Source organism: Streptococcus porcorum (assembly GCF_053203725.1).
Genome location: NZ_JBRUDG010000001.1, coordinates 1 through 115,343, shown reverse-complemented (window position 1 = coordinate 115,343; position 115,343 = coordinate 1). Strand labels below are relative to the sequence as shown.

General features: G+C 37.7%; 98 protein-coding genes, 2 pseudogenes, 1 riboswitch and 1 other annotated feature (1 of these 102 running past the window's edge). Of the genes and pseudogenes, 89 read left to right on the top strand and 11 right to left on the bottom strand.

Annotated features, from left to right (window positions below):
• The 4 genes in view from ACVRWY_RS00500 to ACVRWY_RS00485 are tightly spaced (at most 3 nt apart) and all read left to right on the top strand, a layout consistent with a single transcriptional unit that may run on beyond the window.
• On the top strand, positions 1-498 hold the 3' portion of the coding sequence (locus tag ACVRWY_RS00500) for an ABC transporter ATP-binding protein (RefSeq protein WP_354366906.1). Its footprint begins 390 nt before the window's first position; the window shows 498 of its 888 coding nt (coding positions 391-888); its start codon lies off the left edge, out of view; it ends in the stop codon at positions 496-498.
• Positions 483-1,214 (top strand): ABC transporter permease, encoded by a 732-nt coding sequence (locus ACVRWY_RS00495; RefSeq protein ID WP_354366908.1) that lies wholly within the window; start codon positions 483-485, stop codon positions 1,212-1,214. Before ACVRWY_RS00500 ends, ACVRWY_RS00495 begins: the two co-directional genes overlap by 16 nt.
• Before the next feature lies 1 nt (position 1,215).
• Positions 1,216-2,301, top strand: a complete 1,086-nt coding sequence (locus ACVRWY_RS00490; RefSeq protein WP_354366910.1) for a sensor histidine kinase — start codon at positions 1,216-1,218, stop codon at positions 2,299-2,301.
• Between the two features lie 3 nt (positions 2,302-2,304).
• Complete coding sequence (locus tag ACVRWY_RS00485; protein WP_354366912.1) at positions 2,305-2,901, top strand: response regulator transcription factor; 597 nt, start codon at positions 2,305-2,307, stop codon at positions 2,899-2,901.
• Between the two features lie 35 nt (positions 2,902-2,936).
• On the opposite strand, the gene ACVRWY_RS00480 is transcribed toward ACVRWY_RS00485, so the two are convergent.
• A complete protein-coding gene (locus ACVRWY_RS00480) occupies positions 2,937-3,362 on the bottom strand; it encodes a GtrA family protein (RefSeq protein ID WP_354366914.1) in 426 nt (141 codons plus the stop codon).
• Positions 3,363-3,390: 28 nt separating this feature from the next.
• Positions 3,391-3,488: riboswitch (PreQ1 riboswitch) on the top strand.
• On the opposite strand from ACVRWY_RS00480, the gene ACVRWY_RS00475 reads away from it, so the two are divergent.
• From ACVRWY_RS00475 to ACVRWY_RS00340, 28 genes and pseudogenes are all read left to right on the top strand, one after another.
• The gene (locus tag ACVRWY_RS00475) at positions 3,483-3,992 is read left to right on the top strand and encodes a QueT transporter family protein (protein ID WP_435533025.1); all 510 of its coding nucleotides are present in this window, start codon (positions 3,483-3,485) and stop codon (positions 3,990-3,992) included. Its footprint overlaps the riboswitch before it by 6 nt.
• Positions 3,993-4,065: 73 nt before the next feature.
• The gene (ligA, locus tag ACVRWY_RS00470) at positions 4,066-6,024 is read left to right on the top strand and encodes an NAD-dependent DNA ligase LigA (protein ID WP_354366918.1); all 1,959 of its coding nucleotides are present in this window, start codon (positions 4,066-4,068) and stop codon (positions 6,022-6,024) included.
• A 16-nt stretch (positions 6,025-6,040) separates the two neighbouring features.
• Positions 6,041-7,117: a diacylglycerol kinase family lipid kinase gene (locus ACVRWY_RS00465; RefSeq protein WP_354366920.1), complete on the top strand. Its 1,077-nt coding sequence runs from the start codon at positions 6,041-6,043 to the stop codon at positions 7,115-7,117.
• On the top strand, positions 7,086-9,398 hold the full coding sequence (gene pulA, locus ACVRWY_RS00460; RefSeq protein WP_354366922.1) for a type I pullulanase: 2,313 nt from the start codon (positions 7,086-7,088) through the stop codon (positions 9,396-9,398). Before ACVRWY_RS00465 ends, pulA begins: the two co-directional genes overlap by 32 nt.
• A gap of 90 nt (positions 9,399-9,488) precedes the next feature.
• Positions 9,489-11,363: a 1,4-alpha-glucan branching protein GlgB gene (glgB, locus tag ACVRWY_RS00455; RefSeq protein WP_354366924.1), complete on the top strand. Its 1,875-nt coding sequence runs from the start codon at positions 9,489-9,491 to the stop codon at positions 11,361-11,363.
• A 24-nt stretch (positions 11,364-11,387) separates the two neighbouring features.
• Positions 11,388-12,527: a glucose-1-phosphate adenylyltransferase gene (locus tag ACVRWY_RS00450; RefSeq protein WP_354366926.1), complete on the top strand. Its 1,140-nt coding sequence runs from the start codon at positions 11,388-11,390 to the stop codon at positions 12,525-12,527.
• The gene (gene glgD / locus ACVRWY_RS00445; protein WP_354366928.1) at positions 12,517-13,650 is read left to right on the top strand and encodes a glucose-1-phosphate adenylyltransferase subunit GlgD; all 1,134 of its coding nucleotides are present in this window, start codon (positions 12,517-12,519) and stop codon (positions 13,648-13,650) included. Before ACVRWY_RS00450 ends, glgD begins: the two co-directional genes overlap by 11 nt.
• Positions 13,650-15,086 (top strand): glycogen synthase GlgA, encoded by a 1,437-nt coding sequence (gene glgA / locus ACVRWY_RS00440; RefSeq protein ID WP_354366930.1) that lies wholly within the window; start codon positions 13,650-13,652, stop codon positions 15,084-15,086. The genes glgD and glgA overlap by 1 nt, the downstream gene beginning before the upstream one ends.
• Positions 15,087-15,098: 12 nt before the next feature.
• Positions 15,099-17,494 (top strand): annotated as a pseudogene (locus ACVRWY_RS00435) (glycogen/starch/alpha-glucan phosphorylase).
• A gap of 212 nt (positions 17,495-17,706) precedes the next feature.
• Entirely contained in the window at positions 17,707-17,907 is a 201-nt protein-coding gene (locus tag ACVRWY_RS00430) for a F0F1 ATP synthase subunit C (RefSeq protein ID WP_354366932.1), read from the top strand.
• A 42-nt stretch (positions 17,908-17,949) separates the two neighbouring features.
• The gene (gene atpB / locus ACVRWY_RS00425) at positions 17,950-18,663 is read left to right on the top strand and encodes a F0F1 ATP synthase subunit A (RefSeq protein ID WP_354366934.1); all 714 of its coding nucleotides are present in this window, start codon (positions 17,950-17,952) and stop codon (positions 18,661-18,663) included.
• Between the two features lie 18 nt (positions 18,664-18,681).
• Complete coding sequence (gene atpF / locus ACVRWY_RS00420) at positions 18,682-19,179, top strand: F0F1 ATP synthase subunit B (RefSeq protein ID WP_354366936.1); 498 nt, start codon at positions 18,682-18,684, stop codon at positions 19,177-19,179.
• Positions 19,179-19,715, top strand: a complete 537-nt coding sequence (locus ACVRWY_RS00415) for a F0F1 ATP synthase subunit delta (protein WP_354366938.1) — start codon at positions 19,179-19,181, stop codon at positions 19,713-19,715. The genes atpF and ACVRWY_RS00415 overlap by 1 nt, the downstream gene beginning before the upstream one ends.
• A 15-nt stretch (positions 19,716-19,730) precedes the next feature.
• Positions 19,731-21,236 carry a F0F1 ATP synthase subunit alpha gene (gene atpA, locus ACVRWY_RS00410; RefSeq protein WP_354366940.1) on the top strand — a complete coding sequence of 502 codons (1,506 nt, stop codon included), beginning with the start codon at positions 19,731-19,733 and terminating at the stop codon, positions 21,234-21,236.
• An 18-nt stretch (positions 21,237-21,254) separates the two neighbouring features.
• Complete coding sequence (locus tag ACVRWY_RS00405; protein WP_354366942.1) at positions 21,255-22,133, top strand: F0F1 ATP synthase subunit gamma; 879 nt, start codon at positions 21,255-21,257, stop codon at positions 22,131-22,133.
• A 59-nt stretch (positions 22,134-22,192) separates the two neighbouring features.
• On the top strand, positions 22,193-23,599 hold the full coding sequence (gene atpD / locus ACVRWY_RS00400; protein WP_354366944.1) for a F0F1 ATP synthase subunit beta: 1,407 nt from the start codon (positions 22,193-22,195) through the stop codon (positions 23,597-23,599).
• Between the two features lie 12 nt (positions 23,600-23,611).
• Positions 23,612-24,028 carry a F0F1 ATP synthase subunit epsilon gene (locus tag ACVRWY_RS00395; protein ID WP_354366946.1) on the top strand — a complete coding sequence of 139 codons (417 nt, stop codon included), beginning with the start codon at positions 23,612-23,614 and terminating at the stop codon, positions 24,026-24,028.
• Positions 24,029-24,074: 46 nt separating this feature from the next.
• A complete protein-coding gene (locus ACVRWY_RS00390) occupies positions 24,075-24,311 on the top strand; it encodes a DUF1146 family protein (RefSeq protein WP_354366948.1) in 237 nt (78 codons plus the stop codon).
• A 22-nt stretch (positions 24,312-24,333) separates the two neighbouring features.
• A complete protein-coding gene (gene murA / locus ACVRWY_RS00385; RefSeq protein ID WP_354366950.1) occupies positions 24,334-25,605 on the top strand; it encodes a UDP-N-acetylglucosamine 1-carboxyvinyltransferase in 1,272 nt (423 codons plus the stop codon).
• A gap of 2 nt (positions 25,606-25,607) precedes the next feature.
• Positions 25,608-25,793, top strand: a complete 186-nt coding sequence (locus ACVRWY_RS00380) for a DNA-directed RNA polymerase subunit beta (RefSeq protein ID WP_354366952.1) — start codon at positions 25,608-25,610, stop codon at positions 25,791-25,793.
• A gap of 11 nt (positions 25,794-25,804) precedes the next feature.
• Positions 25,805-26,683, top strand: coding sequence for a DNA/RNA non-specific endonuclease (locus ACVRWY_RS00375; RefSeq protein WP_354366954.1), 879 nt, complete (start codon positions 25,805-25,807; stop codon positions 26,681-26,683).
• A gap of 364 nt (positions 26,684-27,047) precedes the next feature.
• Positions 27,048-28,091 carry a phenylalanine--tRNA ligase subunit alpha gene (gene pheS / locus ACVRWY_RS00370; protein ID WP_354366956.1) on the top strand — a complete coding sequence of 348 codons (1,044 nt, stop codon included), beginning with the start codon at positions 27,048-27,050 and terminating at the stop codon, positions 28,089-28,091.
• Positions 28,091-28,633 (top strand): GNAT family N-acetyltransferase, encoded by a 543-nt coding sequence (locus ACVRWY_RS00365; RefSeq protein WP_354366958.1) that lies wholly within the window; start codon positions 28,091-28,093, stop codon positions 28,631-28,633. The genes pheS and ACVRWY_RS00365 overlap by 1 nt, the downstream gene beginning before the upstream one ends.
• Positions 28,617-31,022: a phenylalanine--tRNA ligase subunit beta gene (gene pheT, locus ACVRWY_RS00360; RefSeq protein WP_354366960.1), complete on the top strand. Its 2,406-nt coding sequence runs from the start codon at positions 28,617-28,619 to the stop codon at positions 31,020-31,022. Before ACVRWY_RS00365 ends, pheT begins: the two co-directional genes overlap by 17 nt.
• 271 nt (positions 31,023-31,293) lie before the next feature.
• On the top strand, positions 31,294-37,515 hold the full coding sequence (locus ACVRWY_RS00355; RefSeq protein ID WP_354366962.1) for a CshA/CshB family fibrillar adhesin-related protein: 6,222 nt from the start codon (positions 31,294-31,296) through the stop codon (positions 37,513-37,515).
• A 15-nt stretch (positions 37,516-37,530) separates the two neighbouring features.
• Positions 37,531-37,857, top strand: a pseudogene (locus ACVRWY_RS00350) (hypothetical protein); the annotation flags it as partial.
• Between the two features lie 18 nt (positions 37,858-37,875).
• Complete coding sequence (locus ACVRWY_RS00345; protein WP_354366964.1) at positions 37,876-42,156, top strand: LPXTG cell wall anchor domain-containing protein; 4,281 nt, start codon at positions 37,876-37,878, stop codon at positions 42,154-42,156.
• Positions 42,157-42,640: 484 nt separating this feature from the next.
• Positions 42,641-43,009: an OsmC family protein gene (locus tag ACVRWY_RS00340; RefSeq protein WP_354366966.1), complete on the top strand. Its 369-nt coding sequence runs from the start codon at positions 42,641-42,643 to the stop codon at positions 43,007-43,009.
• Positions 43,010-43,073: 64 nt separating this feature from the next.
• On the opposite strand, the gene ypfJ is transcribed toward ACVRWY_RS00340, so the two are convergent.
• The gene (gene ypfJ / locus ACVRWY_RS00335; protein WP_354366968.1) at positions 43,074-43,979 is read right to left on the bottom strand and encodes a KPN_02809 family neutral zinc metallopeptidase; all 906 of its coding nucleotides are present in this window, start codon (positions 43,977-43,979) and stop codon (positions 43,074-43,076) included.
• A gap of 120 nt (positions 43,980-44,099) precedes the next feature.
• On the opposite strand from ypfJ, the gene rexB reads away from it, so the two are divergent.
• Genes rexB through ACVRWY_RS00320 form a run of 3 tightly spaced genes read left to right on the top strand, consistent with a single transcriptional unit; the run spans position 44,100 to position 51,736 of the window.
• Entirely contained in the window at positions 44,100-47,360 is a 3,261-nt protein-coding gene (gene rexB, locus ACVRWY_RS00330) for an ATP-dependent nuclease subunit B (protein WP_354366970.1), read from the top strand.
• Positions 47,360-50,992, top strand: a complete 3,633-nt coding sequence (addA, locus tag ACVRWY_RS00325; RefSeq protein WP_354366972.1) for a helicase-exonuclease AddAB subunit AddA — start codon at positions 47,360-47,362, stop codon at positions 50,990-50,992. The genes rexB and addA overlap by 1 nt, the downstream gene beginning before the upstream one ends.
• A 9-nt stretch (positions 50,993-51,001) precedes the next feature.
• The gene (locus ACVRWY_RS00320; protein ID WP_354366974.1) at positions 51,002-51,736 is read left to right on the top strand and encodes a PHP domain-containing protein; all 735 of its coding nucleotides are present in this window, start codon (positions 51,002-51,004) and stop codon (positions 51,734-51,736) included.
• A 39-nt stretch (positions 51,737-51,775) separates the two neighbouring features.
• Here the strand turns inward: ACVRWY_RS00320 and ACVRWY_RS00315 are convergent, their stop codons facing one another.
• The gene (locus ACVRWY_RS00315) at positions 51,776-52,078 is read right to left on the bottom strand and encodes a hypothetical protein (protein ID WP_354366976.1); all 303 of its coding nucleotides are present in this window, start codon (positions 52,076-52,078) and stop codon (positions 51,776-51,778) included.
• Between the two features lie 103 nt (positions 52,079-52,181).
• On the opposite strand from ACVRWY_RS00315, the gene ACVRWY_RS00310 reads away from it, so the two are divergent.
• The 4 genes from ACVRWY_RS00310 (at position 52,182) to trhO (ending at position 55,610) form a co-directional block, all read left to right on the top strand.
• Positions 52,182-52,928 carry an SDR family NAD(P)-dependent oxidoreductase gene (locus ACVRWY_RS00310; protein ID WP_354366978.1) on the top strand — a complete coding sequence of 249 codons (747 nt, stop codon included), beginning with the start codon at positions 52,182-52,184 and terminating at the stop codon, positions 52,926-52,928.
• A gap of 115 nt (positions 52,929-53,043) precedes the next feature.
• Positions 53,044-53,814 (top strand): polyphosphate polymerase domain-containing protein, encoded by a 771-nt coding sequence (locus ACVRWY_RS00305; protein WP_354366980.1) that lies wholly within the window; start codon positions 53,044-53,046, stop codon positions 53,812-53,814.
• Complete coding sequence (locus ACVRWY_RS00300; protein ID WP_354366982.1) at positions 53,795-54,484, top strand: DUF4956 domain-containing protein; 690 nt, start codon at positions 53,795-53,797, stop codon at positions 54,482-54,484. Before ACVRWY_RS00305 ends, ACVRWY_RS00300 begins: the two co-directional genes overlap by 20 nt.
• Before the next feature lie 148 nt (positions 54,485-54,632).
• A complete protein-coding gene (gene trhO, locus ACVRWY_RS00295) occupies positions 54,633-55,610 on the top strand; it encodes an oxygen-dependent tRNA uridine(34) hydroxylase TrhO (protein WP_354366984.1) in 978 nt (325 codons plus the stop codon).
• Positions 55,611-55,881: 271 nt separating this feature from the next.
• On the opposite strand, the gene ACVRWY_RS00290 is transcribed toward trhO, so the two are convergent.
• On the bottom strand, positions 55,882-56,058 hold the full coding sequence (locus tag ACVRWY_RS00290; protein WP_354366986.1) for a DUF3042 family protein: 177 nt from the start codon (positions 56,056-56,058) through the stop codon (positions 55,882-55,884).
• A 73-nt stretch (positions 56,059-56,131) separates the two neighbouring features.
• Here ACVRWY_RS00290 and miaA point away from each other — a divergent pair, with 73 nt between their 5' ends.
• From miaA to ACVRWY_RS00225, 13 genes are all read left to right on the top strand, one after another.
• Positions 56,132-57,016: a tRNA (adenosine(37)-N6)-dimethylallyltransferase MiaA gene (miaA, locus tag ACVRWY_RS00285; RefSeq protein ID WP_354366988.1), complete on the top strand. Its 885-nt coding sequence runs from the start codon at positions 56,132-56,134 to the stop codon at positions 57,014-57,016.
• Between the two features lie 101 nt (positions 57,017-57,117).
• Entirely contained in the window at positions 57,118-58,365 is a 1,248-nt protein-coding gene (hflX, locus tag ACVRWY_RS00280; protein ID WP_354367074.1) for a GTPase HflX, read from the top strand.
• Positions 58,352-58,984 carry a cystathionine beta-lyase gene (locus tag ACVRWY_RS00275; RefSeq protein ID WP_354366990.1) on the top strand — a complete coding sequence of 211 codons (633 nt, stop codon included), beginning with the start codon at positions 58,352-58,354 and terminating at the stop codon, positions 58,982-58,984. Before hflX ends, ACVRWY_RS00275 begins: the two co-directional genes overlap by 14 nt.
• An 11-nt stretch (positions 58,985-58,995) precedes the next feature.
• Positions 58,996-59,925: a ribonuclease Z gene (rnz, locus tag ACVRWY_RS00270; RefSeq protein WP_354366992.1), complete on the top strand. Its 930-nt coding sequence runs from the start codon at positions 58,996-58,998 to the stop codon at positions 59,923-59,925.
• Entirely contained in the window at positions 59,922-60,677 is a 756-nt protein-coding gene (locus tag ACVRWY_RS00265; protein ID WP_354366994.1) for an SDR family NAD(P)-dependent oxidoreductase, read from the top strand. The genes rnz and ACVRWY_RS00265 overlap by 4 nt, the downstream gene beginning before the upstream one ends.
• Positions 60,674-62,875, top strand: coding sequence for a single-stranded-DNA-specific exonuclease RecJ (recJ, locus tag ACVRWY_RS00260; RefSeq protein WP_354366996.1), 2,202 nt, complete (start codon positions 60,674-60,676; stop codon positions 62,873-62,875). Before ACVRWY_RS00265 ends, recJ begins: the two co-directional genes overlap by 4 nt.
• Before the next feature lie 133 nt (positions 62,876-63,008).
• Entirely contained in the window at positions 63,009-63,521 is a 513-nt protein-coding gene (locus tag ACVRWY_RS00255; protein WP_354367076.1) for an adenine phosphoribosyltransferase, read from the top strand.
• A 105-nt stretch (positions 63,522-63,626) separates the two neighbouring features.
• On the top strand, positions 63,627-64,571 hold the full coding sequence (gene metA / locus ACVRWY_RS00250) for a homoserine O-acetyltransferase MetA (RefSeq protein WP_354366998.1): 945 nt from the start codon (positions 63,627-63,629) through the stop codon (positions 64,569-64,571).
• 9 nt (positions 64,572-64,580) lie between these two features.
• Positions 64,581-65,276 (top strand): DnaD domain-containing protein, encoded by a 696-nt coding sequence (locus ACVRWY_RS00245; RefSeq protein ID WP_354367000.1) that lies wholly within the window; start codon positions 64,581-64,583, stop codon positions 65,274-65,276.
• Positions 65,277-65,924, top strand: a complete 648-nt coding sequence (gene nth, locus ACVRWY_RS00240; protein WP_354367002.1) for an endonuclease III — start codon at positions 65,277-65,279, stop codon at positions 65,922-65,924. It abuts the gene before it with no gap.
• Positions 65,911-66,612, top strand: coding sequence for a tRNA (adenine(22)-N(1))-methyltransferase (locus ACVRWY_RS00235; protein WP_354367004.1), 702 nt, complete (start codon positions 65,911-65,913; stop codon positions 66,610-66,612). The genes nth and ACVRWY_RS00235 overlap by 14 nt, the downstream gene beginning before the upstream one ends.
• Complete coding sequence (locus tag ACVRWY_RS00230) at positions 66,602-67,390, top strand: Nif3-like dinuclear metal center hexameric protein (protein ID WP_354367006.1); 789 nt, start codon at positions 66,602-66,604, stop codon at positions 67,388-67,390. The genes ACVRWY_RS00235 and ACVRWY_RS00230 overlap by 11 nt, the downstream gene beginning before the upstream one ends.
• Before the next feature lie 10 nt (positions 67,391-67,400).
• On the top strand, positions 67,401-68,504 hold the full coding sequence (locus tag ACVRWY_RS00225; RefSeq protein ID WP_354367008.1) for an NAD(P)/FAD-dependent oxidoreductase: 1,104 nt from the start codon (positions 67,401-67,403) through the stop codon (positions 68,502-68,504).
• Positions 68,505-68,572: 68 nt separating this feature from the next.
• Here the strand turns inward: ACVRWY_RS00225 and ACVRWY_RS00220 are convergent, their stop codons facing one another.
• Positions 68,573-70,270 carry a putative glycosyltransferase family protein gene (locus ACVRWY_RS00220; protein WP_354367010.1) on the bottom strand — a complete coding sequence of 566 codons (1,698 nt, stop codon included), beginning with the start codon at positions 70,268-70,270 and terminating at the stop codon, positions 68,573-68,575.
• Positions 70,271-70,356: 86 nt separating this feature from the next.
• Between ACVRWY_RS00220 and ACVRWY_RS00215 the strand changes: the two genes are divergently transcribed.
• The 16 genes from ACVRWY_RS00215 to ACVRWY_RS00140 all read left to right on the top strand — a co-directional run bounded on the left by ACVRWY_RS00215 (position 70,357) and on the right by ACVRWY_RS00140 (position 91,910).
• The gene (locus ACVRWY_RS00215) at positions 70,357-71,283 is read left to right on the top strand and encodes a glycosyltransferase family 2 protein (protein WP_354367012.1); all 927 of its coding nucleotides are present in this window, start codon (positions 70,357-70,359) and stop codon (positions 71,281-71,283) included.
• Between the two features lie 53 nt (positions 71,284-71,336).
• Positions 71,337-72,188 carry a dTDP-4-dehydrorhamnose reductase gene (rfbD, locus tag ACVRWY_RS00210; RefSeq protein ID WP_354367014.1) on the top strand — a complete coding sequence of 284 codons (852 nt, stop codon included), beginning with the start codon at positions 71,337-71,339 and terminating at the stop codon, positions 72,186-72,188.
• Positions 72,189-72,292: 104 nt separating this feature from the next.
• Positions 72,293-73,447, top strand: a complete 1,155-nt coding sequence (cps2T, locus tag ACVRWY_RS00205; protein ID WP_354367016.1) for a beta 1-4 rhamnosyltransferase Cps2T — start codon at positions 72,293-72,295, stop codon at positions 73,445-73,447.
• Positions 73,437-74,369, top strand: coding sequence for a glycosyltransferase family 2 protein (locus ACVRWY_RS00200; RefSeq protein ID WP_354367018.1), 933 nt, complete (start codon positions 73,437-73,439; stop codon positions 74,367-74,369). Before cps2T ends, ACVRWY_RS00200 begins: the two co-directional genes overlap by 11 nt.
• Positions 74,370-75,173 (top strand): ABC transporter permease, encoded by an 804-nt coding sequence (locus tag ACVRWY_RS00195; protein ID WP_354367020.1) that lies wholly within the window; start codon positions 74,370-74,372, stop codon positions 75,171-75,173. It begins immediately after the preceding gene.
• Positions 75,173-76,387 (top strand): ABC transporter ATP-binding protein, encoded by a 1,215-nt coding sequence (locus ACVRWY_RS00190; RefSeq protein ID WP_354367022.1) that lies wholly within the window; start codon positions 75,173-75,175, stop codon positions 76,385-76,387. Before ACVRWY_RS00195 ends, ACVRWY_RS00190 begins: the two co-directional genes overlap by 1 nt.
• A 23-nt stretch (positions 76,388-76,410) precedes the next feature.
• The gene (locus tag ACVRWY_RS00185) at positions 76,411-77,805 is read left to right on the top strand and encodes a glycosyltransferase family 2 protein (protein ID WP_354367024.1); all 1,395 of its coding nucleotides are present in this window, start codon (positions 76,411-76,413) and stop codon (positions 77,803-77,805) included.
• Positions 77,802-79,553, top strand: coding sequence for a rhamnan synthesis F family protein (locus tag ACVRWY_RS00180; protein WP_354367026.1), 1,752 nt, complete (start codon positions 77,802-77,804; stop codon positions 79,551-79,553). The genes ACVRWY_RS00185 and ACVRWY_RS00180 overlap by 4 nt, the downstream gene beginning before the upstream one ends.
• Positions 79,553-82,006, top strand: a complete 2,454-nt coding sequence (locus ACVRWY_RS00175) for an LTA synthase family protein (protein WP_354367028.1) — start codon at positions 79,553-79,555, stop codon at positions 82,004-82,006. The genes ACVRWY_RS00180 and ACVRWY_RS00175 overlap by 1 nt, the downstream gene beginning before the upstream one ends.
• Position 82,007: 1 nt before the next feature.
• A complete protein-coding gene (locus ACVRWY_RS00170; protein ID WP_354367030.1) occupies positions 82,008-82,940 on the top strand; it encodes a glycosyltransferase family 2 protein in 933 nt (310 codons plus the stop codon).
• Positions 82,941-83,023: 83 nt separating this feature from the next.
• Complete coding sequence (locus tag ACVRWY_RS00165) at positions 83,024-85,021, top strand: DUF7657 domain-containing protein (protein ID WP_354367032.1); 1,998 nt, start codon at positions 83,024-83,026, stop codon at positions 85,019-85,021.
• Positions 85,022-85,099: 78 nt separating this feature from the next.
• On the top strand, positions 85,100-86,575 hold the full coding sequence (locus tag ACVRWY_RS00160; protein ID WP_447455776.1) for an HlyD family secretion protein: 1,476 nt from the start codon (positions 85,100-85,102) through the stop codon (positions 86,573-86,575).
• Positions 86,576-86,732: 157 nt separating this feature from the next.
• Positions 86,733-87,578 carry a CHAP domain-containing protein gene (locus ACVRWY_RS00155; RefSeq protein WP_354367036.1) on the top strand — a complete coding sequence of 282 codons (846 nt, stop codon included), beginning with the start codon at positions 86,733-86,735 and terminating at the stop codon, positions 87,576-87,578.
• A 79-nt stretch (positions 87,579-87,657) separates the two neighbouring features.
• Complete coding sequence (locus ACVRWY_RS00150) at positions 87,658-90,006, top strand: GBS Bsp-like repeat-containing protein (protein ID WP_354367038.1); 2,349 nt, start codon at positions 87,658-87,660, stop codon at positions 90,004-90,006.
• 158 nt (positions 90,007-90,164) lie between these two features.
• On the top strand, positions 90,165-91,388 hold the full coding sequence (gene pepT / locus ACVRWY_RS00145) for a peptidase T (protein ID WP_354367040.1): 1,224 nt from the start codon (positions 90,165-90,167) through the stop codon (positions 91,386-91,388).
• A gap of 54 nt (positions 91,389-91,442) precedes the next feature.
• Positions 91,443-91,910: an EbsA family protein gene (locus tag ACVRWY_RS00140; RefSeq protein WP_354367042.1), complete on the top strand. Its 468-nt coding sequence runs from the start codon at positions 91,443-91,445 to the stop codon at positions 91,908-91,910.
• Between the two features lie 6 nt (positions 91,911-91,916).
• On the opposite strand, the gene ACVRWY_RS00135 is transcribed toward ACVRWY_RS00140, so the two are convergent.
• A complete protein-coding gene (locus tag ACVRWY_RS00135) occupies positions 91,917-92,111 on the bottom strand; it encodes a ferredoxin (protein ID WP_354367043.1) in 195 nt (64 codons plus the stop codon).
• Between the two features lie 45 nt (positions 92,112-92,156).
• Between ACVRWY_RS00135 and ACVRWY_RS00130 the strand changes: the two genes are divergently transcribed.
• From ACVRWY_RS00130 to rplT, 5 genes are all read left to right on the top strand, one after another.
• Positions 92,157-92,786 (top strand): SAG1386/EF1546 family surface-associated protein, encoded by a 630-nt coding sequence (locus ACVRWY_RS00130; protein WP_354367044.1) that lies wholly within the window; start codon positions 92,157-92,159, stop codon positions 92,784-92,786.
• A 20-nt stretch (positions 92,787-92,806) separates the two neighbouring features.
• Positions 92,807-93,487, top strand: coding sequence for a (d)CMP kinase (gene cmk, locus ACVRWY_RS00125; RefSeq protein ID WP_354367045.1), 681 nt, complete (start codon positions 92,807-92,809; stop codon positions 93,485-93,487).
• A gap of 23 nt (positions 93,488-93,510) precedes the next feature.
• Positions 93,511-93,635: a sequence feature (ribosomal protein L20 leader region), on the top strand.
• A 14-nt stretch (positions 93,636-93,649) separates the two neighbouring features.
• On the top strand, positions 93,650-94,180 hold the full coding sequence (infC, locus tag ACVRWY_RS00120) for a translation initiation factor IF-3 (protein ID WP_354367046.1): 531 nt from the start codon (positions 93,650-93,652) through the stop codon (positions 94,178-94,180).
• A gap of 40 nt (positions 94,181-94,220) precedes the next feature.
• A complete protein-coding gene (gene rpmI, locus ACVRWY_RS00115) occupies positions 94,221-94,421 on the top strand; it encodes a 50S ribosomal protein L35 (RefSeq protein WP_354367048.1) in 201 nt (66 codons plus the stop codon).
• 59 nt (positions 94,422-94,480) lie between these two features.
• Positions 94,481-94,840 carry a 50S ribosomal protein L20 gene (rplT, locus tag ACVRWY_RS00110; RefSeq protein ID WP_003003310.1) on the top strand — a complete coding sequence of 120 codons (360 nt, stop codon included), beginning with the start codon at positions 94,481-94,483 and terminating at the stop codon, positions 94,838-94,840.
• Positions 94,841-95,071: 231 nt separating this feature from the next.
• On the opposite strand, the gene ACVRWY_RS00105 is transcribed toward rplT, so the two are convergent.
• Positions 95,072-97,240 (bottom strand): LTA synthase family protein, encoded by a 2,169-nt coding sequence (locus tag ACVRWY_RS00105; protein ID WP_522732347.1) that lies wholly within the window; start codon positions 97,238-97,240, stop codon positions 95,072-95,074.
• 134 nt (positions 97,241-97,374) lie between these two features.
• On the opposite strand from ACVRWY_RS00105, the gene ACVRWY_RS00100 reads away from it, so the two are divergent.
• From ACVRWY_RS00100 to ACVRWY_RS00050, 11 genes are all read left to right on the top strand, one after another.
• Positions 97,375-98,538 (top strand): class I SAM-dependent rRNA methyltransferase, encoded by a 1,164-nt coding sequence (locus ACVRWY_RS00100; protein ID WP_354367051.1) that lies wholly within the window; start codon positions 97,375-97,377, stop codon positions 98,536-98,538.
• On the top strand, positions 98,535-99,212 hold the full coding sequence (aroD, locus tag ACVRWY_RS00095; protein WP_354367053.1) for a type I 3-dehydroquinate dehydratase: 678 nt from the start codon (positions 98,535-98,537) through the stop codon (positions 99,210-99,212). Before ACVRWY_RS00100 ends, aroD begins: the two co-directional genes overlap by 4 nt.
• The gene (locus ACVRWY_RS00090; RefSeq protein WP_354367055.1) at positions 99,202-100,071 is read left to right on the top strand and encodes a shikimate dehydrogenase; all 870 of its coding nucleotides are present in this window, start codon (positions 99,202-99,204) and stop codon (positions 100,069-100,071) included. Before aroD ends, ACVRWY_RS00090 begins: the two co-directional genes overlap by 11 nt.
• Before the next feature lie 19 nt (positions 100,072-100,090).
• Positions 100,091-101,158: a 3-dehydroquinate synthase gene (aroB, locus tag ACVRWY_RS00085; RefSeq protein WP_354367078.1), complete on the top strand. Its 1,068-nt coding sequence runs from the start codon at positions 100,091-100,093 to the stop codon at positions 101,156-101,158.
• Positions 101,159-102,325 carry a chorismate synthase gene (gene aroC, locus ACVRWY_RS00080; protein ID WP_354367056.1) on the top strand — a complete coding sequence of 389 codons (1,167 nt, stop codon included), beginning with the start codon at positions 101,159-101,161 and terminating at the stop codon, positions 102,323-102,325. It begins immediately after the preceding gene.
• A 48-nt stretch (positions 102,326-102,373) separates the two neighbouring features.
• Positions 102,374-103,477 (top strand): prephenate dehydrogenase, encoded by a 1,104-nt coding sequence (locus ACVRWY_RS00075; protein WP_354367057.1) that lies wholly within the window; start codon positions 102,374-102,376, stop codon positions 103,475-103,477.
• A 12-nt stretch (positions 103,478-103,489) separates the two neighbouring features.
• Positions 103,490-103,831: a YlbF/YmcA family competence regulator gene (locus ACVRWY_RS00070; RefSeq protein WP_354367059.1), complete on the top strand. Its 342-nt coding sequence runs from the start codon at positions 103,490-103,492 to the stop codon at positions 103,829-103,831.
• A 150-nt stretch (positions 103,832-103,981) separates the two neighbouring features.
• Positions 103,982-105,265 carry a 3-phosphoshikimate 1-carboxyvinyltransferase gene (gene aroA, locus ACVRWY_RS00065; RefSeq protein ID WP_354367060.1) on the top strand — a complete coding sequence of 428 codons (1,284 nt, stop codon included), beginning with the start codon at positions 103,982-103,984 and terminating at the stop codon, positions 105,263-105,265.
• On the top strand, positions 105,258-105,734 hold the full coding sequence (locus ACVRWY_RS00060) for a shikimate kinase (protein WP_354367062.1): 477 nt from the start codon (positions 105,258-105,260) through the stop codon (positions 105,732-105,734). Before aroA ends, ACVRWY_RS00060 begins: the two co-directional genes overlap by 8 nt.
• On the top strand, positions 105,731-106,555 hold the full coding sequence (pheA, locus tag ACVRWY_RS00055; protein ID WP_354367063.1) for a prephenate dehydratase: 825 nt from the start codon (positions 105,731-105,733) through the stop codon (positions 106,553-106,555). Before ACVRWY_RS00060 ends, pheA begins: the two co-directional genes overlap by 4 nt.
• Positions 106,556-106,603: 48 nt before the next feature.
• The gene (locus tag ACVRWY_RS00050) at positions 106,604-107,881 is read left to right on the top strand and encodes an LCP family protein (protein WP_354367065.1); all 1,278 of its coding nucleotides are present in this window, start codon (positions 106,604-106,606) and stop codon (positions 107,879-107,881) included.
• 52 nt (positions 107,882-107,933) lie between these two features.
• Here the strand turns inward: ACVRWY_RS00050 and ACVRWY_RS00045 are convergent, their stop codons facing one another.
• Genes ACVRWY_RS00045 through ACVRWY_RS00035 form a run of 3 tightly spaced genes read right to left on the bottom strand, consistent with a single transcriptional unit; the run spans position 107,934 to position 110,522 of the window.
• A complete protein-coding gene (locus tag ACVRWY_RS00045; protein WP_354367066.1) occupies positions 107,934-108,869 on the bottom strand; it encodes an SLAC1 family transporter in 936 nt (311 codons plus the stop codon).
• Between the two features lie 17 nt (positions 108,870-108,886).
• The gene (locus ACVRWY_RS00040) at positions 108,887-109,951 is read right to left on the bottom strand and encodes an acyl-CoA dehydrogenase family protein (RefSeq protein WP_354367067.1); all 1,065 of its coding nucleotides are present in this window, start codon (positions 109,949-109,951) and stop codon (positions 108,887-108,889) included.
• A gap of 19 nt (positions 109,952-109,970) precedes the next feature.
• Complete coding sequence (locus ACVRWY_RS00035; protein ID WP_354367069.1) at positions 109,971-110,522, bottom strand: carboxymuconolactone decarboxylase family protein; 552 nt, start codon at positions 110,520-110,522, stop codon at positions 109,971-109,973.
• A gap of 153 nt (positions 110,523-110,675) precedes the next feature.
• On the opposite strand from ACVRWY_RS00035, the gene rlmD reads away from it, so the two are divergent.
• From rlmD to ACVRWY_RS00010, 5 genes are all read left to right on the top strand, one after another.
• Positions 110,676-112,031: a 23S rRNA (uracil(1939)-C(5))-methyltransferase RlmD gene (gene rlmD, locus ACVRWY_RS00030; protein ID WP_354367071.1), complete on the top strand. Its 1,356-nt coding sequence runs from the start codon at positions 110,676-110,678 to the stop codon at positions 112,029-112,031.
• 613 nt (positions 112,032-112,644) lie between these two features.
• Positions 112,645-113,430: a ParA family protein gene (locus ACVRWY_RS00025; protein WP_354367079.1), complete on the top strand. Its 786-nt coding sequence runs from the start codon at positions 112,645-112,647 to the stop codon at positions 113,428-113,430.
• 91 nt (positions 113,431-113,521) lie between these two features.
• Positions 113,522-113,737 carry a peptide-binding protein gene (locus ACVRWY_RS00020; protein WP_001835296.1) on the top strand — a complete coding sequence of 72 codons (216 nt, stop codon included), beginning with the start codon at positions 113,522-113,524 and terminating at the stop codon, positions 113,735-113,737.
• A 16-nt stretch (positions 113,738-113,753) separates the two neighbouring features.
• On the top strand, positions 113,754-114,026 hold the full coding sequence (locus ACVRWY_RS00015; protein ID WP_354367072.1) for an antitoxin: 273 nt from the start codon (positions 113,754-113,756) through the stop codon (positions 114,024-114,026).
• A 1-nt stretch (position 114,027) separates the two neighbouring features.
• Complete coding sequence (locus ACVRWY_RS00010) at positions 114,028-114,891, top strand: zeta toxin family protein (protein WP_002300569.1); 864 nt, start codon at positions 114,028-114,030, stop codon at positions 114,889-114,891.
• Between the two features lie 262 nt (positions 114,892-115,153).
• On the opposite strand, the gene ACVRWY_RS00005 is transcribed toward ACVRWY_RS00010, so the two are convergent.
• On the bottom strand, positions 115,154-115,343 hold a 190-nt coding region (locus ACVRWY_RS00005; protein WP_222718503.1), incomplete at its 5' end, for an rRNA adenine N-6-methyltransferase family protein.

The window sequence follows — 115,343 nt, the reverse complement described above, 5'->3', positions numbered from 1 at the left end:
CAAAGGCGTTTGTTAGCGTTTGTTCTTTGCTTGATTGGTAAACCTAAAATTCTTTTTTTAGATGAGCCGACAGCAGGTATGGACACCACTACTCGTCAACGCTTTTGGGGGATTATTGCTGACTTGAAAGAGCAAGGTGTTACGATCTTTTATTCCAGCCATTATATCGAAGAGGTGGAGCATACAGCAGATCGTATCTTGGTGTTGCATCAAGGGAAGTTGTGGCGAGACACGACACCTCATGCTATGCGCAGTGAAGAAAATGAAAAAGAAGTGACTGTTGATCGGCGTTTCTCAGATGTCATTCGACCAGAGTGGGTTTATGATCAGGTCATCAAGCAAGATCGACTTTGTTTTAAAACAAAAGAAATTGAGACCGTTTGGGCTGCCTTACAAGCCAGAGGTTGCCGTATTTCAGATATAGAAGTACAAAATAAAACCCTGCTTAATACTTTATTTGATCAGACAAGGGAGGAGCAATCATGCTACCATTATTAAAAATTGAGGGAATAAAATTATCTAGAAGTTTAGGAACCTTTCTCTTATCTATAGGGATGCCTTTGGTTTTCTTTTTGATTTTTTCATCAACAGTACAACTAGATGATCCAGTAGCTCAAAAAGCCTTTGTGCAATCTTATATGCTGACCATGACAGCTTTTTCGATGTCAGGTTTTGCACTGTTTACCTTTCCTATGATGTTATCAGAGGATCGAAAAAATAACTGGCTGTCTTTTATTGAGCACTCTCCTCTTAGCCTGCCTCGTTATTATCTGTCCAAACTCTTTCGTGTTTATCTTTGTTTCATCTGCTCTATTATGGCTGTCTTTTTAGTTGGTGCTTTAGTAAGAGAGGTGCGTATGACAGGAGAGAGGTGGTTGGTGTCAGCTATTTTACTGCTGATAACCTCTCTCATGTATCTAGCCTTGGGCTTGTTGTTAAGCCTCTTTAAATCTGAGCAAACCATGTCAGTTGTTGCTAATTTGACTTACTTTGTCTTAGCGATTATGGGCGGATCTTGGATGCCAATTAGCCTTTTTCCAGACTGGGTTCAAGAGATTTGTCGTCTGACACCAGGTTATCATGTTAATCACTTGGTTGTCACTTATGCAGAAAAGCATGATTTTATCTGGAAGTCCTTGTTTATTGTGCTGATTTATGCCATAATTTTCTTAGGAACAGCAATGGTGATTAAGAAAAGAAGCGAGGTGAAGTAGCGTGTTTCAGAAAAGAAAAGTCTCGCCCATGTATTTCTTGGGCTTGCTTTTTCTGGTTTTTCCTTTATATTATACGGCTCACTTAGCCATTTATCCTTTTATTGTATTTGCGACGGTGATGTTTGGTGGTGTTTATATCTCGCTACTTTATACACAAAATCACACTTATGAAAAGGTAGCCTGGATTTACCTCTTAGCCTACATTGCTTATATGAGTTTTGCGGGTAATATTCAATTTTCCCTATTTCTCTTTAATCTCTCAAATCTCTTGACATGGCACTATAGTGAGGATAAGTGGACTTATCGAACGGTGTCTTATGGTATTTTATTAACTAGTTTGTTGATATGGAGTATGGTTGGTCCTTACAGTCTAGATATAACTCTTTTTATGTTTATTCTTCATGCCTTTGCTTTAGCCATGTTTTTTGGTGGACGGATGCAATTGTCTAAGGAAAAAGCAGAGCAAAAACTGCAAGAGCAAAACGCTTCTATCAATCTCTTGATTGCCGAAAATGAACGCAACCGTATCGGACAAGATCTTCATGATACATTGGGTCATGTTTTTGCTACGATGACCCTTAAAACGGAATTAGCCTTAAAGCAATTGGACAAAGGAAATCTTGAGGCGGTTAAAAAGGAGTTATCCGATTTAAATGCAACAAGTAGAAAAAGTATGGTTGACGTCAGAACGATTGTCAATCAACTAAAATATAGAAGTCTCGATGAAGAACTAGAAAGCTTGCGACAAGTTTTTGAACTAGCAGAGATTGAGCTGGTAATCAAAAAAGATTATGACAGCCAAAACCTCTCTCCAGTCCTTCAATCTAGTCTAACCATGATGGTGCGTGAGTTGGCTAATAATGTCATCAAACACGCCTCTGCTCATCAAGCAATACTGAGCCTAGCAGATGAGGGGGATCAGTTGATAGTTGAGATGGCAGATGATGGTCAAGGTTTTTCCAGTCAAAGCGAGGATGAACTGCAGTCGCTAAAAAATCGTTTGGCCTTAATCAAAGGAGAGGTAGAGGTTCTCTCACGCCACCATCCAACTTGTGTACGCCTCAGCCTTCCTTTTAGAAAGGAGTAGGAGATGAAATTATTGGTAGCAGAAGACCAATCAATGTTGCGAGATGCTCTTTGTCAACTCTTATTGATGGAAGACGATGTTGACGCTGTTTTTCAAGCAGGAAATGGTCAAGAAGCCATTAGCTTACTAGAAAAAGAAGAGGTAGATGTGGCGATTTTGGATGTTGAAATGCCTAAGATGACAGGTCTAGAGGTCTTAGAGTGGATTAGAGCACATAAAGAGATGAAAGTCGTGATTGTCACAACCTTTAAGCGTACAGGCTACTTTACAAGAGCGCTAAAAGCGCAAGTAGATGCTTATGTCTTAAAAGATCGGTCAACTACGGAGCTGATGACCACTATCCATAAGGTCTTATCTGGTCAGAAAGACTATTCTCCTGAATTGGTTGATGAAATGGCTTTTTCAAGTAATCCCCTCAGCCAAAGAGAAAGAGAGGTTCTACAAGGCATTGCACGAGGCTTGTCCAATCAAGAAATTGCAAAAGAGTTGTTTTTATCAAATGGTACTGTCAGAAACTACGTTACCAGCCTAATGACAAAACTTAATGCCCATAATCGCACAGATGCTCTCTTGATTGCTCAAGAGAAAAATTGGTTATAAAAATAGACAAAAAGAGGATGGGTGTTCCATCCTCTTTAATGCTTATCCTTGAAAATGAGTAGTTTACTGATGATATAATTTAAAACGATAATTAAAACTTGTGCAAATAAGGTTTCAATCGCATTGACGACTTGTAGATTGTTGTTAACAAATTGTCCGATAATTTGTGGGAATCGCTCAACTAAAAGATAAGCTAAAACAAGATCTAAGGCCAGTGTTGAGAGTCGTGCCACAAAAAACTTGACAAAGCGCCCCATCCAGCCTGTCCTAACTTGGTTAAAGACGAAATAGTCGTTGGTGAAAAATGCAAAGACAACAGCGGTTATATTTGCAATAACGGCTGAAAGAGTAGCTTGATGTGTGATAGCAAAGAAAGCCATGCGCGTTACCATATAGACGAGGGTTGCTAGAACTCCAAAAAAGAGATATTTAAAAACTTCACTAGATATAAATTTTTTCATAAGGATACTATATCAAAAAAATAAAAAATATGCTATACTAGATAACGTTGCTAGAGCAACCCTTGGTGCTTATTTCCCTTTCACCAAGCATATTAGACGCGGCATGACCGCTAAAGGAGAATTATGAAATTATCAGTAAAAGATCTCACTCAGATTGCCATTGTAGCTGCACTTTATGTTGTATTGACCGTGACGCCTCCTTTAAATGCTATTAGTTATGGAGCATATCAGTTTCGTGTATCTGAGATGTTAAACTTCCTTGCTTTTTATCATCGTAAGTATATTATTGCAGTGACTCTAGGCTGTATGATTGCCAACTTTTTTACCTATGGTTGGTTAGATGTCTTTGTCGGAGGAGGGTCAACGCTATTGTTTGTGACCTTGGGAGTTTATCTTTTTGGACGCTATCGTCAAGAACAATTGTATAGTGGCTTACTTAACAAAGCCTTTGTTTACTTTTCTTTCTTTTTCGCAGCCTCTATGTTTACCATAGCCTTGGAGTTAAAAGTGATTGCAGGTCTTCCTTTTCTTTTGACTTGGTTTACCACTGCGATAGGAGAGTTAGCTTCACTTTTGATTGGTGCTATAGTGATTGAAAAATTATCTCAACGAATTGATTTTGAGGCTTAAAATTCGCTAAAAAACTTCCAAATTTGGAAGACTTTTTTATTTTGAAACGGTAAAATATGTTAAAATAAAAGATATGAAGAATCAAATGAAAAAATTGGTGGACCGCTTAAATCAGTACGCCAAAGAATACTATACACTTGACAAGCCCACCGTTTCTGATGCGCAATATGATCAGTTGTATCGTGAATTGGTAGCCTTGGAAGAAGCTTATCCTGATGAGATTTTGCCAGATAGTCCGACTCACCGAGTAGGAGGGCTTGTCTTAGAGGGCTTTAGAAAACATGAACACCTCTATCCTCTGTTTTCATTGCAGGATGCTTTTTCGCGTGACGAATTAGAGGCATTTGATCAAAGGGTGAAAAAAGAATTTCCAAAGGCATCTTACTTAGCAGAATTAAAAATTGATGGTCTATCGATTTCTTTGACCTATACTTCGGGAGTTCTAAGCGTAGGTGCAACACGGGGAGATGGTCGTGTGGGTGAGGACATTACAGAAAACTTAAAACGTGTTCGTGATATTCCTCTTACTCTGACTGAGCCAATCGATATCACTGTACGTGGGGAGTGTTATTTACCAAAAGCTTCTTTTGATAAGATCAACTTAGAGCGTCAAGCCAATGGTGAGGCGGAGTTTGCCAACCCAAGAAACGCTGCAGCAGGGACACTTCGTCAGCTAGATACAGGAGTAGTGGCTAAAAGAAATCTGGCAACTTTCTTGTACCAAGAGGCAGGACCTACAGATCAAGTTAGCCAAGAAGCTGTTTTGCAGCAATTTGAACACTTAGGATTTGAGGTTAATCCCATTCGTCTTGTTTCATCGAATATGGCTGATATTTGGGCTTTTATCCAAGATATTCAAAATAAACGAGATCAACTGCCTTACGATATTGACGGCATCGTGATTAAAGTAAATGACTTAGCTATGCAAGAGGAGCTAGGATTTACTGTTAAAGCCCCACGTTGGGCCGTAGCTTATAAATTTCCTGCTGAAGAAAAGGAAACAGAAATCTTATCAGTGGATTGGACTGTTGGACGAACAGGTGTTGTCACACCAACCGCTAATCTTACGCCGGTACAGTTAGCAGGGACAACAGTAAGTCGTGCCACGCTACACAATGTGGATTATATTGCAGAAAAAGATATCCGCATCGGAGATACGGTAGTGGTGTATAAAGCAGGCGATATTATCCCAGCAGTTTTAAATGTGGTCATGTCTAAGCGTGCTCAACAAGAACCCATGTTGATTCCGCAACAATGTCCATCTTGTCAAAGTCAGCTACAACATTATGATGATGAGGTCGCTCTACGCTGTATTAACCCACTTTGTCCTAGTCAAATTTTAGCACGTCTAGAACATTTTGCTAGTCGAGATGCGATGAATATCGTTGGTTTAGGCCCATCAGTAATGGAAAAACTTTATCAAGCTGGTTTGATTCATGATGTGGCAGACCTTTATCAATTAAAAGTTGAAGATTTCTTGCAACTAGATGGTGTTAAGGAAAAATCTGCTCAGAAGTTTTATGATGCGATTCAATCTTCTAAAGCAAATTCTGCTGAAAAGTTATTATTTGGTTTAGGGATTCGCCATGTTGGTGCTAAGGTCAGTAAGCAACTTTTGGAGGAATTTGGCTCTATTTCAGTACTGGTTCAAGCTGAGAAAGAAAAGATTGCTGAAATTGATGGTTTAGGGATGGCTGTTGCGGAGTCTTTAGCAACTTATTTTGCAACACAAGGTAGTCAAACACTCTTAGAAGAACTAGAAGAAGTAGGGGTTAATCTCACTTACTTAGGACAAAAAGTAGCCAGTGATACCATGCTTTCAGGTTTAACCGTTGTCTTGACTGGGAAGTTGACCACACTAAAAAGAAGTGAAGCTAAGGACAAACTAGAACGTTTAGGAGCTAAGGTCACGTCTAGTGTTTCTAAAAAGACAGACCTTTTAGTAGCAGGGATAGATGCTGGTTCAAAACTTGAAAAAGCACAGGGGCTCGGCATTGAGATTCGCGATGAATCATGGTTAGCAAGTCTTTAAGTATCGAGGAAAATAAATGGAAAAACATAGATTACGTGCTCGTTTGATTTATAACCCAACATCGGGTAAGGAATTGATGAAAAAAAGTGTGGCAGATGTTTTAGATATTTTGGAAGGCTTTGGTTATGAATCCTCTGCTTTTCAGACAACTCCTGAACCTCATTCAGCTATGAAAGAGGCTAAGCGTGCGGGTTTAGCTGGTTTTGATTTAGTCATTGCAGCTGGTGGTGACGGAACAATTAATGAAGTGGTTTCTGGTATCGCTCCTTTGAAAAAGCGGCCCAAAATGGCCATTATTCCAATGGGAACAACCAATGATTTTGCTCGTGCTTTAAAGGTTCCAAGGGGGAATCCTATTGAAGCTGCTAAATTGATTGGGAAACAACAAACCATTTTAATGGATATTGGTCAGACAGATCGAGGAAAATATTTTATTAATATTGCCGCGGCAGGCAGTTTGACAGAGCTAACCTATAGCGTTCCTAGTCAGCTTAAAAGTGTATTTGGCTATTTAGCTTATTTGGTTAAAGGGGCAGAGCTCTTGCCTAGGGTGCAAAATGTACCTGTCAAAATTTTTCATGACCATGGTGTTGTTGAAGATGAAGTCTCTATGATTTTTGTGGCCTTGACAAATTCAGTAGGGGGATTTGAAACCATTGCTCCTGATGCTAAATTAGATGATGGAAAGTTCACTTTAATTCTAGTAAAAACTGCTAACCTGATTGAACTTACCCATATCATTGGTTTGATGTTAAATGGTGGACGACATATTAGTCATAGTAAATTAGAATATATTAAGACATCTTATTTGAGGATTGAACCCCAGGATCCAAAAGCGCGTCGTCTAATGATTAATTTAGATGGTGAGTATGGAGGAGATGCACCTGTTGAATTAAGAAATTTAAATAATCATATCGAATTTATCGCCAATACCGATGAGATTGCTGATGATGCGATTACTCTAGATACAGAGGAATTAGCAATGGAGGCGATTGCACAAAAATTTGTTCGTGAAGTCGAATATTTGGATGAAAAGATAGAGATGAAAGAGGTTGATGAGGATGGAAAACCAAGTAATACTACATTATCATAGCCAATCAGGCTCATACTTTGATTATAGTGTCTGGCAGTGGATAGAAGGTGAAAATGGGTGGGATAGCCATTTTGCACGTTTTGATTCTTTTGGGATTGTTGCTAACCTCTCTTACCCCGCCCAACATCATTTAAGTGAAGTTTATTTGATGGTGAAAAATTCAGATTGGTCAAGAAAAACACAGGATTATTGTATCCATAGAGATTATGGAATTGCAAAGGCTGAGGTCTGGATTGTTGAGGGGGATGATACCGTTTATTATTCCAGACAAGCGGCGGTAACCAGTCATCATTATCGTTTTCGTCAACCACATGCTTTTGATATGGCCTTACACAGCTATCGATTTGATCGTAAATGGGGCTATTCGGGATGGCTAGGGTTTTCTTATCAGAAGGAACAGACGGAATTTAGGCTATGGGCTCCGACAGCTCAAAGAGTAGAATTGATTTTATATAGTTCTACAGATGATAAATCTAGTGTTGAGCGTGTTGTTAAAATGGAGCGTGGGCATGCTGAAAATTGGGAAGATCATACACATAATACTCACGGTGTTTGGTTTACGACAGTTTCAGAGGATTTAAATTATAGGGCTTATTGCTACCGTGTCTATTACCGAAAACGAACTTTTAGAGACACAAGAGACCCTTATGCTATTGCAACCACTGCAAATGGTAGAAGATCTATTGTCATTGATAAAGCGGATTTAGTGCCAGAAGGTTTTTCAGTCAAGCATGGTGCAGAGGCGACATGGCGTTTAGCCAATCCTAACCAAGCGGTTATTTATGAGATGCATGTCAGAGATTTTACAAAGTCTGAGACGTCAGGTGTTCGATTGGAGAATCGTGGTAAGTTTTTAGGTGCTATCGAAACAGGGACTAAGAATATTTACGGGGATAAAACTGCCTTTGATTATGTCAAGCAGTTAGGCATTAATTATGTTCAGTTTCAGCCATTATTTGATCATCACCAGATAATTGATGAAAATGGTGACTATGCTTATAATTGGGGATACGATCCAGAAAATTATAATGTTCCCGAAGCGAGTTTTACCTCAAATCCTCATGCCCCTTCTGTCCGTATTTTAGAGTTAAAGCAGATGATTCAAGCCTATCACGATGCTGGAATTGGCGTCATTATGGATGTGGTTTATAATCATACCTATTCTTCTCGAGATTCTGCTTTCCAACTATCCGTTCCTGATTATTACTATCGTATGAATCCTGACGGCTCTTTCCAAAATGGAACAGGCGTTGGTAATGAAACGGCTAGTGAGAAAGAGATGTTTAGAAAATATATGATCGACTCCATTTTATATTGGATTGAGGAGTATAATATTGACGGCTTTCGTTTCGATCTGATGGGGATACATGATGTGGAAACGATGAATGCGATTAGAAAGGCTGTTGATGCTATTGATCCTAATATTCTTCTTTATGGAGAAGGTTGGGATATGGGAACAGGCCTCATGCCAGAAGATAAGGCTAAAAAAGGAAATGCCTCTCAGATGCCAAGAATTGGCTTCTTTAATGATGATCAAAGGGATGCTGTTAAAGGAGCGGAAGTTTATGGAGACTTCAAAAAAGGTTTTGTTTCTGGAGAGGCAACAGAAGATAAAGTGGCTAAAGCTATTTTGGGAAGTGGTGAGTTATCTCCTTATCTAACGCCAAGTCAGGTCTTAAATTATGTAGAAGCCCACGATAATTATAATTTAAACGATCTTTTCTTAGAGCTCAATCCTGATGATAATCAAGATGTCCATATTAGACGTGTAGAAGTCGCAACAGCTATGAATCTTTTGATGCAAGGGATGAGCTTTATGGAGTTGGGGCAAGAATTTTTACGCACCAAACTCTTTCCAACAGGTGAAAATGCTGAGTTGACTCAAGAAGATAAAGAGCGAGCGATGAATAGTTACAATGCTCCAGACCAAGTGAACCAAGTCAATTGGAATAATGTGACTATTTATAAAGCCAGTATTGAGTTTATCCGTCAGATTATTCAACTGAAAACAAGCGTTAGTGGCTTTTCTTATCAAACATTTGATGATATTTTAAACCATGTTTATGTTGAAACTGCAGAACATGGTTCAGGATTTATTAGTTTCACAACTAAAGATGAGCGTTCTTTTAAAATAATTTTCAATATTATTGGAAAAAACGTGAAAATTAGCATGACAGACCATGAAAAATATGATATACTAGTGACAAATGAAAAGCGCTTACAACAAAGCGCACTATCGCTAGAGCCGTTAACAGTAGTGGTCTTTGAAAAGAAAAAATAACCTGATATTGTTTTCAGGTTATTTTTGTTTACTTTTAATTTTCAGAAAATTAGCTATATTGAATACGGTTACACATGGAAGGGTGATGGAATGGATACACAAGAAGCGTTGTGGACTTTTGGTATTGGAGAAAATTATCAGGCACAGGATTATTTTGGTTGTCATTTAGCCGAGGATGGAAAGCACCATGTTTTTAGAGTTTGGGCACCAAATGCTAAAGCAGTTTCGGTCATTGGTGATTTTACCAATTGGGGAGAAAATCCACTTCCTATGACGCCTAATGATGCTGGTGTCTGGGAAGTAGAAACAGACCTAGCGAATGAAGGACAGATTTATAAGTATTTGGTGACACGTGCTAGTGGTCAAGTAGTTGAAAAGATTGATCCCTTTGCGGTATATTTTGAAAAACGGCCAGGCACAGGGACAGTGATTAAACATCTAAAACCTAAAAAATGGAAAGATGGATTATGGTTAGGAAGAAGGAGGCGTTTAGGGTTTAAACAACGTCCCGTTAATATCTATGAGGTTCATGCAGGCTCATGGAAAGTTCATGAAGATGGTCGTCCTTATAATTTTGAAGAATTAAAAGAGGAGTTGATTCCATATCTAGTTGACATGCATTATACTCATGTTGAGTTTATGCCCTTGATGGCTCATCCTCTGGGAATGAGTTGGGGCTATCAGCTAATGGGGTATTTTGCTTTTGAATCAACCTATGGTACTCCTGAACAGTTCCAAGATTTTGTTGAAGCTTGCCATCTTCATAATATTGGTGTTTTGGTTGATTGGGTACCAGGACACTTTACGATTAACGATGATGCTTTAGCCTATTTTGACGGGACACCTACTTTTGAGTATCAAGATCATGATCGCGCCCACAATTATGGTTGGGGAGCCTTGAACTTTGATTTAGGGAAAAATCAAGTCCAATCATTTTTAATCTCAAGTGCTAAATTCTGGATTGATACTTACCATATTGATGGGATAAGGGTTGATGCTGTCAGTAATATGCTTTATTTAGATTACGATAGCGGTCCTTGGCAACCCAATAAAGATGGGGGGAATCGCAATTACGAGGGATTTGGATTTTTACAAAAATTAAACCGTGTCATAAAAGGTTATTATCCAGATGTGATGATGATTGCTGAGGAAGCAACAGCGGCGACAAGCATTACAGGTCATCAAGAAGATGATGGTTTAGGGTTTGATTATAAATGGAATATGGGATGGATGAATGATATTCTAAAATTCTATGAGGAAGATCCTGTTTATCGTAAGTATGACTTTAATTTGGTTACTTTTAGCTTTATGTATCTGTTTAGTGAAAATTTTGTTTTACCATTTTCACATGATGAAGTTGTACATGGTAAGAAAAGCATGATGCATAAAATGTGGGGGGATCGTTATAATCAATTTGCAGGACTTCGCAATTTATATACCTATCAAATCTGTCATCCTGGTAAAAAACTTCTTTTTATGGGAAGTGAATTTGGACAGTTTTTAGAATGGAAATATGATGAAAGTTTAGAGTGGTCTAATCTTGAAGATGAGATGAATGCCAAAATGAAAGAGTTCACATCTACTTTGAATCAGTTGTACAAAGACCATAAAGTACTTTGGCAAATTGATGATTCTTATGATGGTATAGAGATTATTGATGCAGATAATCGTGACCAAAGTGTCCTATCATTTATCCGAAAAAATGAGAAGGGTGATCTCTTAGTGTGTGTCTTTAATATGGTTCCTGTTGAGCGAAAAGATTTTACCATAGGTCTTCCTCAAGCAGGGATTTACGAAGAGATTTTAAATACAGAACGGGAAGAATTTGGTGGTGTTTGGAAAGAAAATAACCCTATCACTCGAACTCAAAGAGGGTCTTGGAAACACTACGATCACACATTAAGCTTTACACTTCCAGCGCTTGGGGCAAGTATCTGGAAAATTAAACGTCGTTTAAAAAAATAATAAATTCTTGGAAGGAAGAACTAGATGAAGAATGAAATGTTAGCACTAATCCTTGCTGGTGGTCAAGGAACACGTCTTGGGAAATTGACACAAAGTATTGCTAAGCCAGCTGTTCAATTTGGTGGACGTTATCGCATTATTGATTTTGCCTTGTCCAACTGTGCCAATTCAGGTATTAACAATGTTGGTGTCATCACACAATACCAACCCTTAGCTCTTAATAGTCATATCGGTAATGGATCAGCCTGGGGGCTTGATGGTATTGATTCTGGTGCAACGATTTTACAGCCTTATTCCGCTACAGAAGGAAATCGTTGGTTTCAGGGAACTAGTCATGCTATCTATCAAAATATTGACTATATTGATAGTATTGATCCAGAATATGTGTTAATCCTATCAGGTGACCATATTTATAAAATGGATTATGATGATATGCTACAAACGCATAAGGACAATTTAGCTAGCTTAACAGTTGCCGTTATTGATGTTCCATTAAAAGAAGCTAGTCGTTTTGGGATTATGAACACTGATGCTAGCGATCGTATCGTTGAATTTGAAGAAAAACCAGCAGAGCCTAAATCAACAAAGGCTTCTATGGGAATCTATATTTTCACTTGGAAACGCCTTCGTGAAATGTTAGTAGATGCTGAGAAAAATACTATTGATATGTCTGACTTTGGACAAAATGTCATTCCAGCTTATATTGACTCTGGTGAGCGAGTTTACACTTATAACTTCAACGGCTATTGGAAAGATGTAGGGACAATCGAATCCCTATGGGAAGCCAATATGGAGTATATTGCTGTTGATAATGAGTTAGATAGTCGTGATCGTTCTTGGAAAATCTACTCTAAAAACCAAATTGCACCACCAAACTTTATTACAGCTGAAGCAGAAGTGAAAGATTCTCTCGTTGTTGATGGATGTTTTGTATCAGGGAAGGTGGAACATTCTATCTTATCTACAAATGTTCAGGTTAAAGAAGGCGCAGAGATTAAAGATAGCTTTATCATGAGTGGTGCTAAGATTGGAGCGGGTGCTAAAATTACACGTGCCATCATTGGTGAAGGCGCAGAAATTGGTGAGGGTGTTGTCATTGATGGCACAGAAGAAGTACAAGTCGTTGGATATAATGAGGTAGTGGGGGTACCAAATGAAGATTGATAAATATTCTGCAATTTTAGGAAACACAGTTGGTTATCATGATATGGGGGACTTAACGGCAAATCGTCCTCTTGCTAATCTTCCTTTTGATGGGAAATATCGTTTGATTGACTTTCAATTATCAAATCTTGCAAATGCTGGTATCCGAAGTGTTTACGGTATCTTCCGTGGTCAAAATATCCGTTCAATTTTTGATCATATTCGTAGTGGTCGTGAATGGGGCTTAAACACGCTTTTAAGTCATTATTTCTTAGGATTTCATAATGCGGATGATGAAATTGATACTGCAGACAAAGACTACTACGAGCAAATCTTGACTTACTTAAAACGCTCTGGCAGTGATCAAACGATTTATATGGGTTGCGATATATTATGTAACATCGATCTTCAACAGGTACTTCATTTACACAATGCCAATCAACGTGAAATGACAGTGGTCTATAAAAAGCTTCCTAAAGCACAGCTATCTCCTGTCAATGAAATTCTTGTGATGGATGAAACTGACACTGTTGTTGGGAAAAAAGAGTTAACAGATGTTAATGGTGATTTAGAGAAAATGTCAACAGGGATTTATATCGTTAATACACCATGGTTGATTGAAAAATTAGAAGAAGAAGTTCAAAAAGAAGACCCAATGAAATTACGCTTCTTATTGAGACAATTATTGGTAGAATCAAAAGCACTAGGATTTGAATACACAGGCTATGTAGCAAATATCAACTCTGTGAAATCTTATTATGATGCGAATATGGATATGTTAGATCCACAAAAATTCTACTCTTTACTTTATTCTAACCAAAAAATCTATACCAAGGTTAAAAACGAAGAATCTACTTACTTTGATGATAGATCACATGTGACGAATTCTCAATTTGCATCTGGTAGTGTTATTGAAGGTACAGTTGATCATTCCATTATTTCACGTAGCTGTCATATTGCCAAAGATGCTAGTGTCAAACGTTCTATCATTTTCCCTAAGGTGAAAATTGAAGAAGGAGCAGTGGTTGAATATGCCATCATTGATAAATCCGTTACAATTCCAGCGGGAGTGACTATTCGTGGAACAGAAGATCATCCAGTTGTGATTGGTAAAGGACAAAAAATTAGCGGAGATGTAGTTTAATGAAATTGTTATTTGTGGCGGCAGAGGGGTCTCCCTTTGCCAAAACAGGAGGATTAGGTGATGTCATTGGGGCATTGCCTAAATCTCTTGTTAAAAAGGGAAATGATGTCCGAGTCATTCTTCCTTACTATGATGTTGTGGATCAAAAGTTTGGTCATGAAGTAGAAGATGTTCTCTATTTTTATACCAATGTCGGTTGGCGTCACCAATATGTTGGGGTTAAAAGAATTGTAAAAGATGGTGTCACCTTCTATTTTATTGATAATCGTGATTATTTCTTCCGTGGTCGTGTTTATGGAGAATGGGATGATGGCGAACGCTTTGCATTCTTTCAGCTTGCAGCCTTAGAATTGATGGAAAAAGTTGACTTTATTCCAGATATTTTACACGTTCATGATTATCATACTGCGATGATACCTTTTTTATTGAAGGAAAAATACCATTGGATTCAAGCTTATCAAGGGATCAAAACAATCTTTACCATTCATAATATTGAGTTTCAAGGTCAGTTTGATTCTGGGATGCTTTGGGAACTATTTGGTGTAGGCTATGAACGGTATGCTGATGGGACTTTGCGTTGGAATGATTGTTTAAACTGGATGAAAGCGGCTATTCTTTATGCAGATCATGTGACAACTGTTTCACCAAGTTATGCGCATGAAATCATGACTCCTGAATTTGGTAAGGGCTTGGATCAAGTTATGCGCATGGAGGCAGGTAAGGTATCAGGTATTGTTAATGGGATTGATACTGAAATACTAGATCCTGAAACTGATAAACATCTGGTAGCTCATTTTTCAGTTGAGGATTTATCTGGTAAGGCTATCAATAAAGCAGCCCTTCAAGAGCGCTTAGGATTACCAGTTCGAGCAGATGTTCCCTTGATTGGAGTTGTTTCGCGCTTAACAGACCAAAAAGGTTTTGATGTTGTCGTAGATGAGCTTCAACATATCCTACAACAAGATGTTCAAATTGCCTTGCTTGGAACAGGCTACGCTGACTTTGAGCAGGCTTTTGCATGGTTTGCGCAAGTTTATCCTGAAAAGTTATCAGCTAATATTACTTTTGATTTAGAGTTGGCTCAACAAATTTATGCAGCCAGTGATCTTTTCCTTATGCCAAGTGCTTTTGAACCATGTGGTCTATCACAAATGATGGCGATGAGATATGGCAGTTTACCATTGGTCCATGAAGTAGGAGGTCTTAAAGACACAGTGCAACCTTATAATCCTTATGATCATTCTGGAACAGGATTTACTTTCAAAGGTTTAACAGGCTTCTGGTTGACTAAAACCCTAGAAAGAGCCCTTGATGTCTATTGTCATCATAAGGAAGATTGGAAAGCACTACAAGAACAGGCTATGACAAGAGATTTTTCTTGGGATACTGCAAGTAATGCTTATCAAGAACTTTATCAACATTTGCTTTCATCATAAGGAAAAAGAAAGATGCAACTGACAAAAGAAAAATTTATTCGTGATTTTAAAGACACGCTCCATGAAGAACAACTGATTAAAGTCGTTGATGCTACACCAACTGAATTATTTACCTCTTTAGCAAAAGTGATCCGTAAGTACTATACGCCCCTCTGGTTGGAGAGAAATCGGAAGATATCAGAAAATCAAGAAAAAGTAGCCTATTATTTTTCAATTGAATTTCTACCAGGACGTATGCTAGAAACCAATCTTCTTAACTTAGGGATTTTAGACATTGTAAAAGAAGGCTTTGCGGAATTAAATGTTGACTTTGATGCTGTAAAAATGCAGAGCATGATATGGCATTAGGTAATGGTGGTCTAGGACGCTTGGCAGCAGCATTTATGGACTCATTAGCCACAACAGGCTATCCAGGTTTTGGTAATGGTATTCGTTACCAATACGGGTTGTTTAAACAGCGCATTGTTGATGGTTATCAAGTTGAACTTCCAGATTCATGGTTTGGATCAATTGGTAATGTTTGGGAGACACGTAAGGATCATAACATCGTAGATGTCAAACTATTCGGGGATGTTTATTTAAGCGCAGACGAAAACGGGAAACTGGTGCCAGTTTATGAAGGGGCTCAGGTTTTGAGAGCTGTTCCTTATGATGTTCCTCAAATTGGATTTGAAAATGACAATATTAATAATCTGCGCCTTTGGGATGTTGAGATTCCTGAAGAGTATGAGCTATATTATCCTACATTAGAATCTCGTCGTAGAGTAGAAGATATTACAGCCATCTTGTATCCAGATGATTCAAACTATGAAGGAAAGCAGCTTCGCTTAGTTCAAGAGTACTTTATGACCAGTGCAGGTTTGCAGACAATTATCAAGTCTTACCTCAAGCAAGGATTACCTCTTGAGCAGATTCATGAAAAAGTATCTGTTCACATTAATGATACTCATCCAGCTGTTGCTCCAGCTGAGTTTATGCGTCTCTTGGTAGATGATTATGGTTTGGATTGGTCAACTGCTTGGAATACGACTGTTAAAACCATGAGTTATACCAATCATACCATTTTATCTGAGGCTCTTGAAAAATGGGATGCTGAACTCTTTAAACACGTTCTTCCTCGTGTTTATCAGATTGTTCTAGAAATTGATAACAGATTTGTAGCAGAGATGGCTCAAAAAGGGATTGACTCTGGGGTGATTAATCGCACGCGTATTGTCAAAGATGGGCAAATCCATATGGCTAACTTAGCTATTATTGGAGGACACTCAGTCAATGGTGTTGCGAAACTTCATACAGAACTGCTTAAAGAAGATACTCTACATGACTTTTATCTTTTATACCCAGAGAAGTTTAATAACAAGACAAATGGTATTGTGCAACGACGTTGGACACAAATTGCAGCACCAGAATTATCAAAAGCAATTGATGAAACAATTGGAGAAGCATGGCGTTCAGATATTCATGAGCTTCAAAAACTAAAAGCTTATGCAGATGATACAACTGTTTTAGACAATTTTTATCATGTTAAGCAAGAGGCTAAGGCTAAGTTGGCACGATATATTTTTGAAACAACAGGTGTTGAAGTTTCAACAGAAGCCATTTTTGATGTTCAGGTCAAGCGCCTACATGCTTATAAACGCCAATTGCTAAATGTTCTTCATATTATTAAACTCTACCTTGACTTAAAAGATAATCCAGATAAAGATATGGTACCACGTGTCTTTATTTTCGGAGCCAAGGCAGCACCAGGCTATCATTTTGCCAAGTCTGTGATCAAGATTATCAATGAATTAGCAAATTTGATTAATTATGATGATAGTTTGCAAGGGAAATTGAAGGTTGTCTTCCTTGAAAACTATAATGTGAGTTTAGCTGAACTGATTATCCCTGCAGCAAATGTCTCAGAACAAATCTCGCTGGCATCAAAAGAAGCATCCGGAACATCAAATATGAAGTTTATGATGACAGGAGCTATTACATTGGCAACGCTTGATGGTGCAAATATCGAAATCAAAGATGAAGTCGGAGATGACAATATTGTGATTTTTGGTATGGATAAAGACGCTGTTTATGCCCATTATGCCGCACATGATTATTATGCTCGCGGGGTGTATGAAGCCAATCCTGTGATTAAACGTGTTGTCGATAGTTTCATCAATGGCACTATTCCAAATAGTCAAGCAGAGGGAACAGAGATTTATGAAGCACTGATTACGCATAATGATGAGTATTTCTTGTTAGAAGATTTCCCTGCTTATGTAGAAGCTCAAGAAAAAATTGATCAGCTTTACCGTAATCGTGCACAATGGTCTCGTATGAGTTTGTTAAATATCGCCAACTCAGATAAATTCACATCAGATGACACGATTACAGAATACGCAGAAGAAATTTGGAATCTCAAAAAATAATGTTCAAATGGGACGGTATATCCGTCCTGTTTAAATAGGAAGAAAAGTCTATGAAAATGAATGTAAAGTTTTTGAAAGCAAGTCATAACCTTACTGATAAAGGTTAGGAATGGTTTAAGAAAAGTGAAAGAAATCGCTTATTTTCATTGACAAACCTAAAAAATAGGACTAAACTAGACAGGTAAAATTTTTTAATAATGGAGGAATTCGAAATGAATTTAGCTATCTTAGCACTTGGTATTGCAGTTATGGGTGTTAGTATCGGTGAAGGTATTCTTGTCGCTAACATTGCAAAAGCTGCAGCACGTCAACCTGAAATGTATAGCAAATTGCAAACATTGATGTTTACAGGTGTTGCCTTTATTGAAGGAACATTCTTTGTTCTCTTTGTCTTTACATTCCTCGTAAAATAGGAAATCAATTGTAATTATTTTCTATTCTAAAAGGGGGAGAATATGGAGTCATCAGAAAATTTAGTAGTCCAATTTTTAGGAATACATTTTGATGTGACAATTCTTATCATGTCTCTCTTGGTGGTTTTATCAGCCTTCTTATTGATTTATTTTTCAACGAGAAAAATGTCTGTAAAACCTAAAGGGAAGCAGAATGTGATTGAATTTTTGTATGAGTTTGTTCAAGGTGCCATTAGTCAAAACTTGGGCAAATACACCAAAGATTATAGTCTGTTTTTCTTTGTCATCTTTTTCTTTGTATGGTTTTCCAACTCTATCGGTTTGCTAAGTAAGGTTGAACTAGGCGGTTATAACTTTTGGACATCTCCAACAGCTAGTTTTGGTATCGATCTTGGGCTGGCTCTAATAGTAGCCTTGGTTGTTCATATTGGGGCTATTCGTAAAAAAGGAATGAGCCACTATTTAAAAGGCTATTTGGGAGAAATGCCTGCCATGCTTCCAATGACCATTTTAGAGCAATTTACTAATGTTCTTTCATTAGCTGTTCGTTTATTCGGTAATATTTATGCCGGTGAGGTGGTAACGTCTTTAATTGTCAACTTAGTTGGTATCAACGTCTTTTTGGCCCCACTATCATTTGGGATAAATTTGGTTTGGACAGCATTTTCGCTATTTATCGGTAGTATTCAGGCTTATGTATTTATCATTTTATCTTCCAAATATGTTGGCGAAAAGATTTTGGATGAGGAAGAGTAATTAGAGGGGAGAGACATAGTGGAATTACTAATTAATGCAACAACGCTTGGTAATCTGATTATCGTGACTGGCTCAGTTATTCTTTTGTATGTTCTTATTCGTAAGTATGCTTGGGAGCAAATTACAGGAATCTTCGAAGCGCGTGAGCAGAAAATTGCTTCTGATATTGAAGGTGCAGAGCAGTCTTTAGCGCAAGCAGAAGAATTGAAAGAAAAACGTGAGCAACAGCTTGCTCATGCAAGAGAAGAAGCAGGTCAAATTGTAGAAACTGCTAGACATACTAGTCAATCAGAAGGTGATAAAATCATCTCAGAAGCACGACTAGAAGCTGGTCGCCAAATTGAACAGGCGAAACAAAATATTGAACAAAGTAAAGCAGAAGCTGTCGCAAGTGTTAAGGGAGAAGTTGCTGACTTAACAGTTCTTTTAGCTGAAAAGATCATGGCAACGCATCTTGATGCTAAAGCACAGTCAGAGTTAATTGATTCTTATCTGGATAAACTAGGAGAAGCCTAATGGATGCAAAAACAACAGCTCTTGTGCAAGTTTATGCCAAGTCTTTAGTTGAAATCGCTTCTGATAAGGCTATCATTCCTTCTTTACGGCAAGAGACTTTAGCCATATTAGAAATCTTTAAAACAACTGATATCGCTAGTTTTCTTGCTAATATCAGCGTTCCTAAGTCAGAAAAAATTCAAATTGTTAGGTTGTTTCAAGAGTCTAGTTCAAAGGAATTGAACAATTTTCTTGAGGTAATTTTACAAAATGATCGAGAAGCCTTGTTAAAGGAAATTTTGTTGGCAGTTTTAGAGGAGATGGATAAGGCTAGTAATACCTATGATATACTAGTCAAGTCTGCAGTTAATTTGTCATCAGATCAAAAAGAACGTTTACTCGCAAAGGTATCCCAAAAATTTGGGATTAAGGCAGGACGTCTGATTGAAGAAGTTGATCCATCTTTGATTGCTGGTTTTATCTTACAAGCTAATAATCAAGTCATTGATACAAGTATCAAACAACAATTACAGCAATTGAAAATGAATTTAAAATAGAAAGTGGTGTAACTTTTGGCAATAAATGCACAAGAAATTAGCGCTTTAATTAAAAAGCAAATCGAAAATTTTCAGCCAAATTTTGACGTCACTGAAATCGGTGTCGTAACGTACATCGGTGATGGTATTGCTCGTGCTCGTGGTTTAGATAATGCCATGAGTGGAGAACTCCTTATTTTTGAAAATGGAACCTTCGGTATGGCTCAAAACCTTGAGTCAAATGATGTAGGGATTATCATTTTGGGAGATTTCGGAGCTATCCGTGAAGGTGACACAGTCAAACGTACTGGTAAAATCATGGAAGTACCAGTAGGTGAAGAAATGATTGGACGTGTGGTGAACCCTCTTGGCCAACCTGTAGATGGATTGGGTGAGATCAAGACAAATAAGACCCGTCCTGTTGAAGCTCCAGCTCCAGGTGTCATGCAACGTAAATCTGTTTCTGAGCCATTACAAACGGGATTAAAAGCTATTGATGCTCTTGTTCCCATTGGTCGTGGTCAACGGGAACTAGTGATTGGTGACCGTCAAACAGGTAAGACCTCCATCGCTATCGATGCTATCTTGAATCAAAAAGGTCAAGATATGATTTGTATTTATGTGGCGATTGGACAAAAAGAGTCAACTGTTCGTACGCAAGTTGAAACCCTTCGTCAATATGGGGCTTTGGATTATACGATTGTGGTTACAGCGTCTGCTTCACAACCTTCTCCGCTTTTATTCTTGGCACCTTATGCTGGTGTCGCAATGGCAGAAGAGTTTATGTATAATGGGAAACACGTTTTGATTGTTTATGATGATTTATCAAAACAAGCAGTCGCTTATCGTGAACTTTCTCTTCTTCTTCGTCGTCCTCCAGGGCGTGAAGCTTATCCAGGGGATGTTTTCTATTTGCATAGTCGTTTATTGGAACGTTCAGCAAAAGTTTCTGATGAACTAGGAGGTGGCTCTATTACGGCTCTTCCATTTATCGAAACTCAGGCAGGAGATATTTCAGCTTATATTGCAACCAATGTTATTTCGATTACAGATGGGCAAATTTTCTTAGAAAACGATTTGTTCAACTCTGGTATCCGTCCAGCCATTGATGCAGGTTCGTCTGTTTCACGTGTTGGGGGCTCTGCACAAATTAAAGCAATGAAGAAGGTAGCAGGAACGCTTCGTCTAGATTTGGCCTCTTATCGTGAGTTAGAAGCCTTTACACAGTTTGGTTCTGATTTAGATGCTGCGACACAAGCAAAATTAAACCGTGGTCGTCGTACAGTGGAGGTCTTAAAACAACCATTGCATCAGCCACTTCCTGTGGAAAAACAAGTGACGATTTTATATGCTTTGACACATGGTTTCCTAGATAGTGTTCCTGTAGCAGATATATTAGCATTTGAGGAAGAGTTGTATGCTTATTTTGATGCTAATCATAGTGATATCTTTGACCATATTCGCACAACAAAAGATCTTCCTGAGGAAGCTGTTTTAGATGCAGCTATTCAAGAATTTAAAGATCAATCACGATTTAACTAAGAATAGGAGGCTTTCATTATGGCAGGCTCTCTTAGTGAAATTCAAGCAAGGATTGCATCCACTAAAAAAACAAGTCAGATTACAGGTGCCATGCATATGGTATCTGCAGCCAAATTGACTAAGTCAGAACAAGCTGCAAAAGATTTCCAAGTCTATGCTTCAAAAGTTCGTCAAATCACAACGGATCTATTGAAAGGTGATTTGTCAGGAGGATCAACTAATCCAATGTTGGTATCACGTCCTGTTAAAAAAACAGGTTATATTGTGATCACCTCTGATAAAGGATTAGTTGGTGGCTACAATTCAACCATCTTAAAAGCAGTTATGGAAATGCTAGAGCAAGATCATGATCATACAGATGAGTATGAAATTATTGCTATTGGCGGTATGGGAGCAGACTTCTTTAAGGCACGTGGGATAGACATTGCGTTTGAGTTACGTGGCTTAGCAGACCAACCTAGTTTTGAGCAAGTTGGACGCATCATCTCACAATCTGTGGAGATGTATAAAGAAGAGCTATTTGATGAATTATATGTTTGTTATAATCATCATGTTAATAGTTTGACAAGTCAAGTCCGTGTTCAAAAAATGCTTCCAATCTCTGACTTAGATGAAGGTGAGGCTGCAAAAGAAGGTGTCACAGGGTTTGAATTAGAACCAAATCGTGAAGCTATTTTAGATCAATTGCTACCACAGTTTACAGAAAGTTTAATTTATGGGGCAATTATTGATGCTAAAACAGCAGAACATGCAGCAGGAATGACAGCGATGCGTGCTGCAACAGATAATGCTAAAAATCTGATTAACGATTTAACCATTCAGTATAACCGTGCACGTCAAGCAGCGATTACACAAGAAATCACTGAGATTGTCGGTGGTGCAAATGCTTTAGATTGATAATTGTTTTATAGAATAGTTATCTTATCTAAAAATCAAAATAACATAAGGAGAAAATAATGAGCTCAGGCAAAATTGCTCAGGTTGTTGGACCAGTAGTTGATGTTCGTTTTGATGCTGGTGAGACCCTACCTGAGATTAACAATGCGTTGGTAGTTTATAAAAATGGCGATAAATCTCAAAAAATCGTTCTAGAAGTTGCTCTTGAATTGGGTGATGGTTTAGTACGTACTATTGCTATGGAATCTACTGATGGTTTAAGCCGTGGTTTAGAAGTATTGGATACTGGTCGTCCGATTTCTGTACCTGTTGGTAAAGAAACCTTGGGACGTGTCTTTAATGTCTTGGGTGACACCATTGATCTTGAGGCACCTTTTACAGATGCTGTTGATCGTGAACCAATTCATAAAAAAGCGCCAGCATTTGATGAGTTATCAACTTCAACTGAAATTTTAGAAACAGGTATTAAGGTTATTGACCTTCTTGCTCCATATCTAAAAGGTGGTAAGGTTGGTTTATTCGGTGGTGCCGGTGTTGGTAAGACGGTTCTAATTCAAGAATTGATCCACAATATTGCGCAAGAGCACGGTGGGATTTCAGTCTTTACTGGTGTTGGTGAACGTACACGTGAAGGGAATGACCTTTACTGGGAAATGAAAGAATCTGGTGTTATTGAAAAGACTGCGATGGTCTTTGGTCAAATGAATGAACCACCAGGTGCTCGTATGCGTGTTGCGCTGACAGGACTTACCATCGCTGAGTATTTCCGTGATGTAGAAGGTCAAGATGTTCTTCTTTTCATTGATAATATTTTCCGTTTCACGCAAGCCGGTTCTGAGGTATCAGCTCTTCTTGGTCGTATGCCTTCTGCTGTTGGTTACCAACCAACCTTAGCAACTGAGATGGGACAATTGCAAGAGCGTATCACCTCTACTAAAAAAGGTTCAGTTACCTCTATTCAAGCCATTTATGTCCCAGCCGATGACTATACTGACCCTGCCCCAGCGACTGCTTTTGCACACTTGGACTCAACTACTAACCTAGAGCGTCGCTTAACACAAATGGGGATTTACCCAGCTGTTGATCCATTGGCATCAAGCTCACGTGCTCTTGCCCCAGAGATTGTGGGTCAAGAACACTATGAGGTTGCTTCAGAAGTACAACGTGTGTTACAACGTTATCGTGAGTTACAAGATATCATTGCAATCTTGGGGATGGACGAATTATCAGATGATGAGAAAGTGTTGGTAGGACGTGCCCGTCGTATCCAATTCTTCTTATCACAAAACTTTAACGTAGCAGAGCAATTTACTGGTATGCCAGGATCTTATGTTCCAGTTAAAGAAACTGTTAAAGGATTTAAAGAAATTCTTGAAGGAAAATATGATCATATTCCAGAAGATGCCTTTAGAAACGTTGGTCCAATTGAGGATGTTGTCGCAAAAGCGAAAAAATTAGGTTACTAATGAGGTGAGTCTATGGGATATATGACGGTACAAGTCGTGACTCCAGATGGTATAAAATACGACCATCATGCAAACCTTATTTCTGTGAGAACAATTGATGGTGAGATGGGGATTTTACCAAATCACGTTAATCTTATGGCTCCTCTTGCCGTACACGAGATGAAAATTCGTCGCATTGATGATGATAAGCATGTTGATTGGGTAGCTATTAATGGAGGCATTATGGAAGTGAAAGATAATGTCGTGACCATTGTAGCAGATTCAGCTGAACGTGAGCGTGACATTGATGTTAGTCGTGCTGAACGTGCGAAACTTCGTGCCGAACGTGACTTAGCTGATGCAGAAAATGCGCATGATATTGATGAGGTGCGTCGTGCCCGAATTGCTCTTCAACGTGCTCTTAACCGAATCAGTGTTGGAACAAAATAAGTAGCTAAACCGAGATTTTTCTCGGTTTTTTTGTTATGATGTTCTTATGGAATTAATCAATCATATTGTGACACTCTCAAGTCATCTTTTTTTCATCTATTTTTCTTATCACTTATTTAGTCATTTATTTGACTGGGAGAAGATGATAAAAATGACACCTGATAATTTGGGACGTATTCGTGTTTTTGTAGTTTTTATTAGCATTGCTTTAGGCTACCTTGTGTCGTCATTTTTCTTGGGTATTATTGAGTTAAGTCAACTGATGTGGACCGTATTTCAGTAAAATATAAAGTATGGAGTATCTAATGGATAAAATTATTGTTAATGGTGGAAACACTAAATTACAAGGAGAAGTTGTTATTGAAGGGGCGAAAAATGCAGTATTACCTCTTTTAGCAGCAACCATTTTGCCGAGTGAAGGTAAGACGAAATTGACCAATGTTCCTATTTTATCAGACGTTTTTACTATGAATAATGTGGTACGTGGTTTAAATATTACGGTAGATTTTGATGAAGATAAACACCAAGTGGTAGTAGATGCAACTGGTGATCTTTTAGATGAAGCCCCTTATGAGTATGTCAGTCAAATGCGTGCTTCAATCGTGGTATTAGGTCCAATTTTAGCTCGTCAAGGACATGCTAAGGTGTCTATGCCAGGAGGTTGCACCATAGGAAGTCGTCCTATTGATTTACACTTAAAAGGCTTAGAAGCAATGGGGGCTGTTATTACCCAAGAAGGTGGGGATATTATAGCTAAAGCCGAACGCTTAAAAGGGGCTATGATTTATATGGATTTCCCAAGTGTCGGTGCTACCCAAAACTTGATGATGGCAGCCACTCTTGCTGAAGGGACAACCATCATTGAAAATGCAGCGCGTGAACCTGAAATTGTTGACTTGGCAATGTTATTAAATAAAATGGGTGCAGATGTCCGTGGTGCTGGAACAGAGACGTTGACCATTGTTGGAGTAGAAAAACTGCATGGTGCAGAGCACAGTGTTGTTCAAGATCGTATTGAAGCAGGGACTTTTATGGTAGCTGCGGCAATGACCAATGGTGATGTCTTGATTAAAGATGCTGTTTGGGAGCACAATCGCCCCTTGATTTCTAAATTAATGGAGATGGGCGTTGAGATTATTGAAGAATCAGAAGGAATTCGCGTTAAAGCTGATACTGATCAATTAAAGCCTGTTACTGTTAAAACACTTCCTCATCCAGGGTTCCCCACAGATATGCAGGCACAGTTTACAGCTTTGATGGCAGTCGTGAATGGTGAATCCACTATGATTGAAACAGTATTTGAAAATCGTTTCCAACATTTAGAAGAGATGCGTCGAATGGGCTTGAGTACTGAGATTATGCGTGACACAGCTTTGATTCATGGGGGTGGTGAATTACAAGGAGCTCCTGTGATGTCAACTGATCTTCGTGCTAGCGCAGCGCTTATTTTAACAGGTATGGTGGCTAAAGGTAAAACAACTGTTGGTAAGTTAAGTCACTTAGATCGTGGTTATTATCAGTTCCATAAAAAGCTAGCTGCTTTGGGAGCTGATATTGAACGTGTTAGTGAGGATTAGTCATGGATTTTGGATTAAAATATGTTGCCCGTCACCTTTTATTTATTTTATTAGTTGCAATTTTATGTCTGATTTTTTTAGCTATTGGCTTAATGTTAGGCTATAGCATTTTTGGACAAGGGGATAATCCTTTTGCAATCTTATCTCCAAACAAATGGTCTGATATTTTCGCTAAATTTACAGGCTGATAGGAGTAAACATGGCAAAGAAAAGAAGGAAAAAAAAGACCAACCCACTGATTAGTCTCTTAGTTTTAGTTGCTACATTGGGATTATATTTTATCACGACAAGTGACAAAATCTCTAACGACAATCCCATTAAGCAAGTTGCGCAATTGGTAACTAATACCAAGGCAAGTAGTGGTCAAGTGGCTTCAAATGGCTCGACAGCTAGTGAATCCACACCGACAGAAGCACTTGCTAATACCGTGATGACGGCTAATGTCAAACAGCAACTAGGAAATCAGATTCAATGGAATGGTGCTGGAGCCTTTATTATCAATAATAATAAGACAGATCTTAATGCTAAGGTCTCCAGTCTCCCTTATGTCGATAATAAAACTAAGGTGGTCCAAGGGCAAACTGTTCCAACCGTTGCCAATGCCTTATTAACCAAGGCAACGAGACAATATCAAAATCGTGAAGCTACTGGTAATGGCTCAACCTCTTGGAAACCAGCAGGTTGGCATCAGGTCTTAAAATTATCTGGGGAATATAATCATGCGGTTGATCGTGGGCATCTGATTGGATATGCTTTGGCTGGGAACTTAAAAGGATTTGATGCTTCAACCAGTAATCCTAAAAATATCGCAACTCAGACGGCCTGGTCTAACCAAGCTGGATCAAGTGATTCAACCGGACAAAATTATTATGAAGGGTTTATCAGAAAGGCACTTGATAATAATAAAAGAGTTCGTTATCGTGTTTCCTTAGTTTATGATGGAAATAATCTGATTTCTTCAGGAGTGCACTTGGAAGCTAAGTCTTCTGATGGAAGCTTGGAGTTTAATGTGTTTGTACCTAATGTTCAATCTGGTATCACTTTAAATTATGCAACTGGGGAAGTGACAGTAAACTAAGATGAGAAGATCACAGAAAGCTCTTGTCTGTAAAAAAATTTTTTGATAGAATGGTAGTAATTGAATAATGGTCTAAGAGACTAGTAACCTTATGGCAATTTAACAGGGATTGGGAGCCGTGACTGGAAGCTCCCTAGATGAAAATTTGGTGAATTCACTCAGAAAAAGGACCGGTAATTAAGGTCTGCCTAGCAGATAAAAGACGGATGGTACCGCGTGTTAACGCTCCGATTTAAAAGGAGTAGTGGCATGCGGTTTTTCTTTTGTTAAGCTAGTTAAGGCTGTTTAGAACTTGGGATGAGAAGCTCATGTTAGGTTGAATGGCTAAGCTAGCACAATTATGGTTTTAAAAGGAAGGATAGCAATGGATTTACAGGTACAATTAAAAGAATTGCAAGAAAAGACACTTTCTCAACTTAAAGAGTTGGGAGCAGAAGGCTCAAAAGAGTTACAAGATTTACGCGTACAAGTTTTAGGTAAAAAAGGTTCTTTAACAGAGCTCTTAAAAGGTTTAAAAGACCTTTCACACGATATGCGACCTGTTATCGGAAAGCAAGTTAATGAAGTGCGTGATGTGTTGACAACTGCTTTTGAAGAGCAAGTAAAAATTGTTGAACAAGCTAAGATTCAGGCACAGCTAGAGAGTGAGACAATTGATGTAACTCTTCCAGGTCGCAAAGTTGCTGTTGGGAACCGTCATATTCTAAGCCAAACAAGTGAAGAAATTGAGGATATTTTCTTAGGAATGGGCTTTCAAGTTGTTGATGGATTTGAGGTTGAAAAAGATTACTACAACTTTGAGCGCATGAACCTTCCAAAAGATCACCCAGCACGCGACATGCAAGATACCTTTTATATTACAGAGGAAATCTTACTCCGTACCCATACTAGCCCTGTTCAAGCGCGTACGTTAGATGAGCATGATTTTTCAAAAGGACCATTAAAAATGATTTCTCCAGGTCGTGTTTTCCGTCGTGATACTGATGATGCCACTCATAGCCATCAATTTCATCAGATTGAAGGACTTGTTGTTGGAAAAAATATTTCTATGGGAGATCTTAAGGGCACACTTGAGATGATTATTAAGAAAATGTTTGGTGAGGATCGTAAGATTCGTTTACGCCCATCCTATTTCCCATTCACTGAGCCATCTGTTGAAGTAGATGTGTCTTGCTTTAAGTGTGGTGGACAAGGTTGTAATGTATGTAAGAAAACAGGATGGATCGAAATTTTAGGAGCTGGTATGGTTCACCCCCGTGTCCTTGAAATGTCAGGTGTTGATTCAGAAGAGTACTCTGGTTTTGCCTTTGGTCTAGGTCAAGAACGTATTGCCATGTTACGTTATGGTATCAATGATATTCGTTGCTTCTACCAAGGGGATCAACGCTTCACGGAGCAATTTAAATAATGTCTAAAATTGTTTCTATCGGGTCTCATCAGGTTGAGCTCCTAAGAGAAGTAGCTATAGACACCTACCAATCAACTTTTGGATCTTATATGAACCAAGAAGATCTTGAGACCTACTTTAACTCAGACTTATCTTTAGCACGTCTTAAAAAGGAGTTAGAGAATCCTGATTCGCAGCACTATTTTTTATTGGTTGAAGAAGAAATTGCGGGTTTTTTAAAACTAAATCAAGGTTTAGCTCAAACAGAACAAGAGTTGCCTAATGCGTTTGAGATTCAACGGATTTATTTAAAACAAGCTTATCAAGGTTTGGGTTTTGGAAAGGTCTTATTTGATTTTGCGATGGAAAAAGCTTTGGCTTCCAATTGTGATTGGGTCTGGTTAGGAGTTTGGGAACACAATATCAGAGCGCAAGCTTTTTATCAAAAATATGGCTTTGAGCGTTTTGGTCAACATGAGTTTGTGACAGGAAATAAGATTGATACAGATTGGTTGTTAAGAAAGCCCCTAGAGAGAAAGGAAAAACATGTTAGTAAGTTATAAATGGTTAAAAGAACTGGTTGCGATTGATGTGCCAAGTCAAGAATTGGCTGAAAAAATGTCAACAACCGGTATTGAAGTAGAAGGTGTGGAAAGTCCAGCTGAGGGCTTGTCAAAATTAGTTGTTGGTGAGGTGGTCTCTTGTGAGGATGTTCCAGACACTCACCTTCATCTTTGTCAAGTTAATACAGGTGATAAAGAACTACGCCAAGTAGTGTGTGGTGCACCAAATGTACGGGCAGGAATTAAGGTTATTGTTGCTATTCCAGGTGCCCGTATTGCAGATAACTATAAGATAAAAAAAGGAAAAATTCGTGGAATGGAATCGCTTGGCATGATTTGTTCATTAGCTGAGTTGGGGATTTCAGATTCAGTGATTCCAAAAGAGTTTTCTGATGGGATTCAAATTTTACCAGAAGATGCTGTTCCAGGTGATGAAATTTTTAAATATCTTGATCTAGATGATGAGATTATTGAGTTGTCTATTACCCCAAACCGTGCAGATGCTCTGTCAATGCGTGGAGTTGCGCATGAAGTGGCAGCTATCTATGGTCAGGCTATTCAATTCCCTGAAAAAGTGGTTAAAGAGAGTGAGAAACCAGCTAAAGATAAGATCAGTGTAGGCATTGATTCGGATAAGGTCTTGATGTATTCTGCGCGTGTTGTAGAAAATGTTGTGGTTAAGCCGAGTCCACAGTGGTTGCAAAATCTATTGATGAACCAAGGAATTCGTCCTATCAACAATGTGGTGGATGTGACCAACTATATTCTTCTCTACTTTGGTCAGCCTATGCACGCCTTTGACTTTGATAAGTTTGAAAATGGAGACATTCTTGCTCGTCAGGCTAAAGCAGGTGAGAGTCTTATCACTCTTGATGGTGAAGTGCGTGAGTTAACAACAGAAGATATTGTTATCACGGTTAATGATAAACCTGTTGCTCTAGGTGGTGTGATGGGTGGTCAATCTACGGAGATTGATGCTAACTCTAAGACTGTCGTTCTTGAAGCAGCTGTTTTTGATGGTAAGTCTATCCGCAAGACAAGTGGACGCTTGAACTTACGTTCAGAGAGTTCATCACGTTTTGAAAAAGGGGTGAACTATGCAACTGTTACAGAAGCTCTTGACTTTGCAGCAGCTATGCTGACAGAATTAGCTGAAGGAGAAGTCCTATCGGGTATCGTTTCTGCAGGTCATGTGCCGACAGAAGCCGTTGAAGTTTCAACAAATCTTGATTATGTTAATACTCGCTTAGGGACAACACTAGATTATACCGATATTGAGGCTATTTTTGCTAAACTTGGTTTTGGTATCACAGGTGATGCAGCCCACTTTACGGTTAGTGTGCCACGTCGCAGATGGGATATTAGTATTCAGGCTGATTTGGTTGAGGAAATTGCACGTATCTATGGTTATGACCAATTGCCTACTACTCTACCAGAAGCTGCAGGGACTGCAGGTGAGTTGACTCTGACACAAAGTTTGCGTCGAAAAGTTCGTACCCTAGCTGAAGGGGCAGGATTGTCAGAAATTATCTCTTATGCTTTAACAACACCAGAAAAAGCTGTTGAGTTTACCCCTCAAGCGACACAATTAACAGAATTGATGTGGCCGATGACCGTTGAACGTTCTGTTTTGCGTCAAAATATGATTTCAGGAATGCTAGATACGATTGCTTATAATGTGGCACGCCAGAATAAAAACTTAGCGATTTATGAAATCGGAAAAATCTTTGAACAAACAGGTCATCCTAAAGAAGATTTACCAACCGAAATCAATAGTTTTGCTTTTGCTTTGTCTGGTTTGGTAGTGGAAAAAGACTTCCAAACACCAGCTACACCAGTCGATTTCTTTTATGCAAAAGGGATCTTAGAGGCTATCTTTAAAAAGTTAAACTTAGAAGTGACTTATGTGGCGACAAAAGAGTTGACAAGTATGCACCCAGGACGAACAGCAGAAATTCGTTTGGGAGAACAGTTACTTGGTTTTGTCGGACAGGTTCATCCACAAACCGCTAAAAATTATGATATTCCAGAAACTTACGTGGCAGAGTTAAACTTATCTGCTATCGAAGAAGCTCTTCAAGCTGATCCTATTTTTAAAGATATCACGAAATTCCCAGCTGTTTCTCGCGATATTGCTCTGCTTTTGGATAAAGAAACCACACACCAAAGTATCTTAGATGCTATTTATGCAGCAGGTGTGAAACGTCTGACAGAAGTTAAACTCTTTGATGTTTATCAAGGTGAGCGTATTGAGGCTGGTAAAAAGTCCATGGCTTACAGCTTGACCTTCCAAAATCCATCGGATAACCTAACTGATGAAGAAGTGGCCAAATATATGGAAAAAATCACAAAATCACTGGTTGAGACAGTTGCAGCTGAGGTCAGATAAGAAGGAATAAAAGAGATTATTTTTCTTGTATCAGTGAAAGATAAAAAGATTTTACAAATTGGGTATCAAACAGCTTATAAAGAATTGAACTTAATATAGTCAAAATGGTACTGCCTTTTAAGGTAGTACTTTTTTGTTGGACTCATTTTAGGTGCCTAATATAATAGAATATATTAGGGAAATGGTAAATTCAAATCCTTGACATATATATAATTAAATTAGTGCAGATTATTTTATATCCGTTATTCTTAATAATTCTAGGAGGAGTCTCATGATAGACAAGAAAAAAGCAAAGCTTCGTCGTCAACAAGAAGCCGCAGCTGACAAACGTTTCTGTTATTCGATTCGTAAATTTAATGTCGGTGTAGCGTCTGTTGCGATTGCAGCTTTTATGTTTTTAGGAGGAGGAGCTGTCGTGTCAGCGGATGATACAGCAGTATCAGAGCCACAAACAGTAGCCTCAAGCACAGGAGATAGCAGTAGCGCGACTTCGGAAGCCCAAACGGCAACCAGCACAGAAGCTACTTCAACAGCATCAGAAGCTTCAACAAGTACAGAAGCAACTGCAGCAATATCAGAATCAGCTGTAGCAAGTACAGAAGCTACTTCAACAGCATCAGAAGCTTCAACAAGTTCAGAAGCAGCAACATCAGAATCAGCTTCAACAAGTACAGCTACTTCAACAGCAAGTACAGAAGCAACAAGCACAACAGTTTCAACAGCATCTGAAACAGCAAGCACAACAGCTTCAACACCATCAACTGTTGAAGAAGCAAAAACTGTTCTTGAGCAAGTGATTTCAGAAGCAGAAGTCTTGGCGCAAGAAGCAAGCCGTCAAGCAGTAAGCTCAACAGAAGATGCCTCAGCTCTTCAAACAGCAGCCCAAGCAACAAAATTGGTTGCCACAGAAGCGACTGTAACTTTCCAAAATGCGCTTGCAACACTTGAAGAAGTAAACGCGCAAATCTCAGCTGTTCGTACAAGTGTAGAAGCACTTGCTTTAGAATTGCGTAAATATTCACCAGATGGTGAAATTCAAATCGCCCTTTCAGTATCTACCAATGTAGATGGATCTGATGCAGATGGCGTTATCACTGATGCGACTGCGGTACCAGCTAAACATGTAGACGGAACAGAGATTAAAAAAGACGATGCGACCAGGGTAGTCAAAGGCACGGAGTCAATGGAAGACCTTAAGCAACAGATTACCTGGCTTGACTTTGGTGATACAGCTAACTGGACTGGTGCAGTTGTTAAAAACGGTACATTGTCACTTGCAGTTGGTGCAACCTATACCAAGGAAATTATGCCTGGCTATATTGTTACGCTAACCGTTAAAGAACTTAAGCCATTTATTGCAACTGAAACCTTTAAAAACCGTGTTGCTGGAACTGCTTCAGAGTCCGTTTATAATCCAAATGCTAAAAACTACTATCTTAATGATGATGTGGCAAGTTTTGGTTATATGAAATACGGGGCAGATGCAGAAGCTAGTATTGTAGCTTCCAATCAAGATAGTTATTCTTGGATTGCAGATGCAGGGATTAACACTGGTAAAAAGACAGCTATTCGTTCAGGTGTTCCAGTTACTTCAAATGATACTGGTGCAATCAACGGTGGTAACGTTGGTGTAGTATTCGGTCTTTCTGCTACATACAAAGGTAAAACTGTTGATCCGAACATTATTATGGTGTCAGGGGAAGACATTGGTGTCCTTGAATCAGAAATTTACGTAACGAATGGTACTCCATGGAATCTTGATGCCAATCTTGCAAAAACTGATGCAGTTACCAATACTTATAAAGTTAACACCCCAGGTGTTCTTGGACGTCGTTTTAGTGCGGACCGCTACATTGGTAACGCGAATGGTCTGGCTGGTCAATATTACACAAGTTTGGATCAGACAAATGGTGGTTTAGGTACTCAAGTTATTTCTGGATATAATAACCAAGATGCGAACTCAATTCTTCAACCTGTTTTTGCGTCAAATAATGTTTCTGAATTTGGTCTCTACATCGCTTCTCGAGGTGCTCAGTCAACCATGGTTGGTTTCGTACTGAAAGACCAAGGGGATGCGGCGATCATCAAAGAAGATGGAACAAAACTCCAGTACCGTGATGCGGCCCACTATATTTCAACACTTGGCTCAGATGGGACAACTCAAATTCAGCAACCATATTTGGGTACTGCTCGACCAGATTTGAACGAACTTTCTGGTACAGCACCTGTCGGTCCTGGATCTGACGATGCAGACATTGAGATGGATGAAGGTGTAACTCAACTCTTTGATAAGTCCTCTCTTTCAACCGATGATTATGGCTCACCGATTGTAAAATTCGTGGTTGGCTCGGACAATACTTATAGTTTGTCATTGATTGCTAATGCAAATGGGAATGACAACTACACCGGTACTATTGAGAATGCCTATGTGCGCACTTGGGTAGATTTTGACCAAAATGGTATTTTTGAAGATGATGAAGCTTCAAACCTTGCAACAGTTTCAAGCAATGGTGAGGTTATCCAACAATCCTTCAGCAATACTCAGATTATCGATACAACCATTAGCCGTGTTGCCATCCGTACTCGTATCGCTAAGAATGCTAATGAAATTGCATCACCTTATGGAACTGCCTTCTCTGGTGAAGTTGAAGATAACATCGTTCAAGTTGTTCACCCGCCACGTGGAGATAAGGAAACAACAAGTGGTCTTAAAGGTGAGACTCAAACAATCCAAATTGCTTTCCATGATGCAGGTTATACAACAGCTGAAGACAAATCTGGAAATGGTGTAACGGAATTCGTAGCTTATGGTGAAAAAGATGACCAAACAGTGATGCGTCCGCGCAATACGATGGATAAATCGGTGGCGGTTCAAATTGTCCTTCCAGATGGTTCATTATCAAATACTTACACGGAAGCAGGTGAAGGTACTTATACTGTTACTGGAACAACTATTACCTTCACTCCAGATGCGAATTTCGTTGGTACAGCTAAGGGGATTGTCCTTCGTGCAACAGATGCTAACGGTCGGACAACAGGTTGGACAGCTTTGACTGACCAAAACGGTCTTACAAATGTCAACGATGGAACCCATACAACAACAACTCAGACAATGGATGCAGTTTATATTCCAACTGTTATCAATTTGGTTCCATCTGCTACCAATACTACATCTGAAAATGTTCAGGGTGTAGCACAAACGAAAACTGCCTCAGAAGTATTAGCACTCTTCACTGCAGGAACTGAGGGTGATGCAGCAAATGCGACTGTCACTGATAACGATGCTAACACAACACTTACAGAGGCACTTGATACTTCATCATTAACGCTTCTCGATGCAAGTGGAAATGCATCTACGTCTGTTCCAGCTACATCTAATGGTCAAACAGTAGGTACATATTCCTTGAATGCAGATGGTTCGATTACATTCCAACCTAAGGCTGATTTTGTAGGTACACCTGACCCAGTTAGCATTCGTATGGCTGACATGTCTGGCGACACAGTGGTAGCGATCTACACACCTACAGTAACCCCAACAACGATCACTGCTGTAGACCAAGTTTCTGCAGGAGCTCAAGGTGAGAAACAGGCTGAAGTTATTACTTCAAGCGTAACTTCAAATCCTAATGTATCAGCAGTTTCATATAGCTTTGATGATGGTTCAACTACGAAAACTGTTGCAGGTGAAGGAACATATACTCTAAATTCTTCAACTGGTTTGGTTGAGTTTACACCAGAAGCAGACTTTGTTGGAACAGCAACTCCAGTAACTGTGGTTGCTTCCGCAACGATTACAGCGGCAGATGGTACCACAACCACCATTACGGATGAAGCAACTTACACACCAACTGTATATGGTGTAGAAGGTACAGATGCTACTTCTAAGAATGTTCAAGGTGTGACTCAAACTGGAACTCCAACATTTGAATCATTAAACACCACTGCCAACACTACATTAGGTGACTCAACTGTCACAATTCCAACTACTGGAGCCTATTCACTTGAGGATGGTAGCTTGACGAAGACAGTTGCAGGAGAAGGTACCTATACCGTTAATCCAGATACAGGTGAGATGACCTTTTTACCGGAAGCAAGCTTTACAGGTAAAGGAACAGGTGTCACTATTAAAGTAACTGGTACAGCAACTGATTCAGAAGGTAAAACAGTCTCTGTTTCTGCAACAGCTACCTATACACCAGAAGTCACTCCAACAGCAATCGTTGCAGATGATAAAACATCAACTGGTCTTCAAGGTTCTACTCAAACTGAGACAATGACTTCAGCTTTGAAAGAAGCAAATCCAAATGCATCGACTCCAACATATGCCTTTGAAGATGGCACAACAACTAAGACAGTTGCAGGAGAAGGTATTTATACATTGAATCCAACAACAGGTGAAATTACCTTCTCACCAAAAGCGGACTTTGTAGGTAAAGCCACTCCGGTAACAGTTGTTGCTTCAGCAGTAATTACATCAGAAGATGGAACAACTCAAACTATCTCAGATACCGCTACATACACACCAGAAGTAACGCCGGCAACAATTGTAGCAGATGATCAGATTTCTGCAGGAGCACAAGGTCAACCACAAACAGATAAAATTACAGCTACTGTAAGTGCAAATCCTAACGCTTCAGCACCAACATTTGCCTTTGAAGATGGTACAACAAGTAAGACAGTTGCAGGTCAAGGTTCTTATACAATTGATGCGACAACGGGTGCAATCACCTTTACACCAGAAGCTGATTTTATCGGAACAGCTACGCCAGTAACAGTTGTAGCAACATCAACTATTACTGCAGCAGATGGTTCTGAAACAACTATCTCAGATACAGCTACGTATACACCGACTGTGTATGGAATGACGTCAAACCCATCAGAATCAGCAAATATTCAAGGTAAGACTCAAAATTCACCAACAGGTGCGGAAGTATTTAAGTCATTGAATGACCCTACAAATACAACTGATGGTTACCAATCGGTACAAATTCCAGATAAAGGAGCATATTCATTTGAAGATGGCACTACTAGCAAGACGATAGTCGGTGAAGGTACATACACAATCGATCCAGATACAGGTGTGGTAACCTTCTCACCAGAGGCCAGCTTTACTGGTAAGGGTACCGGTGTTACTGTCAAAGTAACTGCGTCAGCAATTGACAAAGAAGGTAATACCGTTACTGTAACAGATACAGATACCTACACACCAACAGTTGTTCCAGTTACAACTTCATCTAAAGATGCGGTTTCTGAAAATGTTCAAGGCATCACTCAATCAGGCACACCTACATATGAAATCTCTCCAGAAGCAAATGTTACTGCTAAGACATATGCATTTGAAGACGGTTCAACAACTAAGACAGTTGATGGTGAAGGTACCTACACAGTTGACCCTACAACTGGTCAAGTAACCTTCTCACCAGTTGCAACCTTTACAGGTACGGGTACAGGAGTAGAAGTTGTTCAAACAGCTACTTTAACTGCTGATGATGGTTCGACAACTGAAATCAAGACATCTGCAACCTATACGCCAACTGTTAAGCCTACAACTCTTGATGCGACAGGAGCGGTTTCAGCATCTATTCTAGGTGAAAAACAAACGGATGTTATCACTTCTAAATTGACTGAAAATCCAAATGCTTCATCTGTAACTTATGCATTTGAAAATGGTTCGACAACTAAGACAGTTGATGGTGAGGGAACATACACTATTAATCCAACAACAGGTTTGGTAGAATTTACACCAGAAGCAGACTTTATTGGTACTGCAACACCTGTTGAAGTAGTGGCATCCGCAACGATTACAGCAGAAGATGGAACAACTGCTACCATCACAGATACAGCAACTTATACCCCAACCATTTATGGTATCAAGGGAGAGGATGCAACTTCTGAAGACGTACAGGGTTCAACTCAAACTGGTACACCGGTATTTACATCTTTGAATGATGCGACAAATACTACTCTTGGAGATAAGACTGTAACTATCCCAACCACAGGTGCTTACTCATTTGAAGATGGCACAACAACTAAGACAGTTGATGGTGAGGGAACTTATACCGTAAATCCAGATACTGGTGAAGTAACCTTCAAACCAGTTGCAAGCTTCACTGGAACAGGAACAGGTGTTACTGTAAAAGTGACGGCTACTGCGACCGATTCTGAAGGAAATATCATCACTGTTACTGATACTGCGACTTACACACCAAAAGTTAAACCAGCAGAACTAGTAGCAAAAGATGCTGTTTCAGCAGATGCCAAATCAACAGGACAGACTGATTCGATTACTGCAACATTGAGTGAATCTAATCCTAACGCTTCAGAACCGACCTATTCATTCGATGGTAAAGGTACGACTACTAAGACTGTAGCAGGTGAAGGTACTTACACAATCGATCCAGCAACAGGCGTAGTTGCATTTACACCAGAAGCAAACTTTGTAGGTACAGCAACTCCTGTTGAGGTTGTGGCGGCTGTAACCATTACAGCATAGGATGGTTCAACAGCAATCATTACAGATTCTGCAACCTGTACACCAACTGTTTATGGAATTAAGGGTGAAAATGTTCAGACAGAAGATGTTCAAGGTGGTACACAATCTGGAACTCCAGTCTTCACATCACTGAATACTGCTGAAAATACAACACTTGGAGATAAGACAGTTACGATTCCAGCTACAGATGCTTACTCATTTGAAGATGGTACAACAAGTAAGACTGTTGTTGGCGAGGGTACGTACACGGTTAATCCAAATACTGGTGAAGTAACCTTCAAACCGGTTGCAGGATTTACAGGTACAGGAACAGGTGTTACTGTTAAAGTTACAGCAACTGCTACTGATTCTGAAGGTAATGTGATTACAGTTACAGACACAGCAACCTATGTACCAACTGTAAGACAAACATCTATCACTGCAGAAGACCAAGTATCAGCCAATGTACAAGGTGAAAAACAAACAGATACCATTAAAGCATCTGTAAGTGAGAATCCAAATGCATCAGCTCCGGTATTCACATTCGAAGATGGTTCAACAACTAAGACTGTTTCAGGTGAGGGGACTTATGAATTGAACCCAACTACAGGTGAGATTACCTTTACACCAGAAGCAAGCTTTGTTGGTACTGCAACTCCAGTAACGATTAAAGTAACATCAACAATCACAGCTGAGGATGGAACTACACCAGATATCACTACAACTGCAATTTACACACCAACAGTTTATGGTTTGACTTCTGAGCCATCTACTTCTGAAAATATTCAAGGTAAGAACCAAACTTCACCAGAAGGTTCAAAAGTATTTGAGTCGCTAAATAATCCAACAAATACAACTAACGGCTACCAAGCAGTTGTTATTCCAACTACTGGTGCATACACATTGGTAGATGGAGACGGTAACGATGTTTCAACTGTTACAATTGCTGACGAAGGTACATATACAATCGATCCAAACACAGGTGTCGTAACCTTCTCACCAGTCGCAGGATTTACAGGTAAAGGTACAGGTGTTACGATTAAAGTAACTGCTGAGGCTATTGATTCTGAAGGCAACAAGGTTGTTGTGACAGACACAGATACTTACACACCTGAAGTTAGCCCAGTAACGACTAACTCAACTGATGCAGAAACTGAAAATATCCAAGGTAAGACTCAGTCAGGCACTCCGAACTTTGAGATTTCTCCAGAAGCTAATATCACAGAGAAAAAATATAGCTTTGAAGATGGTTCGACAGAAAAAGTTGTTCCAGGCGAGGGTACCTACACAGTTGATCCGTCAACAGGTCTTGTAACCTTTGTACCAGAAACATCATTTACAGGTACAGGTTCTGGTGTGACAGTAGTTCAAACTGCAATTCTGACAGCTGATGATGGTTCAACCACTGAAATCAAGACTTCTGCTAAATACATTCCTACCGTTATCTCAGTAACTCCAACAGGTACCCCAGTTGAGACAACAGATATCCAAGGTAAGACTCAATCAGGTACTCCAGTCTTCACCCCAGGTCATGACGAAGTTCCAATTGATGAAACAGTACCAGCTACCTTCGAAGATGGCACAACTGAAAAAGTTATTCCAGGCGAGGGTACATATACTGTAACTCCTGAAGGTAAAGTAACCTTTGTACCAGAGAAAGACTTTGTCGGAACAGGTACAGGTGTAACTGTTAAACGTGTTGATAAGAACGGTACTCCAGTGATAGCTACTTACACACCAAACGTAACACCAGTAATCCCAGAGGGTACTCCTGTAAATACAGTAGGTCTTCAAGGTAAGACTCAAGAAGGAACACCAGTCTTTACCCCAGGTCATGACGAAGTTCCGATCAATGAGACAGTACCAGCAACATTTGAAGATGGTACAACCGAAAAAGTTATTCCAGGCGAGGGTACATATACTGTAACTCCTGAAGGTAAAGTAACCTTTGTACCAGAGAAAGACTTTGTCGGAACAGGTACAGGTGTTACTGTTAAACGTGTAGATAAGAATGGTACAGAAGTAACAGCTAAGTACACACCAACAGTAGTAGAAGCTACACCAGAATCTGAAGGCGTAACATCAATCAATGTTCAAGGTGCTACTCAAACAGGTACTCCAACATTCACAGGTGGTTCTGTAGATGTTAACGGTGATGGAAACATTACGGAAGACGAAACAGTTCCAGTAACCATCTCTGCTACAAATCCAGCTAAGTTGGTTGTAGATGGTAAGCCAGTTGATGAAACAACAATTGATGCTAAGGACAAAGATGGCAATGTTATCGGTACTTACACAATTGACCCAGCAACAGGTACTGTAACCTTCACACCAAACAAAGACTTTGTCGGAACAGCAGCTTCAGCGACTGTTCAAGCAACAGATGAAAACGGTAAGACAGTTACTACAACCTACACACCAACTGTTATTCCGGTAACCCCAACAGGTACTCCAGCTGTATCTACTGACATTCAAGGTAAGACACAGACTGGCACACCAACCTTCACAGGTGGCACAACTGTTGTCAACAACGAAACTGTAACAGTTGCGATTGATGAAACAGTCCCAGCTACATTTGAAGATGGCTCAACTGAAAAAGTTGTTCCAGGCGAAGGTACATACACAGTTGCTCCAGATGGTACAGTAACCTTTGTGCCAGAGAAAGACTTTGTTGGCACAGCTAATGGCGTAACGGTTAAACGTGTCGATAAGAACGGTACACCAGCAACGGCTACTTACACACCAACAGTCACTCCGGTAACTCCGACAGGTACTCCAGCAGAATCTAAGGACTACCGTGGTAAGACACAAACTGGTACACCAGTCTTCACACCAGGTCACGAAGAAGTTCCAATGGATGATACTGTTCCAGCTACATTTGAAGATGGTACAACCGAAAAAGTTGTTCCAGGCGAAGGTACATACACAGTTGCTTCAGATGGTACAGTAACCTTTGTACCAGAGAAAGACTTTGTAGGTGTAGCTAAGGGTGTAACGGTTAAACGCGTTGATAAGAACGGTACAGAAGCAACCGCTACATACACACCAACTGTTATCGAAAATACAACATCTTATGTAGATGAAACTGGTACACCATTGAAACCTACAGAAGACGGTATTAAAGATCCTTCTCAAATCCCAGGATATGTTTACGAGAAATCAACTACAGATGGCGATGGCAATGTGACACACGTTTACAAACAAGTTGTTACGAAGTATGTTGACAAGTCAGGTAATGAAATCTCACCAGAAGACAAGGGTACAAAACCAAACAAAGATATTGACGGTTATGTATTCACTGGTAAAACAACTATCGACGAAAATGGAAACACTATCCACGTTTACAACAAGCCAACAACAAGCTTCGTAGATGAAAATGGTGACCCAATTGCTCCAACAGAAGATGGTAACCAACCAAATAAAGAAATCTCAGGATATATTTACGAGAAGTCAACAACTGATGGCGATGGCAACACCACTCATGTTTATAAGAAAGTTAAGACAAACTTCGTAGACGAGTCAGGTAACGTTATCTCACCAAGTGAAGATGGTACAACCCCGAACAAGTCCATCTACGGTTATGTATTTGTCAAGACTACAACAGATGAGTCAGGCAACACTACTCACGTTTATAAGAAAGTTAAGACAAACTTCGTAGACGAAGAAGGCAATGTTATCTCACCACAAGAAGACGGCACAACGCCTAACAAGTCCATCGATGGTTACGTATTTGTTAAGACTACAACAGATGAGTCAGGTAATACTACTCATGTCTACAAGAAAGTTCCTGAAACTACTAAAGTCACAACAAGCTTCGTAGACGAAAATGGTGACCCAATTGCTCCAACAGAAGATGGCACAATACCGAATAAGTCAATTCCAGGCTATGTCTTTGTTAAGACAACAATAGATGGTGATGGCAATACCACTCACGTTTATAAGAAAGTTATAACAAGCTTCGTAGATGAGAATGGTAACCCAATCTCACCAAGTGAAGATGGTACAACGCCTAACAAGTCAATTCCAGGTTATGTCTTTGTTAAGACTGCGACAGATGAGTCAGGTAACACTACTCATGTCTACAAGAAAGTTCCTGAAACAACAAAAGTAACTACAAACTTTGTTGACGAAAATGGTACGCCTATTGCACCGACTGAAGACGGTACAACACCGAACAAATCAATTCCAGGCTATGTCTTTGTTAAGACAACAATAGACGGTGATGGCAATACCACTCACGTTTATAAGAAAGTTACAACAAGCTTCGTAGACGAGTCAGGTAACGTTATCTCACCAAGTGAAGATGGTACAACCCCTAACAAGTCTATTCCGGGTTACGAGTTCACAGGTAAGACAGTTACGGATGAAGATGGTAACACTACTCACATCTACCGTAAAGTTGTTACTCCTGTTGACCCAACTGCCCCAGTTACCCCAGAAGATCCAACAGATCCAGTAACACCAGTTACTCCTGTTGATCCAAAAGCTCCAGTTCAGCCAGGTGTTCCTGCTAAGCCAGAAGCACCAGCTAAACCAACTTATGTTGCAGAAACTCTTCCAAACACAGGTGAAGATAACTCAGCATCAGTTGCAGCTATGGGAGTAGGCATGATCCTTGCATCACTTGGACTTGCTGCAAAACGTCGTCGTAAAGAAGACTAAGGATGATTTCTTCTTCACAGATGATTATAGTGTTCTTTAGAACCTATAAGGAATATACTTAAAAAATCTTATCTAACATTTATATCCTAAGTTTGTGAAGAAAGAGGAGTCCTGACTTTTCTGATAGCGACAAAAAATGAGCATTCCAAAAGGGAATTCATTAAGTTAACTAACCTATCACATTTTGTGGTAGGTTAGTTTTTTCTATGCTATACTAAAGTTATGAGGAGAAAATCATAGAGAGTATTAACGATATCATTTTAATTGCTGACTTATTTTTTATCCTAAGAAAGAATTTAGTTGGAAAAATTAGTTGACCATAAAGATGATGATACAAGCTATTCTTCTATGGATGGAAATATTTTAGCAAAGGAACTATTTGATGTGAACTTGCTTTCTTAGTGTACGTTTGTTAATGGATATTTCTAGGAGAAGCATCAAGATTTGTAAATACTATTCAGAGATGCTCTAAGGAGGAAAAATAATGTATCAATCACATGTAGAAGGTAGATCCTTGTTTGAAGTGGTATCAAGTGGTTATGGTGAGCCTATCACAAGTTTTGGGCTAGTCGAACAGGGTGAAACACCTGTTAGTCTTTTAAACATTGCCTTAGCCTCATGTGTTACCATGTGTGTTCAAGGTTACTTTGCTAAGGTTCAGCATAAAAATGATGTCAAAGTAGTTGTTGATAGCCAGCTGGATTTTGAGAAAAAGTCTGTGGTGCTTTTCTTGGATTTGGATGTCCAATTAACAGAAGAAGTTAAGGATGATTTAGCCAACTATATTGAAGAAAAATGCAAGGTCAAACAATTATTAAGAGATGATTTGGCAGTGACTTGGTCTTATATTTAGAGTAAAAGGAAAAGCGGTAGGAGTTCAGAGCACTAAATCAGTGTTTCTGTTTCCTATCGCTTTTTTAGATATTGGTTTGACTGAAGGTGTCACCATGTTCTAGGTCACCATATTTGTAACCTTGTTCAAACCAGTATTTGCGTTGGGCAGAGGTCCCGTGGGTAAAGGAGTCTGGGACAGAGCGCCCATAGGCTTGCTCCTGTAAGGTGTCATCTCCAACAGCATGTGCTGCATTTAAGGCCTCATCAATATCTCCAATGTCCAAGAGTCCTTGATTTTCAACATATTTTGCCCAAGCTCCTGCATAGTAGTCTGCTTGTAATTCAAGGCGCACATTTAATGCATTGGCATCTTTTTCAGATAATTTTTGGCGTTTGGTAGCATAGGAGGTCATCGTCCCAAGTTCGTTTTGAATGTGATGCCCCACCTCATGAGCAATGACGTAGGCCATGGCAAAGTCTCCAGAAGCCTTGTATTTATCAGAGAGTTCTTGATAAAAAGAGATATCAAGGTAAATTTTTTGGTCTCCTGAGCAGTAAAATGGTCCAGCTTGTGCGGACCCCATACCACAGGCTGTTTGAGTTTGGTCAGTATAAAAAACGAGTTTTGGAGCTTGATAAGTGAGATGATTTTGAGTAAACGTCTCACTCCAAAAATCTTCTGTGCTAGCAAGTACCTTGCTGACAAATTCAGCGTCAGTATCAGAAACATCTGCTCCCGAGGTTTCAACCTGCCGTGATTGATAATAATTTTGGTTTGATTGTCCTGTAAAAATGGAACTCAGTCCAGCACTTCCGCCAAAGACTAAAAGTAGAAGAACTAGGATGAGCTTTCCTTTTAGTCCCATTCGAGAAAAAAGAAGGGAAAAAAGAAGATTACCACTTGATCCACCACTACTTCTGAATGAAGTTCCTGATTGTCCTCTACGGTCTTCAATATTTGAACTTTCTCGTAACTTATCTGTTTTCATTATGGTCTCCTAAAATCATGTTACTTCTATTATACGTTATTTTGTCATACTTTTGTCAGGGTCTGACTCATAAATTTGATATAATAGGATAAAACGACATTGGAAAAGAAGAGGTAGGCGATGAAACTTTTATATACTGATATGAGACATAGTATGACAAGTATCTTGGCTAAGGAAGCAGCATATTATGCTAAAGAAGGGAAGCGTGTCTTTTACATTGCCCCTAACTCTTTATCTTTTGAAAAGGAAAGAGCTGTTTTAGAAAATCTACCTGAACAGGCTTCTTTTGCTATTACGATTACACGTTTTGCGCAATTAGGACGGTATTTTGTACTTCCTAAGGCAGATAAAAAAGAAAGCTTAGACGATACAGGGTTATCTATTTTGTTTTATCGAGTCTTATCTGAGTTTTCTGAACAAGATTTGAAGGTGTTTGGCAGTTTACGCTCTGATAGCCATTTTATCGAACAATTAGTAGCATTGTATCATGAGTTAAAAGGATCTAACTTAAGTGTTTTGGATCTAGAACACCTATCTAGTCCTGAGAAACGAGAGGATTTGATTAAAATTTTCTTAGCTCTTGAGACCAAATTACAGGAGGGGCATTTTTCTTCACAGGGTAAACTTGCTCATTTTTCAAACTGTGTTACATCAGGTCTTTTAGATCAGGCTTTGAAGGAAGTAGTGGTTATTATCGACGGCTTTACACGTTTTTCTGCTGAAGAAGAACTGTTAATCGCATACCTCAATCAACGGTGCTTAGAGATAGTGATTGGGACTTATGCGAGTCAGAAGGCTTATCAAATGCCATTTGTAGAAGGTAATTTCTATCAAGCAGGGGTTGACTTTTTGCGACAACTGGCACTTTCTTATCAAACCAAGCCAGCTTATGTAGAAGAGATCAGAGAGTTGACGACGTTTTCGAAAGTCAGTCAACTTCTAGAGGCCAAGCAGACCTTTACAGAGGTTAAAGAGGTCATCACAGATGATGACAAATCTCATTTAGAGCTGTGGGATGTTATCAACCAAAAAGAAGAAGTGGAACAAGTGGCTAAAACTATCCGTTATCACCTCAATCAAGGGTATCGCTATAAGGATATTTCTGTTTTGTTGGGTGATGTGGAAAGTTATAAACTTCAAATTGGAAAAATTTTTGATAAGTACGATATTCCTTATTATTTTGGGAAAGCAGAGTCGATGGCCACACATCCCTTGGTTCATTTTATGGAGAGTTTGGATCGTCTAAAACGCTATAACTTTAGAGCAGAGGACTTGATGAACCTTTTAAAATCAGGTCTTTACGGCAAGTTTTCTCAATATGACATAGATTATTTTGAACGTTATGTCACCTTTGCAGATATTAAGGGGCAGGCTAAATTTGCTCGTGAATTTAAGGTGAATCATACCCAGCAATACAATCTAGAGGCTATAAATGAGATGCGTCAGGAAGTGATGTCACCTTTGCTAGATTTGTTTAAAACGCAAAGTCGTACAATATCAGGTCTATTAAAAAAATGGCAGACGTTTTTATCTGCTATTTCTCTCACGGATAATTTGACCACCTTAGCCTATGATGATGCAGCTATTGATCAAGAAAAACATGAAGAGGTTTGGAAAGTTTTTACCCATATTCTAGAGCAGATGGCAACAATTTTTTCAGATAGTGCTTTGAGTTTAGGAGATTTTCTTGGACTTTTACGCTCAGGGATGTTAGCAGCGGATTACCGTGTTGTTCCAGCAACAGTAGATGTCGTTAATGTTAAATCTTATGACTTGATTGAACCGCATTCTAATAAGATTATTTTTGCGATTGGATTGACCCAAACGAATTTTCCGAAATTTTCTAAAAATACGAGTTTAATCTCTGATGAGGAACGCCAAGCCATCAATGAACAGTCACATGCTACTGCCTATTTGGATATAGTGAGTAAAGACCATCTCAAGAAAAATCATTTTGCGGCTCTGTCTTTATTTAATGCAGCTAGTGATCATCTTATCCTGTCTCGTCCTCAATTACTTAATGAAACGTCTGATGAGGTGTCTCCTTACCTCCTGCAACTAGAGGAGTTAGGATTTTCAGTCCAAACGATTGGTCGCCATCATTTTGAGTTGGCACCAGAAAATATCGGTCATTATAAGGGATTACTGTCAACTTTGGTGGATTTGCAAAGAGATGAGTTGGCTAAAGAGTGGAATGACAATCTAGACCAAAAAGAGACAAAAACTTATTGGTCAGTAGTATTACGTTATTTGCGTAAGCAATTGGAAAAAGAAGGGGTCAGTATCCCAACCATTACTGATCAACTTGTCTCTACCCCTTTAACCAAGGATACCCTAGCTATTCTTTATCCTAAAAATCAAGCCTTACAAGTATCGGCTTCTAGTATTCGTGATTTTTATCAAAATGAGTATAGCTACTTTTTAAAGCACGTTTTACGTCTAAAAGAGCAAGATTCGATCCATCCCGATGCGAGAAGTCATGGGAATTTCTTGCACCGCATTTTTGAAAAAGTAACACAAGATACAGCTCAAAAATCCTTTGATGAGAAATTAGAGATCGCTATTCAGGAAACATGTCAAGAAGCCTCTTTTAAAGCTTTATATGAAGAAGATCAAGAAAGTCAATATGCGCAATCGTTATTGTTGGATGTTGCGAGACGAACAGCCAAAATTTTAGAAGCAGAAACTCCAATTGAGATCAAGGCAGAAGAAGCTGTCTTTGGTGATGAAAGAGCTAGTTTACGTTTATCAGATGAGCGGCATCTTATCGTCCGAGGAAAGATTGATCGCATTGATGTCTTAGAAGGGACAGATTATTTTGGTGTTGTCGATTATAAATCCAGTGAGAATCGATTTGATATTAAAAAGTTCTATCATGGTTTAAGTCCTCAGTTGCTAACTTATATTTCTGCTATTAAAGATAGTAAGCACTATGATTTTGCTCAAAAAGTATTTGGAGCAATGTATTTGCATATGCTAGACCCCATTGTTAACTTAAATGAGTTAAAAAACTTAGATGAAGTTCTGTCTAAATCGCAAGAAAAACTTAAGTATCAGGGGATTTTTCTCGATGATATCAGTAACCATTTGGGACAAGAGTATTATAAAACCTCTGCTTCCAAGTTTAGTCAAGAGGAGCTAGAGGTGATGCTGGCTTATAATGATTACCTTTTTAAAAAAGCAGGGCAGAAGATATTATCAGGACAGTTTGACATCAATCCGATTAGTGAAGATGGCAAATCCATTGCCACAGAGCAATACAAATCTATCACGCGCTTTGAGGCTAACTTGCATCTTTCTAATGCAAGATTTTTGGAAAAACTTCAAAAGGGTGAGAAACGAGACCTTTGGATTGAGAAGATGAAAGGAGACTTGGATTAATGGTATTTGAACCCTTTTTAACCCCTCAAGAAATTGAAGCGTTACAAATAGCAGAAAAACAATCTGACAAAAAACGAAAACGCACCGAACAGCAGATTGAGGCGATTTATACGCATGGTCAAAATGTCCTTGTTTCAGCTTCAGCTGGTTCAGGAAAAACCTTTGTTATGGTTGAGCGTATTATTGATAAAATCAAGCGGGGAGTGGAGATTGAGCAATTATTTATTTCAACCTTTACCGTTAAGGCAGCAGGAGAACTAAAAAATCGTTTGGAGGAGAAGTTATCTGAGAGCTTGGCAGAGACACAAGACCAAGACTTACAACGCCATCTTGCTCAACAAATCGCTAATCTTCCCAATGCAGATATTGGTACTATGGATGCCTTTACGCAAAAATTAGTTAGTCAATACGGCTATCTTTTAGGCTTATCCCCACAATTTCGTATTTTACAAGATGCTTCGGAGCAAGATATTTTAAAAAATGAAGTTTATGCTAGCTTATTTGAGGCTTATATGTCTTCTGAACAGTCTGATTTATTTAGAGCTTTAGTGAGAAACTTTACGGGACAAAGTAAAAGTAGTAAAAATTTTAGAGCGGTTGTTTATCACATTCACACGTTTAGCCAATCTACCAGTAGTCCGAAAAAATGGTTGGAGGACACATTTTTAAAAGGCTATGAGCACTATAAAGATTTTAGCAGCTTACCAGATGCTATGATTGATGCGATTAGACGCGAAATGCATAATGCAGCAGATGCTCTTGTTGATGTGACGAATCTAGAGGACTATAAAAAAACAAAAAAAGATGGTAAAGCAACTGCAGCTTACCTAAAGCATCAGAAAATTTTTGAAAACCTTTATGAGTGGTCTAGAGATTTTTCTATCCTTTATGGTAAGGAGAAATTGGCTAATTTAGCACAAGATGTCCTAGCTTTATTGCCAGCTACAGGAGAGCTAACAGTTGCTAAGGTCAAGTACCCTATCTTTAAAACATTACAAAGTCAATTAAACGACCTCAAGCACTTAAGTGTCATCTTATCTTATCAATCTCAAGCTCTTCCGATTTTACAGCTTTTGCAAGCATTTGTATTGGAGTTTTCAGAACAGTATTTGCAACGAAAACGTGATGAAAATGCTTTTGAATTTTCAGATATTGGGCATTTTGCCATCCAGATTTTAGAGAATAATCAGTCGGTTAGAGACAGCTACCAAGCCAAATACCTTGAAGTCATGGTAGATGAGTATCAAGATAATAACCACACCCAAGAGCGTTTATTAGACTTGTTATCAAATGGACAAAATCGTTTTATGGTAGGAGATATTAAGCAGTCCATCTACCGTTTTCGTCAAGCAGATCCTCAGATTTTTAATCAAAAATTCAAGCAGTATCAGAAGGAACAAGAAGCTGGGAAATTGATTTTACTGAAGGAAAATTTCCGTAGCCACCAAGCTGTTCTCAAAGTAACAAATGCGATTTTTACGCGATTGATGGATGAAGAAGTTGGGGAGATTGATTATGATGAGCGTCACCGCCTTTTAGCAGGTCATCCTGATCAACTAAAAGATGAACCTGACTATGAAGCCGAGTTTTTAATTTATAATACTGACCAAGAAGAGGGTGAAGACAATGCTACTCTTTCATCAGGTGAGATTGATCTGGTGATTAAAGAAATCATCAAACTGCACCAAAAAGGTGTGGCTTTTGATGACATTACACTTTTGGTACCTTCTAGGACACGAAATGATATGATTTTACGTGCTTTTGAAGAGCATGGTATTCCTCTTGTGTCAGATGGTGGGGAGCAAAATTATCTCAAGTCAGTTGAGGTTTTAGTTTTGTTGGATACTCTTAGGACCATCGACAATCCCTTGAATGATTATGCCCTTGTCGCTCTTTTACGCTCTCCGATGTTTGCTTTTACAGAAGATGAGTTGGCGCGAATAGCTCTTCAAGGACATCAAGAAGAGCCACAAACCCTTCTTTATGATAAATTAGAGTTAGCCTTGGCCACAAAAGGTCAGCACCCTCAGTTGATTGGTCCTGAATTATTCAAAAAGATAGAAAATTTTAAGGCTTATCTGACAGAATGGCGTCGTTTTGCCAAAACCCACTCTCTTTATGATTTGATTTGGAAGATTTACAATGAGCGGTTTTACTATGACTATGTGGGAGCGCTAAGTTATGGTGAAAAACGTCAGGCTAATCTTTATGCGCTAGCGCTTCGTGCGAATCAGTTTGAAAAAACAGGTTTTAAAGGCTTGTCGCGTTTTATCCGTATGATTGACAAACTTTTAGCCTCAGAGCATGATCTTGCAGATGTAGAAGTTTTTCTTCCTAAAAATGCCGTTCGTTTGATGACCGTCCATAAAAGTAAAGGTTTGGAATTTCAGTATGTCTTTTTATTAAATAGCGATAAAAAGTTTAATAACCTAGATAGTAGAGGTCCCGTTATTCTTAGTCGGACAGAGGGTATCGGTATAAAATATTTGGCAGATATGAAAGCAGACTTCCCTGCCAGCCACTCGTATTCTCATCTTTATGTTAGTATGGATACCCTACCTTATCAAATGAACAAGCGTGCTCTAAAACTTGCGGCCATATCAGAGCAGATGCGACTGTTATATGTGGCTTTGACACGCGCTGAGAAAAAATTGTATATTGTTGGTAAAGGGAGTAAGGAAAAGTTAGCAGATAAATTTGACGGAAAGTCTAAAGATGGTAAGCTTTTAGCAGCTGATCGTGAAGCCATGACAAGTTTTCAAGATTGGATTTTAGCGATTATGGAAGCCTTTAGGCATCAAGAACTCCCAATTAAGCAAACTTATGTGACAGATAGTGATCTTACCCCAAAAAAAATTGGTCAATTAAAACGAGAAGGCTTACTGGAAGCAGATGATTTGGCGCATAATCGCCAGTCTGATGTGATTAAGAAAGCCTTGGAGAGCTTAGATAGGGTTTCTGAACTGAATCAACAGTATCAAGCTGCCATTAACTTACCGACTCTGCGTACTCCAAGTCAGTTGAAAAAGCCTTTGATTGATGAAGAAGTGGGTGGTTTTGTACAAACGATGCCAACAGATCAGTCAGCACCCCTCAAGCCCCTTCAGTTTCAGTTACCTGATTTTAGTCAAAAGCCAAAGGTCACTGCAGCTCAAATCGGATCAGCAGTTCATCAACTCATGCAAGTGGTGCCTCTAAAAGAAGCGTTAAGTTTATCTGATCTAGAGGAAGCCTTAGCTTTGATTGACCTAGAAGAGCAAGTTAAGAAAGGACTTCATTTAGAAAAAATCTTAGCCATATTTTCAACAGATTTAGGAAAACGATTGGTTAAAGAAGCAGATAAGGCGTATCGTGAAGCGCCATTTGCCATGTTGGAAAAAGATGATGCAAGTGGGGAGCAGTTTATTATTCGTGGTATTATTGATGGCTATCTTCTTTTAGATGATGAGATTATCTTATTTGACTATAAAACAGACCGCTACCATGAGCCAGAGGAGCTGAAAAAATGGTATCAAGATCAGATGAACCTTTATGCTAAGGCTCTATCTAAATCTTATAATGTGGCTATAGACAAAGTGAGTCGTTACCTGATTCTTCTTGGTGGAGATCAGGTGCGCGTGTTAGACCTATAAGGAGAGCTTATGAGAGACAATCATTTACATACCCACCATTCCTATGATTCTGAGGCAGACTTCAGGGATTACTTAGAGAACTATGAAGGAGAAATTGTGACGACAGAGCATTTTGATCTGTCCAATCCTTATAGTCAGCAAGACGATATTCCAGATTATGAGGCTTATAGTAAAGAAATTGAACAACTTAACCAACGTTATGGCCATCGTCTGAAAAAAGGTATTGAAATTGGTTACTATCAACCACGAGAGCAAGATATTTTGAGATTTTTAGAAAATAAAGATTACGATCTAAAGCTCTTATCTGTTCATCATAATGGCGTTAACGATTATCTAGATGACGAAGTCGCTGATAGAGATAAATTTGAGGTTATCACTGAGTATCTTGATTATCTAGAGCATGCGATTGGTCGTGTAGAAGCAGATGTTTTGGCACATTTTGATTATGGTTTTAGGCTTTTTGAGGTGAGTGTTGAAGAACTTTCTCAATACGAAGATAAGCTTCTTGCTATTTTCAAAAAAATGATGTCTAACAATTTAGCTTTTGAGTTAAATGCCAAGAGCATGTACTTATATCACCATGAGCATCTCTACCGTTATGCCTTGAGTTTATTGAAAAAAATAGGTTGTAACCATTTTTCGTTAGGATCAGACGGTCATCAGATAGAACATTTTAGACTGGAGTTTGATCGTATGCTGAGCTTACTAAAAGAGTTTGGCTATGGTGAGGACGATCTGCTATAAAGTAAAATCCTTCAGAAGCTTCTGAAGGATTTTACAGTTTTAAAGGATAAAGCGCTCAATGACAATATCATGATCAGGATAATTTTTTTCTAAATGCTCAGCAACTTCTTGATAAAGGACTTTTAGCTCAGCGATTTTATCAGGGTATTCATGACCAATGTAGTGAAAGGTACATTCAATGGTTAAAAAGAGGTCATGAAAAAGATTGTTCATGCGGTCTAGTTTTTTAAGTAGCTCGCTATCATTTTTTAGAAAATCGGGCACTTCTGTACGATGATTTAAAAAAGCATCAATTTCTTTGACAGGATAGCTGCCGTATTCTAAGCTAAGTTCATAGGTCATAGTGGTCTCCTTTGTTTTTCACTCAATTTATTTTATCACGCTTTGACCTTTGAAGAAAGAAAGTGGTTTCAAAAGTGGTATAATAATCTAAAAGGAGAAAATAATGAGACGAAGTGTATTGATTACGGGTGCTAGTAGCGGAATTGGAAAAGCCATGGCCTATGCTTTTGCAGAAAATGGAGATTTACCAATCTTAACGGGTCGGCGCCTAGAAAAATTAAAAGAGATTCAAAGTGATCTTAAGCGCCAGTTTGAGATTGAGGCTCCTATTTACCAGTTGGATGTGACTGACTTTGAGCAAGTTAAGGCTGTCACAGAAGAGCTAGAAAATGTTGATATTTTGATTAACAATGCCGGTCTAGCACTAGGGCTTGATAAGTTTCAAGAGTATGAATTAAGTGACATGGTCACTATGTTAGATACAAACATTAAGGGCTTGATTTATATGACACGCCAGTTGCTGCCTCAAATGATTGAAAACAACCGAGGGCATATCATCAATATTGGCTCGACAGCAGGGATTTATGCTTATGCTGGCGCAGCGGTTTATAGCGCAACAAAAGCAGCGGTTAAGGTATTAAGCGATGGGATTCGTATTGATACCATTGACTCAGATGTTAAGGTGACCACAGTCCAGCCTGGAATTGTTCAAACTGACTTTAGTCAAGTGCGTTTTCATGGTGATAAGCAAAAAGCGGATCGTTTTTATCAAGGGATTGAGGCTCTTAAACCTGAGGATATTGCAGAGATTGTGTGTTTTATCGCTAACCAACCAAGACGTATTCAAATCTCAGACATTACTATCATGGCAAACCAACAAGCGACAGGATTTACAATTCACAGACAATAAAAGATTGGGAAACCAATCTTTTTAAGGTTTGTTTAACTTTTCTTTCAGTTTGACTAAAGCTAGTTTAGGTAATCTATTTCTATCAAAAGTTTACACATGAAAGGAATAGCACACCATGTCAACTCAAATTATTCAAACCCAATTTAAACGTATCGAAACAAAATATATTATTGATAAGGCTATTTTGCCACAGCTAGAAGAAGAATTAAAAGCCCACCTTAAAGCAGACGAATTTGCCGAATCAACGATTACTAACGTTTATTTTGACAATAAAGATTTTGACATGATTCAAGATTCGATTGCTAAGAAAAATAGCCGTGAAAAAGTGCGTATGCGTCTTTATGATGCTAAACCCAATGCTAAAAGTGAAGCCTTTTTAGAAGTCAAGAAAAAAGAAGATGGCGTTGGTTTTAAATATCGCTTAACCACTAATCCTATTTCAGCAGAGCGTTTTGTGACAAAAGGTATTACCGATCAGGCCTTGGTTGATGGGCTGGATCACTCTATTGTTGATGACAAGGTCAATGCAGAGTTGACACAATTGCGCAAACGCTATGGCAACATCAAGCCGATGATGTATATCTACTATGATCGTAAGTCTTATAAAGGGATTGCCGACAAAAAAGTGCGCGTGACGATTGATCAAAATCTCCTTTATCGTGATGAAAACGTATCTGCAACTGCTGGTAAGTATGGTCAAGATCTTTTAGATCCTACTAAAGTCATCATGGAAATTAAAGTACCTGGTGAGCAACCAGATTGGTTAGCAAATATTCTTGCTAAATATAATATCATTCAACAGTCCTTTTCTAAATACGGTACCGCTTATCGTCTCTCGAAAAATTTAAGTAAAGAGGAGGTTTACCTTGCAAGAAACCTTATTTAATAGTGTTTTTTCTAACACCACCACTACTAGTCTTAATCCAGTTGCGCTTTTGATCAGCCTTCTGGTCAGCCTTTGTTTAGGGGTTCTGTTAGCAAGTGTTTACAAGTACAAAACCTTTTACACGAAAGAATTTGTCATGACACTTTCCTTGTTGCCTACCTTGATTGCCATGATTATTTTTCTTGTTAATGGTAATCTTGGTGCAGGGGTAGCAGTGGCTGGAACTTTTAGTCTTATTCGCTTTCGATCTGCCGCAGCCAGCTCAAAAGAGTTGCTTTTAATTTTTACTGCCACAGCTATTGGCTTAGCAACTGGTATGGGCTATTTGGTACTGGCTATTTTATTTACCCTCTTTTTATCTCTAGCTCTTTTCATTTTTGAAAACTCTAGTTTTACCAAGGTTAGTCGTACCAAACGGATGCTTCAAATTACCATTCCTCGTGGTTTTAATTATGATATGCTTTTGGAAAAAAGCTTCGCAGATTATTATAAATCTGGTGAATTGATTTCTTTGAAATCACAGAAGAAAGGTAATAACTTAATCTTGGAATACCACGTGGAATTTGACAACCGCATTCGTGATAAAAAAATTATGGATACTCTGTTAGCCTTAGATGATCGCATTGAGGTTGTGATTAGTAAAACTGCCCAAAAACGCAAAACCTTATAATGAGCAGAAAGAACGATAGATTTTTCTGCTTTTTGCTTGTTAAGAATTCTCGGTTCAGATTTTTGAAAAAAAGAGTCTGACAGCGTATAATTCTTAATGTTGGAAAAATTCCAATACTAAAATCTATTGCAAAGATTAAGGAGACACGATGTCAGATATTCGAGTATTACTCTATTATAAATATGTTCCCATTGAAAATGCTAAAGAATATGCTGCTGAGCATTTGGCTTTTTGTAAATCTATCGGGCTTAAAGGCCGTATCTTGATTGCAGACGAGGGAATCAACGGTACAGTTTCAGGTGATTATGAAACAACACAAAAATATATGGACTGGGTGCACAGCGATGAGCGTTTTGCTGACCTTTGGTTCAAGATTGATGAAGAAAATGAACAAGCCTTTAAGAAAATGTTTGTTCGTTATAAAAAGGAAATTGTCCATCTTGGCTTAGAGGATGACGATTTTGATAGTGACATTAATCCACTAGAAACAACAGGAGCTTATCTATCACCAAAAGAGTTTAAAGAAGCACTTTTGGATGAAGATACAGTGGTTTTAGATACGCGTAATGATTACGAGTATGATCTGGGACACTTCCGTGGTGCTATTCGCCCAGATATCCGTAACTTCCGTGAGTTGCCTCAATGGGTCCGCGACAATAAAGAGAAGTTTATGGATAAGCGCGTGGTGGTTTACTGTACAGGTGGTGTTCGTTGTGAGAAATTCTCAGGCTGGATGGTTCGTGAAGGCTATAAAGACGTTGGTCAATTGCACGGTGGTATCGCAACTTATGGTAAGGATCCAGAAGTTCAAGGTGAGCTTTGGGATGGTAAGATGTATGTCTTTGATGAGCGTATTGCCGTTGATGTCAATCATGTTGATCCAGTTGTTGTCGGAAGAGATTGGTTTGATGGGACACCATGTGAGCGTTATGTCAACTGCGGTAACCCCTACTGTAATCGCCAAACCTTGATGTCAGAAGAAAACGAACACAAGTATCTCCGAGGCTGTTCGCATGAATGTCGTGTTCATCCTAAAAACCGTTATGTGACAGAACATAACCTTAGCCAAGAAGAAGTTGTTGCACGCCTAGCTGCGATTGGCGAAGAGTTGCCAGCCTTAGTCTAGAGGTTAACGATATAACGATTTTCTAGTATCAGTAGCTAATACATGAGGTGGGACTTTTTGCCCCATCTCTTTTTTATGATACTTCTTATTAAAAAAGGTGAGGTGAGCTTGTAAAGATTATCTAGCAAAAAGGTAGCTAGAGCCTTTATCGACTGTTGGATAAATTGTGTCAATGAAGCTAAGATAGTTAATCATTTTGGATGCATTGATTGGGAAGGATTTACTTGGTGAGGATAAAAAAATATCTAGGAGCTAGCTCCTAGATATTTTTTTAGCGTGTCACACGTTTGCGTGCTGCTTTTTTACGGTTTTCTTCGATAAATGCTATTTTTTTCTCTTCAGGTTCAATAACTTTTTTCTTGATAGCAAAGACAGCGCCAGCAACTGCAGCTGCAGAGCCAACAACACCTGTGACAAGACCTCTAGCGAATGCATATTTTTTAGCCATAGTGGGTTCTCCTTTATATGTTATAATAGTCTTATTATCTTAAAAAACCTAGGAAATTTCAAGGAAAAAGCGGATGAAAACAAAAATTTTAGCTGTTGTAGGACCAACAGCCGTAGGTAAGACAGCACTGGGAATTGAGTTGGCACAAATGTTTAATGGAGAGATTATCAGTGGTGATAGTCAACAAGTTTATAAACATTTAGATATTGGAACAGCCAAGGCAAGTCAAAAAGAGCAGGCGTTAGCACCTCATCATCTGATTGATGTGAGAGAAGTAGGTGAGACATATTCCGCCTTTGATTTTGTGACGGAGGCAAAAGAGGCTATTAAGGACATTACTCGACGAGGAAAGCTCCCAATTATTGTGGGAGGGACAGGGCTTTATCTTCAGAGTTTGCTTGAAGGTTACCATTTGGGTGGTCAAGTCAATCAAGAAGAGATTTTAGCCTATCGAAAAGAGCTTGATACCCTGTCAGATGAGCGTTTATTTGAAAAGATAGCAGAGCAAGGAGTGGTGCTAAAAGAGCCGAATCGCCGTCGTGCGATAAGAGCTTTGGAGCTTGCGCACTTTGGTAAAGACCTTAACAATGAAGCTCCCAATTTTGACGCATTTATCATCGGTTTAAATGACGACCGTCAAAAATTGTATGATCGAATTAATCATCGTGTCGATGCCATGCTTGAGATGGGGCTTCTTGAGGAGGCTAAGTGGCTTTATGACCATTATCCAGATGTTCAGGCTACACGAGGTATCGGCTATAAGGAGCTATTTCCTTATTTCTCTGGTCAAGAAGAGCTGGATCAGGCAGTGGAGAAGTTGAAGCAAAATACGCGTCGCTTTGCTAAGCGTCAATTAACTTGGTTTAGAAATCGTATGGCTGTCTCTTTTTATGATATTTCAGCAAAGAATACGACAGAAAACATCAAACAGGATGTTAGGCAATTTTTAGAAAAATAAAGGGGAGAGAAAGGATTTTCGCTCCGCTTTTTTGGTCTATTTATGATACAATAATAAGGTTAAAATGCAGAAATCATCAAGAAGAAATGGCAGGTCACATCATGATTGAAACAGCTCAAAAACAAGAAAGGGTACTTCTCATTGGAGTTGCCTTGCAAGATAGTCAGAACTTTGCCATGTCTATGGAGGAGTTAAAAAGTTTGGCAGAAACAGCGGGTGCAGTTGTTGTTGCTACCTACACCCAAAACCGTGACCGCTATGATAGTAAATCTTTTATTGGTTCTGGAAAAATTGATGAAATTAAGCCCATCATAGAAGCTGATGAGATTGATACGGTGATTGTCAATAATCGTTTAACCCCACGCCAAAATGCTAATTTAGAAGAAGTATTTGGGATTAAAGTTATTGATCGTATGCAGCTGATTTTGGATATTTTTGCCATGCGTGCTAGAAGCCACGAGGGGAAATTACAGGTTCATCTTGCTCAACTCAAGTATATGTTGCCACGACTAACTGGACAAGGTGTTATGCTTAGTCGTCAAGCTGGAGGCATCGGAAGTCGTGGCCCAGGAGAGAGCCAGTTAGAGTTAAATCGTAGATCTATCCGTCACCAAATCACAGATATTGAGCGTCAACTCAAGCAAGTGGCTCAAAATCGACAGACCATCCGTGAAAAGCGTGTGTCATCAACAGCCTTTAAGATTGGTTTGATTGGTTATACCAATGCTGGAAAATCAACGATAATGAATGTATTGACAGAAAAGAGTCAATATGAAGCCGATGAGCTCTTTGCAACACTGGATGCCACAACGAAGCAACTCTATTTAAAAGATAAGTTTGAAGCGACTTTAACAGACACAGTAGGATTTATTCAAGATTTGCCAACAGAGCTAGTGGCGGCTTTTAAGTCAACTTTAGAAGAAAGTCGCCATGTCGATCTTTTGTTACATGTTATAGATGCTAGTGATCCTAATCATGAGGAGCATGAGGAAACTGTTTTAAAGATTTTAGAGGATTTGGAGATGGGGGATATTCCAAGGCTAACTGTTTACAACAAGATGGACTTAGCAAAAGAATTTACGCCAACTCTTTTTCCACATGTTAGTCTATCCGCTAAGTCAAAGACAGCTAGAGAAGATTTGAGAAGAGTGATTTTAGAAACGGTAAAAACTCTTTTTGTCCCCTTTTCGATTAAGGTTGATGCCAGCCAACTTTATCAAGTTTATGAGTTAAATCGCTTGGCACTACTAGAGGATTATGATTTTCAAGATCAAGTAGAGGTTATTTCGGGCTATATTTCAGAAGATAATAAATGGAGATTAGAGGGATTTTATAATGGACTACATTAATTTAGCGATAACCTATGGTGGTTTTACAAGCTTAGATAGGGTTTATTTGGAAGGTAAGTTAGCGTCACTTAGTCCTCAAGAAAAACTTGATATGATAACACCGCCTCCTAGTGTCATCAATGCGTATTTTGCTGAGCTTTATCAAAAGCAAGGACCTAAAGCGGCTACAGATTATTATTTTGAATTGTCAAAAGCCCTTCAGTTTTTTGACTCTAAACCGTCATTTTTAGAGCGAAAACCTTTTGTACGCCTCAATCTTTCAGGTAAAGCTTTTGGTTTTGCTTATCAAAATGATCAAGAAATCGCCATTATTTTTTCAGAAAAAAAAGAAGCTCATACAGCCAGTCTTTGTCTAGAAGTTGCTCAAATCTTTCCGCATTATCTTGTCTATCAAGAAGAACATCAGCTGAAAATGAGCCCTATCGTTTTTGACCAAGAGGTTGTAGAAGACCTAACGCCGACCACTGCTCTTCTTAGTCACGTCAAGCGTCTAAAAGGTGGCATTCTTCAAATTACGAGTTTCAATCAGGAAGAAGCCATTAGTCTATCAGAGCAGTTTAAGGGGCAACGGTATTATCAATTTCATCAACACCAGAGTATTATTTATATTAAAGAGTAGAGAGTGTGATCATGGATATTCAATTTTTAGGTACAGGTGCAGGACAGCCGTCGAAACAACGAAATGTTTCTAGTCTAGCCCTTAAATTATTAGATGAAATCAACGAAATTTGGTTGTTTGATTGTGGTGAAGGGACGCAACATCAAATTTTACAAACCACCATTAAACCTAGAAAGGTTCAAAAAATCTTTATCACCCATCTTCATGGAGACCATATTTTAGGATTGCCAGGTTTTTTATCTAGTCGCTCTTTCCAAGCAAACGAAGAGCAGACGGATCTAGATTTATACGGTCCTGTTGGGATAAAGTCTTTTGTGATGACGAGCTTGCGTGTCACAGGAACACGATTGCCTTATCATATCAACTTTTATGAATTTGATAAAAATTCCTTAGGCAAAATCATGGAAACCGATAAGTTTGTCGTGTATGCAGAAGAGTTAGATCATTCTATTTTTTGTGTAGGCTATCGTGTGATGCAAAAGGATTTAGAAGGAACCTTGGATGCAGAAGCCTTAAAAGCTGCAGGTGTCCCATTTGGTCCTCTTTTTGGTAAAGTCAAAAATGGAGAGGACGTGATTTTGGAGGATGGTACAAAAATTGTGGCAAAAGATTATATATCTGAACCTAAAAAAGGCAAAGTCGTGACTATTTTAGGGGACACAAGAAAGACGGATGCTAGTGTGCGTCTTGGTTTAGGAGCTGATGTCTTAGTGCACGAGTCCACTTATGGTAAAGGCGATGAGAAGATGGCGGCACGCCATGGTCACTCTACCAACATCCAAGCAGCACAAGTGGCTAAGGCGGCATCGGCTAAACAATTACTCCTCAATCATGTGAGTGCACGATTTTTAGGACGTGATATTACACAATTAGCTAAGGATGCGCAAAAGATTTTTGAAAATTCACACGTTGTGAAAGACTTGGAAGAGATCAAATTATGAGAACTATCGTTATAACTGGTGCAAGCGGTGGCCTGGCAGAAGCTATCATTAAAAAATTACCTGATGATGGCTTGATTTTGTTAGGACGCAGTAAAGAACGTTTAATTGAAAAGTATGGTCATATGCCTAATGTGACTTGTCATCGTATTGACTTATCAGATACGACTGCTATGGAGAACTTGGTTTCGGAGCTTTATCAGCAATATGGGAAAATTGATATTTGGGTCAATAATGCTGGCTTTGGTGAGTTTAAAGCTTTTGATGATTTTTCAGATCAAGATATTAAAGCCATGTTTGAGGTGAATACCTTTGCGACAATGACCTTCTCACGCCTTGTTGGTGAGCGGATGAAGCAGGAAAAATCAGGGCAGATCATCAATATTGCCAGTATGGCTGGTTTAATTGCTTCAAATAAGTCTTCAGTATATTCTGCTAGCAAATTTGCGGTTATTGGATTTTCCAATGCCTTACGTCTAGAACTTGCTGATTCTCACGTCTATGTTACAACGGTCAATCCAGGTCCCATTAAAACGGCATTTTTTGATCAAGCTGATCCATCAGGTGAATACCTAAAATCTGTTGAACGTTTTGTACTGACGCCAGAGGTAGTAGCGAGTAAGACGGTGAAAGCATTTGGAAAAAATAAGCGGGAGATCAATCTTCCCTATGTCTTACAGGTGACACATAAGGTTTATACCTTATTTCCTCGCCTATCTGATTTTTTAGCCAGAAAGGTTTTTAATTATAAATGATTTCAGCAAAATACGACTGGAAAATAGAAGAAAAGGCACCTAGTGATGCCTTTTTAAACCTATCTCAAAAAGAGGGGCTTAGCCCCTTAGCTGCTCAACTTTTGTTTGAACGAGGGATAGAGACCAAAGAAGAGTTGGAGCAGTTTTTACATGCAGATTTGTCTGAGCTTTATGATCCTTATCTATTACATGATATGGAAAAGACTGTTTCTCGTATCCGTTTAGCAATCGAAAACGCTGAAAGAATTTTAGTTTATGGCGATTATGATGCAGATGGGATGACAGCAAGTTCAATCATGAAAGAGGCCTTAGAAAGTTTGGGAGCTGATGTTGAGGTCTATCTGCCTAATCGTTTTACGGATGGGTATGGTCCCAATCAAAGTGTCTATCAGTATTTTATTGAGCAGCATGGAATTTCACTGATTATCACAGTGGATAATGGGGTGGCAGGGCAAGAGGCGATTGCTTATGCTCAATCAGTTGGAGTTGATGTCATTGTGACTGACCATCACAGTATGCCAGAGGTTTTACCAGAAGCTTTTGCGATTGTACACCCAGAACATCAGGCTGTTGATTATCCCTTTAAACATCTAGCAGGCTGTGGGGTAGCTTTTAAAGTTGCTACAGCACTTCTAGAAGCACCACCCATGGAATCTTTAGATTTGGTGGCTATTGGGACCATTGCTGATATGGTTAGCTTAACAGATGAAAACCGTATCCTTGTACGCTATGGCCTGAAAATCTTAGCCCATACAGAGCGGATAGGTCTTCAAGAGTTGATGCGTGTATCAGATATTGATACCGATAATATTGACGAAGATACGGTAGGATTTAAAATTGCGCCACTTTTAAATGCATTGGGACGGCTAGACGATCCTAATCCTGCTATAGAGCTTTTAACAGGTTTTGATGATGAAGAAGCTCAATCCATTGCTCTGATGATTCAAGAAAAAAATGAAGAGCGTAAGGATTTGGTGCAATCTATCTATGAAGAAGCCTTGAGCATGGTAGATCCCACTTCACCTGTTCAAGTGTTGGCTAAAGAAGGTTGGCATCCTGGCGTTTTAGGGATTGTGGCGGGACGTTTACTTGAAAGTTTAAGTCAGCCTATTGTTGTTTTAAATTGTGAAGGAGAAACAGCAAAAGGATCTGCTCGTAGTGTTTCTAGTATCAATATTTTTGATGCTTTAAAAGACCATAAAGAAGAGCTATTTGATGCTTTTGGTGGGCATGCTGGTGCAGCAGGAATGACACTTCCGATAGAGCATCTTCCTCAGCTTAAAATGGTTTTATCAGATTATATTTACCAAAATGGTCTAGATCAGGTAAGTAAAAATAGTTTAAATATTGATGCCTCTCTAAACTTGGGGGAGGTTAGTCTTGATACGGTGGCTAGTCTTGAGCAGTTGGCTCCCTTTGGAATGGACCATAAAAAACCAGTCTTTCTGGTAAGGGATTTTACGGTCTTACAGACACGTTCGATGGGAAAAGACAATAGTCACCTTAAGTTTAGAATTAAGCAAGATGGAGTGGAATGTGATGTCCTTGCCTTTTCACAAGGTCACCTCAAGGATGAATTTGCTCAAGCACAAGATTTGGAATTAGCTGTCACTTTATCTGTTAACCATTGGAACGGTGAGCGAAATTTACAACTTATGCTGGTTGATGTCAGAGTTGATGGGATTCAGTTGTTTGATATCAGAAAAAAATCAGCCCCTCTTCCAGATGGTGTCCCTATCTTAACCCAAGAGACAACCAGCCCTAGCGTTGTAGTTTTAGACATTCCAGATAGCGACGAGGATTTGCGACGATTATTTAAAGAGAGAGAATTTGAGGCGGTTTATTTTAAAAATCAAATCAAAAATAATTATTACTTAACAGGATTTGGCACAAGGGAGCAGTTTGCTAGCCTTTATAAAACTATTTATCAATATCCTGAGTTTGATGTTCGCTATAAACTGAAAGAGTTGGCTCATTATTTAAATATACCTGATATTTTACTGGTGAAGATGATTCAAATTTTTGAAGAATTAGACTTTGTTGTTATCACAGATGGAGTGATGACGGTGAACAAAGCAGCGCAAAGACGAGAAATCTCAGAGAGCCAGATTTACCAAGACCTCAAACGATTAGTGAAGTTTCAAGAGCTGATGGCCTTGGGAACTCCCAAGGAAATTTATGACTACCTGACAAAATAGACCCATAAGCGTAAGTTTTTTTCAAAAATATGCTATAATAAAGAGTAATGATTTTATTCGATTACTTATCGAAAACAAGAAAGGAAATGAACAGGTGTCTAGTCTATCAACTAGGTTACCTCGTATCAGTATTATGGATTTAAAAAACTATATCGCTACAATTAAAGACTATCCCCAAGAAGGCATTGAATTTCGTGATATTTCACCTTTGATGGCCGACGGAAATGCCTATAGCTACGCTGTCCGCGAAATTGTTCAGTATGCAACAGATAAAGAGATTGATATGATTGTTGGACCAGAAGCGCGTGGCTTTATTGTAGGTTGTCCAGTTGCTTTTGAGCTAGGGATCGGCTTTGCTCCAGTTCGTAAACCAGGAAAATTACCACGCGAAGTGATTTCTGCAGACTATGAAAAAGAGTATGGTGTAGATACTTTGACGATGCATGCAGATGCTATTAAACCAGGTCAACGTGTTCTTATTGTTGATGATCTTTTAGCAACTGGCGGTACAGTAAAGGCTACTATCGAGATGATTGAAGAACTTGGTGGTATTGTAGCAGGTTGCGCCTTTTTAATTGAGTTAGATGAGCTGAAAGGTCGTGAAGCCATTGGAGATTACGACTATAAAGTTTTAATGCACTATTAAGTTATAGCTTATAACTATATCTGACTACAAAAAATACATATTGGAAAACTATATCTCCATGTTCTATAATATTAAGATAGATATTATGGAAGTGGAGATGTTTTCATGCCGATTAAACTTGATAAAAAACTACCCGCAGTTGATATTTTACGTTCAGAAAATATCTTCGTAATGGATGATACTCGTGCTGCCCATCAAGACATTAGACCGATGGAGGTATTGATTCTAAACTTGATGCCACAAAAGGAGGCTACTGAAACGCAACTTTTGAGGCTTTTAGCGAATACTCCACTTCAGATTAATGTGACGTTTCTTTATATGGCAAGTCATAAATCAAAGACTACTCACGCTGATCATATGAAGACTTTTTATAAAACCTTTGATCAAATCAAGGATAGGTATTATGATGGTTTGATTATCACAGGTGCTCCTGTTGAAACCCTTCCTTTTGAGGAGGTGGATTATTGGGATGAGTTGATAGGCGTTTTTGCTTGGTCTAAAAAGCATGTTTTTTCTACCCTTCATCTTTGTTGGGGAGCGCAGGCTGGGATTTATTACCGCTATGGTATTGATAAACAACCCCTTACTCATAAATTGTCAGGAATTTATGAACAAGAGGTGACGGATAAGACTAGTTTATTGATGCGTGGTTTTGATGATAGCTTTTTAGCGCCACATTCGCGCTACACCACTATTCAACCAGAAGATATTTTACATCGGACAAATTTAAAGATTGTAGCTCAAGGTCAAGAAGCAGGGCTTTCGATTTTAGCAAGTCGTGATTTACGAGAGATTTATAGTTTTGGACATTTGGAGTATGATTGTGCCACTCTTGGAAAAGAGTATGAGCGTGATCTTCAAGCTGGTATTTCTCCAGATTTGCCCAAAAACTACTACCCAAATGATGACGTGACAAAAGAGCCTAAGATGCGTTGGAATCTTGCTGCAGCGACTTTCTTTAGTAATTGGATTAATTATGCGGTCTATCAAGAAACCCCTTATCGCTTAGAGGAGCTAGAAGAGGAATCTTCCTTTTATGGCTACCTATAATGAGGAATTATGAAGTTTTTACAAGCATATCAGTCGGGCAATTTGGTTTTACCAGCTGCCCTACTTTTTCATTTTAAGGAAATTTTTCCCCAAGCAGATGATTTTTTAGTTTGGCAATTTTTTTATTTACAAAATACCACACAACATCATGATATCTTGCCGAGTAAGATTGCAGAAGCATTGGGAAAACAAGTATCAGATGTTAATGCGAGTATTTCTCGTTTGACAGCTCAAGGGTTACTAAATACAAAGACCATTGAATTGGATGGAGAAATTGAGATTATCTTTGATGCTAGTCCAGCTTTAGAACGTCTGGATCAGTTCTTTTTGGATTCTTCATCAGGAGGAAGTCAAAAACTGTTATCATCTAAATCACAATCTTTAGAGGAGTTCAAGGCTTTAGCAGACGATTTTGCCAGTGAGTTTGGTCGTATGCTGAGTAGCTTTGAGTTAGAAGATTTGCGAAAAACAGTGATTGATGAAGAAATGTCCGCTGATTTGGTCCGTGAGGCTTTAAGAGAGGCTGTTTTTAATGGTAAGTTGAATTTTAAATATATCAATGCTATTTTAAGAAATTGGCGCCAAGAGGGTATTTTAACACTTCGTCAAGTTGAGGAGCGCCGCCTAGAACGGGATAAAGCCAATCCTAGAAATGTTCAGGTATCCGATGATTTCTTAAATGCTATGGACTTATGGAGTAATTAGATGTTGGGTCGTGAACGTTTAAAAAAGGTACTAGCTATTATTGCGGAAATGTTTCCAGATGCAAAAGGAGAGTTAGAGTATCAAACCCCTTTTCAATTGCTGGTCGCAGTGATTTTGTCTGCACAAGCAACGGATAAGTCTGTGAATAAGGTCACCCCTAAATTATGGACCAAGTTTCCAGCCATCGCTGATTTGGCTTATGCAGACTTATCGGAAGTAGAAGATACGATTAGAAATATTGGGCTTTACAAAAATAAGGCTAAAAATATAAAAAAAACAGCTCAAATCATTTTAGAGCAGTTTGATGGGCAGGTCCCTAAAACGCATAAGGAATTAGAAAGTTTGCCTGGTGTTGGAAGAAAGACCGCAAATGTCGTTTTGGCAGAGATTTATAAGATCCCAGCTATCGCAGTAGATACGCATGTATCAAGGATTTCAAAGCGTCTCAATATTTCAAAACCAGATGCTTCTGTTGAAGAAATTGAAGCCGATTTGATGAAAAAAATTCCTAAAAAAGATTGGATTGTGACACATCATCGTCTGATTTTCTTTGGGCGTTATCATTGTTTGGCCAAAAATCCAAAATGTGAGGCTTGCCCAGTACAAACTTACTGCAAATATTATAAGGATACCTATGGAAAAAAATAATTTAGAAATCAAACCCCTTTCAAAACGTTTAGAAATGGTTGCCAGTTTTGTTCCAAGAGGAGCCAAGTTATTAGATGTTGGAAGTGACCATGCTTACCTTCCTATTCATTTAATTAACCTAGGGCAGATCACAGAAGCAATTGCGGGTGAGGTTGTAAAGGGACCTTACACCTCAGCACTTTCCAATGTTGCAGAATCGGGTTTGGCTGATCGGATTCAAGTTCGACTTGCCAATGGTTTAGCAGCATTTGGAAAGAAAGATAAGGTAACAGTGATTACCATTGCTGGTATGGGAGGACGTTTAATTGCTGATATTCTTGAGTCAGGAAAAGAAAAGCTTGAGAATATTGATCGCTTGATTCTCCAGCCTAATAATCGAGAAGATGATCTCAGAAGATGGCTACAAGCTAATCAATTGAAGATTATTACAGAAACCCTATTGCGTGAAAATGGTAAATATTACGAAGTTTTAGTTGTTGAAAAAGGTCATATGACTTTGTCTGAGAAAGACTTTCGTTTTGGACCGTATTTAAGAAAAGAAGGATCAGAGGTCTTTGTAGAGAAATGGAGAGGGGAATTAGATAAGTTAAACGACGCTTTGAAATGCATCCCTGAAAATCGTCAACAAGATCGATCAGTCCTTCTTCAAAAAATAGAAATGATACAAGGAGTTCTCGATGTTAGCTAGTGAGATTATTGCAAAATATGAAAGTTTTTGCCCCAAAGAATTATCAATGGAAGGTGACATTTCTGGTATTCAAATTGGTAGATTGGATAAAGAGGTCAAGACTCTCATGTTGGCGCTTGATGTACGTGAAACAACAGTTCAAGAGGCTATTGAGAAAAATGTTGATCTCCTCATTGTTAAACATGCTCCTATCTTTCGTCCTTTGAAAGACTTAAGTGCAACGCCTCAAACAGATATCTTGTTAAATTTGGTGAAGCATGACATTACGGTTTATGTTAGCCATACCAATATCGATATTGTACCAGATGGGTTAAATGATTGGTTCTGTGATCTATTAGAGATTAAACAAACAGAAGTTTTAAGTCCTACTAAGGATGGTTACGGGATTGGTCGGATTGGCGAGGTGGCGCCCATGACTTTTGAAGATTTGGCGAAAAAAGTGAAAGAAGTCTTTCAGCTGGATGCTGTTCGCTTAGTTAGCTATCGGTCTTCTAATCCTATGATTAAACGAGTAGCCATCTGTGGTGGCAGTGGTCAAGGGTTTTATAAAGATGCTCTATCAAAGGGAGCTGACGTCTATATTACAGGAGATATTTACTATCACACAGGGCAAGAAATCTTGACAAATGGTCTCTTAGCTATTGATCCTGGCCATCATATTGAGGTACTTTTTGTGTCAAAATTGGCAGAAAAATTTAAATTCTGGAAAGAAGAGGAGTGTTGGAATTTGACAATTTTAGAAAGTCAAGCCCTAACTAATCCTTTTTATCATTTGTAAGGAGAGAAAAATGAAACGTATAGCAGTTATTGGAGCAGGAATTGTAGGCTCTACAGCAGCCTATTACCTTTCAAAAGAAGAGTGTCAAGTCACCGTTTTTGATCACGGTGTTGGGCAGGCTACTAAGGCAGCAGCAGGGATTATTAGTCCTTGGTTTTCACGTCGTCGTAATAAAGCTTGGTACAAAATGGCACGTCTCGGTGCAGATTTTTATCCTCAATTAGTTCAAGATTTACAAGCAGATGGACAAGAGGTTGATTTTTATGATCAATCTGGTGTCATTATGATTAAATCACGCTTGGATTGGCTAGATGAACTTTATGCTATTGCTAAAGCGAGAAAAGAAGAGTCCCCTTTAATCGGTGATTTAAAAATTTTAAGTCGTGAAGAGACACTGGAGCGATTCCCTGATTTAGATGGTTTTGAGAAAGTGTTATATGCTTCTGGAGCAGCGCGTGTAGAGGGGAGTAAATTAACCAAGACTCTTCTGAAAGCAAGTGGTGTGGAAGTTGTTGAAGGTGAGAAGGTTTCTTTTACAGTCTTAGAATCAGGACAATATGATATTCAGGGGCGCATTTTTGATCGTATTATTTTAGCAGTTGGAGCTTGGTTGCCAAGCTTATTAGAAGATCATGGGTATGATGTTTGGGTACGTCCACAAAAAGGACAGATTAATGATTACCTATTTGAAAACTTAGAAACAGGTCGATATCCAGTAGTGATGCCTTATGGTGAGATTGATATTATTCCCTTTAAACATGGTAAACTGTCTGTGGGAGCAAGCCACGAGAATGATATGGGGTATGATTTAAGTGTTGATGAGGAGATATTAGACCGACAAGAAGAACGTGCTAAACCTTATTTTCCAAAATTAGACGAAGCCATTTCACGCACATCACGTGTTGGGATTAGAGCCTATACTAGAGACTTCTCACCTTTCTTTGGAGAGGTTCCTGGTTTACAAGGAGTCTATGCAGCAAGTGGTCTGGGATCTTCAGGACTAACCATTGGTCCTTTGATTGCAAAACAAATGGTTCAGCTTGCAACAGATCAAAAAACAGATCTGGACCCATTTGAGTACGATATTCGTAAGCATCTATCAAAACGAGATTAGAAAGAATGTTTCGATAAGATGCTAAAAATAAAAAATGAGTTTGGGAAAATCCAAACTCATTTTTGCTATTAAACTGGTTTATTTTTGTTTAATTTCCTCTTAAAAAAGCTAATGATGCATCCTAACCAAGTCAGTAACGTTATTCCTAAACCAATCATAAAACTCATTGGAGTTTTGTAGGCTAAAATAGCGACATTTTTCCCTTTTTTCTGGTTAATATAAGGGGTGCCGATGGTTGTTAATTGCCTATCTTTGCTAGTGATGACCTGACCGTTTACTGTTAGAGTAGAATGGTGGTATAAAATAATAGGGAGATTGATTTTTGTATCTGTATCCGATGTCCACTCTAGAATGAGTTGACTATTTTGAACAGAAGTTTTAAAGTTTTTCCTTGGTAAAATAACCAGCTCTTCGTATAAATCATATTTATTGCTAGATGACTTTCTGTAAATAGGGAGGTAGTCAGGTGTAGATTTGTGGACCAGATTTAAGAATTTACTCTTATCAGGGTCGAAAATAGCTTGCCTAATAGCGTCAGCATCTCCTTCATAGGTCATATGTTTCCGTCGTTGAACAGGTTGATTGGTATCAAATTGTTTCGCAAAATTTTCTTGCGTGGTGTAAATGACCTGTCCGACTCCCATTAATAATGCAATCATCAAAATGACAGAATAAAATGATTTTGATAGTTGGCTTTTTTCAACCAACATCGCTAGGCAAATCAATAGAAAAATAGTGGCTGGGATAAAGAATCGAAATGGAAATTGGATAATTTCAACAATAGTAATCTTAGCAGTTACAAGACTCTCCCAAGGAAATAGACTGCTAGCTAAAAATAAAAAGATCAGAAGATTAAGATAGGTCATCTTAAGTTCTGGGGAAGATTTTCTAAAATAAACTACTCCAGCTAAAAGAGTAATGCCTAAAAGGGCTATCAATGGCAGAGGGTCAAATAAGAGTTTAGAGCTTAATTGACTGATAGTATATTCTGCGAGTCGCTGATTAACAAATGGTTGTTTCAACTCGTTTTGACTAGAGAGTTGTAGCAGAGGCAACCAGATATTTATGGTTAAGAGGGTAAACATGGCAATTGCCATGATCCCATCTTTTAGAATCTTTAATTTCTCATTTGATTTGATAAAGCCGTAGAAATAAAAAGGGAGATAGGATAAGACCAAGAAAGTGGACGTTAGGACATGGACTTGGAACATCAAGGCTACACTCATGCCTAATTGTCGTCTTTTAATCTTTCCTGTTTGGATAAAGTCAAAAGCAGGTATTAAACATAAGGGATAAAAAGCTGCTCCCCAACTACTAAATCCTTGACGTATGGTCCAGTATTGGATTGAAAAGGTAGTGAGATAAAATAGTGAGATAGGAAGGGCATACTGTAAGCGAACTCCTATCTTTCTTAACAGGAGGTATAATGAATGTCCTGCGATACTCCCGATTAAAATCCGAGAAAGAATTTGATAGGTTAGCCAATTTTTTGAAATCAAGACCAAGAGACCTTGAAAGTAAGCAAAAATTGGACCATAAAGAGCATTGATGATACGCCCTGACTGTTCAAAACTAAATAGAGAGATGAAGTAGTGCCACTGTCCAGTTTTTATCTGCATAGCTGTCTCGTAGAAACGATTATAGTGGAAAAGCACATCCGATCCTAAGATGGCTTTTTGGGTGATGATTTGAGGTAAACAAAGTAAAATACTAAATAAAACAATGATGAGACTAACACCTAGCCTCGTTTGATATTTTTTTGTCATAGCCTTATTATATGATTTTTGAAAAAGATTTACAAGAATGGTACAATGGAGTAGCTATTGAAAGATGGAAGAGAGATAAAAGAGAGATGGAAAAATTAAGTATAGTAGTACCTTGTTATAATGAAGAATCTACGATCCGTTCATTTTTAGCTGAAACGCAAAAGGTAGAGGAAATTTTAAGAGATCAGCTAATATTTGACTATATTTTTGTAAATGATGGATCAACCGATAACACCTTGCCTGTCTTACGTCAAGTTAGCGAAGAAAATGTTAATGTGCATTATTTGTCATTCTCTCGTAATTTTGGGAAAGAAGCAGGCCTTTTAGCAGGTTTAGAAGCAGCAGATGGCGACTATGTTACCGTTATGGATGTTGATTTGCAAGATCCTCCAGAATTATTGGTTGAGATGTATGCCAAAATTAAAGAAGGTTATGATGTCGTTGGGACTCGTCGTGGAGATCGAACAGGAGAGCCTCCTATCCGCTCGTTTTTTGCTAAGGCATTTTATCGATTGATTAACGCGGTGTCTGATACTGAGATGGTCGATGGTGCGCGTGATTTTCGATTGATGACTCGGCAGGTCGTTGATAGCATTTTAGAATTGGGTGAGGTCAATCGTTTTTCTAAGGGACTTTTTGCTTGGGTAGGATACGATGTTACCTATATTAGTTATAAAAATCGAGAGCGGGTTGCAGGAGAGACCTCATGGAATTTTTGGAGTCTTTTGCGTTATTCTATTGATGGATTTATCAATTTCTCAGAAGCGCCACTTAACCTTGCTATGTGGTCAGGACTAGGCTTCTTTTTCCTATCTATTTTGGGAATTTTGTTTGTGGTGATTCGTAAACTAACCATAGGTGGTAGCGTAACAGGATGGGCTAGCCTTGTTTCTATTATTCTATTTATTGGAGGCCTGCAGTTGTTATCATTAGGTATTATTGGAAAATATATTGCAAAAATTTTCTTAGAAGTGAAAAAAAGACCCGTCTATATTATTAAAGAAAAAGGATGAAATAAATCCACTTTTAGTGTAAAATAGAACTAACTTATTGTGAGGAGAAAATTATGATTTTAGTAACAGGTGCTAATGGCCAGCTTGGGACAGAACTACGTCATTTACTTGATGAACGAAATGAAGAATATGTTGCAGTCGATGTCGCTGAAATGGATATCACAGATGCAGAAAAAGTCGATGAGGTCTTTGCGCAAGTCAAGCCGACTTTGGTTTACCACTGTGCTGCTTATACAGCGGTAGATGCTGCAGAAGATGAAGGAAAAGAACTAAATTACGCTATCAATGTTACGGGTTCTGAAAATGTTGCCAAGGCTTGTGCCAAATATGATGCAACTCTTGTTTATATTTCAACAGATTATGTTTTTGATGGCGAAAAACCAGTAGGACAAGAGTGGGAAGTTGATGATACTCCAGATCCACAAACAGAGTATGGTCGTACCAAACGTCTGGGGGAGATTGCTGTGGAAACATATGCTCCTAAATTTTATACTATTCGTACAGCTTGGGTATTTGGTAATTACGGAAAAAACTTTGTTTTTACCATGCAAGCTTTGGCAGAAAAGCATCCGCGTTTAACAGTCGTTAATGATCAGCACGGTCGCCCAACTTGGACACGTACCTTGGCTGAATTTATGACCTACTTGGCAGAAAATCAAAAAGAATTTGGTTATTATCACCTGTCAAACGATGCAACAGAAGATACCACTTGGTATGATTTTGCAAAGGAAATTCTAAAAGATACAGATGTAGAGGTCGCTCCAGTTGACTCTAGCCAATTCCCAGCTAAAGCAAAACGCCCACTAAATTCAACAATGAGTCTCAAAAAAGCTAAGGAAACGGGATTTGTTATTCCGACTTGGCAAGATGCACTCAAGGAATTTTATCAACAAGAAAAAAAATAAAATGATTAAGGTTGAAGGTCAGGCTTCAACCTTTTTGATTTTAAGCAAAGACTCTATAATTATGCTATAATAGAATATAAGTGCAGTTTTAAAGGAGCAAGATCATGCAAGATGTTTTTATCATTGGAAGTCGAGGGTTACCAGCTCAATATGGTGGCTTTGAAACTTTTGTAGAAGAACTGATTCGTCATCAACAAAATAAGGCGATTCGTTATCATGTGGCTTGCTTAAGTGACTCATCCCACCATCATCATTTTGATTATAAGGGGGCAGATTGCTTTACCATCAATCCCCCAAAGCTAGGCCCTGCACGTGTCATTGCCTATGACATAATGGCGATTTCATATGCTATTAGCTTAATCAAAAAAAATCACCTGAAAAATCCGATTGTTTATATTTTAGGAAATACGGTAGGAGCTTTTATCGCTCCTTTAGCTAAGAGGATTAAAGCAGTTGGGGGGCGATTATTTGTTAATCCTGATGGTTTGGAGTGGAAACGTTCTAAGTGGATCAAACCTATTCAAATTTATCTGAAATATTCAGAAAAAGTGATGACAAAGCATGCTGATCTGATGATTTCGGATAACATGGGAATTGATGACTATCTTAAACAATCTTATCCATGGGTTAAGACACGTTTTATTGCTTATGGTACAGATATGACCCCATCACCTCTGACTAGCCAGTCGGAGAAAGTTCGTAGTTTTTTTGATCAGTGGGCTAGTAAGGAAAAAGAGTATTTTCTAATTGTTGGACGATTTGTACCAGAAAATAATTACGCTTTAGCGATTGAAGCTTTTATGGCTTCAAAGACTCAGAAAGATTTAATGGTTATCTGTAATCATCAAGGAAATGCCTATTTTGAACAACTAAAATCTTTGACAGGTTTTGAAAATGATAACCGCATCAAATTTGTCGGAACTGTTTATGATAAAGCATTATTGACCTACATCAGAGAACAGGCTTTTGCTTATATTCATGGTCATGAAGTTGGAGGCACCAATCCAGGCTTATTAGAAGCTTTAGCCCATACGGAGCTTAATCTGGTGTTAGATGTCAATTTTAACCGAAAGGTTGCTGAAAATACAGCTTTGTATTGGTCTAAAGAAATCGCTAGTTTGACTGCTTTAATTGATACAGAAGTTGATGATGATAAGCGCCAACGCTTGTCAGAAGAGGCAAAGGCTCATATGAGTGAAGACTATACTTGGGAAAAAATTGTGGGAGAGTATGAGGATTTATTTTTAAATGAAAGTTAATATCTTAATGGCCACCTACAATGGTGAGAAATACTTAGAAGAACAGATTGCAAGTATTCAGAATCAAACCTTTCAAGATTGGGAACTTTTAATAAGAGATGATGGCTCAACAGATCAAACAAGAGCCATTATCCAAAGATTTGAAGAAAGTGATCAACGGATTCGTCTCATCAATCCAAATAGTATGGAAAATATGGGAGTGATTAAGAGTTTTTATACCTTGGTAAAGCATGAAGTGGCGGATTTTTACTTTTTTAGTGATCAAGATGACATTTGGCTCCCCAATAAATTACAACTGTGTTTAGAGGCTGCTCAGAATGAAAGAAAAGATCTACCACTAATGATTTATACGGATTTACGAGTTGTGGATCAGGAACTTAATGTCATCCATGATAGTATGATTAAAAGTCAGTCCCATCACGCCAATACAGAGTTGCGACAAGAGTTGACTGAAAATACAGTGACAGGTGGAACAAGCCTGATTAATCATGCCTTAGCACAACAATGGCAAGTCTATGAAGGGATTTTAATGCATGATTGGTATTTAGCGTTGCTAGCATCTGCCTTAGGGAAGTTACTTTATTTAGATTCCCCAACTGAGCTTTATCGACAACATGAAAATAATGTTTTAGGAGCTAGAACTTGGTCTAAACGGATTAGAACTTGGCTAAAACCACATCAATTGGTGGATAAATATTGGTGGTTAATTTCTTCTAGTCAAAAACAAGCTCAACAATTGTTGTCTTTAGATTTATCAAAGAAAGATCGTGAAATGGTAGAGGCGTTTATTGGTATCATGAAAGAAAATACGTTAACTCGTATGAAGCATTTAAAAAAATATCGCTTAGCTAAAAATCGTTGGTTTCATACGCTTGTTTTTACCACATTGATTGTGACTAAATTTGGATATAGGAGTAATTAAATGAACTTTTTTAGTCAAAAAAATAGAACTCTTTTAAAAGAATTGATTAAAACAGATTTTAAATTACGTTATCAAGGCAGTGCTATTGGTTATTTATGGTCAATATTGAAGCCCTTGATGATGTTTGCGATTATGTATGTCGTCTTTATTCATTTTCTACGGTTAGGTGGAGATGTTCCTCATTTTCCAGTAGCGCTCTTATTGGCTAATGTTATCTGGTCCTTTTTTTCAGAAGCAACCTCTATGGGAATGGTTTCTATCGTAACACGAGGGGACCTCTTACGTAAGTTAAGTTTTTCAAAACACATCATTGTTTTATCAGCTGTATCGGGAGCCTTGATTAATTTGGGGATTAACCTATTAGTTGTTCTTCTGTTTGCTATTTTAAATGGTGTGAGTCTTTCTTGGACTGCTATTTTTGCACCATTATTGTTTATTGAATTATTCGTTTTGGCCTTAGGAATTGCCTTGTTGCTATCGACCTTATTTGTGCGTTACCGTGATTTAGCACCTGTTTGGGAGGTTATCATGCAAGCAGGGATGTATGCAACACCTATTATCTACCCGATCACTTTTGTATCCAATCAAAATTTAATGGCAGCCAAGGTGATGATGTTAAATCCTTTAGCACAAATTATTCAAGATTTACGCTACATTTTGATTGATAAGGCCAATGTAACCATTTGGCAAATGTCACATCATGTGTGGTACATTGCGATTCCTTATCTTTTACCATTTGTGATTTTTGCTATTGGATACAAAGTTTTTAGTGACCAATCTAAGAGATTTGCGGAGATTATTTAATGATGAAAAATAATATTGCAGTAAAGGTCGATCATGTTAGTAAGTACTTTAAATTACCGACTGAAAGTACCTATAGCTTACGAACAGCCTTGGTTAATCGTTTTAGAGGTATAAAAGGCTATAAAGAGTACCACGTGCTAAAAGATATCAATTTTGAAGTGAATAAAGGTGATTTTTTTGGGATTGTTGGACGAAATGGTTCAGGAAAGTCAACCCTTTTAAAAATTATTTCTCAGATTTACGTGCCTGAAAAAGGGACTGTTACTGTAGATGGGAAATTAGTATCTTTTATCGAATTAGGAGTGGGATTTAACCCTGAATTGACAGGGCGTGAGAATGTCTATATGAATGGCGCCATGCTTGGCTTTACAACAAAAGAAATTGACGATATGTATGATGAAATTGTTGAGTTTGCTGAGCTTGGAGAGTTCATGAACCAGAAGCTAAAAAATTATTCTAGTGGAATGCAGGTGCGTCTGGCGTTTTCAGTTGCGATTAAAGCGCAAGGTGATATCTTAATTTTAGATGAGGTACTTGCGGTTGGTGATGAGGCTTTTCAGCGAAAATGTAATGATTATTTTTTAGAGCGTAAAACCAGTGGTAAAACAACTATCTTAGTCACTCATGATATGGGAGCTGTTAAAAAATATTGCAATAGAGCGGTTTTGATTGAGGATGGTCTGGTAAAAGCTTATGGAGAACCATTTGATGTGGCCAACCAATATAGCTTTGATAATACAGAGCATGTTGTTGAAGATACAGTCGAGGAAGTCAATCAGATTGAAGAACAAGTGATTCAAGTCGATCAACTAGAAGTGAAATTATTATCGCCCAACCGTATGACACCAAAGGATAAAATCAAATTTGAAATTACTTATGATGTTTTGGAAGAAATCGATACTTTTGTGGCATTATCTTTAACGGATATTGATAGAAATATTTGGATTTACAATGATAATTCTATGGATTATCCGACACATGGTAAAGGACGAAAAGTCGTCACCTATGAATGTGACTTACAACATCTCAATGACATCAAATTAAAACTAGAAGTAACAGTACGTGATATGGACCGTCAAATGTTAGCTTTCTCAAGTGCCAGTCATACCCCTGTTATTTTAATGAATCGTGATGATATTTCACCTGAGGATGTCTCTGCACTAGATTCAGCTAGTGGTCTTGTTCAAAGAAACGGGAAATGGGATTTTAGTTAGAACTTAAAACAAGGAGTGAGAATTTGAAAGTTTCAGTAATTTGTACAAACTTTAACAAAGGGGAGTGGATAAGAGAAGCCGTTGAAAGTTTCTGTCAACAAAAAACAACTTTTCCATATGAGATTATTGTTGTTGACGATGCTTCGACAGATGAGTCTCCAGCTCTCATTAATAAGTTAGCTGAAACGTATCCAAATTTGATTCGTCCCTTTTTTAATAAGCAAAACAAAGGTATTGCAAAAACTTGGATCGATATCTGTAAGGAAGCAAGAGGAGAGTACATTGCACGTTGTGATGGGGATGATTACTGGATAGACCCTTATAAATTACAAAAGCAAGTGGATCTTCTTGAACAGACACCCGATTCTAAGTGGAGTAACACTGATTTTGACATGGTAGATGCTAAGGGTCAGACGATTCACAAAGATGTTTTAGCCAATCGCATCATTCCTTTTATGGACAGTTTTGAAAAAATGTTAGTCTATAAAGGGATGACCATGGCGTCAACTTGGTTAGTTGATACCAAACTCATGTTAGAAGTTAATAAACAGATAGCTCTTGATACCGCTGATGATACATTTAATATCCAACTGGAGCTATTCAAACGGACAAAATTAACTTTCTTACCAGATTCTACGACGGTCTATCGCATGGATGATGAATCTGATTCCCGAACGCAAGATTTTGGGAAATTGGAAAGACGTTTTACCAAGTTATTAGAGACACAAAAAGAATACAGTCAAACCCTATCTACTGATACAGCAAAAGAAGTGATTGAATTGCTTTTGCAAAGAAACCATGAGTTTGAGTTGAGTTTGGTCAAACAAGAATACCCTAACTCCCAACTTCCCAATCAATTTGTGACGATTTATTGGTCTAGTGATGGTCAGTTTAGTGAAAATCATAGACTACAATATCCCTTAAAAAAGACAGATCAGTTAGAGTTTCAAATCCCAGAAGAAGCCACTTATCTTCGCTTAGATTTATCTGAGTTACCCAGTTATTATCAGTATATTAGTCTAGTGGATGGTGAATTTTGTACAGAGCTTGCTCCTGTATCGACTAATGCCATAGAGATTGATGGAGCATATTATTTTACAGAAGTGGATCCATATTTAATCTTCAGAACAGATAAGTTTTATGGGAATCGTTTCCGTTTGTCTTATCAAATGTTTAATGTTGATAGTATTTTTAAAGAGGACTTTCTGGTTAATCGTTTAGTTAGAGAATACTCTCAAAGTAAAGATAAGATTAAGCAACTAGAGCATTATCAAAGTGATTTTGTCAACTTGAAACGAGAGCGAGATGAATTTAAACGACAGGTTGAAGAGTTAATTGTTCGATATCATTCGGTCATTTACTCACGTCGTTGGATCATTCCAACAAAAATTATAAATTTATTTAGGAGAAAGAAATGAAGCGTTTATTATTATATGTTCATTTCAATAAATACAATCGTGTTAGTTCACACGTCATTTACCAACTTGAAAAATTACGTCCCCTATTTACGCATGTTGTCTTTATTTCTAATAGTGAGGTTGAGGATAGCTACCAACTTTTATTGAGAGAAAATAATTTGATAACTGATTTTATCCAAAGAGAAAACGTAGGGTTTGACTTTGCTGCTTGGCGTGATGGGATGAGTTATATCGGTTATGATGACATTACTCATTATGATTCGATTACTATTATGAACGACACCTGTTTTGGTCCCTTATGGGATATGAAAGACCACTATTTAACATACGAATCTGATTCTACGGTTGATTTTTGGGGTCTAACAAATAACAGAGCAACAAAAGAATTTCCAGAACATATTCAGAGTTATTTTATATCATTTAAAAAAGCTATCATCCAATCTCCAAAATTTTTAGAGTTTTGGAAAGGAGTAGAAAATTTTACAGCTGTTCAGGATGTTATTGATCATTATGAGACAAAGGTGACAACTGTCTTTTTAGATGAAGGATTTCGTTATCAGACGATTTTTGATACGACTTCAGAAGATGCTAGTCACATGCTTCATGCTGATTTTAGTTATTACAATCCAACAGCTATTTTGAAAAAAGAGGTTCCTTTCATTAAAGTGAAGGCAATTGATGCTAACCAGCATATTACTCCTTACTTATTAAATGACATTGAACAACGCTCAGACTATCCGATTGATTTAATTGTTTCTCATATGTCTGAAATCAATTATCCTGATTTTAAATATCTCTTGGGGCATAAACTCCTTAGAGAGCAAGCATGGCCTGAAAAAAATGATTACAAGATAGCTATTCATTTACATGTATTTTATGTTGATCTCTTAGAGGAGTTCCTAACAGCTTTTAAAACAATTCACTTTGATTATGATTTACTGATTACAACAGATATTGTTGAAAAAGAAGTTGAGATTAAGAAAGTTTTAGCTACTCAAAATCAAGAAGCTCGTATTTTTGTCACGGGAAATATCGGCCGTGATGTTTTGCCAATGTTGAAATTAAAAGAACAGTTAAAAACTTATGACTACATTGGGCATTTTCATACTAAAAAATCAAAAGAAGCAGATTTTTGGGCAGGAGAGTCATGGCGACAAGAGTTGATTGAAATGATGATTAAACCTGCTGATAATATTATCGCTAATTTTGTTGCTAATCCTAAAATTGGACTTGTGATTGCAGATATTCCTAGTTTTTTCCGCTACAATAAAATTGTAGATGCTTGGAATGAGCATTTAATTGCACCTGAAATGAATAATCTTTGGAAAAAAATGGGAATGACCAAGCAGATTGACTTTAATCAGCTTCATACTTTTGTTATGAGTTATGGCACATTTGTTTGGTTTAAGTACGATGCTTTAAAGCCATTATTTGATTTGAATTTAGAGGATAGTGATGTCCCATCAGAACCTCTTCCGCAAAATTCTATTCTCCATGCGATTGAGCGTCTGTTGGTTTATATTGCTTGGAATGAACATTATGACTTTAGAATTTCTTATAATAGCATTCATTTGACAGCCTTTATTGATAATAAATTGTTAAATGAACGCGGGCAAACAGCTCCAAATACATTTGTCGATTTTACCTATATGGGTGGTATAAAAGGAGCTATGAAATATATTGTGATTGGACCCGCAAGAGCCATCAAGTATATTATAAATAGACTAGTAGAAAAGATGAGAAAATAATGGAATCAAGAAAAAATAAATCAAATCAATGGCTAAAAGACCCAAAACTGATTAGAGCACTTTTGATTTCTCTCTTGTTTTTTATATCAAATGGTGCTTTACTTCTAGCTCAACTTTTTGGTCATTTCAATATTCTTTATATTCTGTTTATCTATCTTCCGGCGACAGCTATCGCATATTATCTTTTTGTGATTAGATCAAAGTTCAACTTTTGGTTTGCTTGTAAAATTCTTCTTATTTATTTGATGTATCAGGTGCTGAGTTATTTTGTTTTGATGACCTTAAACATCAATAATGCTGACTTTAAGTGGTTTGATTTTGTAAAAAATCATTTTTTTCAGGTTAACTATCTTCTTCCTCTACTGTATATGCTGGGACTTACTTTAGGAATTTTTTATCTTAAATCTCGTCCTAAGCCTTTAAATATACGATTTCAACGCCATGTTTCGATTAGAGAAAATTTTTTCATTGCTCAATTCTTGACAGCCTTTATTTTGAGTGATAGTAAATTTATTGATTTTATCGAGAGAAGTAGTTTCTTTAATGTAGAGACATTAGTTGAACGACTATCTGCCTTATGGTATTATTCATGGTTGTACTTATTTATTTCTTTTGTAACTTATTTGTTTATCAAAGGAATAACAGATATTATAAACAATAGGGTTAGTATTAGCTCAGCTTTATCAATGAGCCTCCTGTTTGCAATTTTGTTTAACTACACTGTCCAGATTGGAATAGATAATAAGGGAACTGTTGTTGATCGTTTTATTTTACCTGGTGCTTTTAGCTTCCAAGTCTGTCTATATACAGGACTCTTTTTCTTAATCTATTTGCTGTCTAATCGTTTTCTTTTCTCAACTGTTTTTGTATTGGTATCAGGAACTATTTTCTCACTTGCCAATGCTATCAAATATACTTATCGTAATGAGCCTATTCTTCCTAGTGATTTAGGATGGATTAAACAAATTGGTCTGGTTTTAGGTTTTGTTGATAAAGGGTATATTTTCTCAGCTATAGCTGGCATTCTATTAGTGGGAGTTATTTATTATTTTATTAGAAAAATTATTTGGGTTGATAAAGTAACTGACAACAAGTGGCTACGCTTTTCAACTTCTTTTGGGGTTGTATTGCTATTTTCTATGACCTTTAATATCCTTAAAGGAAATGAAAATGGAAAAGTTCCCTCCAATCTGCCCATCATATCAACCTTAAATAATATTGCTGATATCAATTGGATGGGAAATTCAGTTAATGCAAAAATGAAGTCGCTTTCTTTTGTATGGGTTAAACAATTAGTGACGCCAGTAATGGAGAAACCTAAAGGATACAGCCATCAAAAAATTAAGGAAATTGAAGCAAAGTATGCAGCCGTAGCAGAAGAATTGAATGCTTCGAGAAAAAATAATATTGAAGATCAAACGGTTATTTATATTCTGAGTGAGAGTTATTCTGATCCAACTCGTATCCCAGGTGTCCAATTATCAAAGGAAATTACACCTTATCTTAATTCACTCAGAGAAAGCTACAGTAGTGGATTAATGAAATCAGATGGATACGGTGGTGGAACGGCCAATATGGAGTTTCAAACCTTAACTGGTCTTCCGATGTATAACCTCTCTCCTAATATTTCAACGATTTATACAGAAGTGGCTTCCAACATGCCTTATATCCCTTCGATAAGTGATTTGTATAGTAGTAAAAATAGAATTGCAGTTCATCTGGAATCAGGGGCTAATTATTCAAGAAATGCTATCTATACAAAGTTAGGATTCGATAAATTTATCGCCCTAACAAATTCAGACACTAAAGCGACAAATGTTAAAGATGCTGGTTTACATCCAAGCGATGCTTCAACTTATCAAAATGTCCTAGACCAGCTATCAAAAGATTCTCCTCAGTTCTTTTCAGTGATGACTATGCAAAATCATATGCCTTGGTCAGTTGGAGATCCAGCAGATATTGTAGGAACTGGAGAAGGTTTTTCAGATGAAGAGAATGGAACATTAACCAGTTATGCTCGTTTATTGAACATTACAGACCAGGCAACAGAGGACTTTTTTAATACTTTAGAAAAACAAGATAAAAAAATATCGGTTGTCTTTTATGGTGATCATTTACCTGGATTTTATCCATCAAGTAGTTTTGCCTCTGATCCACAACTCCAATATGAAACGGATTATGTGATTTGGAGTAACTATGGAACAGAAAAAATTGACCAACCTCTATTAAACTCTAGTGATTTCATTGCTGCATTATTAGAAACAACGAACTCAAAAGTGTCCCCTTATTACGCTTTGTTAACTGAGGTCATGAAAAATAGTAGTGTTGATCAAGAAAAATTAAGTTCAGATGCTCAAGAAATAGCTAATGATTTAAAAATGATTGAGTACGATTTGGTTAGCCGTGACGGTTATTTAACTAAAGATAGTTCATTTTTTAAAATAGGAGAATAAAATGACGGAAAAAATAGCAATATTGCTACCTGCTTATAATGAAGAAGTTACCATTGTAAAAGTAATTGAAGATTTTAAAAAAGCTCTTCCTCAAGCAGAAATCTATGTTTATGACAATAATTCAAAAGATAAGACGAACCAGCTTGCCAAAGAAGCGGGAGCTATAGTAAAATTTGAACCTCGCCAAGGAAAAGGTAATGTTGTTCGTTCAATGTTTAGAGAGATTGATGCTGATTATTATATTATGGCTGATGCTGATGATACTTATCCTGCAGCTGAGGTTGAAAAGCTCTTGGAACCATTACGAACAGGAATGGCAGATATGACAATCGGAGATCGTTTATCTAACGGAACATATGAAAAAGAAAATAAACGTGGTTTTCACGGCTTTGGAAATAATTTAGTCCGTATCCTCATCAATAAGTTGTACAAAGGAAATTACAACGATATTATGACAGGTTATCGAGGTTTTAATCGCTTGTTTGTTAAGACTTTTCCTGTTTTATCGCCAGGTTTTGAGATTGAAACAGAACTTTCAATCCATTCATTAGATAAACGGTTTAAGTTAGTAGAAGTTCCGATTACTTATAAAGATCGACCTGAAGGAAGTGAATCAAAGTTAAGTACATTTTCAGATGGCTTCAAAGTCTTGCGTATGATTTTTAATCTCTTTAAAGATTATAAACCTCTCATTTTCTTTACCCTTTTAACGTTTCTTTTCTTTCTTTGTGGATTAGTAGCTGGTATCCCTGTTATTAGTGAATTTGCTAAAACAGGACTGATTAATAAGTTGCCATCAGCAGTACTAGCAACTGGATTTATGATCTTATCAGCTCTATCTTTTGTAGCAGGTTTTATTCTAGATACAGTTGTACGACAAAATCGGATGCAATATGAATTAAAAGTTTATGACTTTTACAAACAAAATCTGTAGTAAAAGACAGCAAAAAGTAAGGAAATATTTAAATTACAGCTCCTAGAATTTTGTAATCTAGGGGTTAGTTATTGAGAGGGAATATGTCTTTATTAAATAAATTTTTAAAATATAGGTATCTCATAGCTCTTTTAGCCTTTGTTATAGGAGTCAGCCTTAATTTACACGGCAGTTCAATTAGTAACTGGAATAAGTATGGTATAAGCCAGACTATTTGGAATTCGCAATCAACTACACAAAATGATTTTAACAGTGATTCTGATAAGATTGATATTGAAAGCAACCTCAATAATTGGATTAGTATTCCTCCAAGAGCGGATGGAACCATTGTTGGTGTCCCAAGGATGATTAGGACAGATGAATGGTTAGTACAAACCCCATTTTATCTTTCACAAGCTAATAGCGGTAATCAATTAATTAACCCTACCTATGAGTTTTCAGGGCAAAATATGATTGTAGCTTATAATGCTCCGGTTAGACACATTTCGGTTATTGGAAAACCATTCAACTGGGGATTTCTTTTTCTAGGAGCCTCTAGAGGACTTTCTTGGTATTGGTGTTTCAAAATTATCGGGATGTTACTTTTATCTTTTGAGTTTGGAATGATTATTACCAAAAAAAATAAGCTCTTATCTTTATTAGGAAGTGCATGGATTACTTTTTCTCCATCAGTGCAATGGTGGTTTATGCAGCATTTGGGAGATGTTGTCTTTTTCTCATTGTTGATTATGGTAATAATCTACCACTTCTTATTTACAGCTAGTAAGAAGAAAAAGTTGCTTTATGCGAGTTTGTTATCAAGTGCTCTCATTGGTTTTGTTTTGGTGATTTATCCAGCTTTTCAGGTTCCTTTTGCTTATCTTATTTCAGCCTTCTTTTTAATCTACTTTATTCGTGCCTGGAAGATGAGATTGCTCACAAGATTTGATTGGATTGTTATGTTAGGAACTCTTCTTTTTTCAGGAGGGATTATCGGATATACTTTATGGGAGAGTCGAGAAGCAATTGCTTTAACCTTAAACACAGTCTATCCAGGGAGCAGAGTGTCTGTTGGTGGTGGATTAAAGCTTCATCAACTGATTGAATTTCTGCTCAATATTGCGCTTCCATTCAAAATTCCAACTTTTAGTAATCAAGTTGAATTAGCAAGTAGTTTCCAGTTTCTGCCCCTTTTCTTTCTGGCAATTCCTTTTTTGATAAAAAAAGATCAGGTGAAAGATAATACTTTTGGACTATTTCTCGTTGCTTATACGTTACTATTGACCGCGTATGCTTTTATAACGATACCAGAATTATTATCTAAGGTCACACTTTTTAGTTTTGTGACCAGTAGTCGTGCTTGGCAAACCGTTTCAGTAACTGGTGTATTTGCATCTGTTTGGTTTTTATCTTATATTTGGGAAATGAAAGATAAAAAGATATGGGTACTATTATTGACCATGCTACCGAGTTCTCTTTTATTAGCTTACCTTGTAGTGGTAGATAGAAATTATATATCTTATCTAGATAATAATGAAATGCTCAAAATATTGGGATTATACTTAGTTATTTATCTGCTATTTATTTTTAGAAGCAAACTTGCCATTTTTTCAATGCTAGTGCTGATATTACTTTCAGGTTGGACAGTTAATCCGATTGTTAGAGGAATTGGAGTTATTGAAAATAAAGCTATTTCTGTGACGATTAAGAAGATTGTCAAACAAGATCAAAATGCTATCTGGATGACTGAAAATGGGAAATTATATCAACTTCCTCAGATGTTGGGGGTGCATTCCATTGATGGTGTTAGGTTTTATCCTGATTTAAAATTGATGAAAAAACTGGATCCTAAAAACCAGTTTGAGACAAATTGGAACAGGTATTCCCATCTTAACTATATTTTAACCACAGAAGAGACCAAGATGACAAATCCATCACCAGATTCTTTATCTATTCAATTAAATGTCAAGTCTTTAGAGAGCTTAGAGGTAGATTATATTTTGACGAATAGAGATTTAGTAAGTTTATTTGGGTCAGACAAATTTTCAAAAGTTTACGGTGCTGACCAAGATGGAAATATGATATTTCAATATAAAAACTAGTAACATGAGTTGCTAGTTTTTATAAAAGCATATCTGATATTTTATCGGGTCAATAAATAAATTAAAGGAGTTCTATTTTTGCCACAAAATTTAAAAGCAAAGCACAAACGCCGAAGAAAAAGAGAAGTAATGAATTTGGCCCTACTTTTATTTGTATTATTATCCTTGTTGATGTGTTATATTTTATTGAGAGGACAAGAAATTGTCATGACGGGACAAGATTCTATATTACGAACATGGTTTCCTTCCTTCTTTAAGGATAATGCAACAACAGAAAATAGTAAGGCGAAATACCGATCTGGTGATCAAGTCATGCTAAAAAATCTTTCAGATGTTTCTAGTCAATTGGAGAATCAATATAATAAAATCGGAACTATTGAAAAGGTAGAGAAAAAATCCTCTGAACAAAAAGAGTATTTTGAATATACTGTTAGATTTTCAGAGGAGACTCTTATTGATAATATTTCAGAAGATCAATTAAAGACAGCAACATCTAAGTATAAGGTTGGAGATAGCATTGAATTGTCTCCTACAACTGGACTGAATGGTTCAGGGAAAATAACATCTGTTTCTGTAAAAGAGACAGAGTCAAGCTCTCAAATTTTTTATAATGCAACTATTGATGGCATTGGTCAGGTTGTAGATATTACAGATTCAGAGATTTCGACCATTTATGACGTTCCACTGAAGACGGACAATTCTCCTGAAGAAAATTTAAAAGTTTTAAGTGATGCAACGAGTGCAGCAAGTAAGAATAACTACACTATTTTAAATTTTCCTTCTGGAGATTATAAGATTGGTACAAGTGATCCATCTAAAAATTATGTTATTTTATCTTCGAATACGGAATTTCGAGGAAATGGAGTTAATCTCATTGTTGATGGAACAATGTACTGGTTTGGTATAGCGACTGGTAGTCAAGCAACTGATGGATTGACTAATTTCACCATGCACGATATGAACATTAAAGCTAATGATTTGGTAAATGGAGATCACTTTATGGTGATGGCTAATCATGGTAACAATTGGTCAGTTTATAATAATACATTTACTTTGGTTCATAAATCAGGAAGTCATATATTTGATTTAGGAGGAGTTCAAAATGCCACTTTTGAAACCAATCAATTTATTGGCTATGCTCCTAATATTACTTCTGTGACAAGTTTGCCAGAAGATGAAGATTTACATAAATACTATGCAGAAGTTATACAATATGATGCTAGTGATAACACTGGTGGTTGGGATGCTAATTTAATTAAATCAATTGATCCAGATTATGCCACTCATAATAGTGAGAAGCAAGTTAGTAGCAATATTACTGTTACAAACAATAAATTTTTACCCTACATTGATGCTTCTGGAAAAATAGTTGCTTATAGTGGAACAATTGGTCAACATTCCTCTCAAGTTGGCTATGTCACTGTAACGAATAACACTTTTGAATCGCCATTTGTGACAAGATTTTCACAATCTGAAGATCTATGGTACTTTAAACCAATCCATTTCCCAGCAGATACGGTTTCTTATATTTCAGGAAATACGATCAGTAGCTAACAAAATGTAGCTTCTTGCCTTAAAAATAAAGAGATGTAGTTGATTTAAACCGCACTCTAAAAGTTAGACGAAAAATCTAACTTTTAGGGTGTTATTTTTATAAAAAAAAGAATCCTTTTGCTTCCTTTCCGAATAAATCAAATGAAAGGAAGGTTTTATGAACTTAAAAAAATCAATTTTATATTCCACAGCAATGATGCTCAGTTTAGCTAGTCAAAATGTTTTAGCTTATACTCCAAATTATTCAGATCAATCTGTCAGTCAGGTTATATCATTTGCCTCTGATTTAGCAAATAGAGGCGTAGGAGTTGATATTGATGGACTCTATGGTATGCAGTGCGTTGATTTAGTCAATTGGATTAGTAGTAAATATTTTGGTAAGCCATTAAGAGGCAATGCCATTGATTTATTAAACTCTGCTAAGAGCCAAGGATTGACCGTTATTTATGCCTCATCAGGTCAGACACCTAAAGCAGGAGATATTTATGTATCGGACACAACACGTCTATATGGGCATCCATATGGACATACTGGCTTGGTGATCCAAGATGCCATAGGTCAATCTTTTAGAACGGTTGAACAAAATGTTGATGGGAACGCCAATGCACTTTCAGTGGGAGGACCAGCTAGATTTTTAACAAGAAATTTGAGTCAACATGCGATTATAGGATGGATTAGACTTCCCTACAAGTCAACGACAGGAACTGTTGTTACATCTTCAGTCCCTGTTGCCCCTAGTTCTCCAACTTCTTCAGTCAGCACAGTAGCACAGCAAGGAAAGTTTACTGTTGGCGTTGCAAAACTAAATGTTCGTGATAAACCAAGCTTATCTGGGAATATCGTAGCAACGTACACATCTGGTATGAGTTTTAATTTTAATGGAGTAGTGGAGGCTGATGGTTACCGATGGGCAAGTTATACTTCTTATAGTGGCGCTAAACGATATGTCGCTATTGGTCAAATTAGTGGGGATAAACTAATAAGTTATGGTCAAATAAATTAGAAAATGACAATTAAAGTATTGATTTGTTCTTAATATTAGTGTTATAATGGTTGAAAGTTTTTTATTTAGGAGAGTCATTTTGAAAGGATACGGAAGAAAACATTTAGCTAGTAAAGCGTTTCTGACCATTCCTATGGTTTTAGCTTTTGTAGGAGGGATTCAAGCTCAGGCAGAAGACTTGGTGACCGCTGAGTCTAGTCAGCCAGAGGTGAGTTTAACTCAAAGTAGTGCAGCTGAGGTAAAAAGTGCTCCAGAAGCTGATGCTTTAGCTACAGCTTCCTCAGAGTCTCAAGCTACGGTTTCAACTCAGCAAGAAAGTAGTGAGACGAGCACATATCTTTCCTCTAATGTTAGCTCAGAAGTGACTTCAAGCACAGCCTCTTCTGAAACAGCGAGTTTAACCAGTACTTATCAAACAAATAGTCTTTCGTCTGAGACGAGTTCGGTAAGTTCTACGCCAGTGACAGCCAGTTCAGAAAATGCAGTTTCTAGCGTTAGTACGACTGCTAGCACGACCAGTTTGACGAGTGAGTCAGCGGTGCTTTCTTTGGTGCAAGGTTATGCGGCAGATGTGACTAATCTTCCAGTGACTAGTGTGGCGCAAAAAGATCAAGCCTTGACCATTCAGTACAACCGTCCGATCAGTTCCGATGAAGTGATTAAGATTGCAGTTTGGTCCGATCTTAAAGGTCAGGATGACCTTAAGTGGTACACGGCGGACAAGTTAGGTGCGGCCTATGTGGAATTGAAAAATCATCGCGATTATGGTAAGTACAATATCCACACTTATGCCGATCGTAGTGGTCGTATGGTGGGCTTAAATGCGACTGAACTGACAGTTGTCGCTCCAGCTAAACCTTCCATTACCGTATCCTCTAAAAGTGTTTCTGTTTTTGATGTCACCATTTCTAATGTTCCAAACACCATCTCTTCGGTTAAAGTTCCTGTATGGACAAATCATAATGGTCAGGATGATTTGATTTGGTACACTGCGAACAAACAAGCTAGTGGGACTTATCGTGTGACGGTTGATACTAAAAATCATAAAAATGAAACCGGTCAGTACCACATTCATGCTTATGGTCAAGCATCAGGTAGTCTTCAGTTACAAGGTTTGACCACGGCAACCTACACTGTTACCCCTTCTCAAGCAGACGCTGTTAAACAACCAAGTGTGTCAGTTGTGGCAAAAGGTGAAACAGCTTTTGTTGCGACAATCACTAATGTTCCAAGCACCATCTCTTCGGTTAAGGTTCCTGTATGGACAAATCAGAACGGTCAGGATGATTTGGTTTGGTACACCGCTGCTAAGGAAGCCAATGGAACTTATCGAGTAACAGTTGACACTAAAAATCATAAGTCAGAAACCGGTCAGTACCACGTTCATTTTTATGGACAAGAAAGTGGTCGTAGTCAGTTAGTTGGATTAGCTGCAAGCACTTACACGGTTCCTACACCAAAACCAAAAGAGACCCTGGCGACAACGTCTATTGTTAAAGTAAGTACAAGCGACTACCAGAAAGAAAATGGAAAAGTAACTGTTGTCGTAGATGCGGGTGCAGAAGCTCCATCGGTTAAACTTGTTCGTGTCGCAGCTTGGTCTGAAAGTAATCAATCTAATTTAAAATGGTATACTGCGACTGACCTCAAAAATGGTCAAGTTCAGATTACTGTTGATACAGCTAATCATAAGTATATTGATGGAAGCTACACGATTCATACCTATATTGATTATCAAGACGGCTCTACAAAAGGATTTAACTTAGGGAATTATATTTTAGAATCAATGAAGCACCCTTCAACATCTGCTTCACAAGGGGATTATTCTGTCATAAATAAGGTAATTTACCTAGATGCGGGACATGGAGGGAGCGACCCAGGTGCTGTATATTTTGGTCAAACGGAAAAATCTTTGAATTTACAGGTTCAAGAAAAATTAAAAACAATACTTGAGAATTCAGGTTATCAAGTTGTATTGACACGTACAGGTGATGGTTTCTTAGATCTTTTAGATAGATCAAAAAAAGCTAATTCATCTAATTCTGATCTTTTTATTAGTATTCATTTTAACGCTTCAACAAATTCAGCGACAAATGGTGTTGAGACCTATTACTACCAATCTTATGCAGAATATCCTTCGGCGATCAATAAGGAGTTTCACAATAACAGTGAACGCCTTTCCAGAAGCAATTACCTTGCTCAAGCACTTCAGTCTGAAATAGTAGCAAATACTGGTGCTTTGAATAGAGGAGTTCAAAGAGATACTTTCGCAGTCTTACGTGAAACGACTGCTCCAGCAGTATTATTAGAGTTAGGTTATATGTCGAATGTGTCAGAAGCCAATAAAATAAAACAAGAAAATTATCAAAATAAGTTAGTAAATGGTATTTTTAGTGGTATTAAAAAGTATTACGATTACTATGTATAAATCTATTAGGATGGGTTTTTTAAATAATAGATGATAAAGTAAGAGAAGACTACCAAGGTCTTCTCTTTTTTAATTGGTATATCCTTCGGAAAAGGCATTTTCTTTTTGACTAAAGTCTAAATATAGCTTAAAATAGATAGGAACGAAAGGAGAGTGCGATGAAAGAAAAATTACTTGAGCGTTTTTTAACCTATGTGAAGGTTAACACACGTAGTGATGAAACGTCAGATACTACCCCAACTACCCAAAGTCAAGTTGATTTTGCTTTAAATGTTTTAAAACCAGAAATGGAAGCTATAGGATTACAAAATGTTCATTATTTAGAAAGTAATGGCTATATTGTAGGAACTCTTCCGGCTAATAGTACACAGTTTAAACATAAAATTGGTTTTATAGCTCATATGGATACAGCTGACTTTAATGCTGAAGGTGTTAATCCTCAAGTGGTTACAGATTATGATGGTGGAATTATTAATTTAGGGACTTCTGATTATCGTTTGGATCCAAAAGATTTTCCTAATCTCAAAAATTATATGGGACAAACTTTAATTACCACAGATGGAACAACTTTGCTTGGTGCAGATGACAAGTCAGGGATTGCAGAAATTCTAACGGCAATGGATTATTTAATTCAGAATCCTCAAATTCAACATGGTGAAATTAGAGTTGGATTTGGTCCAGACGAAGAAATTGGTGTTGGTGCGAATAAGTTCAATGTTAAAGATTTTGATGTTGACTTTGCCTACACAGTTGATGGTGGCCCACTTGGAGAGTTACAGTATGAAACTTTTAATGCAGCAGGAGCAGATATTGTCTTTAAAGGACGTAATGTTCATCCAGGAACGGCTAAAAATCAAATGATCAATGCTCTTCAACTAGCTGTGGATTTTCATAACTTACTTCCTGAAAGTGAGCGACCTGAAAAGACAGAGGGGAGTCAAGGTTTTTACCATTTACTAGCTATTGAAGGAACCGTTGAGGAAGCACATTCTAGCTACATTATAAGAGATTTTGAAGAAGATGACTTTTTATTTAAAAAATCTGAATTAGCTAGAATAGCTAAACATTTTAATGCTCAGTTTGAACAAGATAGAGTGCTTTTAACGATAGAAGATCAATACTATAATATGAAAAAGGTAATCGAGCATAATATGGTTTGTGTAGAAATCGCAAAAAATGTTATGGAAGACTTAGCTATTAAACCGATTATTGAGCCAATCCGAGGTGGTACTGATGGATCTAAAATTTCTTTTATGGGGATTCCGACACCAAATATCTTTGCTGGGGGAGAAAATATGCATGGTCGCTTTGAATTTGTCAGCTTAGAGACTATGGAAAAAGCAGTAGAGGTTATTATTGGCATTTCAACTTTTAAAGATTAACCTTTTTAAAACACAATAAATATGATAGAATAGAGGTTAATGGAGGTTATACCTGTGATAAAAATTTTTGGTAAAATCCGTTATCATTGGCAACCAGAGCTTTCTTGGATGATTGTCTATTGGTCTATTGCGATTACACCCATATTTTTAGGCCTATCTTTATTATATGAGCGTACGAAAATTCCGTACCAATTGTTTATACTATTTGCTATATTTGTCATTTTAGCGGGTATCGGATTTCATCGTTACTTCATTATTGAAGATGAGGAAGTGAAGGTTGTTTCACTTAGTATTTTTACACCTTCGAGGATAATGATAGCATCTATTAAAAAAATAGAAGTTACAAAGCACAGCTTAATGTTTATTACAGATAAGTATCCGAAAGGTAAAATATTTTATATGAGGAAGTGGCCTAAAAAATATTTTTTAGATGCTTTAGCTGTTCATCCGAAATTTATAGGTGAGGTGGAACTACTAGATAATTTTATTAAGCTAGATTATTTTGATCATTATCAAAAATAAAAAGCACTAATGAGAAATCAGTGCTTTTGTTGGACAGTTTTTGACAGCCAAGACAGTGGAATCTTTATCTGGAAGTTCTAGTTGCAGGTCATCTGAATTTACAAACTTGACAATGCCGTTGTCATAATAATCAAAATTATCTGAATAAGTTTGACATAGTCCACATGCGATACATTTTTCTGGAATAATTGTTACTTTCATAGTATCATTTTAATATTAAATTTTATTTTTAACAAGGGGGAAATCATGGCAAAAGAACCATGGGAAGAAGAACTTTACGAAGAGGCAGAAGTAGCAGAGGATAAAACAAAGAAGTCTAAAAATTCAAAAGTAATTAGTACTCCTGTTCTAACAGCTTTGTTGGGGATATTTTTTGCTATTGTTTTAGCTATTTTTATAGTGGTTTTATATACTTCTAACGGTGGTGGAAGTAAGGATGCAACTGATGGATTTTATGGCGCATCTACCTCGTCAGTTGCTGCAAGTTCATCTTCTAGTGAGGCTGCAAGCTCAACAACAGAAGAATCTACTACAACAGAAGAAAGTTCAGTGGAATCTAGTACAAGTAGCAAGAAGAAGAAAAAATCATCAAGTGCCTCATCAAGCACTTCATCGAGTTCCACAGAAACAGTTGTAGAATCTTCCTCAGAAGAATATGTTGATCCGTATGCAGATCAGACAACTGGAGCCTATGCAGCTCCATCTACAAACTCAACGGGCGCAACAATTTCTGTTAATGCTGGTGAAGGTGCTGCTTCAATTGCCGCACGAGCAGGTATTTCTTTAGAGCAACTTTATGCTCTAAACCCTAATATGATGACAGGACCTGGTGGAACATGGTATGCTAATCCAGGTGATGTGGTCAATGTCAACTAAAGATAAAGTTTGAGGTAGTCATGAAACAAATTAGAATTGCAATTGACGGTCCTGCCTCTAGTGGAAAAAGTACAGTAGCCAAGATTATTGCAAACAATCTTGGCTATACTTATTTAGATACTGGAGCAATGTACCGTTCAGCAACATATTTAGCTTTAAAAAATCATTTAACAGAAAAAGATACACCAAGTATTTTATCTCAATTAGATAAAAATCCTATTTCTTTCCAACGATCCACTACAGGTTTACAGAAAGTTTTTGTAGGAGAGACAGACGTGACGGACATTATTCGTGATAATGATGTGACAAACAATGTCTCTTGGGTAGCGGCCATCTCTGAAGTTCGCGAAAAATTAGTTGAACAACAGCGGCTGATTGCTAAAGATGGTGCTATTATAATGGATGGACGTGATATTGGGACCGTTGTTTTACCCGATGCGGAATTGAAAATTTTCTTGGTAGCTTCAGTGGATGAGCGAGCAGAACGTCGCTATAAAGAAAATTTAGAAAAAGGGATTACAACAGACTTAGAATCATTGAAAAAGGAAATCGCTGAACGAGATTATAAAGATAGTCATCGTAAGGTTTCTCCCTTAAAAGCAGCTAATGATGCCATTGTTTTTGATACAACAGGTATCAGTATTGAGGGTGTGGTGGAATTTATTTCAGAAAAAGCTAAAAAAATCATTGACATGCATTAAGATGTTTGGTAGAATATTCTTAATGAGAAAAGCAGAAGTGAGAACTTCTCGCCTTGCGACTAAGGTTGTCTGGCCCAACATGTCAAGATTCCTTTGGGAATATTATGTGTGCGGGCTTGATTTATCAGGTCCGCTTTCGTTTTTCTCTAAAAAAATGAAGAGGTGAAGAACATAGCTAAGAAAGATTTGTTCATTAACGACGAGATTCGCGTTCGTGAAGTTCGTCTGATTGGTCTTGAAGGTGAACAATTAGGGATTAAACCGTTGGCTGAAGCTCAAGCACTTGCAGATGATGCGAATGTCGATTTGGTTTTGATTCAACCACAGGCTAAGCCACCCGTTGCGAAAATCATGGACTATGGTAAGTTCAAGTTTGAGTATCAGAAGAAACAAAAAGAACAACGCAAAAAGCAAAGTGTTGTAACAGTTAAAGAAGTTCGTCTAAGTCCTGTTATTGATAAAGGAGACTTTGAGACAAAGCTTCGTAACGGTCGTAAGTTCCTTGAAAAAGGAAATAAAGTAAAAGTGTCTATTCGCTTTAAGGGCCGTATGATTACTCATAAAGAAATTGGAGCAAAGGTCTTGGCAGATTTTGCTGAAGCAACGCAAGATATTGCGATTATTGAGCAACGCGCTAAGATGGATGGCCGTCAAATGTTTATGCAACTTGCACCAATTCCTGACAAAAAATAATTGTCAATTGTTAACTATTATTTAAGAGGAGAAAATTAACATGCCAAAACAAAAAACACACCGCGCATCAGCTAAACGTTTCAAACGTACAGGTTCAGGTGGATTGAAACGCTTCCGCGCTTATACTTCACACCGTTTCCACGGTAAAACTAAGAAACAACGTCGTCATCTTCGCAAAGCTTCAATGGTAAGTGCAGGAGATTTCAAACGTATTAAATCAATGCTTACTCGTCTTCGTTAAGAAGTCAGTTGGATTGATATGTAGATTATTAGAACAGAATTATTTGGAGGAAAATATAAATGGCACGTGTTAAAGGTGGCGTTGTATCACGCAAACGTCGTAAACGTATTCTAAAACTTGCAAAAGGTTATTATGGAGCTAAGCATATCTTGTTCCGCACAGCGAAAGAACAAGTAATGAACTCATACTACTATGCATACCGCGATCGTCGTCAGAAAAAACGTGATTTCCGTAAATTGTGGATCACTCGTATCAATGCGGCTGCTCGTATGAACGGTTTGTCATACTCACAATTGATGCACGGTTTGAAATTAGCTGAAATTGAAGTAAACCGTAAAATGCTTGCTGATTTAGCAGTTAACGACGCTGCAGCTTTCACAGCTCTTGCAGATGCTGCTAAGGCTAAATTAGCTAAGTAATGAATTAAATAGAGTTTAGAATAAAACGTCTGGACTAAAAAAAGCAATGGTTTTTAACACTGTTGCTTTTTCTTTTTGACATGTAGATGATCTTTATAACATTTATTATAGTTCTTGTTAGATTGAAGAAGGAAAGAAGTAAAACAGGTGGATTGAAACGTGCTGAATAAAGCCAACTAAAAAAGTCGTTCTTTTTAAGTTAAGAACGACTTTTTTTAGTTAGAGATAGTTTTACTCTTGATTATTAGTGCTAGATGATTCAGATGTGGAGCTGGAGCTAACTTCTGAATCATTTTTATGTAATTCTAGATAACTCGGTGCTTTGAATAAGTTTTGTGTTGACTTATTACCATTTTGACTATAAAGACTAGTTGATTGATCTCCTTTTTCCTTTTCTATTTGTTTGAGGGCTTTTAGGGAGTCAGAATAAGAAATTTTACTTGAATCTAATGTCCCTAAGCCACTCTCTGTATAAAATCTAAGGAGGTCTCCAGTCTGTATTTCATCACTGATAGAAAGTTGTTTAGCGGCAGCTTCTTTGTAGGTTTGTAGTTCAACAGAAGTTGTTTCATCAGGGTTGGTGATTTCAACTCCTGTTTCAGTATTATAAACACGACCACCGTAAACAGTGTATTTTGGTGTAACATAGTTTCCTGATGTTCTGAAGGCAACTATTTGGCTATTATCAGGAGATAGTAAATCTTGTCCTAATTGAATAAAGTTTTTCGAGTCAATTCCTAAGACATGCTCAAGAGTAGGGAGGGCATCAATTTCTCCTCCAAAAGTGTTACTAACAAATCCTTTTGTCATCCCAGGGACATGAATCATATATGGAACTCGTTGGAGCATCACATTATCATAGTCTGTCCAAGTTTCAGGATCTTTTCCTAGTAACTCTGCTAAAGCAGTATTGCGAGAATTGGAAATCCCATAGTGATCTCCATACATCACAATAATAGAATTCTCGTACAATCCACTAGATTTTAGATAATCAAAGAAAGCCTTAAGAGAGCTATCAAGGTAGTTAGCAGTAGCAAAATAACCGTTGATGGTTTCATCATTTGTTTGTGCTAATGGGAATCCAACATCATCTCCTGAAAGGTTTTGATAAGGATAATGATTAGATACTGTAATGAATTTTGTATAAAAAGGTTGTTGTAGATGTTCGAGGTATTTAATAGAATCTGCAAACATAACCTTATCATTTAGCCCATATTGGAAAGAATTTTCTTTGGTTAAGGTTGACATATAAGACTGATCAAAGAAATAATTATAGCCAAATTTTTTATAAGTATTGTTTCGATTCCAAAATGAACCACTGTTTCCATGGAAAACTGCACTAGTGTATCCACCAGTTTCAGATAAAATAAATGGTGCAGCTTGTTGAGTGTTTTGGGCACCATATTGAACAAAAAATGAGCCTTGATTCAACCCAAAAAGTGATGTTTCCATTAGGGTCTCAGCATCGGATGTCTTGCCAGCTTTTACTTGATGGAAAAAGTTTGAGAAAGAAAATGTCTCATTAGAATGATAGAGAGAGTTGATAAAGGGGGTAACCTCATACTCTTTTTCATCTACTTTGAGCTTATAATCAATTAGAAATTGTTGGAAGCTTTCTAGGTGAATAACAATGACATTTTTCCCTTTTCCAATGCCAAAGTAGTCAGAGTTAGGACTAGCATAATGGCTAGCAACATATTCTTTAACAGGTTCTATTTCAGAAGGATCAGCTTCGGAACGAACCTTATGTGTTTTGTAAGTTTGGTTACCATCATATCCTAGAAATGCAGGTAGCCCAAGTGCTCGTACAACATAAGTATTTGAAAAACCTCTGCTTAGTAACTCTGGGCGATCAATTTCTGCCAAGAACAGATTGATTGAAAAAAGTAAGGCAGACAAAGCAGTAACGGCAAAACTTGCTCGTTTATTAACAGGTTTAGTATCAAAGCGTACTTTTTTTCGATTATACAAGTAAATGAGAATAATGACATCTAGGATATAGATCAAATCCCAAGGTCTAAGTAGATTAATAGCAGAATCTCCTAAACCAGCTGAAACTTTACTTGAAGCTAGGGCAGCCGTAATCGTAATAAAATCAGAAAACTCTCTGTAATAAAGTGCATTTGCAATTAACAGTATATTTAGGAGAGCATATAAGAAGAAGCTTAAAATATAAAATACTTTAGTATTTTTTACATATAAAGCCAGTCCTAAAAATAGTAAACTAAGGGGGATGGGGTTGATAATGGTCAAAAATAGTTGATAAACATTATCAAGGTCTAAGTTAAAATCAATATTATAAGCCCACATACTTTTTAGCCAATAAAAGAATAAGAGCGATAGTATGAAGCCGAATCGAGTGCTCATAACTTGATAAAAATGGTTTATTATCTTTTTCACTGAGTAACGTCCTTTTAGAAAATTTCCTAAATTAAAATCTCGTCTATGATTATAACATAAAAATATAGTGAGGAGTGGATAGAAGGGTTAATTTGCTATGAAAAGTCTGATAATATTATGGTATAATAGAAAATATGAAAAAACTTGTTGTAGGTCATTTGGCTGAAAGAAACCTGAAATCAGGCATTCAGCTATTAGATGGTAAATGTTATCCAAATCTTTCTTTCGACAATGAAGTAGTCGCACTGTATTCTGAAAAAGGACATCTTTTAGGTTCAGCTTATCTTTCTAAGCAAAATAAAGGAGTGGGCTGGTTTATTAATAAAAATAAAGTTGATTTAAATCAAGCCTACTTTGAGGAGTTATTTCGTCGGGCCAAAGAAAAGCGAAAAAGCTATAGTCATTCAGATTTAACAACTGCCTATCGTGTCTTTAACCAGGATGGAGATGATTTTGGTGGTATAAGTATTGATTTATATAACGATTATGCTCTATTTTCTTGGTACAACCCTTATGTTTATCAATTGCGAGAGATAATCTGTAAAGCTTTTCAAAATATTTTTCCAGAAGTCAGTGGAGCCTATGAGAAAATTCGTTTTAAGGGATTAGATTATGAGTCTGCCCATCTTTTTGGACAAGAAAGTCCGCAAACTTTTACGGTTTTAGAAAATGGTGTAGCTTATAGTGTTTTTCTTAATGATGGGCTGATGACAGGGATTTTTCTTGATCAACATGATGTGAGAGCTAGTTTAGTGGACGGTTTAGCACAGTCACAGTCAGTTCTCAATATGTTCTCTTATACAGCAGCTTTTTCAGTAGCAGCAGCCATGGGGGGAGCGACTAAAACAACTTCAGTTGATTTGGCAAAGCGATCACGAGAACTTTCTGAAGCACATTTTTTAGCCAATGGGTTATCTACTGATCAGCACCAATTTGTTGTGATGGATGTTTTTGAATATTTTAAGTACGCAAAGCGAAAAGGGTTGTGTTTTGATATGATTGTTATCGATCCTCCTAGTTTTGCTCGTAACAAAAAGCAGACATTCTCGGTAGTGAAAGATTACCATAAGTTAATTACGCAGGCAGTGGAAATTTTATCGCCTAAAGGGACGATTATTGCTTCTACAAACGCTTCAAATATGACTGTCGAACAATTTAAAAAACAATTGGATAAAGGATTTGGTCAGACCAAACACCGATATCACTCTTTAAATCAGTTGCCAGCTGATTTCACCTATAATAAAAATGATGAAAGTAGTAATTATTTAAAAGTATTTACGATTAAGGTTGATGTATGAGAATAGTAGTACCGGTAATGCCTAGAAGTTTAGATGAGGCTAACCAGATTGATGTCACAAAATTCGATGGTGTAGATATTATTGAATGGCGGACAGATGTGTTATCAAAAGATGATATTTTACATGTTGCACCAGCTATTTTTGAAAAATTTGTTGGTTTTGAAATTATTTTTACTTTGCGTACCAATAAGGAAGGTGGAAATATTGTTTTGTCAGATGATGAATACATTTCCATCATAAAGGATATTAATGCCCTATATCAGCCAGAATATATTGATTTTGAATATTTTTCTTACCGTAATGTCTTTGATAAGATGTTGGAGTTTCCAAATCTAATTTTGTCATATCATAATTTTGTTGAAACACCAGAAAATTTAATGGAAGTTTTTTCAGAGCTGACTGCAGTTAGCCCTCGTGTGGTTAAAATTGCTGTGATGCCTAAAAATGAGCAAGATGTTCTGGACCTTATGAATTATACACGTGGCTTTAAGACATTGAATCCTGAACAAACCTATGTCACCATGTCTATGGGGAAATTAGGTCAACTAACTCGGATGTCGGGAACTTTGACGGGCAGTGATTGGACATTTGCCAGCCTAGATGAGGCATCTGCTCCAGGGCAAATTTCTCTTTCTAATATGAAAAAAATTAAGGAGATTTTAGATGAAAATTGATGGACATACGCGATTAGCTGCGGTTGTTGCAAGACCGATTAAACATTCTATCTCACCTTTTATTCATAACACAGCTTTTGACGAAACCGGTGTTAATGGCGTTTATGTTGCTTTGGATATTCCAGAAGAGGAACTAGAAGTCACGATAGCTAATGTCAAACGTTATGATATGTTTGGGGTTAATATTTCAATGCCCTACAAGCAAGCTGTTATTCCTTATTTGGATGAATTGACGGATGCCGCTGAGCTTATTGGAGCGGTTAACACAGTTGTTAATCGTGAAGGAAAACTTTATGGCTATAATACAGATGGGCTTGGATTTTTTAAGAGTTTAGCGACATTTGCAGATTTTTCTGTTGAGGGAAAAGTGATGACCATTCTTGGAGGTGGTGGTGCAGCGACTGCTATCATTGCTCAAGCCGCTCTTAACGGTGCTCAAAAGATAACCATTTTCAACCAAAGTCAGTTTTTGGATGAAACTCGTGAGCGTGCCAAACTTTTTACTGATAAAACAGGTGTTACGATTGAGGTTTTACCGATTGAAGAGCAAGCTTTGATTCAAGAAAAAGCAGATGCCTCAGATCTTTTAGTCAATGCGACAAGTGTCGGTATGGATGGTCAATCAATGGTAGTGTCAGAAGAGATGCAATTTCACACAAATCTTTTGGTTGCAGATGTCATTTACCAACCCTTTGAAACACCTTTCTTAGCCTTAGCGAAGTCCCAAGGGCGTCAAACTATCAATGGGTTAGGAATGTTATTATTTCAAGCGGCCGCAGCCTTTGAATTATGGACTGGACAAGAAATGCCAACAGACAAAATTTGGGCAGCTTTAGAAGAACAATATAAAAGAAATTAAAAAGGAAGGAAGTACTATGATGAAAGTAAGAGTTGATCTTCCTCATAATCCTTATGATATTATTGTAGAACGTGGTTCCTTGGCAAAGTCAGGTCAGTGGGCAGCACAGTTATGGAAACCTCAAAAGGTCGTTATTATTACGGATAATCATGTAGGTAGTTTATATGCTGAAAAAGTAAAGCTAAGTTTTGAAGATGCAGGATTTGAAGTAGCTGTCTTTGACTTTTTAGAAGGTGAGGCACAGAAAAATCTAACCACAGTCAACAAAGCTTATGATTTTTTGTTTAAAAATGGTATGACTCGTAGTGATGGGATTGTGGCACTTGGTGGAGGTGTTGTTGGAGACTTAGCTGGTTTTGTCGCATCGACCTATATGCGAGGGATTCATTTTTTACAAATTCCTACTAGTTTGACAGCACAAGTGGACAGTTCTATTGGTGGTAAAACAGGTGTTAACACTCCTAATGCAAAAAATTCTGTGGGAACTTTTACTCAGCCTGATGGGGTTTTAATAGATCCAAATACTTTAAATACTCTTGGAAAAAGAGAACTCATCGAAGGAATGGGAGAAGTTGTCAAATATGGATTAATTGATGATTTAGAACTCTGGGAAGAGTTACAAAGTATGGATGGATCTATTGAAGGAATCTTGGAACACGCTGAAAGTATCATTTATCATTCCTGTCAAGTGAAGCGCAAGGTTGTAGTAGAAGATGAATTAGACAATGGTACGCGTCTTTACCTCAACTTCGGGCATACGATTGGTCATGCAATTGAAACAACAGCAGGTTATGGTAAAGTCATGCATGGTGAAGCAGTTGCCATTGGTATGGTTCAGATATCCCGTGTTGCAGAGAAAAAGGGATTGATGCCAGTAGGGATAACGGATGAGATTACCCAAATGTGTGCTAAGTTTGGCTTGCCAACAGATTATGAGCCGTGGGATAGAGAGAAATTATATCAGGCTTTGACGCATGATAAAAAAGCACGTGGAAAATCAATTAAGACGGTCATTGTTCCAGAACTTGGTCAAGCAGCCATTAACCAAATTCCACTTGAAGAAATGAGAGAATATTTGGAGAAATAAATGAGATATTTTACAGCAGGTGAATCACATGGTCCTCGTTTGACCGCTATTATTGAAGGGGTGCCAGCGGGTCTTCCTCTAACAGCTGAGTATATCAATGCTGAACTAAAACGTCGCCAAGGTGGTTACGGACGTGGTGGACGTATGAAGATTGAGTCAGATCAAGTCGAAATCACATCAGGTGTTCGTCATGGTTTAACAATGGGCAGTCCGATTACGTTAAATGTCACAAACCGTGACTTTAAAAATTGGACAGAGATTATGTCAGCAGCAGATATTGAAGAAAAGAAGAAATCTATTCGTAAGTTAACGAAACCTCGCCCGGGGCACGCGGATCTTGTTGGGGGGATGAAATACCGATTTTCAGACCTTAGAAATAGCTTAGAGCGCTCTAGTGCGCGCGAAACGACTATGCGTGTCGCAGTAGGAGCAGTGGCTAAGCGTTTGTTAGAAGAGCTTGGAATGGAAGTTGCTAGCCATGTTGTTGTTTTTGGTGGCATCGAAATTGACGTTCCAGATAATCTAACTGTTTCTGAGATCAAAGCATTGGCTAGAAAATCGGAAGTATCTATTGTTAATCAAGAGCGTGAACAGGAAATCAAGGATTATATTGATCGTATCAAAAAAGAAGGTAACACCATTGGGGGTGTCATTGAGACGGTTGTTGGTGGTGTTCCTGTTGGTTTAGGTTCTTATGTTCAATGGGATCGTAAATTAGATGCCAAGTTAGCCCAAGGTGTTGTGTCTATCAATGCTTTTAAAGGTGTTGAATTTGGTGTAGGATTTAAAGCGGGTTACCGTCCAGGGTCTGAGGTCATGGATGAGATTGTTTGGTCTGAAGAAACAGGTTATACACGTACTTCTAATAATTTAGGTGGTTTTGAAGGGGGTATGACGAATGGTCAACCTATTGTTGTGAGAGGCGTGATGAAGCCTATTCCAACTCTTTACAAGCCTCTGATGAGTGTAGATATTGAGACACATGAGCCGTATAAAGCGAGCGTAGAACGTTCTGATCCAACGGCTGTTCCAGCAGCAGGCGTAGTGATGGAGAATGTTGTAGCAACAGTGTTGGCGACAGAGATTTTGGATAAGTTTTCATCAGATAATCTTGAAGAGTTAAAAGATGCAGTAGCGCGTCACAATGCTTATGTTAAAGGGTTCTAGTGTATAAAAGTTTAATATTAAGCGTTGAATGAGCTAATTGGAGTAAAAATGGAAGAAAAAATTATTTATATAGCAGGCTTAGGTTTGATTGGTGGTTCGATGGCTTTAGGGATAAAGCGAGCTCACCCAAATTATAAAATTCTCGGCTATAATCGCTCCAGTGAGTCTCGTGATATTGCACTAGAGCGAGGGATTATTGATGAGGCGACGGATGATTTTGCTTCATTTGCTCCCAGGGCTGATGTGATTATTTTAGCGGTCCCTATCAAACAGACGATTGCTTTTATTAAAATGTTAGCCGAGCTAGATTTAAAATCAAATGTTATCATTACAGATGCTGGATCAACTAAGCTTGACATCGTTACAGCAGCCGATCACTATCTGAAAGGGCGTCCTGTTCAATTTGTGGGAAGTCACCCCATGGCGGGTAGTCATAAATCAGGTGTAATAGCCTCAGATGTCACCCTTTTTGAAAATGCTTATTATATTTTTACCCCTTCAGAAATGACACAACCTGATACTATTGCTAACTTAAAAGAGGTTTTGTCTGGGTTGCAAGCGCGTTTTGTAGAGATTGATCCTAAAGAGCATGATAATGTGACTAGTCAAATTAGTCATTTTCCCCATATCATTGCTTCGAGTTTGATGGAGCAGGCAGGTGATTATGCAAAACTCCATGAAATGACCAATCACTTTGCTGCAGGGGGCTTTCGTGATATGACACGGATTGCAGAGAGTGAACCAAGCATGTGGACAAGCATTTTGTTGACTAATAAGGCTGCTGTGCTTAATCGTATTGAGGATTTTAAAGAACGCTTAGATAAAGTGGCGTCATTAATTGAAAAAGGTGACGAAGAAGGAATATGGTCATTTTTTGATCATGGTCGAAAAACTAGAAAAGAAATGGAAATCCATAAACGTGGAGGAGTTGATAGCTCTTATGATCTTTTTGTTGATGTTCCAGATGAAGAAGATGTCATTTTGCATATTCTAGAACTCTTGAGAGGAACGTCTCTGGTTAATGTTCATATCAATGAAGAGAATAGAGAAGACATCCACGGCATACTTCAAATTTCATTTAAGAATGAAAAAGATTTGAAACATGCACAAAAAGTGATTACAGAAAACACGTCTTATCGTGTAACAATTTAAAGGAGAAATAGTATGTCAACGAATGTCTATGATTTAGCAAATGAATTAGAACGTGGTATCCGTCTATTACCGGAATATAAGGCGGTAGAAGAAGCGAAACAACAAATTGAAGCTGATTCAGCTGCCAAAAGCTTGTGGTCAGACTTTGTAGCCATGCAAGAAAAAATGCAAGGGTTAATGCAAACAGGACAAATGCCTAGCCAAGAAGATCAGACAGCCATGATGGAGTTGGGACAAAAAATTGAAGCTAATTCAATTTTGAAAAATTATTTTGATCAACAACAACGTTTGTCCGTTTACATAGCAGATATTGAAAAAATTGTATTTGCCCCTTTGCAAGAACTTGTTAAATAAGAGAGGAAGGAGTTGGATAATAGGTCTCAACTCCTTTTATTGTAGACCCCAAAAAATTCTTCATAAAATACTAAAAAACAAGAGAAATTAAGATAAAATGCCTTGTTTTATGATAGAATAGTTATAATTATAGATTTTGGAGTGTATGAGATGAAGTTAAAGACGAATGCAAGACAACTGAAAGGAACAATTCGTGTTCCTGGAGATAAATCCATTAGCCATAGATCAATCATGTTTGGTAGTCTAGCTAAAGGTGTGACGACTGTTCGTGATATTCTACGTGGTGAGGATGTCCTTTCAACCATGCAAGTCTTTCGTGATTTAGGCGTAAGAATTGAGGATGATGGTGAGATTGTCAAGGTTCATGGAGTTGGGTTTGATGGTTTAAAAGCCCCTAAAAATGCCTTAGACATGGGAAATTCAGGAACGTCTATTCGCTTGATTTCAGGTGTTTTAGCGGGACAAGATTTTGAAGCAAAGATGTTTGGAGATGATAGTTTATCCAAACGTCCAATGGATCGAGTGACTATCCCTTTGTCTCAGATGGGAGCAACAATCTCAGGGCAAACCGAATGTGATTTACCTCCTTTGCAGATTCGTGGAAGTAAAACCCTAAAACCAATTCACTACCATCTACCTGTTGCTTCTGCTCAAGTGAAGTCAGCCTTGATTTTTGCAGCGCTACAAGCTGAGGGAGAGAGTGTTATCATTGAAAAAGAAAAAACGCGTAATCATACTGAAGACATGATTGTTCAGTTTGGTGGAGAGATTTCTGTCAATGATAAAGAGATTCGTATTTCAGGGGGGCAAGAATTTGTTGGACAAGATGTCACTGTTCCTGGAGATATTTCCTCAGCAGCCTTTTGGTTAGTGGCGGGACTTATTGTTCCAAATTCTAAAGTTGTTTTGGAAAATGTTGGGATCAATGAAACTCGTACAGGTATCATTGATGTGATTAAGAGTATGAATGGTAACATTACACTTTCGCAAGTTGATGAGGTTGCAAAATCAGCGACAATTACGGTTGAAACTTCTGATCTAGTTGGGACTGAAATTGCAGGTGACATTATTCCTCGCCTCATTGATGAGTTACCAATTATCACACTATTGGCTACTCAAGCTAAGGGAACAACTGTTATCCGTGATGCAGAAGAGTTAAAAGTTAAAGAAACAGACCGTATCCAAGTAGTTGCAGATGCCCTGAATGCTATGGGAGCAAATATTACACCTACTGAGGATGGCATGATTATTGAGGGAAGAACAGCCCTTCATGGTGCAACAATCAATACTTATGGAGATCACCGTATTGGGATGATGGCTGCGATTGCTGGTCTATTGGTTAAAGATGGGGATGTTATTCTGGAACGTGCGGAGGCGATTAACACAAGCTATCCGATGTTCTTTGATCATATGGAGGCATTGCTCAATGGCTAAAATTTTAATCGGATTTATGGGGGCAGGAAAAACCACAATTGCTCAGTTATTAGACCCTAATTATGTTGATATGGATGCTATCATCACTGAACGTATTGGGATGCCGATTGCAGATTTTTTTGCAAAAGAAGGAGAAGCAGCTTTTAGAAAGATTGAATCGGAAGTATTAGAAGAGCTTTTGAAAACCAATCAAGTTGTGTCAACTGGCGGTGGAGTTGTTGAAAGTGAACATAATCGTCGCTTGTTAGCTGCTAATGCGGATACCATTTATCTAAAAGCAGATTTAGAAACAGTGCGCCAGCGTATTCAAGCAGATACAAAAAATATTAGACCGCTTTTTGTTAACAATACCAAGGAGGCTTTTCAAGCTTTATTTGACCGTCGTCAAGCCTTGTATGAAGAAGCTGCTAGCCGAGTTATTCTTGTATCTGGAAAAACACCTGCTGAAATTGTAGAGGAAATTGGATGAAGATAGCCTATTTGGGTCCAAGTGGCTCTTTTACACACAATGTTGCTTTAAAAACTTTTCCAAAAGAAGAGTTAATTCCATTTTCGAACATTACTGAAGTGATTAAGGCTTATGAAAGTCATCAGGTGACCTATGCCATTGTTCCAGTTGAAAACTCTATTGAGGGATCTGTTCATGAAACTTTGGATTATTTATTTCATCAAGCTAAAATTCATGCAGTGGCTGAAATTATTCAGCATATTAAGCAACAATTAATGGTTAAAAATGATGGGGAACATATTGAAAAAATATTTTCTCATCCTCAAGCCATTGCTCAAGGGAAAAAGTACATCACAAAGCACTATCCAGAGGCAAAGATTGAAATCACAGCTAGTACGGCCTATGCTGCTCGATATGTTTCGGAACATCCTAAGGAAGCTTTTGCAGCAATCGCCCCAGAAGCTGCAGCTAAAGAATATGGTTTGACTATTATTGCAAATGATATTCAGGAGATGGAAGAAAACTTTACGAGATTTTGGGTTTTGGGAGAGCAAAAGCCTGAGATTCAACTAAAAAAAATAGATCGTAAACTTTCTTTAGCTTTAACTCTTCCAGATAATTTACCTGGTGCACTTTATAAGGCTCTATCTACGTTTGCTTGGCGAGGAATTGATTTGACAAAAATTGAGAGTCGCCCTTTAAAGACAACTCTAGGGGAATATTTCTTTATTATCGATTTAGATAATGAAAACAATCAGTTGGTTGACTTTGCTCTAGAAGAGTTAGCTGTAATTGGAATTTCCTATAAAATTTTAGGTGATTATCCCGTTTTTCAATTATAATTATCGAATATTAGAATGAAACGTAAAAATAAGAAAGACCAGTGAGAAATGTCCAATCTAAATCATCATGAACGACTTAGGTTTAACTATTTATTGGCTAATATCAGCTATTTGACACCTAGGGAAAAAGAGGAATTTGACTATCTAAATAGAAAAAGACAGGGATTGCCCATTTCTGAAACTCAAGCCTCGCCTCAGCTTACACCATACAAGGAAACTAGTGTCATTCCACCACATTCTAAAGACACTCCTTCTTCAAGACCTGTTTCTCCTAAAAAACAGGATAAAAAAAGACTAACACCCAAAAAGACAGGGAAAAAAAAGAAATTAAAATATTTCTTTTATGGTTTCTTACTTTTTCTTCTTACCGTCATTTCCATTATGATTTTTCTCTTTTTTAAAGGAAGAAATGATGCGCAACAAGAAGCTGAAGCTAATCATAAGGCTGCGGTTGTTGAAGTTTTTAATGGAGAGGAAACCAGTGATGGCACCAATATTTTAATTATGGGAACTGATAAGCGAGTAACTGAGCAGTCAACAGATGCTAGAGCAGATACCATTATGGTTGTTAATATTGGAAATGAAGATGGCAAGATAAAAATGGTTAGCTTCATGAGAGATATTTTGGTCAATATTGAAGGTGTCAGTGCCGATGATTATACAGTTGACAATAAACTGAATACGGCTTTTAATATTGGGGAACAAAATGATAACCAAGGTGCAGAATTACTACGAGAAACTTTAAAGCGTAATTTTGATATTGATATTAAATATTATGCTATGGTTGATTTTGAAACCTTTGCAGAAGCTATTGATGCTCTATTTCCAAATGGTGTCAAAATTGATGCACAATTTGCTACTGTAGATGGAGAAGAAGTGGATAAGGTCGAGGTGCCTGATGATCTTAATATGAAGGATGGTGTAGTTCCTAATCAAACTATCAAAGTTGGAACACAGTACATGGATGGACGGACTTTACTGAATTATGCTCGTTTTAGAAAAGATGATGAGGGTGATTTTGGTCGGACGAAGCGTCAACAACAAGTCATGCAAGCTGTTATGACACAGTTAAAAAATCCAACAAAACTATTTACAGGATCAACAGCTTTGGGAACGATTTTTGCCTTAACCTCAACGAATGTTCCTTATTCTTTCATTGTACAAAATGGTCTTTCTGTTATTTCAAGTGGTCAAAAAGGAATCGAGCGAACAACAATTCCAGAAAATGGTGATTGGGTAGATGATTATGATATTTATGGAGGTCAAGGTCTGTTGATTGATTTTGATAGTTATCAAAAGGAATTAGCTGACTTAGGATTTCGTTAGATAAAAAACTCTAAACTTCTATGTGAATCGAAGTTTAGAGTTTTTTATTATCTCATTTATTTTTATTTATTATAGAAGCATGGAGTATTTTTAGGGATTTTTGCCTAAAAAACTTGAAAACATTATAGGTAAGGAAACCAATGATAGTAATAACAAGAAGGAGTTCTACTGTATAAAGTATTAGTATGGATTGGTGATAGTTAAAAAGAGGGAGACTAGCTTTTAAAGCGCCTATGCTGCTAACAAGAGGAAAACTGAAAGCAGAAAAAATAGGGGAAAATGTGTTCCTTATTTGTTTGAAAAAGATAACTAGTGCAAATAGATAGAGGAGTTGAGAAAACAGGAGTACCCCTAAAATCAACGGATGATTTGCTGCTGGGAAAAGTTTTAGATAAGCTGTTAACAGTAGGGAGAGAGGAGCTGCGTATATGGCTAATAAAGGTTTTTCTGTTAAGGACAGAGGATTTTTAATCTGCCTGTAAGTGATGGTGACAAATAGAATGAGCCAAGCTAGACTGGAAACCATTAAAATTGGCAAATGAAGAAACTCTAAAGTGTTACTAGGACTAGTGGGGATACTAATCGCTAAACCAACATAGAGAACAAACCAACTAGGATAAATCTGATCAAGATTTTTTTGGGAAATAAAGTGATCACTAAACCAGACGATATAAATCAGATAGCTGATCAGAACTAATCCCCATAAGCCTATCTTTAATCTTTGTTCAAAAGGTAGAGCAGTTATGAACACAAAGAGGCTCATAAAAAAGCTAGCAAAACTAGAGGCAACAACAGGGTTTTCAAATTCCGTTAGTAATGTTTTTGCAGTTAATAGAAGTCGGCCAGTAATGAGACTTAGAAGCAGTGTTGCTAAAAGATAGACTATACCTGATAGTTTAGGAAAGTCACTAAGTAAATTAGCTAGACTAAATAGGGCTAGCATTAGGCTGGTTATGGCAAGTGGAATATTTGATAGGAATGCTGTCATAAGCCGTCTCACTTACTTTACGCTTTAGCTAAGATATGGCGAAGTTGCACGGCGCTTGGTGTGACAATTGGTAAAAAGACTCCCTCATTCCAACGACGGATAAAACTAGAAGAAGATTGCTTAAAGTAACCTTGACCTCCGCTAGCTTGTAACTCTAGGAGTAGGCTTGCTGAAACAACATCGACAATATCAATACGTAGTTGAAAGAGTTCTTTAGGGTGTTGGATAAAGTAATTGTCACGTTTTAACCCTTGGAATAGGTCGCCTTGAATCGCTTCTAATTGTGCTAGGGTCGTTTGATAGTCATTTTTTAGAACGCTTCGGTTACTATTCAGACTATTTTGGACTTCTGATAGTGAGCGTTTAGCGAGTCCCAGTGCTAGCCCAAATTGAAAACCTAGAAAACTTGGTCGAGTTTGTGCAATATAGTCAGGAGCATCTGTAGATAAGACCCAGTTCTTATCTAGTTTGACATGGTTGAAGCTAAGAGCAGCTGTATTAGCACCTTGTAGGGAGACAAACTCTAAATCAGGAGAACGGGTGAGGTGTTCTGCCGTAGATGGGATAACTAAAATCCAAGGCTTGCGATTACCCTTAAAGCCAGCCGCAAAAACAGCTAGAAAACGATCTGAACGCAGGTTAGTCACCCAAGGCAGGCGGCCATCAAGGTAGAACTCATCTCCTTCTTGGCTAATGGTGACGTTCAATTCCTCAATGTTAGACAGGTATTTGACAGCATTTGATAAACCCGTTCCCCCAGCAATCTCTCCATCGAGGAGGTCTTTTAGCCAGGTTTGACGTGGATAAGGATTGGGACTAGCAAGGATATATTCAATGAAGGTACGATGTCCCCATGAGATAAAAGCAGCTGTGAGAGAATGTTCAGCTAGCTCAGATAGAAGGTCAATAACATCTGTTTTATCGCCACCAAGTCCACCGAGTTTTTTAGGAACTCCGATTTTAAACACATTAAACTGAGCAATTTTTTTGAGTAATTGATCTGCGAGTTCTCCTGACTCCTGATCCAGTTGATCTGCATGTTGGTCTAACCAAGTGATAAATTCGGTTGAAAAATAAGTCATAGGCAGGTTTTCTCCTTTATTATTTAGCGTAAGCTGCTAGCTCGGGATTGATTGGGGTTTGGGCTAAATTGTTAGCATAGTTGCAGAGAGTGGCTAGACTGACGCCCAAAATAACGTCAAGGGCATTTTGATCCGTAAAGCCTGCATCAAGGAAGTCCTTATAAGCCTCATCTCCAACAGCACCTTTGGTATTAATCACAGCAATGGTGAATTTTGCTAAGGTATCTAATCTTTGATCATCTTCAATTGGTGTGGCATTGCGGAGTGCTTCAAGAAGATTTGGTGGCATCTGGATTTGCTTGATGGAAAAAGCTGTGTGCCCTGCTACACAGAAGGCACAGCCGTTAGTTACAGCGGCAGTAATTTGAACAACCTCGCGCTCGGTTGGTGTCAGAGAGTTGCGTCGATTGATTGCACCTACTGTACGATAAGTTTCTAAAGCAGTAGGGGCATTAGCTAGTAGTCCAATTAAGTTTGGAATATAGCCACCGTTATCTTTTTCAACCGTTCTTAGCGTATCTTTAACCTCATCGGGTGCAGTCTCAATCGTATGTATTGTTAAATTTGGCATATCGTTCTCCTTAAAAAGTAATTACTAATAGGATATCAGTTACGGAATTATTTGGATAATCTTTATTTTTTATGATAGACCATAAATTTTAGTTATATATGCTATAATAGAGAGCAGTGAATGATTCTTGTAGAAGAAAACTAAGGGGGAAGAATGTTAGTTAAAAATAGTATTGTTGAGGTTGATATTATTGATTTAAGCCATGAAGGAGCTGGAGTAGCTAAGGTTGATGGTTTAGTCTTTTTTATTGACAATGCACTTCCAGGGGAACGTATTCGTATGCGGGTGCTCAAGCTCAATAAGAAAATGGGGTACGGTAAGGTTGAGGAATACTTGTCTTATTCAGAGCATCGTAATCAAAATGTTGATTTGGCATACTTGAGATCTGGTATTGCAGATCTAGGGCATCTGACCTATGGTGCCCAGCTTGACTTTAAAACTAAGCAGGTTAAAGATAGTTTGTATAAGATTGCAGGAATTTCAGCTATTGATATTCCTAAAACGTTAGGAATGAAAGCACCTCTTGCTTATCGTAATAAAGCTGCGGTACCTGTGCGTCGTGTTAAGGGTCAGTTGGAAACAGGCTTCTTCCGTAAAAATTCGCATGACTTGATCCCTATTGAAGACTTCTATATTCAGGACAAGGAAATTGACCGCTTGATTTTAGCGACACGAGATTTGTTGCGTCGTTTTGACCTTAAGCCTTACGATGAAAAGGAGCAGACAGGCTTGATTCGTAATATTGTGGTTCGTCGTGGCCATTATTCAGGGCAGCTCATGTTGGTCTTAGTAACGACGCGTCCTAAAATTTTCCGTATTGAGCAAGTCATTGAGCAGTTAGTGAAAGCCTTTCCTAACTTATTGTCAGTCATTCAGAATATCAATGATAAAAATACTAATGCGATTTTTGGAAAAGACTTTAAAACACTTTATGGTCAGGATACTATCACCGATAGTATGTTAGGAAATAGTTACGCTATTTCAGCTCAATCTTTTTATCAAGTCAATACCGAAATGGCTGAGCAACTCTATCAAGTAGCCATTGATTTTTCAGATTTGGCATCAGATAGCGTGGTGATTGATGCTTACTCAGGTATTGGGACAATTGGTCTTTCATTTGCCAAAAAGGTAAAGGCAGTTTACGGAGTTGAAGTGGTCGCTTCCGCTGTTCAAGATGCTAAGGAAAATGCTAAGCGTAACGGTATCACAAATGCCAACTACATCTGTGCAACAGCAGAAGATGCCATGAAGGAGTGGCGTCAGAAAGGTATCAAACCCGATGTTATCTTAGTCGATCCCCCGAGAAAAGGCTTGACCGAAAGTTTTATCACATCAAGTGTTGCCATGCAACCAGAGAAAATTACCTACATCTCATGTAACGTTGCTACCATGGCGCGTGACATCAAGCGCTATGAAGAGCTAGGCTATAAACTCAAAAAAGTCCAACCCGTTGACCTCTTCCCGCAAACGCATCACGTGGAGTGTGTTGCTCTGCTCGTAAAAGCCTAGAAAACTTTGAACGAAAGGGATAATGAAAAGCCTTGATTGCAAGGCTTTTTGTATTGAGGTGGGGAAGTATCAGAGTGAGGAATTTTTTGGAGTGAGTAGAAGTGATAGCTAGAAATTATCCAATTCTATTTCCATTTACCCTGTGGGTACGTGTTTGTTTCCATTGACAAGGAGTTTGTGGGAATAGAAACGTCCCCACCTCTAATACCACCAGAATGGTCGATTGAAGTGTGAGTTCTGAATTTGATACAAAAGTACTTATCATTTTTCAGTAGTTTTACTCACTTTATGCATTATGATAAAATGTTTTCAAAAGCCAAGCTTTCAAAGAGATATATTTTTTGGTGAAATTTTTGATATAATGATATCGGAAACGAGGAGTTTACCATGTTAGAATGTAAAGTGTATTGAAAAATATAGTTTGAAATTTGTTATAAGCATTCTTCATGTGTAAGTCACCATGTTTTTATATATTTTAAAAAGCAATTTTTTACATAATAATCATAAAAAGTGTAGTGAGGGTTGAATTAGAGATGGATTTTGAGACTTTAACTCGATTTATAATTAGTGAAGGTAAAGCGTTGAGTTATGAATCAATCAGTAGTTTTGAAGAATTATCTTGAATAATTACTTTAAAGGTGGTGTTGGAAAGTCAAAATTATCAACTATGTTTGCTTACTTGACAGACAAATTGAATTTAAAAGTTTTAATGATCGATAAGGACTTACAAGCAACATTGACAAAAGACTTAGCAAAAACTTTTAAGGTAGAATTGCCACGTGTTAATTTTTACGAAGGCTTGAAAAATGGAAACTTGGCTTCTTCTATTGTTCATTTGACTGATAATTTAGATTTGATACCTGGCACGTTTGATTTGATGTTACTGCCAAAATTAACTCGCTCATGGACGTTTGAAAATGAAAGTAGATTGCTTGCTACTCTGTTAGAACCTTTAAAAAGTGACTATGATCTCATTATTATTGATACTGTACCAACGCCAAGCGTTTATACAAATAATGCAATCGTGGCAAGTGATTACGTTATGATCCCTTTACAAGCAGAAGAAGAAAGTACAAACAACATTCAAAACTATATTTCCTATTTGATTGATTTACAAGAACAGTTTAACCCTGGACTAGATATGATCGGTTTTGTTCCTTATTTAGTTGATACGGACAGCGCAACGATAAAATCGAACCTGGAAGAACTGTACAACGAACATAAAGAAGATAATTTGGTTTTCCAAAATATTATCAAGCGAAGTAATAAAGTAAGTACCTGGTCTAAGAACGGCATTACAGAACATAAAGGCTATGACAAAAAAGTCTTATCTATGTATGAGAACGTATTTTTTGAAATGGTTGAGCGAATCATTCAGTTAGAAAATGAAAAAGAATAGAATCACAAATCACAAGTGATTAATCACAAATCACTTGTGATTTGTGATTGTTGATGATAAAATAAGAATAAGAAGAAATAGAAAGAAGTGAGTGATTGTGGGAAATTTAGGCGCACAAAAAGCAAAACGAAATGATACACCAATCAGTGCAAAAAAAGATATAATGGGAGATAAGACGGTTCGTGTTCGTGCTGACTTGCACCATATCATAAAAATCGAAACAGCAAAGAATGGCGGAAACGTAAAAGAAGTTATGGATCAAGCCTTAGAAGAATATATACGGAAATATTTACCTGACAAACTTTAAAAGGAGTGAAAATGAAATGGCAGTTACGTATGAAAAAACATTTGAAATAGAGATCATTAACGAATTATCGGCAAGCGTTTATAATCGAGTATTAAACTATGTTTTGAACCATGAATTAAATAAAAATGACTCTCAATTATTGGAAGTCAATTTATTAAACCAATTAAAGCTTGCAAAACGTGTAAATCTTTTTGATTATTCTTTAGAAGAATTACAAGCCGTTCATGAGTATTGGCGGTCAATGAATCTTTACTCAAAACAAGTTTTGAATAAAGAGAAAGTGGCTTAATATGGCAAATATAGTCAATTTTACTGACAAACAATTTGAGAATCGCTTAAATGATAATTTAGAAGAATTGATTCAAGGAAAAAAAGCGGTTGAATCGCCAACCGCTTTTTTACTTGGTGGGCAACCAGGGTCAGGGAAAACCAGTTTGCGATCAGCAATTTTTGAAGAAACACAAGGGAATGTTATTGTCATTGATAATGATACCTTTAAACAACAGCACCCTAATTTTGATGAACTAGTGAAACTTTATGAAAAAGACGTAGTAAAACACGTTACCCCTTATTCTAATCGCATGACAGAAGCGATCATAAGCCGTTTGAGCGATCAAGGGTATAATTTGGTGATCGAAGGTACAGGACGAACAACAGACGTTCCTATTCAAACCGCAACAATGCTTCAAGCCAAAGGTTATGAAACAAAAATGTATGTCATGGCAGTACCTAAAATCAACTCATATTTAGGAACAATTGAACGATATGAAACCATGTATGCAGATGATCCAATGACAGCCAGGGCAACACCAAAACAAGCGCATGATATTGTTGTCAAAAACTTACCGACCAATTTAGAAACCCTTCATAAAACGGGCTTATTTAGCGATATAAGGCTATATAACAGAGAAGGAGTAAAACTCTATTCAAGTTTGGAAACACCTTCTATTAGTCCAAAAGAAACCTTAGAAAAAGAATTGAATCGTAAAGTAGCAAGTAAAGAAATTCAACCGACTTTAGAACGAATAGAGCAAAAAATGGTTCTAAATAAACACCAAGAGACACCTGAATTTAAAGCAATTCAACAAAAATTGGAAAGCTTGCAGCCACCTACACCACCAATACCCAAAACACCTAAACTTCCAGGTATTTAAACCTTAAAAAAGGAAAAGAGTAGTTACCAAAAAACGGTAACTACTCTTTTTTTATAAAAACATTTCCTCATGTTGGGGTCCCGAGCGCCTACGAGGAATTTGTATCGATAAGAAATAGATTTAAAAATTTCGCTGTTTTTTTCTAATTTCATTTTGAGGTGAATTAATTGGTAGTTATTAGAGGTGCCCTATACCTAATAATTTATCTACATTCCCTTTAGTAACGTGTAACTTTCCAAATTTACAAAAGCGACTCATAGAATTATTTCCTCCCGTTAAATAATAGATAACTATTAAAAATAGACAATACTTGCTCATAAGTAATGGTACTTAAATTGTTTACTTTGGCGTGTTTCATTGCTTGATGAAACTGATTTTTAGTAAACAGTTGACGATATTCTCGATTGACCCATTTTGAAACAAAGTACGTATATAGCTTCCAATATTTATCT

Bases quoted from the DNA above. Each gene is read 5' to 3' on its own strand.
- ACVRWY_RS00495 (WP_354366908.1), top strand. From the start codon at position 483: ATGCTACCATTATTAAAAATTGAGGGAATAAAATTATCTAGAAGTTTA.
- ACVRWY_RS00485 (WP_354366912.1), top strand. From the start codon at position 2,305: ATGAAATTATTGGTAGCAGAAGACCAATCAATGTTGCGAGATGCTCTT.
- ACVRWY_RS00480 (WP_354366914.1), bottom strand. From the start codon at position 3,362: ATGAAAAAATTTATATCTAGTGAAGTTTTTAAATATCTCTTTTTTGGA.
- ligA (WP_354366918.1), top strand. From the start codon at position 4,066: ATGAAGAATCAAATGAAAAAATTGGTGGACCGCTTAAATCAGTACGCC.
- ACVRWY_RS00465 (WP_354366920.1), top strand. From the start codon at position 6,041: ATGGAAAAACATAGATTACGTGCTCGTTTGATTTATAACCCAACATCG.
- pulA (WP_354366922.1), top strand. From the start codon at position 7,086: ATGGAAAACCAAGTAATACTACATTATCATAGCCAATCAGGCTCATAC.
- glgB (WP_354366924.1), top strand. From the start codon at position 9,489: ATGGATACACAAGAAGCGTTGTGGACTTTTGGTATTGGAGAAAATTAT.
- ACVRWY_RS00450 (WP_354366926.1), top strand. From the start codon at position 11,388: ATGAAGAATGAAATGTTAGCACTAATCCTTGCTGGTGGTCAAGGAACA.
- glgD (WP_354366928.1), top strand. From the start codon at position 12,517: ATGAAGATTGATAAATATTCTGCAATTTTAGGAAACACAGTTGGTTAT.
- glgA (WP_354366930.1), top strand. From the start codon at position 13,650: ATGAAATTGTTATTTGTGGCGGCAGAGGGGTCTCCCTTTGCCAAAACA.
- ACVRWY_RS00430 (WP_354366932.1), top strand. From the start codon at position 17,707: ATGAATTTAGCTATCTTAGCACTTGGTATTGCAGTTATGGGTGTTAGT.
- atpB (WP_354366934.1), top strand. From the start codon at position 17,950: ATGGAGTCATCAGAAAATTTAGTAGTCCAATTTTTAGGAATACATTTT.
- ACVRWY_RS00415 (WP_354366938.1), top strand. From the start codon at position 19,179: ATGGATGCAAAAACAACAGCTCTTGTGCAAGTTTATGCCAAGTCTTTA.
- ACVRWY_RS00405 (WP_354366942.1), top strand. From the start codon at position 21,255: ATGGCAGGCTCTCTTAGTGAAATTCAAGCAAGGATTGCATCCACTAAA.
- atpD (WP_354366944.1), top strand. From the start codon at position 22,193: ATGAGCTCAGGCAAAATTGCTCAGGTTGTTGGACCAGTAGTTGATGTT.
- ACVRWY_RS00395 (WP_354366946.1), top strand. From the start codon at position 23,612: ATGGGATATATGACGGTACAAGTCGTGACTCCAGATGGTATAAAATAC.
- ACVRWY_RS00390 (WP_354366948.1), top strand. From the start codon at position 24,075: ATGGAATTAATCAATCATATTGTGACACTCTCAAGTCATCTTTTTTTC.
- murA (WP_354366950.1), top strand. From the start codon at position 24,334: ATGGATAAAATTATTGTTAATGGTGGAAACACTAAATTACAAGGAGAA.
- ACVRWY_RS00380 (WP_354366952.1), top strand. From the start codon at position 25,608: ATGGATTTTGGATTAAAATATGTTGCCCGTCACCTTTTATTTATTTTA.
- ACVRWY_RS00375 (WP_354366954.1), top strand. From the start codon at position 25,805: ATGGCAAAGAAAAGAAGGAAAAAAAAGACCAACCCACTGATTAGTCTC.
- pheS (WP_354366956.1), top strand. From the start codon at position 27,048: ATGGATTTACAGGTACAATTAAAAGAATTGCAAGAAAAGACACTTTCT.
- ACVRWY_RS00365 (WP_354366958.1), top strand. From the start codon at position 28,091: ATGTCTAAAATTGTTTCTATCGGGTCTCATCAGGTTGAGCTCCTAAGA.
- pheT (WP_354366960.1), top strand. From the start codon at position 28,617: ATGTTAGTAAGTTATAAATGGTTAAAAGAACTGGTTGCGATTGATGTG.
- ACVRWY_RS00355 (WP_354366962.1), top strand. From the start codon at position 31,294: ATGATAGACAAGAAAAAAGCAAAGCTTCGTCGTCAACAAGAAGCCGCA.
- ACVRWY_RS00340 (WP_354366966.1), top strand. From the start codon at position 42,641: ATGTATCAATCACATGTAGAAGGTAGATCCTTGTTTGAAGTGGTATCA.
- ypfJ (WP_354366968.1), bottom strand. From the start codon at position 43,979: ATGAAAACAGATAAGTTACGAGAAAGTTCAAATATTGAAGACCGTAGA.
- rexB (WP_354366970.1), top strand. From the start codon at position 44,100: ATGAAACTTTTATATACTGATATGAGACATAGTATGACAAGTATCTTG.
- addA (WP_354366972.1), top strand. From the start codon at position 47,360: ATGGTATTTGAACCCTTTTTAACCCCTCAAGAAATTGAAGCGTTACAA.
- ACVRWY_RS00320 (WP_354366974.1), top strand. From the start codon at position 51,002: ATGAGAGACAATCATTTACATACCCACCATTCCTATGATTCTGAGGCA.
- ACVRWY_RS00315 (WP_354366976.1), bottom strand. From the start codon at position 52,078: ATGACCTATGAACTTAGCTTAGAATACGGCAGCTATCCTGTCAAAGAA.
- ACVRWY_RS00310 (WP_354366978.1), top strand. From the start codon at position 52,182: ATGAGACGAAGTGTATTGATTACGGGTGCTAGTAGCGGAATTGGAAAA.
- ACVRWY_RS00305 (WP_354366980.1), top strand. From the start codon at position 53,044: ATGTCAACTCAAATTATTCAAACCCAATTTAAACGTATCGAAACAAAA.
- trhO (WP_354366984.1), top strand. From the start codon at position 54,633: ATGTCAGATATTCGAGTATTACTCTATTATAAATATGTTCCCATTGAA.
- ACVRWY_RS00290 (WP_354366986.1), bottom strand. From the start codon at position 56,058: ATGGCTAAAAAATATGCATTCGCTAGAGGTCTTGTCACAGGTGTTGTT.
- miaA (WP_354366988.1), top strand. From the start codon at position 56,132: ATGAAAACAAAAATTTTAGCTGTTGTAGGACCAACAGCCGTAGGTAAG.
- hflX (WP_354367074.1), top strand. From the start codon at position 57,118: ATGATTGAAACAGCTCAAAAACAAGAAAGGGTACTTCTCATTGGAGTT.
- ACVRWY_RS00275 (WP_354366990.1), top strand. From the start codon at position 58,352: ATGGACTACATTAATTTAGCGATAACCTATGGTGGTTTTACAAGCTTA.
- rnz (WP_354366992.1), top strand. From the start codon at position 58,996: ATGGATATTCAATTTTTAGGTACAGGTGCAGGACAGCCGTCGAAACAA.
- ACVRWY_RS00265 (WP_354366994.1), top strand. From the start codon at position 59,922: ATGAGAACTATCGTTATAACTGGTGCAAGCGGTGGCCTGGCAGAAGCT.
- recJ (WP_354366996.1), top strand. From the start codon at position 60,674: ATGATTTCAGCAAAATACGACTGGAAAATAGAAGAAAAGGCACCTAGT.
- ACVRWY_RS00255 (WP_354367076.1), top strand. From the start codon at position 63,009: ATGGATTTAAAAAACTATATCGCTACAATTAAAGACTATCCCCAAGAA.
- metA (WP_354366998.1), top strand. From the start codon at position 63,627: ATGCCGATTAAACTTGATAAAAAACTACCCGCAGTTGATATTTTACGT.
- ACVRWY_RS00245 (WP_354367000.1), top strand. From the start codon at position 64,581: ATGAAGTTTTTACAAGCATATCAGTCGGGCAATTTGGTTTTACCAGCT.
- nth (WP_354367002.1), top strand. From the start codon at position 65,277: ATGTTGGGTCGTGAACGTTTAAAAAAGGTACTAGCTATTATTGCGGAA.
- ACVRWY_RS00235 (WP_354367004.1), top strand. From the start codon at position 65,911: ATGGAAAAAAATAATTTAGAAATCAAACCCCTTTCAAAACGTTTAGAA.
- ACVRWY_RS00230 (WP_354367006.1), top strand. From the start codon at position 66,602: ATGTTAGCTAGTGAGATTATTGCAAAATATGAAAGTTTTTGCCCCAAA.
- ACVRWY_RS00225 (WP_354367008.1), top strand. From the start codon at position 67,401: ATGAAACGTATAGCAGTTATTGGAGCAGGAATTGTAGGCTCTACAGCA.
- ACVRWY_RS00220 (WP_354367010.1), bottom strand. From the start codon at position 70,270: ATGACAAAAAAATATCAAACGAGGCTAGGTGTTAGTCTCATCATTGTT.
- ACVRWY_RS00215 (WP_354367012.1), top strand. From the start codon at position 70,357: ATGGAAAAATTAAGTATAGTAGTACCTTGTTATAATGAAGAATCTACG.
- rfbD (WP_354367014.1), top strand. From the start codon at position 71,337: ATGATTTTAGTAACAGGTGCTAATGGCCAGCTTGGGACAGAACTACGT.
- cps2T (WP_354367016.1), top strand. From the start codon at position 72,293: ATGCAAGATGTTTTTATCATTGGAAGTCGAGGGTTACCAGCTCAATAT.
- ACVRWY_RS00200 (WP_354367018.1), top strand. From the start codon at position 73,437: ATGAAAGTTAATATCTTAATGGCCACCTACAATGGTGAGAAATACTTA.
- ACVRWY_RS00195 (WP_354367020.1), top strand. From the start codon at position 74,370: ATGAACTTTTTTAGTCAAAAAAATAGAACTCTTTTAAAAGAATTGATT.
- ACVRWY_RS00190 (WP_354367022.1), top strand. From the start codon at position 75,173: ATGATGAAAAATAATATTGCAGTAAAGGTCGATCATGTTAGTAAGTAC.
- ACVRWY_RS00180 (WP_354367026.1), top strand. From the start codon at position 77,802: ATGAAGCGTTTATTATTATATGTTCATTTCAATAAATACAATCGTGTT.
- ACVRWY_RS00175 (WP_354367028.1), top strand. From the start codon at position 79,553: ATGGAATCAAGAAAAAATAAATCAAATCAATGGCTAAAAGACCCAAAA.
- ACVRWY_RS00170 (WP_354367030.1), top strand. From the start codon at position 82,008: ATGACGGAAAAAATAGCAATATTGCTACCTGCTTATAATGAAGAAGTT.
- ACVRWY_RS00165 (WP_354367032.1), top strand. From the start codon at position 83,024: ATGTCTTTATTAAATAAATTTTTAAAATATAGGTATCTCATAGCTCTT.
- ACVRWY_RS00155 (WP_354367036.1), top strand. From the start codon at position 86,733: ATGAACTTAAAAAAATCAATTTTATATTCCACAGCAATGATGCTCAGT.
- pepT (WP_354367040.1), top strand. From the start codon at position 90,165: ATGAAAGAAAAATTACTTGAGCGTTTTTTAACCTATGTGAAGGTTAAC.
- ACVRWY_RS00135 (WP_354367043.1), bottom strand. From the start codon at position 92,111: ATGAAAGTAACAATTATTCCAGAAAAATGTATCGCATGTGGACTATGT.
- ACVRWY_RS00130 (WP_354367044.1), top strand. From the start codon at position 92,157: ATGGCAAAAGAACCATGGGAAGAAGAACTTTACGAAGAGGCAGAAGTA.
- cmk (WP_354367045.1), top strand. From the start codon at position 92,807: ATGAAACAAATTAGAATTGCAATTGACGGTCCTGCCTCTAGTGGAAAA.
- rpmI (WP_354367048.1), top strand. From the start codon at position 94,221: ATGCCAAAACAAAAAACACACCGCGCATCAGCTAAACGTTTCAAACGT.
- rplT (WP_003003310.1), top strand. From the start codon at position 94,481: ATGGCACGTGTTAAAGGTGGCGTTGTATCACGCAAACGTCGTAAACGT.
- ACVRWY_RS00100 (WP_354367051.1), top strand. From the start codon at position 97,375: ATGAAAAAACTTGTTGTAGGTCATTTGGCTGAAAGAAACCTGAAATCA.
- aroD (WP_354367053.1), top strand. From the start codon at position 98,535: ATGAGAATAGTAGTACCGGTAATGCCTAGAAGTTTAGATGAGGCTAAC.
- ACVRWY_RS00090 (WP_354367055.1), top strand. From the start codon at position 99,202: ATGAAAATTGATGGACATACGCGATTAGCTGCGGTTGTTGCAAGACCG.
- aroB (WP_354367078.1), top strand. From the start codon at position 100,091: ATGAAAGTAAGAGTTGATCTTCCTCATAATCCTTATGATATTATTGTA.
- aroC (WP_354367056.1), top strand. From the start codon at position 101,159: ATGAGATATTTTACAGCAGGTGAATCACATGGTCCTCGTTTGACCGCT.
- ACVRWY_RS00075 (WP_354367057.1), top strand. From the start codon at position 102,374: ATGGAAGAAAAAATTATTTATATAGCAGGCTTAGGTTTGATTGGTGGT.
- ACVRWY_RS00070 (WP_354367059.1), top strand. From the start codon at position 103,490: ATGTCAACGAATGTCTATGATTTAGCAAATGAATTAGAACGTGGTATC.
- aroA (WP_354367060.1), top strand. From the start codon at position 103,982: ATGAAGTTAAAGACGAATGCAAGACAACTGAAAGGAACAATTCGTGTT.
- ACVRWY_RS00060 (WP_354367062.1), top strand. From the start codon at position 105,258: ATGGCTAAAATTTTAATCGGATTTATGGGGGCAGGAAAAACCACAATT.
- pheA (WP_354367063.1), top strand. From the start codon at position 105,731: ATGAAGATAGCCTATTTGGGTCCAAGTGGCTCTTTTACACACAATGTT.
- ACVRWY_RS00050 (WP_354367065.1), top strand. From the start codon at position 106,604: ATGTCCAATCTAAATCATCATGAACGACTTAGGTTTAACTATTTATTG.
- ACVRWY_RS00045 (WP_354367066.1), bottom strand. From the start codon at position 108,869: ATGACAGCATTCCTATCAAATATTCCACTTGCCATAACCAGCCTAATG.
- ACVRWY_RS00040 (WP_354367067.1), bottom strand. From the start codon at position 109,951: ATGACTTATTTTTCAACCGAATTTATCACTTGGTTAGACCAACATGCA.
- ACVRWY_RS00035 (WP_354367069.1), bottom strand. From the start codon at position 110,522: ATGCCAAATTTAACAATACATACGATTGAGACTGCACCCGATGAGGTT.
- rlmD (WP_354367071.1), top strand. From the start codon at position 110,676: ATGTTAGTTAAAAATAGTATTGTTGAGGTTGATATTATTGATTTAAGC.
- ACVRWY_RS00015 (WP_354367072.1), top strand. From the start codon at position 113,754: ATGGCAGTTACGTATGAAAAAACATTTGAAATAGAGATCATTAACGAA.
- ACVRWY_RS00010 (WP_002300569.1), top strand. From the start codon at position 114,028: ATGGCAAATATAGTCAATTTTACTGACAAACAATTTGAGAATCGCTTA.